Source organism: Halomonas sp. V046, from assembly GCF_052645355.1.
Genome location: NZ_JBQXYF010000001.1, coordinates 461,374 through 561,010 on the forward strand (window position 1 = coordinate 461,374; position 99,637 = coordinate 561,010).

Annotated in this window: 91 protein-coding genes, 1 tRNA gene and 2 pseudogenes; 57 read left to right on the plus strand and 37 right to left on the minus strand. The window is 64.9% G+C overall.

Going from position 1 to position 99,637, the window contains the following annotated elements; all coding sequences use genetic code 11:
* Nucleotides 1-224: 224 nt before the first annotated feature.
* Together ACUN9Y_RS01960 and ACUN9Y_RS01965 are read left to right on the plus strand one after the other, a co-directional pair.
* Complete coding sequence (locus ACUN9Y_RS01960) at nt 225-869, plus strand: class I SAM-dependent methyltransferase (RefSeq protein WP_445458986.1); 645 nt, start codon at nt 225-227, stop codon at nt 867-869.
* A complete protein-coding gene (locus tag ACUN9Y_RS01965; protein ID WP_445458987.1) occupies nt 866-1,975 on the plus strand; it encodes an alpha/beta hydrolase family protein in 1,110 nt (369 codons plus the stop codon). Before ACUN9Y_RS01960 ends, ACUN9Y_RS01965 begins: the two co-directional genes overlap by 4 nt.
* Here ACUN9Y_RS01965 and ACUN9Y_RS01970 read toward each other — a convergent pair.
* The 6 genes from ACUN9Y_RS01970 to fabV form a co-directional block, all read right to left on the minus strand.
* Nucleotides 1,894-2,853 carry a GlxA family transcriptional regulator gene (locus ACUN9Y_RS01970; RefSeq protein ID WP_445459085.1) on the minus strand — a complete coding sequence of 320 codons (960 nt, stop codon included), beginning with the start codon at nt 2,851-2,853 and terminating at the stop codon, nt 1,894-1,896. The genes ACUN9Y_RS01965 and ACUN9Y_RS01970 overlap by 82 nt on opposite strands.
* A gap of 118 nt (nt 2,854-2,971) precedes the next feature.
* Nucleotides 2,972-3,511 (minus strand): isochorismatase family protein, encoded by a 540-nt coding sequence (locus ACUN9Y_RS01975; protein WP_445458988.1) that lies wholly within the window; start codon nt 3,509-3,511, stop codon nt 2,972-2,974.
* Nucleotides 3,512-4,264: 753 nt separating this feature from the next.
* Entirely contained in the window at nt 4,265-4,489 is a 225-nt protein-coding gene (locus ACUN9Y_RS01980) for a hypothetical protein (protein WP_445458989.1), read from the minus strand.
* 435 nt (nt 4,490-4,924) lie between these two features.
* Nucleotides 4,925-5,461, minus strand: coding sequence for a DUF417 family protein (locus tag ACUN9Y_RS01985; protein ID WP_445458990.1), 537 nt, complete (start codon nt 5,459-5,461; stop codon nt 4,925-4,927).
* Between the two features lie 619 nt (nt 5,462-6,080).
* Nucleotides 6,081-7,058, minus strand: a complete 978-nt coding sequence (locus ACUN9Y_RS01990) for a GlxA family transcriptional regulator (RefSeq protein WP_445458991.1) — start codon at nt 7,056-7,058, stop codon at nt 6,081-6,083.
* 135 nt (nt 7,059-7,193) lie between these two features.
* Nucleotides 7,194-8,393: an enoyl-ACP reductase FabV gene (fabV, locus tag ACUN9Y_RS01995; RefSeq protein WP_445458992.1), complete on the minus strand. Its 1,200-nt coding sequence runs from the start codon at nt 8,391-8,393 to the stop codon at nt 7,194-7,196.
* 169 nt (nt 8,394-8,562) lie between these two features.
* Between fabV and ACUN9Y_RS02000 the strand changes: the two genes are divergently transcribed.
* Complete coding sequence (locus ACUN9Y_RS02000; protein ID WP_445458993.1) at nt 8,563-8,952, plus strand: DUF7079 family protein; 390 nt, start codon at nt 8,563-8,565, stop codon at nt 8,950-8,952.
* 33 nt (nt 8,953-8,985) lie between these two features.
* On the opposite strand, the gene ACUN9Y_RS02005 is transcribed toward ACUN9Y_RS02000, so the two are convergent.
* Both ACUN9Y_RS02005 and ACUN9Y_RS02010 read right to left on the minus strand, forming a co-directional pair.
* Nucleotides 8,986-9,471: a glutathione peroxidase gene (locus tag ACUN9Y_RS02005; protein WP_445458994.1), complete on the minus strand. Its 486-nt coding sequence runs from the start codon at nt 9,469-9,471 to the stop codon at nt 8,986-8,988.
* Between the two features lie 71 nt (nt 9,472-9,542).
* Nucleotides 9,543-10,124 (minus strand): NUDIX hydrolase, encoded by a 582-nt coding sequence (locus tag ACUN9Y_RS02010; RefSeq protein WP_445458995.1) that lies wholly within the window; start codon nt 10,122-10,124, stop codon nt 9,543-9,545.
* 153 nt (nt 10,125-10,277) lie between these two features.
* Between ACUN9Y_RS02010 and ACUN9Y_RS02015 the strand changes: the two genes are divergently transcribed.
* Entirely contained in the window at nt 10,278-11,930 is a 1,653-nt protein-coding gene (locus tag ACUN9Y_RS02015) for an acyl-CoA dehydrogenase family protein (protein WP_445458996.1), read from the plus strand.
* A 30-nt stretch (nt 11,931-11,960) separates the two neighbouring features.
* Here ACUN9Y_RS02015 and ACUN9Y_RS02020 read toward each other — a convergent pair whose 3' ends face one another.
* The 3 genes from ACUN9Y_RS02020 to rnk all read right to left on the minus strand — a co-directional run bounded on the left by ACUN9Y_RS02020 (nt 11,961) and on the right by rnk (nt 14,619).
* The gene (locus ACUN9Y_RS02020; RefSeq protein WP_445458997.1) at nt 11,961-12,569 is read right to left on the minus strand and encodes a LysE family translocator; all 609 of its coding nucleotides are present in this window, start codon (nt 12,567-12,569) and stop codon (nt 11,961-11,963) included.
* A gap of 175 nt (nt 12,570-12,744) precedes the next feature.
* Nucleotides 12,745-14,010, minus strand: coding sequence for a lactonase family protein (locus ACUN9Y_RS02025; protein ID WP_445458998.1), 1,266 nt, complete (start codon nt 14,008-14,010; stop codon nt 12,745-12,747).
* 201 nt (nt 14,011-14,211) lie between these two features.
* The gene (rnk, locus tag ACUN9Y_RS02030) at nt 14,212-14,619 is read right to left on the minus strand and encodes a nucleoside diphosphate kinase regulator (RefSeq protein WP_445458999.1); all 408 of its coding nucleotides are present in this window, start codon (nt 14,617-14,619) and stop codon (nt 14,212-14,214) included.
* Between the two features lie 249 nt (nt 14,620-14,868).
* Here rnk and ACUN9Y_RS02035 point away from each other — a divergent pair, with 249 nt between their 5' ends.
* The 3 genes from ACUN9Y_RS02035 (at nt 14,869) to ACUN9Y_RS02045 (ending at nt 16,957) form a co-directional block, all read left to right on the plus strand.
* On the plus strand, nt 14,869-15,480 hold the full coding sequence (locus ACUN9Y_RS02035; RefSeq protein WP_445459000.1) for an exopolysaccharide biosynthesis protein: 612 nt from the start codon (nt 14,869-14,871) through the stop codon (nt 15,478-15,480).
* Nucleotides 15,481-15,932: 452 nt separating this feature from the next.
* A complete protein-coding gene (locus tag ACUN9Y_RS02040) occupies nt 15,933-16,661 on the plus strand; it encodes a LuxR C-terminal-related transcriptional regulator (protein ID WP_445459001.1) in 729 nt (242 codons plus the stop codon).
* Nucleotides 16,658-16,957, plus strand: coding sequence for a hypothetical protein (locus ACUN9Y_RS02045; RefSeq protein ID WP_445459002.1), 300 nt, complete (start codon nt 16,658-16,660; stop codon nt 16,955-16,957). The genes ACUN9Y_RS02040 and ACUN9Y_RS02045 overlap by 4 nt, the downstream gene beginning before the upstream one ends.
* Before the next feature lie 3 nt (nt 16,958-16,960).
* On the opposite strand, the gene ACUN9Y_RS02050 is transcribed toward ACUN9Y_RS02045, so the two are convergent.
* A complete protein-coding gene (locus ACUN9Y_RS02050) occupies nt 16,961-17,296 on the minus strand; it encodes a hypothetical protein (RefSeq protein WP_445459003.1) in 336 nt (111 codons plus the stop codon).
* Nucleotides 17,297-17,738: 442 nt separating this feature from the next.
* Between ACUN9Y_RS02050 and ACUN9Y_RS02055 the strand changes: the two genes are divergently transcribed.
* Nucleotides 17,739-18,344, plus strand: coding sequence for a hypothetical protein (locus tag ACUN9Y_RS02055; protein WP_445459004.1), 606 nt, complete (start codon nt 17,739-17,741; stop codon nt 18,342-18,344).
* A gap of 138 nt (nt 18,345-18,482) precedes the next feature.
* On the opposite strand, the pseudogene ACUN9Y_RS02060 reads toward ACUN9Y_RS02055, so the two are convergent.
* Nucleotides 18,483-19,501, minus strand: a pseudogene (locus ACUN9Y_RS02060) (leucine zipper domain-containing protein).
* A gap of 200 nt (nt 19,502-19,701) precedes the next feature.
* On the opposite strand from ACUN9Y_RS02060, the gene ACUN9Y_RS02065 reads away from it, so the two are divergent.
* Nucleotides 19,702-20,883: a hypothetical protein gene (locus tag ACUN9Y_RS02065; protein ID WP_445459005.1), complete on the plus strand. Its 1,182-nt coding sequence runs from the start codon at nt 19,702-19,704 to the stop codon at nt 20,881-20,883.
* A gap of 17 nt (nt 20,884-20,900) precedes the next feature.
* Here ACUN9Y_RS02065 and ACUN9Y_RS02070 read toward each other — a convergent pair whose 3' ends face one another.
* Together ACUN9Y_RS02070 and ACUN9Y_RS02075 are read right to left on the minus strand one after the other, a co-directional pair.
* Nucleotides 20,901-21,464 (minus strand): PIN domain-containing protein, encoded by a 564-nt coding sequence (locus ACUN9Y_RS02070; RefSeq protein ID WP_445459006.1) that lies wholly within the window; start codon nt 21,462-21,464, stop codon nt 20,901-20,903.
* The gene (locus ACUN9Y_RS02075; RefSeq protein WP_445459007.1) at nt 21,464-21,916 is read right to left on the minus strand and encodes a helix-turn-helix domain-containing protein; all 453 of its coding nucleotides are present in this window, start codon (nt 21,914-21,916) and stop codon (nt 21,464-21,466) included. The genes ACUN9Y_RS02070 and ACUN9Y_RS02075 overlap by 1 nt, the downstream gene beginning before the upstream one ends.
* A gap of 223 nt (nt 21,917-22,139) precedes the next feature.
* On the opposite strand from ACUN9Y_RS02075, the gene ACUN9Y_RS02080 reads away from it, so the two are divergent.
* Both ACUN9Y_RS02080 and ACUN9Y_RS02085 read left to right on the plus strand, forming a co-directional pair.
* A complete protein-coding gene (locus tag ACUN9Y_RS02080; RefSeq protein ID WP_445459008.1) occupies nt 22,140-22,403 on the plus strand; it encodes a hypothetical protein in 264 nt (87 codons plus the stop codon).
* Nucleotides 22,404-22,524: 121 nt separating this feature from the next.
* Nucleotides 22,525-22,689 (plus strand): M48 metallopeptidase family protein, encoded by a 165-nt coding sequence (locus ACUN9Y_RS02085; RefSeq protein ID WP_445459086.1) that lies wholly within the window; start codon nt 22,525-22,527, stop codon nt 22,687-22,689.
* Nucleotides 22,690-23,070: 381 nt separating this feature from the next.
* Here the strand turns inward: ACUN9Y_RS02085 and ACUN9Y_RS02090 are convergent.
* Nucleotides 23,071-23,157 (minus strand) — tRNA-Leu (locus ACUN9Y_RS02090).
* Between the two features lie 398 nt (nt 23,158-23,555).
* Between ACUN9Y_RS02090 and queA the strand changes: the two genes are divergently transcribed.
* The 7 genes from queA to ACUN9Y_RS02125 all read left to right on the plus strand — a co-directional run bounded on the left by queA (nt 23,556) and on the right by ACUN9Y_RS02125 (nt 31,533).
* Nucleotides 23,556-24,590 carry a tRNA preQ1(34) S-adenosylmethionine ribosyltransferase-isomerase QueA gene (queA, locus tag ACUN9Y_RS02095; RefSeq protein WP_445459009.1) on the plus strand — a complete coding sequence of 345 codons (1,035 nt, stop codon included), beginning with the start codon at nt 23,556-23,558 and terminating at the stop codon, nt 24,588-24,590.
* Nucleotides 24,591-24,770: 180 nt separating this feature from the next.
* Entirely contained in the window at nt 24,771-25,889 is a 1,119-nt protein-coding gene (gene tgt / locus ACUN9Y_RS02100; RefSeq protein ID WP_445459087.1) for a tRNA guanosine(34) transglycosylase Tgt, read from the plus strand.
* 66 nt (nt 25,890-25,955) lie between these two features.
* Entirely contained in the window at nt 25,956-26,291 is a 336-nt protein-coding gene (gene yajC / locus ACUN9Y_RS02105) for a preprotein translocase subunit YajC (RefSeq protein ID WP_445459010.1), read from the plus strand.
* A 144-nt stretch (nt 26,292-26,435) separates the two neighbouring features.
* A complete protein-coding gene (secD, locus tag ACUN9Y_RS02110) occupies nt 26,436-28,286 on the plus strand; it encodes a protein translocase subunit SecD (RefSeq protein WP_445459011.1) in 1,851 nt (616 codons plus the stop codon).
* A gap of 36 nt (nt 28,287-28,322) precedes the next feature.
* A complete protein-coding gene (secF, locus tag ACUN9Y_RS02115; protein ID WP_445459012.1) occupies nt 28,323-29,246 on the plus strand; it encodes a protein translocase subunit SecF in 924 nt (307 codons plus the stop codon).
* A 281-nt stretch (nt 29,247-29,527) separates the two neighbouring features.
* A complete protein-coding gene (locus ACUN9Y_RS02120) occupies nt 29,528-30,547 on the plus strand; it encodes a CNNM domain-containing protein (protein ID WP_445459013.1) in 1,020 nt (339 codons plus the stop codon).
* Nucleotides 30,548-30,654: 107 nt separating this feature from the next.
* Complete coding sequence (locus ACUN9Y_RS02125) at nt 30,655-31,533, plus strand: ABC transporter substrate-binding protein (protein ID WP_445459014.1); 879 nt, start codon at nt 30,655-30,657, stop codon at nt 31,531-31,533.
* 168 nt (nt 31,534-31,701) lie between these two features.
* Here ACUN9Y_RS02125 and ACUN9Y_RS02130 read toward each other — a convergent pair whose 3' ends face one another.
* Nucleotides 31,702-32,526, minus strand: coding sequence for an inositol monophosphatase family protein (locus ACUN9Y_RS02130; RefSeq protein WP_445459015.1), 825 nt, complete (start codon nt 32,524-32,526; stop codon nt 31,702-31,704).
* Nucleotides 32,527-32,725: 199 nt separating this feature from the next.
* Between ACUN9Y_RS02130 and ACUN9Y_RS02135 the strand changes: the two genes are divergently transcribed.
* The 14 genes and pseudogenes from ACUN9Y_RS02135 (at nt 32,726) to der (ending at nt 46,839) form a co-directional block, all read left to right on the plus strand.
* Nucleotides 32,726-33,565 (plus strand): RNA methyltransferase, encoded by an 840-nt coding sequence (locus ACUN9Y_RS02135; RefSeq protein ID WP_445459016.1) that lies wholly within the window; start codon nt 32,726-32,728, stop codon nt 33,563-33,565.
* A gap of 115 nt (nt 33,566-33,680) precedes the next feature.
* Nucleotides 33,681-34,499 (plus strand): annotated as a pseudogene (gene cysE, locus ACUN9Y_RS02140) (serine O-acetyltransferase); the annotation flags it as partial.
* Nucleotides 34,500-35,177: 678 nt separating this feature from the next.
* Nucleotides 35,178-35,648: a Fe-S cluster assembly transcriptional regulator IscR gene (iscR, locus tag ACUN9Y_RS02145; RefSeq protein WP_445459017.1), complete on the plus strand. Its 471-nt coding sequence runs from the start codon at nt 35,178-35,180 to the stop codon at nt 35,646-35,648.
* A 48-nt stretch (nt 35,649-35,696) separates the two neighbouring features.
* Entirely contained in the window at nt 35,697-36,857 is a 1,161-nt protein-coding gene (locus tag ACUN9Y_RS02150) for an aminotransferase class V-fold PLP-dependent enzyme (RefSeq protein WP_445459018.1), read from the plus strand.
* Between the two features lie 57 nt (nt 36,858-36,914).
* On the plus strand, nt 36,915-37,241 hold the full coding sequence (locus ACUN9Y_RS02155; protein WP_445459019.1) for a HesB/IscA family protein: 327 nt from the start codon (nt 36,915-36,917) through the stop codon (nt 37,239-37,241).
* Between the two features lie 218 nt (nt 37,242-37,459).
* Nucleotides 37,460-37,885 carry a nucleoside-diphosphate kinase gene (gene ndk, locus ACUN9Y_RS02160; protein WP_445459020.1) on the plus strand — a complete coding sequence of 142 codons (426 nt, stop codon included), beginning with the start codon at nt 37,460-37,462 and terminating at the stop codon, nt 37,883-37,885.
* Nucleotides 37,886-38,027: 142 nt separating this feature from the next.
* Nucleotides 38,028-39,155, plus strand: coding sequence for a 23S rRNA (adenine(2503)-C(2))-methyltransferase RlmN (rlmN, locus tag ACUN9Y_RS02165; protein WP_445459021.1), 1,128 nt, complete (start codon nt 38,028-38,030; stop codon nt 39,153-39,155).
* A gap of 119 nt (nt 39,156-39,274) precedes the next feature.
* On the plus strand, nt 39,275-40,030 hold the full coding sequence (pilW, locus tag ACUN9Y_RS02170; protein ID WP_445459022.1) for a type IV pilus biogenesis/stability protein PilW: 756 nt from the start codon (nt 39,275-39,277) through the stop codon (nt 40,028-40,030).
* Between the two features lie 30 nt (nt 40,031-40,060).
* Nucleotides 40,061-41,089, plus strand: coding sequence for a helix-turn-helix domain-containing protein (locus tag ACUN9Y_RS02175; protein WP_445459023.1), 1,029 nt, complete (start codon nt 40,061-40,063; stop codon nt 41,087-41,089).
* 10 nt (nt 41,090-41,099) lie between these two features.
* Nucleotides 41,100-42,215: a flavodoxin-dependent (E)-4-hydroxy-3-methylbut-2-enyl-diphosphate synthase gene (gene ispG, locus ACUN9Y_RS02180; RefSeq protein ID WP_445459024.1), complete on the plus strand. Its 1,116-nt coding sequence runs from the start codon at nt 41,100-41,102 to the stop codon at nt 42,213-42,215.
* A gap of 83 nt (nt 42,216-42,298) precedes the next feature.
* A complete protein-coding gene (gene hisS, locus ACUN9Y_RS02185; protein ID WP_445459025.1) occupies nt 42,299-43,591 on the plus strand; it encodes a histidine--tRNA ligase in 1,293 nt (430 codons plus the stop codon).
* 37 nt (nt 43,592-43,628) lie between these two features.
* Complete coding sequence (locus tag ACUN9Y_RS02190) at nt 43,629-44,288, plus strand: YfgM family protein (RefSeq protein ID WP_445459026.1); 660 nt, start codon at nt 43,629-43,631, stop codon at nt 44,286-44,288.
* Nucleotides 44,285-45,439, plus strand: coding sequence for an outer membrane protein assembly factor BamB (gene bamB / locus ACUN9Y_RS02195; RefSeq protein ID WP_445459027.1), 1,155 nt, complete (start codon nt 44,285-44,287; stop codon nt 45,437-45,439). Before ACUN9Y_RS02190 ends, bamB begins: the two co-directional genes overlap by 4 nt.
* Complete coding sequence (gene der, locus ACUN9Y_RS02200; protein WP_445459028.1) at nt 45,436-46,839, plus strand: ribosome biogenesis GTPase Der; 1,404 nt, start codon at nt 45,436-45,438, stop codon at nt 46,837-46,839. Before bamB ends, der begins: the two co-directional genes overlap by 4 nt.
* A gap of 186 nt (nt 46,840-47,025) precedes the next feature.
* Here der and ACUN9Y_RS02205 read toward each other — a convergent pair whose 3' ends face one another.
* The gene (locus ACUN9Y_RS02205; RefSeq protein WP_445459029.1) at nt 47,026-47,913 is read right to left on the minus strand and encodes an ATP-binding protein; all 888 of its coding nucleotides are present in this window, start codon (nt 47,911-47,913) and stop codon (nt 47,026-47,028) included.
* 144 nt (nt 47,914-48,057) lie between these two features.
* Between ACUN9Y_RS02205 and ACUN9Y_RS02210 the strand changes: the two genes are divergently transcribed.
* A complete protein-coding gene (locus ACUN9Y_RS02210; RefSeq protein WP_445459030.1) occupies nt 48,058-48,861 on the plus strand; it encodes a M48 family metallopeptidase in 804 nt (267 codons plus the stop codon).
* On the plus strand, nt 48,861-49,127 hold the full coding sequence (locus ACUN9Y_RS02215; protein ID WP_445459031.1) for a hypothetical protein: 267 nt from the start codon (nt 48,861-48,863) through the stop codon (nt 49,125-49,127). Before ACUN9Y_RS02210 ends, ACUN9Y_RS02215 begins: the two co-directional genes overlap by 1 nt.
* Before the next feature lie 229 nt (nt 49,128-49,356).
* On the opposite strand, the gene aroE is transcribed toward ACUN9Y_RS02215, so the two are convergent.
* From aroE to dprA, 4 genes are all read right to left on the minus strand, one after another.
* Entirely contained in the window at nt 49,357-50,175 is an 819-nt protein-coding gene (gene aroE, locus ACUN9Y_RS02220) for a shikimate dehydrogenase (protein WP_445459032.1), read from the minus strand.
* Entirely contained in the window at nt 50,172-51,140 is a 969-nt protein-coding gene (gene hemF, locus ACUN9Y_RS02225) for an oxygen-dependent coproporphyrinogen oxidase (RefSeq protein ID WP_445459033.1), read from the minus strand. Before hemF ends, aroE begins: the two co-directional genes overlap by 4 nt.
* A gap of 117 nt (nt 51,141-51,257) precedes the next feature.
* On the minus strand, nt 51,258-51,827 hold the full coding sequence (locus ACUN9Y_RS02230) for an L-threonylcarbamoyladenylate synthase (RefSeq protein ID WP_445459034.1): 570 nt from the start codon (nt 51,825-51,827) through the stop codon (nt 51,258-51,260).
* A 293-nt stretch (nt 51,828-52,120) separates the two neighbouring features.
* Nucleotides 52,121-53,344, minus strand: a complete 1,224-nt coding sequence (gene dprA, locus ACUN9Y_RS02235; protein ID WP_445459035.1) for a DNA-processing protein DprA — start codon at nt 53,342-53,344, stop codon at nt 52,121-52,123.
* Nucleotides 53,345-53,731: 387 nt separating this feature from the next.
* On the opposite strand from dprA, the gene def reads away from it, so the two are divergent.
* From def to ACUN9Y_RS02275, 8 genes are all read left to right on the plus strand, one after another.
* Nucleotides 53,732-54,244: a peptide deformylase gene (gene def / locus ACUN9Y_RS02240; RefSeq protein ID WP_445459036.1), complete on the plus strand. Its 513-nt coding sequence runs from the start codon at nt 53,732-53,734 to the stop codon at nt 54,242-54,244.
* Nucleotides 54,245-54,390: 146 nt separating this feature from the next.
* Complete coding sequence (gene fmt / locus ACUN9Y_RS02245) at nt 54,391-55,365, plus strand: methionyl-tRNA formyltransferase (protein WP_445459088.1); 975 nt, start codon at nt 54,391-54,393, stop codon at nt 55,363-55,365.
* A 74-nt stretch (nt 55,366-55,439) separates the two neighbouring features.
* A complete protein-coding gene (rsmB, locus tag ACUN9Y_RS02250; protein ID WP_445459089.1) occupies nt 55,440-56,744 on the plus strand; it encodes a 16S rRNA (cytosine(967)-C(5))-methyltransferase RsmB in 1,305 nt (434 codons plus the stop codon).
* A 102-nt stretch (nt 56,745-56,846) separates the two neighbouring features.
* Nucleotides 56,847-57,053: a dodecin gene (locus tag ACUN9Y_RS02255; protein WP_445459037.1), complete on the plus strand. Its 207-nt coding sequence runs from the start codon at nt 56,847-56,849 to the stop codon at nt 57,051-57,053.
* Between the two features lie 131 nt (nt 57,054-57,184).
* Complete coding sequence (gene trkA, locus ACUN9Y_RS02260; RefSeq protein ID WP_445459038.1) at nt 57,185-58,558, plus strand: Trk system potassium transporter TrkA; 1,374 nt, start codon at nt 57,185-57,187, stop codon at nt 58,556-58,558.
* Nucleotides 58,559-58,607: 49 nt separating this feature from the next.
* A complete protein-coding gene (locus ACUN9Y_RS02265) occupies nt 58,608-60,056 on the plus strand; it encodes a TrkH family potassium uptake protein (RefSeq protein ID WP_445459039.1) in 1,449 nt (482 codons plus the stop codon).
* 88 nt (nt 60,057-60,144) lie between these two features.
* Nucleotides 60,145-61,425 carry a TraB/GumN family protein gene (locus ACUN9Y_RS02270; protein ID WP_445459040.1) on the plus strand — a complete coding sequence of 427 codons (1,281 nt, stop codon included), beginning with the start codon at nt 60,145-60,147 and terminating at the stop codon, nt 61,423-61,425.
* Between the two features lie 299 nt (nt 61,426-61,724).
* Nucleotides 61,725-62,870 (plus strand): alpha-hydroxy acid oxidase, encoded by a 1,146-nt coding sequence (locus ACUN9Y_RS02275; protein ID WP_445459041.1) that lies wholly within the window; start codon nt 61,725-61,727, stop codon nt 62,868-62,870.
* Nucleotides 62,871-62,948: 78 nt separating this feature from the next.
* Here ACUN9Y_RS02275 and ACUN9Y_RS02280 read toward each other — a convergent pair whose 3' ends face one another.
* From ACUN9Y_RS02280 to ACUN9Y_RS02305, 6 genes are all read right to left on the minus strand, one after another.
* Nucleotides 62,949-63,488, minus strand: coding sequence for a hypothetical protein (locus tag ACUN9Y_RS02280; protein WP_445459042.1), 540 nt, complete (start codon nt 63,486-63,488; stop codon nt 62,949-62,951).
* Between the two features lie 93 nt (nt 63,489-63,581).
* Nucleotides 63,582-65,126 (minus strand): hypothetical protein, encoded by a 1,545-nt coding sequence (locus ACUN9Y_RS02285; RefSeq protein WP_445459043.1) that lies wholly within the window; start codon nt 65,124-65,126, stop codon nt 63,582-63,584.
* Nucleotides 65,127-65,338: 212 nt separating this feature from the next.
* Complete coding sequence (locus tag ACUN9Y_RS02290) at nt 65,339-66,154, minus strand: tRNA-uridine aminocarboxypropyltransferase (RefSeq protein ID WP_445459044.1); 816 nt, start codon at nt 66,152-66,154, stop codon at nt 65,339-65,341.
* A 149-nt stretch (nt 66,155-66,303) separates the two neighbouring features.
* The gene (locus ACUN9Y_RS02295) at nt 66,304-67,026 is read right to left on the minus strand and encodes an SIR2 family NAD-dependent protein deacylase (RefSeq protein WP_445459045.1); all 723 of its coding nucleotides are present in this window, start codon (nt 67,024-67,026) and stop codon (nt 66,304-66,306) included.
* 116 nt (nt 67,027-67,142) lie between these two features.
* Nucleotides 67,143-68,885, minus strand: coding sequence for a bifunctional isocitrate dehydrogenase kinase/phosphatase (gene aceK / locus ACUN9Y_RS02300; RefSeq protein WP_445459046.1), 1,743 nt, complete (start codon nt 68,883-68,885; stop codon nt 67,143-67,145).
* 218 nt (nt 68,886-69,103) lie between these two features.
* Complete coding sequence (locus ACUN9Y_RS02305; protein WP_445459047.1) at nt 69,104-70,582, minus strand: TrkH family potassium uptake protein; 1,479 nt, start codon at nt 70,580-70,582, stop codon at nt 69,104-69,106.
* A 134-nt stretch (nt 70,583-70,716) separates the two neighbouring features.
* Here ACUN9Y_RS02305 and ACUN9Y_RS02310 point away from each other — a divergent pair, with 134 nt between their 5' ends.
* The 3 genes from ACUN9Y_RS02310 (at nt 70,717) to ACUN9Y_RS02320 (ending at nt 72,666) form a co-directional block, all read left to right on the plus strand.
* The gene (locus tag ACUN9Y_RS02310) at nt 70,717-71,475 is read left to right on the plus strand and encodes a pseudouridine synthase (RefSeq protein ID WP_445459048.1); all 759 of its coding nucleotides are present in this window, start codon (nt 70,717-70,719) and stop codon (nt 71,473-71,475) included.
* A complete protein-coding gene (gene tcdA, locus ACUN9Y_RS02315) occupies nt 71,472-72,293 on the plus strand; it encodes a tRNA cyclic N6-threonylcarbamoyladenosine(37) synthase TcdA (protein ID WP_445459049.1) in 822 nt (273 codons plus the stop codon). Before ACUN9Y_RS02310 ends, tcdA begins: the two co-directional genes overlap by 4 nt.
* 115 nt (nt 72,294-72,408) lie before the next feature.
* The gene (locus ACUN9Y_RS02320; protein ID WP_445459050.1) at nt 72,409-72,666 is read left to right on the plus strand and encodes a DUF1653 domain-containing protein; all 258 of its coding nucleotides are present in this window, start codon (nt 72,409-72,411) and stop codon (nt 72,664-72,666) included.
* A gap of 173 nt (nt 72,667-72,839) precedes the next feature.
* Here the strand turns inward: ACUN9Y_RS02320 and bfr are convergent, their stop codons facing one another.
* The 5 genes from bfr to lptF all read right to left on the minus strand — a co-directional run bounded on the left by bfr (nt 72,840) and on the right by lptF (nt 76,954).
* Nucleotides 72,840-73,325: a bacterioferritin gene (gene bfr / locus ACUN9Y_RS02325; RefSeq protein ID WP_445459051.1), complete on the minus strand. Its 486-nt coding sequence runs from the start codon at nt 73,323-73,325 to the stop codon at nt 72,840-72,842.
* A 300-nt stretch (nt 73,326-73,625) separates the two neighbouring features.
* Nucleotides 73,626-73,832 carry a (2Fe-2S)-binding protein gene (locus ACUN9Y_RS02330; protein WP_445459052.1) on the minus strand — a complete coding sequence of 69 codons (207 nt, stop codon included), beginning with the start codon at nt 73,830-73,832 and terminating at the stop codon, nt 73,626-73,628.
* A 441-nt stretch (nt 73,833-74,273) separates the two neighbouring features.
* Entirely contained in the window at nt 74,274-74,759 is a 486-nt protein-coding gene (locus ACUN9Y_RS02335) for an RDD family protein (protein WP_445459053.1), read from the minus strand.
* A 51-nt stretch (nt 74,760-74,810) separates the two neighbouring features.
* Nucleotides 74,811-75,875, minus strand: coding sequence for an LPS export ABC transporter permease LptG (lptG, locus tag ACUN9Y_RS02340; RefSeq protein ID WP_445459054.1), 1,065 nt, complete (start codon nt 75,873-75,875; stop codon nt 74,811-74,813).
* Entirely contained in the window at nt 75,872-76,954 is a 1,083-nt protein-coding gene (gene lptF / locus ACUN9Y_RS02345; protein WP_445459055.1) for an LPS export ABC transporter permease LptF, read from the minus strand. Before lptF ends, lptG begins: the two co-directional genes overlap by 4 nt.
* 325 nt (nt 76,955-77,279) lie before the next feature.
* On the opposite strand from lptF, the gene ACUN9Y_RS02350 reads away from it, so the two are divergent.
* The 4 genes from ACUN9Y_RS02350 (at nt 77,280) to ACUN9Y_RS02365 (ending at nt 84,109) form a co-directional block, all read left to right on the plus strand.
* A complete protein-coding gene (locus ACUN9Y_RS02350) occupies nt 77,280-78,803 on the plus strand; it encodes a leucyl aminopeptidase (protein ID WP_445459056.1) in 1,524 nt (507 codons plus the stop codon).
* Between the two features lie 332 nt (nt 78,804-79,135).
* Nucleotides 79,136-80,230 (plus strand): branched-chain amino acid aminotransferase, encoded by a 1,095-nt coding sequence (locus ACUN9Y_RS02355; RefSeq protein WP_445459057.1) that lies wholly within the window; start codon nt 79,136-79,138, stop codon nt 80,228-80,230.
* Nucleotides 80,231-80,440: 210 nt separating this feature from the next.
* Nucleotides 80,441-80,887 (plus strand): DNA polymerase III subunit chi, encoded by a 447-nt coding sequence (locus ACUN9Y_RS02360; RefSeq protein WP_445459058.1) that lies wholly within the window; start codon nt 80,441-80,443, stop codon nt 80,885-80,887.
* Nucleotides 80,888-81,259: 372 nt separating this feature from the next.
* Complete coding sequence (locus ACUN9Y_RS02365; RefSeq protein WP_445459059.1) at nt 81,260-84,109, plus strand: valine--tRNA ligase; 2,850 nt, start codon at nt 81,260-81,262, stop codon at nt 84,107-84,109.
* A 105-nt stretch (nt 84,110-84,214) separates the two neighbouring features.
* Here the strand turns inward: ACUN9Y_RS02365 and ACUN9Y_RS02370 are convergent, their stop codons facing one another.
* Both ACUN9Y_RS02370 and ACUN9Y_RS02375 read right to left on the minus strand, forming a co-directional pair.
* Nucleotides 84,215-85,528: a serine hydrolase domain-containing protein gene (locus tag ACUN9Y_RS02370; RefSeq protein WP_445459060.1), complete on the minus strand. Its 1,314-nt coding sequence runs from the start codon at nt 85,526-85,528 to the stop codon at nt 84,215-84,217.
* Between the two features lie 203 nt (nt 85,529-85,731).
* Nucleotides 85,732-86,193, minus strand: coding sequence for an META domain-containing protein (locus ACUN9Y_RS02375; protein WP_445459061.1), 462 nt, complete (start codon nt 86,191-86,193; stop codon nt 85,732-85,734).
* 263 nt (nt 86,194-86,456) lie between these two features.
* Between ACUN9Y_RS02375 and ACUN9Y_RS02380 the strand changes: the two genes are divergently transcribed.
* The 4 genes from ACUN9Y_RS02380 (at nt 86,457) to ACUN9Y_RS02395 (ending at nt 90,863) form a co-directional block, all read left to right on the plus strand.
* On the plus strand, nt 86,457-86,861 hold the full coding sequence (locus tag ACUN9Y_RS02380) for a DoxX family protein (RefSeq protein ID WP_445459062.1): 405 nt from the start codon (nt 86,457-86,459) through the stop codon (nt 86,859-86,861).
* A gap of 470 nt (nt 86,862-87,331) precedes the next feature.
* The gene (locus tag ACUN9Y_RS02385; RefSeq protein WP_445459063.1) at nt 87,332-88,795 is read left to right on the plus strand and encodes a DASS family sodium-coupled anion symporter; all 1,464 of its coding nucleotides are present in this window, start codon (nt 87,332-87,334) and stop codon (nt 88,793-88,795) included.
* Nucleotides 88,796-89,014: 219 nt separating this feature from the next.
* Nucleotides 89,015-89,473, plus strand: a complete 459-nt coding sequence (locus ACUN9Y_RS02390; RefSeq protein WP_445459064.1) for an NfeD family protein — start codon at nt 89,015-89,017, stop codon at nt 89,471-89,473.
* Between the two features lie 355 nt (nt 89,474-89,828).
* Nucleotides 89,829-90,863 (plus strand): SPFH domain-containing protein, encoded by a 1,035-nt coding sequence (locus ACUN9Y_RS02395; protein ID WP_445459065.1) that lies wholly within the window; start codon nt 89,829-89,831, stop codon nt 90,861-90,863.
* Nucleotides 90,864-91,190: 327 nt separating this feature from the next.
* On the opposite strand, the gene gloA is transcribed toward ACUN9Y_RS02395, so the two are convergent.
* Both gloA and ACUN9Y_RS02405 read right to left on the minus strand, forming a co-directional pair.
* Nucleotides 91,191-91,631, minus strand: coding sequence for a lactoylglutathione lyase (gloA, locus tag ACUN9Y_RS02400; protein WP_445459066.1), 441 nt, complete (start codon nt 91,629-91,631; stop codon nt 91,191-91,193).
* Nucleotides 91,632-91,740: 109 nt separating this feature from the next.
* Entirely contained in the window at nt 91,741-92,193 is a 453-nt protein-coding gene (locus ACUN9Y_RS02405; RefSeq protein WP_445459067.1) for a DUF411 domain-containing protein, read from the minus strand.
* A gap of 160 nt (nt 92,194-92,353) precedes the next feature.
* On the opposite strand from ACUN9Y_RS02405, the gene ACUN9Y_RS02410 reads away from it, so the two are divergent.
* From ACUN9Y_RS02410 to ACUN9Y_RS02425, 4 genes are all read left to right on the plus strand, one after another.
* Nucleotides 92,354-92,911 carry a DNA-3-methyladenine glycosylase I gene (locus tag ACUN9Y_RS02410; protein ID WP_445459068.1) on the plus strand — a complete coding sequence of 186 codons (558 nt, stop codon included), beginning with the start codon at nt 92,354-92,356 and terminating at the stop codon, nt 92,909-92,911.
* A gap of 94 nt (nt 92,912-93,005) precedes the next feature.
* Nucleotides 93,006-94,160: a metal-dependent hydrolase gene (locus tag ACUN9Y_RS02415; RefSeq protein WP_445459069.1), complete on the plus strand. Its 1,155-nt coding sequence runs from the start codon at nt 93,006-93,008 to the stop codon at nt 94,158-94,160.
* Nucleotides 94,161-94,739: 579 nt separating this feature from the next.
* Nucleotides 94,740-97,631, plus strand: a complete 2,892-nt coding sequence (locus ACUN9Y_RS02420) for a type VI secretion system Vgr family protein (RefSeq protein ID WP_445459070.1) — start codon at nt 94,740-94,742, stop codon at nt 97,629-97,631.
* Nucleotides 97,632-97,659: 28 nt separating this feature from the next.
* The coding region (locus ACUN9Y_RS02425) for a DUF6531 domain-containing protein (RefSeq protein WP_445459071.1) at nt 97,660-99,637 on the plus strand (1,978 nt) is incomplete at its 3' end.

Below are 99,637 nucleotides of genomic sequence, written 5' to 3' on the forward strand. Positions count from 1 at the left end.
AGGGCCTTGGCCAAGCTATCGAAAGCCGATTCGGCGCAAGGCCAGTGGCGCGCCAGAAGGCAAGGTCAAAGGACTCGTTCATTGCTCATTCGAGTATAGGGAGACGCCGTGACGGAAGCTTTCAGCAATGGGACCCTGACTTTCATAAACGTCGTCGGCTGCGTTCCCCCGGCGTTTCTCGGCTAGGCTTGCAAGGCGTCATCCCTCACCTGCTGGAGAGGCCCATGTTCAACACCACGGGTTGGAACCGACTGCGCTATACGCTCTATGCCCCGGTCTACGACGCCGTGGCCGAGCGTACCTTTCGCCACGCACGCCGCGCGGCCCTGCAACAAGTCCGCTGGCATTCGGGTATGCGCGTGCTGTTGGTCGGTGCCGGCACCGGCCTGGATCTGCCCTGGCTGCCCCGAGACGTCGAGCTTCATGCCACCGACCTGTGTCCGGCCATGGTCAAACGACTCACCGAGCGCGCTCGCCTGCTCGGCATCGATGTGGATGCTCGGGTCATGGATGCCGAGCGCCTCGAGTATGACGACGGTCGCTTCGACGTGGTGGTGATGCACCTGATTCTGGCGGTGATGCCGACGCCCGAGGCCGGGCTTTGCGAGGCCCACCGCGTACTCGGCGCCAATGGCCAGCTCTGCGTGATGGACAAGTTTCAGGCCGATGATCGCCCGGCGGGGCTTGCCCGCCGCGGTCTCAACCTGATCACCTCGGCGATCGCCACCGACATCACCCGCCAGGCCAGGCCGCTGCTGGAGGCGACAGGGTTCAGTGTGGACGAAGACCGCCCGGTGATGATGGGCAGGCTGTTTCGCGCCCTGATCGCCAGCAAGACGAGCGCAATGCCCACGCGGGAATCGCCATGAGCATCGCTCGCTCGACGCGCCTGGCGGGCTGTCTGCTCGCGGTGTCATCTTGCCTGGTCGGCAACCAGACCTGGGCCGAGGTAACGATCGGTTTCGAGCGCCTTGTCATCGAAGCGCCGGACGGCGGACGAACGCTCGACGTGGCACTGTGGTACCCCACCACCGATACCACGCCCTCACAGCTGATCGCCGACAACCCCGCCTTCATCGGCGAGTGGGCCAAGCCCGGCGCGCGCCCACGGCCGGGACCACTGCCCCTGGTCGTCACCTCTCACGGCTTCGGCGGCAACTGGCGCAATCAGGGGTGGCTTGGCGCCGAACTCGCCAGACGCGGCTATCTGGTCGCTGCACCCAACCATCCCGGGACCACCTCCAGAGACCGTTCACCGGTTCATGCCGCCGAACTATGGGAGCGAGCGCGTGATATCAGTCGAGTGATCGAAACGTTGACCGATGGCGACAGCGAAGAAAAAAGCGAGGGGGCTCGCAATCCCGTGGTCGACACTCACCGTATCGCCGCGGTAGGCCATTCGCTGGGAGGCTGGACGGTGCTGTCACTCGCTGGCGCACGCTTCTCGCCTGCCGCCTTCCGCCGCGACTGTGAGCAGCATCCGTCACTCGCCTCCTGCCGGGTCTACGCCCAGATAGGTGCCGGGCGAACCGCCCGAGAGCGCCGGCGCTTGGCCGAACCACTGACAGACACGCGAGTGAGCGCCGTCGTTTCCCTCGACCTTGGGCTGGCCCGAGGTCTGACCCCACAGAGCCTCGCCGCTATCGAGATTCCGGTACTGGTGATCGCCGCAGGCGCCGGCGCTCACCAGGCCCAACTGCCATCGACGCTGGAGTCCGGCTACGTCAATACCTACCTGCCACCGGCAACGAGCGTCGCGGTATCCCTCGACGATGCCGCGCATTTCAGCTTCCTTGGCCTTTGCAAGCCAGGCGCCGCCGCGCTACTCGACGAAGAGAGCCCCGGCGACGGCATCATCTGCGAAGAGGGCGGGGGTCAGTCACGCGACGAGACTCACCGGCAAACCGTCGAGCTCATTGATGCGTTTCTGCGCCGCCACTGGGCCGGACTACCCTCCTCGGCCCCCTCGCCGTAGCGCTGCCATACTCGCCGCAGCTGACGGTCGTCACCGAGTCCGACCCGCTCGGCGATATCGGTGAGCCCGAGAGACGTCTCCTGCATCAGACTGCGCGCCAGATGCAGGCGGACCCGGGCGAGATACTCCGGCAAGCCCATGCCGGTCAACGCCTGGAAACGTCGTCGCAGGTGACGCTCACTCATGCTCGACTCAGACGCCATGGCCGCCAGCGTCCAGGGCTCGGCGGGGGACTCCGCAAGGCAATCCTGCAGTCGATGGATTCGGGCATCGACGTGGTTGCGCCCCTTTAGCCAGATGCCCAACTGAGGTTCATGACCACTTCGGCGCAGGTACAGCACCATCTCTCGAGCCACCGCCACCGCCAGACGATGGCCACCATGCCGGGTCAACCAATAGAGCATCGTATCGATGCCCGTCGAGATCCCCGCGCTGGTAAGCAAGGGCCCATCTTCGGCAAAGATACAGTCGCGCTGAACCTTGGCTCGCGGCTCCAGTATCATCAGTTGCTCGAGCAGGCCATGGTGTGTCGTGCAGCGTCGCCCCGCCAGCAAGCCCGCCTGGGCCAGCAGCAGGGTTCCCGAGCAGACACTCATCAGCGTCGCGGCATCGTTGGCGTGGCGACGAAGCCAATCCACCGCCACCGCTTGCCCATGGGGCTCGATGGCGGCAGCGTACTGCCCGGGCACCAGCAGCAGATCCCACCCTGGCGCCGAGTCAGGCAGGGCCTCGATGCCGGTCAGGCGCAGCGGACCGAGCCAATCGAGTGTGTCGCAGGGACCGAAGTAGCGCACCTCGATGGCCGACGACAGGCGCTGAGCGCAGTGCAGCACCTGCCAAGGACCTACCAGGTCCAGCGGTACCTGGCCGGGGAGCATCAGCACCCCGACTCGCAGCGACGGGGGGCGCCCCCTAGGCAAGAGAGAAGACTGAGGTATCAGGTGGTAGCTCCTTCGCGACACAAGGGGGGGCCGAGATCAGCGCCCGATCGTTACCCTATTCGCTGGCCAGGCTAGCGACATCAACGATGCGGGCAAAACGCCCTTCCAGTACCAGTTCGGTACGCGCGCGGATCTCGTCGGCAGACCAGGTGCGACCCAGGCGCTGCATGGGAAAGGTCAGCGTCGCCTCGCTGACGAAATCGACATCGAAGCCAAGATCAGAGGCCACCCGAGTGGTGGTTTCACAACACTGCTCGGTGCGGATACCACTGACCCAGAGCCGGGTAATCTGGCGCGCTCTCAGCCACGTCTCGAGGCCGGTATCGGTGAACGCATTATGCACGCACTTCTCGAACACCACATCGGCGGCGTCCTCGAACCCTTCCAGAGGACGAATCAGGCCCATGGCGGGGTCGAACGGGCCTCCGCTACCCGGCGCAAGGTGATAGATGCGGACCACAGGCACGCCCCGGGCTCTAGCGAGATCGAGTAGCGCTCGCTGGGCACGGGCCCACGAAGCGACGTGGCCCTCGTCCCAGTAGTCACGAGCGGTAAACGAACGTTGAACATCAATCATCAGCAAGGCGACGGTCATGGTGGGCGCTTCCTTCATGGATAGAAGACACCAGACTAGGGAATGTGACCGCGGCCACCGAGACAGAAAGCGGACCAAAGACGGACAGATTCGGCCACGGCCACCGCCCCACGACACCCGGCCGGCGCCTCGTGAGACGCGGCCCTGCCGGCACCGCCAGTGACATGCGACCAGATCGGCTATCGCATCGGCTCGCAGACACCATGGCTCCCGCCGCCCTCCCCTACCAGCGCACGTACGGTGATGCATACCGCGATTCATGAAGATTGGTGACGTCGTCGCCGGGTGTCGAGGATCGCGACCAGGCCCTGCCGGCCAACCCACGTCTTCGGCCGCGTTTGATTCATCAGCAAGGCCCTGGCATTCCCGTCGGGGCGACACCCGCTCGCCGTCAATCATCTCAGGGCACCAGCCCCAGGAACAGCAACCGCCACGGTCCTAGTCGCAGTGCTTGTGCAGTGCTAGTCACGGTGCTCGTGCAGTGCGAATCACGGTGCTCGTGCGGTGCTAATCACGGTGCTAGTGCGGTGCTAATCACGGTGCTAGTGCAGTGCTATGCGCCGTGCCGGGCGCACCACGCAAAAGGGCCCACCGAAGTGGGCCCTAGATTCTTTCCAGACTGCACTAGCAGGAGTACAGATGCTACCAAGTATCGCTAGAGCCGACTCGGTGAGCCCAGAGGGCTCCCGAAGGACACTGTCATGGCCCGAGCCTCCTCGGCCTGACCGACGGGCTCGTCGACCGTCCTGCCGACTACTGGTTGGATTCCTTGAGACTATCGAGGGTCATCTGCAGCAGGTCCTTGAGCTCGGCCACTTCTTGCTCGAGGGCCTCGACTTCGCCCTCTTCACTGCCGGCCACACGAGTTTCCTCGATTTCCTGCATACGCTTTTCCAGCGTGGCAGAGTCCATGGCGTAGGCGCTACCAGCGGCCAGAAGAGATGCCAGGATCGCTGCGGCAAAAATTTTGGTTTTCATGAGAATCTCCTGAATATCACCGGACGCTCCCGGTAGTTTCACGTGGTCGCTTTAAGCCGTTACAACTATGCAGAAACGAGCGGAAAAAGACTTCGATGCCACACCACTGGGTGCCACACCAGGAGCCGATCACCTACTCGGCACGTCGCCGGCAATTCGCTGCCCCACCCTTTCGTTACGTTTCGTTACCTTACCCATACCAATCTAATCGCGGCCCTCCATATTGGCAATTGCCAATATGATCACCTAATCATTCATGCACAGTACGATTTTAGCCGCATGTTAAATAAGGATTTTTTTATCACCTTATTTTCGTCATACAGCCTTATTGTCGTCGGTGACACCTCGTCGCCCCAGTAATGTTCGAACATTCCCAGCCGATCATACGGGCTGGGATGCTCGCAAAACATAAGAAATATCTAAATTAACTATGATTTATGACAGGTCGCTCAGAAAGGGATCGGCGTCTTTCTGGGCGCCCTCCTTTTCTGTGATGACGGCCTGCCACGAGACACCGGTGATCACCAGGGCGGCACCAAGCAGCACGATATCCTTCGCCAAGAAGCCCCCGAACAGCGACGGGAAGGCGAGAGTCTCGCCACTCAGGCTGCTGACGTGGAACACGCCCGGCGTCGTCAGCAAGAAGCTGGTGGTGGTCAGGAAGATCACGCTGGCCAGCGCACCGCCCACAAATGCCGCCTTCTTGGACAGCGGGTACAGTGCGATCAGCACACCGACGATGATTTCCCCCGTACCGATCATGGCCGACACCTGGTTGACACTGCCGACGCTGTAAAGCCACGCCATCAGCGGTGAGCTGGCGACAATGCCTTCGATGGCGGCGGCTTCATCAGGATGAAACTTAAAGATACCTATCCAGAAAAGAATCGCCACAACGCCGTACAGCGCCACATAGAAACCAATTCGGGAAACAGTGGATGGATGCATAGCGACCTCGTTAATTTTTTCCAAGAATAAGATAGCGTATCGCGCTTCCCCTACGAGGGAAAACTGCCGTGTAAAAGCCCTTCTCGCGTCCTGATCAGCACATCAACACCACAAGTACATCGAGCAATCTTCTACCTGGCGTGCTGAAAAACCGCCAGCCTTCGTCACTGCGATGTGGCTTAGTGTCATGTAATATTGTCTTCCTTACAGGATATTGCCCAGATATTATGGGCGCTCCCATCATCGAAGATCGTTACTGCAAAGAGTCCTAACTTTAACGGGAAAACTCGCCCAAGCCGGCCAGGCAGGACGTCATCACTACGCCATGATTGACCTTAGACGCGCCTGGAGTTCCACTCCTTACAGGACCGGACACGCCATTTCCTGCGCTCAGAAGACGACCGCCACGGCCCATTCGATGACGTGATCTGGCGGGCAGCGAGCGTCATACGACGACGACCCGCGCCCCCACACCGCTGGGCAAGCCTAGGCGACCGTCGTCACGGAAGGTCCCGCCAATCGGCAGGATGGTGGCAAGAAGAAGGCAGATGAAAAAGACAACCCGAACGCGGTTGCGCCAGTGCCCGACGCGCAATGCGATATCGGGGGCGACAATAGAACAGCGCCGCGGAGAAAAGCCGCGCTAGCCTAGCCGTTCTTCCCTCGGCGTCATGCCAAAGTGATTACGGTAGGCGGTGGAGAAATGCGCCGCGGAAGAGAACCCGGTCTGCAGGGCAATCTCGCCCGCCGGACGATCGCTCTCGCGCAGCAGTCGGCGGGCCCGCTGCAGGCGTAGATCGAGGTAATAACGACTGGGCACCGACTTGAGATACTTCTTGAACAAGCGTTCGAGCTGACGCCGAGAGATGCCCAGGTGTTCGGCCAGCTCATGAGTCGTCAGCGGTTCTTCGATATTGGCTTCCATCAACTGAACCGCCTCGACCAGACTCTCCGGTGCGTGAGACAGGCGCGAGCGCAACGGTATCTGCTGCGGCTCGTCGCCCATGCGAATGCGCTCCATCACGAAGTACTCGGAGATGCGCGCCGCCAGCGAAGGACCGTGGTGCCCTTCCACCAGGGTGATCATCATGTCCATGGCCGCCGTGCCGCCGCCACAGGTAAATCGGTCACGGTCGATCTCGAACAGCTGCTCGGACATCCGCACCCGGGGATGGGCGGCCGCAAAGGCCTCGAAGCGCTGCCAGGGAAGCGTCGCGTTGTAGCCGTCCAGCAGCCCTAGCCTTGCCAGTACTTCGGTGCCCCCGCCGATCCCGCCCAGGGGAACGCCTGAGGCACTAAGGCGCTTGAGCCACATGTCGAGTGGCTCGGGGATGCCCCCCGGCAACTTGGCCGGCGCGCAGATCAATACCATGTCGGGGTGCGCCTCGGCCTCGCCGATGCTGGCCCGGGGCAGCAAGGTCTGCTGCGATGCGCTGGTCACAGGCTCGCTATCGCAAGCGTAGCTCGTCAGCCGATACAGCGTACGACCATGGAGAAGGTTGGCCACGTGCAGCGGCTCGGTCGCACAGGCTTGAGCGAGCAGCGAAAACCCCGGCAGCATGACGATACCCACCTGACGTAGCAAGGCGGCTGGACGTGACGTGGACGAAGACTCGGGCATCGAGGACTCATGGCAGGCGATGATGCAGACGACGGCAGTTTACGCCACTCGGCGGCATCCAGCAGCGCTAATGCCCATTGCGCATAACTGCCGACGCCGCAGGCGAATCCGGCATCGGCAGTCTCGCGGGCAGGGTCAGAGCTGGACGACGTCGAACTGGACGTTCGGATCGACGTCGGCGTCGTAGTCCACGTCGTCACGCTCGAAGCCGAACAGCTTGAGGAACTCGTGCTTGTACCCGGCGTAATCGGTGATCTCGAACAGGTTCTCGGTGGTGACGCGAGGCCACAGGTCCTTGCACGCCTGCTGCACGTCGTCACGCAGCTCCCAATCGTCCAGACGCACTCGGCGCGCGGCATCTGTCGCCATCTCGCCATCGGCGTAAAGACGCTCACCGAACAGGCGATTGAGCTGATCGATGGTGCCCTCATGCAGGCCCTGCTCTTTCATGATGCGATACACCATGGCGATGTACAGCGGCATGACCGGGATGGCGGCGCTGGCCTGGGTCACCACGGACTTCAGGACGGCGACATGGGCACTACCGCCGGAGGTTTCCAGAGACTCGTCGATGGCCGTGGCCGCGCGGTCGAGGTCTTCCTTGGCCTTACCGAGCGCGCCATGCCAATAGATCGGCCAGGTGATTTCGGTACCAATATAGCTGAAGGCGACACTGCGAGCCCCCGGCGCCAGCACGCCGGCATCGCGCAACGCCGCCATCCACAGCTCCCAGTCCTGCCCGCCCATGACGTCGGTGGTGTCCGCAATTTCCTGCTCGGTCGCGGGTTCCACTTCGGCTTCGATGATGGTGTCCTTGTTGGTATCGATGGCGGTGGCACGATAGCGCTCGCCGATCGGCTTGAGGCTCGAGCGCTTCAGCTCGCCACTGTCGGGCAGCTTTCTCACCGGAGAGGCCAGCGAGTAAACCACCAGATCGACCTGCCCCATATCCGCCTTGATGAGCTCGATGGCCTTGGCGCGCGCTTCGTGGGAGAAGGCGTCGCCGTTGATCGACTTGCTGTAAAGGCCTTCTGCCTTGGCGAACTTGTCGAACGCTGCCGAGTTGTACCAGCCCGCGGTGCCGGGCTTCTTTTCGCTGCCGGGCTTTTCGAAGAACACCCCGAGGGTATCGGCGCCATAGCCGAAGGCTGCGGTGACACGGGCCGCCAGGCCGTATCCGCTGGAGGCCCCGATCACCAGAACCTTCTTGGGTCCCTTGGCGGCATCCAGACCGCGGGCGCGCGTCGCCTGGATCTGCTCGAGCACGTTCTGCTCGCAGCCGACGGGATGGGTGGTAGTGCAAATGAATCCACGAACCTTGGGCTTGATGATCACAACAGACCTCTTCACTCTGTGCGGCCCCCGGAGGGGAACCGTCCGATATGTAAGTTACAGTGGCGGTATTCTAGCGATCCGCAGCCGCTCTGTCCGCCTTCGTGCAAGCCCCTTGTGGTCCCCCCTCGCCTGAGGCAGGATGCTGGCCACCGCCTCAGGAGGACCTCGGATGGACGCACAAACTCTGGTCGACCAGCGCGGCGAGCTGTGGCTGGCCATGGCACCGCTGTGGCTCGAGCGTGAGCCAAGCGAGGCCGATTACGCCCGCATGGTCAGCGTGATCCAGCGCGACAGCATTTCGCTCAAGGAACTGGAGTGGATATTTCGCCTGGAACTCGCTCCGGTGCTATCACGCCACCAGATGTCGGTGGCCGGCGAGTGGCTTCGCTTCGATGACCACAAGCTGATGCGCCAGCTGGTTGCCCACAACCGCCGACTCACCGGCTGGCGCCGCAAGACCTGGGCGCTGTTCTCGGGGCTGACCACCATGATGGTACGCCACCGCTACAACGCGCTGGTCGAACGGGTGGCGGTAGAGCGCGGCGAGTCGCCGCCTTGATGGCCTGATCCGCCCCCCACCAGGCCTCTCTTCCTAGGCCTCGTCGAGGGCCTGCTCCAGCGTCAACAGCATGGCACGACTTCCATCCCGCGGCGCAAAGCGTCGGATCGCCCTGCCGTCCCGCGAAACCAGAAATTTGGTGAAGTTCCACTTGATCGCCCGGGTGCCCAGCACGCCCGGCGCCTCGGCCTTGAGCGCCTTGAACAGTGGATGGGCGCCGCTACCATTGACATCGACCTTTTCCATCAGCGGAAAGGTCACACCGTATTCCCGCTCGCCCAGCGAACAGAAGGCCTCGGCCGACTCCGGCGACTGACGCGCGAACTGATTGCAAGGAAATCCCAGCACCGTGAACCCCCGTTCACGATGATGGCGATAGAGCATTTCCAGCTCCCGCAATTGTGGGGTAAAGCCACACTTGCTCGCGACGTTGACGATCAGCAGCACCTGCCCCCGCAGGGCGCGGAGGTTAAACGGCTCGCCGCGGTGAGTGCGGCATTCGTGGTCGTGAAGGGTCATGATTCGAACTCGCGGACAGTAGCCTCACGATGCCACGCCCGGGCCCGTCGCGCCAGTCCCGGGGGAGGGGCTCAGCGCGCGCCGCCCCCTCGCTCCCGCCGCAGCAGCAGCTCCAGTGCCAGCCGGGTATCGGGCGTTGCCTCGGGCAGGGCCAGCGCCTCATCCGGCACCAGCCAGGTCACCTCCACCACCTCTTCGGGCTGCAGCCTGAGGGGCCCATCATGGGTCACACAGAACACACTGCCGAAGATGCGGTGCCCTTGTTCAGCATAGATAAATTCCAGCGCCAGGGGGAGCCGAGTCGCGAGGATGCCCAGTTCCTCGGCCAATTCACGCATGGCGGCACGATGCACCGCTTCGCCGGCGCCTACCACCCCACCCGCGGCCAGATCGAGGCCACCGGGAAAGGCCTCCTTGGTCAAGGTGCGGCGCTGGACGCACAGCTCCCCGCGGCCATTGCGTACCACGATATAGGTGGCGCGATGCCAACAACGCAAGTGCCGCATCTGCGAGCGCCATGCGCTGCCACAGGGGCGGTTGCACTGATCGACGACCTGGATGCGCTCGTGGGCGACGACCGTGGTCGGTGCCGATTCGCTGGCGTTCGCAGCCAGAATCACCGGCGCCGTCTCCGGGCCTGAGGGTTGGGACATCATGACGCTCCGAGCAAATATCACCAGCCTACCCAGCCGCAGCGGTCGCGTCACCCGCCACGCATTGACCGCTTGCGCTCCAGGTTCCATGCTCCTTCAGCAGGGCCATCCGGTTGGCGCGTGTCGCCACCCATGGCCCAAGGAGGTTTCCCCATGAGCGATCACGCACCGCGCCACCGACTCGCCACCCATCAGGTACTCAATCAGCCCGATATGGGCGCTCCCTTCGACGCCTTCGCCGACGACCAGGCCCTCGCTGAAGGCTTGGCCCGGGAAGCCCCGGACTGGGTCTCTCGCCGCCTCGCCCCGCTCGGTAGCGAAGTCGGCAGTGGCGAGGTTCAAGCGCTGGGCGACGCCGCCAACCGCCACCCGCCCGAACTCCACCTGTTCGATCGCCATGGTCAGCGGCTGGATGAGGTTCGCTACCACCCTGCCTATCACGAGCTGATGCACCTGGCCATGGACCGCGGCGTTCACGCCGTGGCCTGGCAGGAAGAGGGCCGCGGAGGCCACCAGGCCCACGTGGCGGCGCTCTATCTGTTGACCCAGGCGGAACCCGGGTTCTGCTGTCCGATCACCATGACCCACGCCGCCATGCCGGTGTTGCGGCGGGAATCGAGCCTCGACCCCGAGTGGACAGCCGGACTACTGGCCTGGGACTACGATCCGCGAGCCCTTCCCGCCACGCGCAAGTCCGCCCTCACCTTCGGCATGGCCATGACCGAAAAACAGGGAGGTAGCGACATCCGCACCAACACGACCCATGCCGCCATCGGCGAGGATGGCTGGCGCTTGACCGGACACAAGTGGTTTTGCAGCGCCCCGATGTCGGATGCCTTCCTGACGCTGGCCACCACCGACGAAGGCCTCGGCTGTTTTCTCGCACCGCGCTTCGCCCCGGACGGCCGTCGCAACCCTATCGAGATCCAGCGCCTCAAGGACAAGTGCGGCAACCGCGCCAACGCCTCGGCCGAAATCGAGTATCGGCATGCCTGGGCCGCCCCGATCGGCGAGCCAGGCCGAGGCATCGCCACGATCCTCGAGATGGTCCAGCAGACCCGTCTGGATGCCGCCATGGCGCCGATCGGCATGATGCGCCAGGCCTGGCGAGAGGCTTGGCGACACGTCTCCCAGCGCCATGCGTTCGGCAAGGCGTTGGCCGAACAGCCCCTGATGCGAACCCTGCTGGCCGATATGGCGCTGGAGGTCGAGGCCGGCCTGGCCCTCAGCCTGCGCACCGCCCGAGCCTTCGACGGCACAAGCCACGGCGACGAGCACGAGATTGCCCTGGCGCGACTACTGCCAAGCCTGGCCAAGTACTGGCACAACAAGCGCACCCCGGCGTTCATGGCCGAGGCCATGGAGTGCCTCGGAGGCAGCGGCTATGTCGAAGAATCGCCCCTGGCCAGGCTCTATCGTGAAGCGCCGGTGAATTCGATCTGGGAAGGGTCCGGCAACGTCATCTGCCTGGATGTGCTGAGAGTGCTCGAGCGCCACCCTGCATCCATCGAGGCCCTGCGCCAGGAACTGGCTCCCGCGCGCCAGCAGCATCCGTTGTTGGACAAGGCGATGGCCGAACTCGAGCGGGAGTTGGCCGCCCCGCCGGACGCGCTCCCCTCACGGGCGCGCTGGCTGACCCAGCGCCTGGCTCAGTGCACCCAGGCCGCCTTGTTGCTCGACCATGCGCCAGAGCCTGTCGCCAATGCCTTCTGCCGCTCGCGACTGGGCGACGAGATCAGCCCAGCCTATGGCGTGCTGCCACCGGGACTCGATATCGACGCGCTCCTTCGACGAGCCCGCCAGTAATCCCCCGCTCATCGCCGCAACGGGACTCGGCTAGCCGAGCAGTACCCGCACGGCCAACGCCAGCAGCAGCACGCCGGTGATGCGGTTAATCCAGTGCGCACGCTGCTGCAGCCAGGGCAGTACCCGAGAATGAGATAGGCTCAGTGCTACCAGCACATACCAACCACCGTCGATCACCATCGCCGTACACACGATGATCGCGCGCTCGACCAGCGCCATCTCCGGCGTCACGAACTGACTCAACAAGGCGATGAAGAACAGCATCAACTTGGGGTTGCCGAGGGCGACCAGCAGCCCCTCCCGCGCCGCCACTCGGTGGCTGGTGACGCCTGCAGTGGCGTTGAGTGCGCCGCCTCGCCCAGCCATCAGCGCCTTGAGGCCGAGCCAGGCCAGGTAGCCGGCACCGACCAGAGTAATCCCGCGGAACACCATGGGGTGGCGTTCGATGACTTCGCCAAGCCCCCACACCGTCAACAGGGCATACAACCCGACCCCGAGGGCGTGGGTCAACGCCGCGACGACGCCGGCAACCCGCCCGCCACCGAGGGTATGGCGCAGGACCAGCGCCAGGCTAGGCCCCGGCGACATGGCCCCCATGGCGCAAATGGCAGCGAGCGATATCCACAGCGAAAACGGCATTCCATTACCTCAACAGGCCGGGGCCAACAGCATGACTCGACGGCTGCCGAGCGACAGCCGATAGCCTACCCCACGGCTGAGCCGCTTGTCAGAGCCTGACGCAAATGACCGCTCGCCTAGCTATGTAAACCCACCTAGCCATCACCCTCATCCCATCGCGATCCGCCTCTGCCCCTCAGTCGTCGCTCACCACCAGCATTCCGTAGGCGCCGAGCACGGGAAGGCCGCCGAGCGTCTCGCGCAGGCGCAAAGCACCATCGTCGGCAACATCGAAGACCAGGACCTCTCCGCGGTTGCCCACCAGCTGATAAAGCGCGTCACCGGCGGAATTGAGCGCCATATCGGACAGGAATATCTGCTCATCGGGCTCCTTGAACGCGGTGGCGTCTTCCAGCACCAGGCCGCCCTCCGCGTCGACCCGAAAGCGACTGATGGAGCTCGAGAGCGCGTTGGCGGTAAACAACCAGCCCCGATCGGCATCGAACGCCACCCAGCAGTTGGCAATCTCGCCCCCTTCTACCTCCGCGCCGGTCAGAACATCTTGGCTGGCCCGGCTGAGCCGACCCTCGACATCGAGCCGATAACTGGACACCGAACTGGTCTGCCAGCTGTACAAGGGGCTCTGTGGCACCACGCCGGCCTCTTCACGCAGGCTGAAATCCGGCGTCAAGAAACGGGCCTCCGACATCAGGACCAGATCGCCATCGTCCTGCGACGCGACGGCGAACCCTACCGGAATGGCCTGGAAGCGATCGTCCTGCCCTCGCGGGCTGTCCAGCGTCGACACGGGGGTCAAGCTCAGGCTGCCATCGACGAGGCCGAAGGCATGAATCTTGCCCGTTACCAACTCGTTGACGATAACGAAGCGCCCATCCGACGAGAAATCGATCGTGGAGGGACGGGCCCCGAGATCACGCCGACTGCCCTCGACGAACCGAAGCTTGCCATCGGCCATCGTGTAAAGACCTACGGACCCTGACTGGTTGCTGCCTCCCACGCTGGCAGCGACCACCCAGTCGCCGGACACCGCCACGGAGAGCGGAAACGCATCGGTGGCGGCGACCGTGTTAACCAACGTCAGGGCACCATCGGGACTTCTCGACATCAGCGCCAGGGACGCATCACCGGGGTTGACGGAAACCACCCAGCGACCGTCAGCCGATGCCGCGATGGCATTGGCGGAAATCAACGGATCATCGCCGTTGGCCAACGGGTGGTTGGGGTCGCGTTCGAGCGCCGGGACTTCGAGATCGCCGGTCCCGCGTCCGCCGCTGGCGAACTCACCAATGGCAACGATCTCACCACCGTCCAAGGCCCGAAAGCCAACCACCGTGTTGGCCTCAGACTTGTTGGTCACGACATAGAGGGTATCGGCGGCGACAGCCGCCTGAAGCGGAAGCAGTACCAGCAGCGCGCCGGCGACACAGGAGTGGGGTAACATGAGCCTACCTCGACAGGGGGGCGCCCCAAGTGCCGAGCTATCAATAGCCCTGCACTGAAGGCACCCAAGGAGCGAAACATCTCTACCTCTCCTTACCCTATGCCATCCCTTGCAGGCTCACCCTAGGCCGATCCAGCAGAACCGTGCTGCATCAACCAATCGCCCCGCCGCCCTCGGCAACGGCGCCGCCTGGGGCCCGTATCAGCGGTGAAACTGGCCCTCTCGCTCGGGCTGCCAGAGTATCTCCTCCACCCGCCAACGCCGCGGGCGCCCGGCCACCGGTGGCCCCTCCAGCTCTTCACCGACACGCCTGCCCAGCAAGGCAGCGCCGAGTGGCGCCATGACCGAAATCGCATCCTCGGTGGCGGCGAGGGAGTGGGGGTACACCAAGGTCCGCACCAGCCGGCGATCACTGCCAAGCTCGGTCAGTGCGACCCGACTGTTCATGCTTACCACATTGCCGGGGATGTCTTCAGGGTCCACGACTTCTGCATTGATCAGGTGCCGTTCCAGGACCTCGGCCACCGCCAGGTCGGCATCCGCCGCCTCATCGATCAGGCGCTGTAGCCGTTCGGCATCGAGACGGTTGATAAGAACGGGTTGATTCATCGGGGCTCCCTCCCTGGGACTGAGATGCCTGGCGCAGCAAGAAAAAACAGCCCTCCTCCCACGGGGGGAGAAGGACTGCGATGAACTCGAGCTTACTCCAGAACTCAAGTGTAAGAAAGATGCCGGGATAAATACCGACGGCACGCCCCGCCTGCTTTCGACAGCGCTGACGTTCAGCCGCATACTGAGGCCCTCCTTGATGCCCACGTTGGCCATCCGACCCCGACCCAGAGTCATCAGCGAGACACCATGAGCGACGCCCCGAACACCCACAGCGACACCGCCGCGCCAACCAGTCTGACCGACCTCCTCGATCGCCTCGATCAGGCGGCCACCCCAGAGCAGCCCATCCGCCTCGGTACGGTCCTCGACGCGGCGGGGCGACGCAGCTTCGCGCCCTTCCTGCTGATCGCCGGGCTGATCACGGTAACGCCGCTGATTGGCGACATTCCTGGCGTACCGAGCCTGATGGCGGCGCTGGTCATCTTGGCATCGAGCCAGCTGCTATGCGGTCGCGACAGCGTCTGGCTTCCCAAGAGGCTAGTCGCGCGCCGTATCGCCTATCCGCGGTTCGCCAAGACCCTGGCCTGGCTACGACGCCCGGCAAGGGGGATCGACCGAATGCTCAAGCCCCGTCTCGTCTGGCTCACTCGACCACCCGCGCACCTCGCCATCGCCGTCACCTGCCTGGGGATTTCACTGGCGATGCCGCCCATGGAGGTCATCCCGTTCAGTGCCAACCTGGCGGGCCTTGCGCTGACGCTCTTCGGCCTCGCCCTGATCGCTCGCGATGGCCTGATGGCCCTGCTGGGATACCTGTTCAGCGGCACCACCGTGGCCTTCATCGTGTTCGCCGTTTAGCTCGCCGCGGCCTGAACGGCCGCCTGGCTGGGCCCAGTGGCATCGACCACCGCCCCTCAGCATCGTCAGACAGCGCATCGTCGATGTCTTACCTAAATATGCTTATGACGTCGGTAAAAAAACACCATTCTCTTCATGTCGATCGAGGCTATCCGCTCGAACGACAGCGCGACCGACGGCGCTTTCCAGCGCCTGCACGTTGACCTTTGCCAACGCTACCTACTCCGTTCATACCATTGAAATGCGTGGTTGATTGTTGGCTTCTGTGCCGCACGGTGATATCGAAATGGCTCTGATTCATCAAAAAATCCGACAACCAGTATTGAAAACATCATTACCAAGCGGTCATTAAGTTAAGCGTAGGCATCCATTTACAACCTAACGAGATTCGACAAGTCTTGATGAACGACATCGCGGCCACAGCGATGAGCAAGGGACACAAGGGAACTACCATGACCTACGCAATCGGCTTGCCTCGCGTCATTCTCGTCACCCATCGCAATGTCCAGTCACAGCTGTTCAGCGACTACATCGCCAAGCACCTCGACTGCACCGTCACGACTGTAGCCGCAGGCGACCTGAGCGACACCGTGCTCTGGCCAATGGGGCATGCGGATCCCGGAGACTCTCAGGTCATTCTCATCGACGCCGACCACACCAGTGACGATGAGATGCGCAGTCTTCAAGATCAGGTCTCGACGCGGCCAGATGTGCAGTTGGCGGTGATCAACCTGCAGCACGATGACCATGCCATTCAGGTGCTGTCGTTCTTGCACCTGAGGGGGATTTTCTATCGCCAGGACTCTCTAGAGATCATCAGCAAGGGCATCGGCTGCTTGAGCGGCGGCGGCCTATGGATGCCACGACGCATCATGACGCGGCTGATCGAGTTCTTTCGACGCCAACAGCTCAATAGCTACCGTCCTGCCAATGGCTTGACTCAGCGCGAACTGGAGATCCTCGGCTTGATTGGCGCCGGGGCATCGAACCAGCAGATCGCCACCGAGCTATTCGTCAGCGAACACACCGTCAAATCTCATATCTACAACATCTTCAAGAAGCTCAAGGTCAACAACCGCCTGCAGGCCTCCAACTGGGCACGCGAGCACCTTGGCGCGCCGCCGCCCGGACGACCGAGCGACCGGCTCGGTACACGCAACACGCTGGAAAGTCGCACATGATTCCGCTGGTCATGGGGCTGGCCAGCATCGGCTTCAGCCTGTTAGGCCCCGTACCGAACCTGCCCGCCCTCCAAGGCCCTCTTCCCCCCGAAACCGCCAGCGCGGTGGCGGTCGGCAGCGGTCTTGGTGTTAGCGTTGGCGGCGGTGGCGGCGTTACCGACAAGTTCCCGCCCATCGCCGCCACTCCGGCCCAAGGCAAGTTTACCTTCGCGCTTCCCGCAGGCTTCTCGGGCACCAACGGCATCGCTGGCACTTCGCGTTCCCATGACCCGCGCTCAACCGATAACCGCGACTGACCGCTACTGAACGGACAGCAACAACAAGGCACCGGCCCCTTGAGACGTCGCCGAGGAGCGGTTGCCACGGCCAAGCAGCGTCACCGCCAGGCGCCCCCCCGGCGCGTGCTGAACAACTCGTACGCTGAACTGTCCCGGTGGCATGCGATAGCTCTGCGGGACTCGATCCTGCCAGGTGCCTGAACGCCGGTCTCCGCTCGGCGACCGCCACTGCCAGTGCGCCGTAAACGGCAATCCTGCACTGCCGTCGACGTTCACCTCGATCTGCGTTTGTGCCTCGACCTCGGCACACGCCAGCATCGCCATCAACACCGCCACGCCAGCCAATCGCCCTTTCATGCCGCCGCCCTCTCGACCCATGGGCCTTGAGACCGGCCCGCTATCGCTTCCTTGAGTCTAGGCCATCCCCGCCCCTGAGGAGGCTAGCCTTGGCCTTTGCATGATGCCTGGTGGAGAACGACCACGGCACCGTCCACGCGTGGCACTGGTCCCTCGACTCAGCAAAGTCGCCGCCACGTTCCCCTGACCGAGATCATGAGATAGGCCTTTACTTACGCATATTCTAATCAAGCGAATTTCGGCTTGAGCATTGCCTCGATGGCAAGGACGCCATCGCCGGTTCTGCAAGGCCCAGGCCGGGGCCGCGTCATGCGCCCCTGGGCAAAAAACCGCCCGCCATCAGCAGCGCTGCCGGCTCAGTCCGGTGTCGACGTATCGACATCACGTTCGTATCCATCTCGGTATCAGCTTCGATATCCAATCAGGCCGTCAGGGAGAGACAATGAAAATGCACCGGGGTGAGATCAAACTGCCGGAAAGCCTCTACCAATACTTGAAGCATGCCAGCACGCGACAATCGGTCGACGCTCTGCTCGAGCACGAGCTCCAGCACCTCGCCGATGGCATGCAGTGGGATGAGCTCATCAATCACTGCAACACCCTTATCCTCGCGCACAAGGTGCGCCGCGATTATGTAGAGTCGCTGATCAAGGCATCCAAGCGCGTATGGCGTCCCTTGATCAGGGGAACCGAGTGGCGCGAACTAACCATTGGCGAACTGGAGCAGGACTATAAGCCAGCACCGAACACCGTCTGGCGGGACAGCTTGTATCGCATCTTCATCAACCGGGAAACCCGTCAGCGTCTGACTACCGCGCTGAGCTTCAACATCGGCGAGGGCCTGGTCGCCTACCTGTCGCTGGCCGGTGCGAGCTCGGCCGACATCCCGACAGGTTGGGAGATCGACGGCGAAGACCCGGCCTACTGGCGTACCCAGCCGGGCCTGGCCGACTTTCGCAACACCCACCACCTCGAAGTGTCACGCCTGATGGCCGCCGCCGATGACGCCATCAGCGTGCTGAGCCTGAGAGAGCTGGAAGCGTCCTGACTCACCACAGAAGCGACCAGCCCGGCATGGCGCCGTGCCCTTAGCTTTCGGCCGACCCAAGTAGGAGACACACGGCGTCCCGGCTCACCGCGCAACGTCCGACACACTCTGGGAGAAAGTCACCGACGACGCGAAGCGCTACGCATGTCGCGTCCGGGGTGATCGAATAGCCTGGCTGTGTAAACCCACCAGGTTGTTCACTGACAGCCCTACTTCGGCTAACCGGGGGCTGATAATCCAGGCTGGCATGCGGGCTATGCCAGTTGTACTGATGAAGCCAGGCAGCCAGATGCTGACCTCGCTGCTCTGAGCTCTCATAGGACCACGCATAGGATCACGCATAGGACCACGCGTAGACCCACTCGCGCAGGGCGGTTTGAATAAACCGCTCGGCCTTGCCATTGGTGCGGGAGGGAACAGGGGGGCGAGTGCGCTTGCGCTTGCGCTTCAGCCCCAGACGCCAGCACAGGCAGTGAAAGGCGGCGGATCGGCACCAGGCGCCGTTGTCGGTCAGTGCACAGGTAAAACGGATCCCCAGCCTTCGGCAATAGCGCACGGCCACTAGTCACGCGTAACACACGCTCCAGCCAGTTTCATCGGGGTAGCGGGTGGCAAAGGCTACTTGCGAGGGGTCGTCGATCACGATGTGGATATCGCTCCCACCCTGCGCTACGCATAGCCTGTTGGCGATCACCGGTGACTCGATGGCCCGGGCACGCGATGCGGCCGAGCTTCTTGATGTCCAGGTGCAGGAGATCTCCCGCGCGTCACGCTCATAGCGGTTGAAGGGGCTGGCGAGCTCAAGGGCGGCTAAACAGTTCAGTCCTGCCCGCCTGAGCAGGCGGACCACGGTGCCTATGCCCGATCGCCAACGTCTTGGCGATGTGCCGGTAGGTCTGGCGCAGTCGGCGCCGCTCGATGAGCTGCTCGCGGAGCTCGTCAGAGACCGCATGCGGGCAGCGCCGTGGGCGCGAAGAGCGGTTCTGCAGTCCGACTTCACCTTCTTCCCGGTAGCGACGCAGCCACTTATAGGTCGTCCGCACACTGATGCCCTTGGCCTGGGCGACCTCCTCAGGCCGAAGACCTTCACCAACGACTCGTCGGACCAGCAGGGCTCGACCATGCGGTGTGAGACGGGCATTCTTGTGAGTGATCATCCGGGCCTTCTGGAGGTTGGTTTGGTTCGCTCCCCCAATTGTCCGGGTGGATTCCGGATGAACAGCCTACCGAGAGAACACATCTAGAGCATCGGGGCCCAGCGTCACGCCAGCGGCAGATTCCCGATATGGTCGCCTCGATCCCCTTCTGCGATCACAGCCAAATGGCTGGCAAGCCGAGAACGACAGCGGACAGGTCTATGCCGACTTACGCAAACATTCTTCTCAGGCAAGACGATAATGGCGCCTTCACTACGGCTCGGCGAGCTCGATTGGGCTTTACCGATGGCCGCAACGAGGCCTGGCTGCGCGATCTGCTCGGTGACAACCCTGACCTGCTGCCCATCGACGAAGTCGACCCGTCCTTCGCCCCGCTGGCGCCGCTGTGTACCGAGCTCTCGACCGAGGCAGGCCCGGTGGACGCCGTCTTTATCAGTCCTTCCGGCCGGCTGACGCTGGTGGAGTGCAAGCTGTGGCGCAACCCGGAGGCACGGCGCAAGGTAATCGCCCAGATCCTCGACTACGCAAGAGCCGTGTCTGGCTGGAGCTACGCTGACCTGCAACGCCGAGTCTCCTGTGCGACAGGCCGCAAGGGTAATGTGCCCTTCGAAATGGCCCGCGAGCTGCAACCTGACCTGGACGAGGCCACCTTCGTCGACGCCACCGCCCGCGCCCTACGCGAAGGGCGCTTTTTGCTGCTGATTGCAGGGGATGGCATCCGCGAGGGTATCGCCAGCATGGCCGAGTTGATCACCCGCAACGCCGCCCTGGGCTTCAGTTTTGGGCTGGTGGAAGTCGCACTGTACGAGTTCGGCGATCAGGGGCTGATCGTGCAACCCCGGGTCGTGGCCAAGACCGAGACCATCGAGCGCACCTTCGTGCATGTCCAGACCGGCGACAGCGGCGCGCTCCGTGACATCACCGACGAGGGCGAGACCGGGGACCCAGGCGAGTCCGTCTCAGTGACCGACGAGCGTGCCTGGTGGGAGCCGCTGGCCCGGATCGGTTTCGACGACCCGGAACAGGAGTCACCCAGCTACCGGGTACGCAACCACGTGCGCGTCCCACTCCCCTATTCAGGGATCTGGCTCACCGCTTTCCGCTCGATGTCCCAGGGGGTCTGCGGGGTCTTCCTCACCGGCCGGAAGGCCGAGCTTCCTCAAGTGCTCGACCGGCTCAACGAGCAGCGCGAACAGATTCTCGACGAACTACCTGGCGGCACCCATGAACGACTCCAGGGCGACCCTGACCGGCTTGGCTTCGCCAGCTACGCCCGGCTTGACGATTTCACCAACGACGACGAGTGCCGTGTCTGGCTGGCGCAGCGGCTCAACCACTTCGTCAACGCCTTCCGCCCGCGGCTGAAGGCGATGGCCAAGTGAGGTCGGTCTGCTAGCCGTTACAGGACATCGATGAACTCGCGCAGCCTGTCAGCCGTGACGATCAAGCCACAGGCTGCCAGGGTATCAAGATACTCCTCGGCGCTTCTCGGCGGCTTGCGCAGGCTAGTGCGGTGGCGATGGGCGGTCCTGAGCACCAGCCCCTCGTTCAGCTCGAACTGCTGCTCCAGGAAGGTATCGGGATGGACGGCCTCGACCCCGAAGCCGGCCAGAGTGTCGTCGGGGAAATCCTTCAGATTGAAGGTGACGATCAGCTGGGCTCCAGCGCAAATGGCCGCGGCCAGCACGTGACGGTCGTCAGGGTCGGGTAGCTCGAGCGCCGGGATCAGCGACTCGTGCCCGGTGACCAGAGCATCCGGCACCGCTTGATCCATGAGTTCAACGGTTCGCGGCAACGCTTGTGCCAGTTCGGGACGCTTCTTGAGCAGGTTACGCGTCCACTCGTCATGGATCTGCTCTGTCCAGCGTGCCGCGTAGTGCCCCGAGGTGGCCAGGCGCATCAACGGGTCCCGCAGGGGCGCGGGATAGAGCACGCAGGCATCGTAGACGACTACAAAACGCATCAGTAGCCCATATCCAGGTCCTGAGCCTGGTCGGCCAGCTCCTGCAGAGCGGCCTCGGAGCCCTCCTCCTGCTCGCGTTTGTACGCCAACAGGTCCTGCAGGCGAATCCGGCGATGGGTGCCCACCCGGGAAAAGGGAATCGCGCCTTCTTCCAACAGCTTGACCAGGTGGGGCCGCGAGACATTGAGCATGTTGGCGGCTTCCTGGGTCGTCACCTCGGCATGGGTGGGGAGGATGGTCACGGCATTACCCTGAGCCATCTCGGTCAGCAGGTCACGCAGCAGCACCAGCGCCTGACGTGGGAGCACCAGGTCCGCCCCATCCAGCTTGACATGCGCCCGGTCGCTCTCGGGCCGCTCGCGGAGCAGCTGGCTAAGCTCGGTGGCGCTGGCCTTGGCCAGGCGGGTGAGCTCGAGGTTGTCGGGTACTGTATCTTGGCGGGCGGTGTTCATCGCATAACCTCCACGCAGCCCGCTACCACTGGCTGCCATCTTATGTTCTATCGTTACTTGCCAGGCTATTCGAAATAAACAAAACTCGCAATATCCGAAACGATCGATTGACCTCCTGGCTGGTATGCTCAGGAAAGTGAGTTCACACAGGGAGCCATGGCATGGCAGGTCCGGAGTACACGGACGTCGAGAAGCCCTTCATCGACCCGTTGGCGGCCCAAGGTTGGGAGTACCTGTCACCGACGCCGAGTTCGATGACCACATCGACCACCAGGTGGGCGATCGCGCCAAGGCCTCGGAGATGGAGCACGCGGTGCGCTCCCATGTGCGCAAGCACCTGGATGAGGATCCGATAAAATACGGTCGCCTCAGCGAGTGCCGAGAGGAGTTGCTGCGCGACTTCGTGGTAGAGAAGCGCACCTGGATCTACCGCAAGCTGGCACAGAAGGCCGAGCAACGCCGCCGACGCCCAGAGCGTCCCGCTTAAGCTCGTCGCCGGGCGCTTTCATCTGCGCCAGAACGCCCTGTCCGATGCCCGCGAGCACTTTATTCGCTGGGGCTCTTGCGGTAAGGGTGAACGCGTCTACTTCCACTGGAAGACCATCCTGCTGCCACGCCATATCGCCGAGTACGTGGTCGTGCATGAGCTCGCCCACCTAAAAGAGCCCCGCCACACTCCGGCTTTCTGGCGCCACCTTGAGCGCGCCATGCCGGACTATGAACAGCGCAAGGCGGGGCTCGCTCGGCCTGCCATCGAGGTGGAAGGGGTGTAGGGCCGCCGAGACCACGACCTTCACGTCGCTCGCGCAACATCTTGGCTTCTGGAGCAGCACCAAGGCAGAGACGGCGTGAACGGCTCCCGTGCTGGTGACGTAGAGAGGTATCCATTACCTGGAGCTCGGAGCATTCGAAATCGAACTTCACGCTTGCGATTCGCGAGGGGCCCTCGGCGTCGAAGGTGAGCGATCATGCGCCGCGATCCGACATCTGGGGACCACGTCAGTCTCTCCATGCCCATATGTTCAAGGCTGGACGAGACAATACCGCAACACGCTTGCCGCGGTGGAGCGCGGCCTTCTGCGACCAAGCACAAGAAAGGGGGGGGGGGTAGACAGAAACGCAAACAGCCGCTCGTAAGCGACTGTTTTCAAAGATGGTGCCGGTGGTCGGACTCGAACCGACACACTGTTTCCAGCGGCGGATTTTGAATCCGCTGCGTCTACCAATTCCGCCACACCGGCAACGGGCGTGAATTATACGTGGGCCTCGCCGAAGGTCAATCGCTGTTTGCGTCGCGTTTCTCTCCAAGGTCTTGATAGTCGGCGCCGACTTGCTCTCGCTCAAGGAACGCGCGATGGCAGAAGCGGGCATGGCTTCCTGCGACAGACCCTGATGGCAGGCGCTCGCAACGAAGCTCCGCCGCCTTGCCCGGTGATCGAACCTGGCTTATCCAGGGACTCTGCCAGGGACTGTGCCAGGGACTGGCATACCAAGGCTGATGAGGGGCTGGCGGGCAGGCTAGCATCGGGAAATGGCACACGTTTCGACGACGTTTCCTGACGTCACGGTCAGGAAACGGTATCCTTGTGCGCCGTCACCGACGACAGCCCTCTCTACATCCGACGACTTGCGAGTCCCCATGCAGCGCGCTGACTTCCACTTCGAGCTCCCCGATGAGCTGATCGCCCGCTATCCGTCCGAGCAACGCAGCGACTGTCGCCTGCTGTGCGTCGATGGTCAGAGCGGCGAGCTTAGCCACCGGCGCTTCCCCGACTTGACCGAGCTGCTCGAGCCCGGCGACGTGCTGGTGTTCAACGACACCCGGGTGATTCCCGCTCGCCTGCACGGCCACAAGGCCAGCGGCGGCAAGGTCGAGATGCTGCTCGAGCGCCCGCTAGATGCCCATCGTGGCCTCGTTCATCTGCGCTCGAGCAAGTCACCGAAGGCCGGCACGGTGCTGCATTTCGAAGGCGGTATCGAGGCCGTGGTCGAAGGCCGTCACGACGCCCTGTTCGAGCTGCGTTTTCTCGGCGACACGCCGATGATCACGCTGCTGGAGCGCCATGGCCACATGCCGCTGCCGCCGTACATCGAGCGTCCCGACGAGGGCTCCGACCGCGAGCGCTACCAGACGGTCTATGCCCGCCGTGACGGCGCGGTGGCAGCCCCCACCGCGGGCCTGCACTTCGACCAGCCGCTGCTCGACGCCCTCGCGGCCAAGGGCGTCGAGTCTGCCTTCGTCACCCTGCACGTGGGCGCCGGTACCTTCCAGCCGGTGCGCGTCGACGACATTCGCGAGCACCATATGCACAGCGAGTGGATCGAGGTCGGTGAACAGGCCTGCGCCAAGGTGCGCCGCGCCCTGGCCCACGGCAAGCGCGTCGTGGCAGTGGGCACCACCAGCGTGCGCTGCCTGGAAACGGCGACCCGCGAAGGCGGCGGCGAGATTGCGCCGTTTTCCGGTGACACCGACATCTTCATCTATCCGGGCTACGAGTGGGGCTGCGTGACCCACCTGATCACCAACTTCCACCTGCCGGAATCGACCCTGCTGATGCTGGTGTCGTCCTTCGCCGGCTACGACAGCGTGATCGACGCCTATCGCGAAGCCGTCGAGCAGCGCTACGCGTTCTTCAGCTACGGCGACGCCATGCTGTTGAGCCGCCAGGACTGACCCGACAGGCCCAGGCTAGGCCCCAGGCGTTCACGAGACGCGGGGCCGACCATGCACCGCGCCGGCCCTGGCCCTGCACCGACACCATCAAGCACCCCGGGGCGGCCCCTGCAGATGCCCCCCAGATACCGGCCAGGTGCCGGAACCATGACGAGAACTCCCATGCGTGACGAATGCAACATGACCTTCGAGCGGCTCGCCAGCGACGGCCGCGCCCGCCGGGGGCGACTGACCTTCCCCCGCGGCAGCGTCGAGACCCCAGCCTTCATGCCCGTGGGCACCTACGGCACCGTCAAGGGCATGACCCCGGCCTCGGTCGAAGAAAGCGGTGCCGAGATCATCCTCGGCAACACCTTTCACCTGTGGCTGCGGCCCGGCACCGAAGTCATCGAAGCCCACGGTGACCTGCACGACTTCGCCCAGTGGGACAAGCCGATCCTGACCGACTCCGGCGGTTTTCAGGTGTTCTCGCTTGGCGAGATGCGCAAGATCACCGAACGAGGCGTGCACTTTCGCTCGCCGGTGGACGGCGCCAAGGTGTTCATGGGGCCGGAAGAGTCCATGGCCGTGCAGCGCTCACTGGGCTCGGACGTCGTGATGATCTTCGATGAATGCACGCCCTACCCCGCGACCGCGGATGAGGCCAAGCGCTCGATGGAGATGTCGCTACGCTGGGCGCAGCGCTCCCGCGACGCCCACGGCGACTCGCCCTCGGCATTGTTCGGCATCATCCAGGGCGGCATGTACCCGGACCTGCGCGAGGCCTCGCTCAAGGGCCTCGAAGCGATCGGCTTCGACGGCTACGCCATCGGCGGTCTATCCGTCGGTGAGCCGAAGGAAGAGATGATCAAGGTCCTCGACTACCTGCCCGAGTGGATGCCGGACGCCAAGCCGCGCTACCTGATGGGCGTCGGCAAGCCCGAGGACCTGGTCGAAGGCGTGCGTCGCGGCGTCGACATGTTCGACTGCGTGATGCCGACCCGCAACGCCAGAAACGGCCACCTGTTCACCGCGGACGGCACGGTCAAGATCCGCAACGCCCGGCACCGTCATGATACCGGGCCGCTGGAACAAGGCTGCGATTGCTACACCTGCCAAAACTTCTCCCGGGCCTATCTGCACCATCTGGATCGCTGTGGCGAGATGCTCGGTTCGATGCTCAATACCATCCACAACCTACGCCACTATCAGCGCCTCATGGCCGGTTTGCGCGGTGCTATCGAAGCGGGTACATTGGCTGACTTCGTGGAAGGGTTCTACGCACGCCGTGGCCTGCCGGTACCCCCCGCCCCGAATTGATCCGCGGCCGGCCTCAGGCCGGCCGTCCGACGCTTGTTCCCCCACGACTTCAGGAGACCGTCGTACATGTTGGACTTCTTCATTTCCCCTGCCCTGGCACAGGATGGCGCCGCTGCCGGCGGCGGCATCGCCCAGATCGTGATGCTGGTCGGCTTCGTGCTGATCTTCTACTTCCTGCTGTGGCGCCCCCAGGCCAAGCGTGCCAAGCAACACAAGCAGCTGATCGCCGGGCTGTCCAAGGGTGACGAGATCGTCATCGGCGGCGGCCTGATGGGCCGCATTTCCAAGGTCAGCGAAGACGGTGAGTTCCTGTCCATGGAGATCAGCGAAGGCACCGAGGTCAACGTGCAGAAGAACGCCGTGGCCGCCGTCCTGCCCAAGGGCACGCTCAAGTCCATCTGAGCCGGCATTGACCCCGCGCAAGTCATCTTGCGCGGGGTCGCCCCATGCTGACGCACGGGAGCCGGACGCTCGGCTGCTCCCTGCTTGGCATGGGTGCGCCGCACCGTCAGCTTTTATCGTCAGCAACCTGAGGGCAGAGCCCCGATGCTCAACCGCTATCCCCTATGGAAGTATCTGCTGATACTTATCGTTCTTCTCGTCGGCCTGGTCTACTCCCTTCCCAATCTGTTCCCCGAGGACCCCGCGGTCCAGATCAGCAGTGATCGTGGTGACCTGAGCTTCAACGAGACCCAGCAGACACGCCTTGAAGACACCCTCACGTCCGCCGATATCGGCGTGAAGGCCATCGAGCGAGACGCCAACAGCGTGCTCATCCGCCTCGATGACGCCGAAGACCAGATTCCCGCCCGTGACCTGATCAGCGAGTCTCTCGGTGAGGACTACGTGGTCGCCCTCAACCTGGCCGAGTCGACGCCCGACTGGCTCACCGCGTTGTCGGCATCGCCGATGACCCTCGGCCTCGACCTGCGTGGAGGCGTGCACTTCCTGCTCGAAGTCGACATGGACGCCGCGGTCTCCCAGCGCCTGGAAGTCAATGCCAGCGCCATGCGCGAAAACCTGCGCGACGAGCGGATCCGCTACCGCAACACCGAGATCGACGGTCGCACCATCTCGCTGGACTTCATGAATGCCGAAGACCGCGACGAAGCACGCACCCTGATCCAGCGCGAGTTCCCCGACTTCCAGTACCAGAACCTGGAACGCGATCGCGGCGCGGCCCTGTCGATGACGCTCACCGACGCCTCGGTCGACGAGATTCAGGACTACGCGATCAATCAGAACCTGACCACGCTGCGCAACCGGGTCAACGAGCTCGGCGTGGCCGAGCCACTGGTGCAGCGCCAGGGTCCCGATCGTATCGTGGTCGAGCTGCCCGGCGTTCAGGACACCGCGGCGGCCAAGCGTATCGTCGGCGCCACCGCCAACCTCGAGTTCCGCCTCGAAGCGCGTACCGACACGCCGAGCAACGAGACGGAGTCGGTGGGCTTTCGCAATGACCCGGCCCGCACGGCGGATCTGATGCGCGACGTGATCATCACCGGCGACAGCGTGTCCAGCGCCAGCCGTGGCTTCGACGAGAACGGCCGCGCCCAGGTCAATATCAACCTGGATGGCACCGGCGGCACCCTGATGAACCGGGCCACGCGCACCAATATCGGCCGCAACATGGCCGTGCTGTTCATCGAGCACAAGACCCGTGATCGCACGGTGATGGAGGACGGCAAGGAAGTCACCGTGCGTGACCCCTATACCGAACGCGGCATCATCAGCCTTGCGACCATCCAGAGCGCACTCGGCAACAGCTTCCGCATCACCGGGCTGGACTCCCCGACCGAGGCCGGCGAGCTCGCCCTGCTGCTGCGCTCTGGCTCATTGGCCGCGCCGATCTACTTCGCCCAGGAACGCACCATCGGCCCGAGCCTGGGGGCCGACAACATCGCCCGTGGCATGCTCTCGGTGCAGATCGGCCTGCTGCTGGTCGTGCTGTTCATGCTGATCCGCTACAAGGTCTTCGGCATCATCGCCAACGTGGCCCTGGCGCTGAACCTGACCCTGCTGGTGGCGGCCATGTCGATGCTCGGGGCGACGCTGACGCTGCCTGGCATCGCCGGTATCGTGCTGACGCTTGGCATGGCCGTCGATGCTAACGTGCTGATATTCGAGCGCATTCGCGAGGAGTTACGCACCGGACTGTCGGTTCAGCAGGCGATCCACGCCGGCTACGAGCGCGCCTTCACCTCGATCGTTGACGCCAACATCACGACCCTGCTGGTGGCCCTGATCCTGTTCTCCATCGGCACCGGGCCGGTGAAGGGCTTCGCCGTCACCCTGTCGCTGGGCATCCTGACCTCGATGTTCACCGCCCTGCTGGTGACTCGCGGCATCGTCAACGTGATCTACGGCGGCAAGCCGGTCAAGAAACTCTGGATCTGACCCCATGACTATACGAATCACCTACAGGGAGAGGGTATGAAACGCGTCACAAACCTGAACCTCGACTTCATGGGCCAGCGCAAGATCGCCTTCGGGCTGTCGGCGCTGATGATCCTGGTGTCGCTCGTCTCGCTGCTGGTTCAAGGGCTGTCGCTTGGACTCGACTTCACCGGGGGCACCCTGGTGGAAGTCCACTACGCGACCGCGCCTGCGCTGGACAGCGTTCGTGAGGCGCTCTCAGGTGCCGGATTCAGCGACATTTCGGTACAGACCTTTGGTGCGTCCAACGAGGTCCTGATTCGTCTGCAGCAGGCCTTCGATGCCAACGTCGGCGATCGCGTGGTCGAGCTGCTGGCCCAGGGCGGCGCCAGCGTCGACCTGGTCCGCGCCGAATTCGTCGGCGCCCAGGTCGGCGGCCAGCTTCGCGATCAGAGCGGTCTCGGCATGCTGGTCGCGCTTGGCGTCGTGATGCTCTACGTGGCCTTCCGCTTCCAGTACAAGTTCGCCATCGGCGCCCTGCTGGCATTGGTCCACGATGTCATCATCGTGATCGGCGCCTTCTCGCTGTTCCAGATGGAGTTCGATCTGACCGTGCTGGCCGCGGTGCTGGCGGTCATCGGTTACTCGCTCAACGACACCATCGTGGTCTACGACCGTATCCGTGAGAATATCCGCAAGTCACGCATCGATGACATGCCACAGATCTTCAACGAAGCGATCAACCAGACCCTGTCGCGGACCCTGGCGACCTCCGGCACCACCCTGCTGGTCCTGCTGGCGCTGGCCTGGCTCGGCGGCGACATGATCCACAACTTCTCGGTCGCTCTGCTGATCGGCATCGGCGTCGGTACCTTCTCGTCCATCTACGTGGCCGCGGCCCTGCTGCTGAGCTTGAAGCTCAGCCGCCAGGACTTGATCCCCGAGAAAAAGGAAGACGCCGAGGAAGAGCAACTGCCGTAACCCGCTCGGCTCCTCCGGCCACGCCAAGGCCCCAGGCAGAACGCTGCCTGGGGCCTTCGTCTTGCTGACGCCCAGGGCCTTGCTGCGAGGGCCCTTGCCACGAGGGCCTGGGCTTCATCGCGACGAGGATGCCGACCTCGCCTCCGCGCTCGCGCCTGACGCCGCCCCAGCGGCGCGCCACCACGAATCCCCCGCCATGACTTGTACACGGCACCGCCTGGCCCCATTATCTGGCGAGCGCCACACACCGGCGCCCTCCCCTGGTCACCTCATGAGGCTCCATGCTACTCCTGGCCGCGTTTGCCATTCTCTCCATCGGCGTATCGTTTCTGTGCTCCGTCCTCGAAGCCGCCCTGCTGTCGCTTACCCCGAGCTACATCGCCCAGCTCAAGGATAGCGACGAGCGCCTGCACCGGCGCCTGGCGGCGCTGAAAAACAACATCGACCGCCCCTTGGCGGCGATTCTGACGTTGAACACCATCGCCCACACCGGCGGCGCCACCGGCGTGGGCGCCCAGGTCGCCGTGGTCTTCGGCGAGGCCTGGCTAGGCATCGCCTCGGCGATCATGACGCTGATGATTCTGGTGCTCTCGGAGATCATCCCGAAGACCATCGGCGCCACCTACTGGCGCCAGCTTGCCCCGACGCTCGCCCCGGTGCTGGGCGTGCTGATCTGGCTGCTGACACCGTTCATCTGGCTGTCGGAGCAGATCACCCGGCGCATCGGCAGCGATGCCAACGACACCGACATGCGCGGCGAGATCAAGGCGCTGGCCCGTATCGGGCTGGACGAGAAGGCCCTCGACAAAGACGAGGCGCGCACCATCACCAACATCCTCAACCTGCATGAGATCCGCATCCATGACGTCATGACGCCACGCACCGTGTGCATCACCGTGCGTCCGTCCATGAGCGTTGCCGACTTCGACGCCGAACTTGCTCGCTCGCCGTTCACCCGCTTCCCGGTGATGGACGGCGGCGAGCAGGCCATCGGCTATGTGCACAAGGCCGATACCTACCAGGCCGAGGAAGACGCAACCATGAAGGAGGTCATGCACCCCGCCCCTTCGGTGGACTCCCAGGACAGCGTCGAGGGCGTGTTCACCATGATGCTGCGCGACCATCAACACCTGGCGGTGGTGTATGACGATCACGGCACCTGGGTCGGCCTGGTGACCATGGAGGATGTCATCGAGACCATCCTCGGCCAGGACATCGTCGACGAGACCGACGACGTCACCAATATGCGCAAGTACGCCAAGCAACGCTGGACCCAGCGATTACAGTCGTCACAGGACTAGCCGTTCGGCATCGTGCAACGCACCGTGCGCCATTTGCATGGCGCACGCACGGACCATATCGAGATAGAGTTACCGTTGATATTTATTCTCAACAAGGAAGTCTCTCGATGCCCAGAACACTGCTCTCGCTCTCTCTCGCCGGCCTGATGGCCGTAACCACCGGCACCTGGGCCGCCGATACCGCCGAGCGCCTCGCCGTTCTCGATTTCGGCGCCCTCGATATCATCGCCGAGCTCGACCAGCGCCAGCGCGTGGCAGGTCTCGCCAAGCAAGGCCTGCCGGAGCATCTCAGCGCCTTTGCCGATGAGGCCTACCGCGATCTGGGGTCTCTAATCGACGTGGACATGGCCCGCCTGGCCTCGATCGAGCCAGACACCATCGTGATCAGCGGTCGCCTGAGCGACTCCCGGGAAGCGCTCCAGGCGATCGCCCCGGTGGTACAGACCGGCGCCAAGTCGCCCGACGACTATTGGACCGGCCTGTCGACCGAGGTCACGAGCCTGGGGCAGCGCCTGGGGCTTGACGCCGAGGCCGATACCGCGCTGCGCAAGCTGCGCGAGGACCTCGACGCGAGCATCGCCGACCTGCCACCGGCGGCCGAGGTCCTCGTCGTGCTGCACAACGATGGCAATCTGGTCTACCAGGACCATGCTCTGGTCAATGGCCTGATGGGATTGGCATCCCCCACGCTGCCAGCAGATGTTGAACGCGTGACTCGCGGCGAGCGCACGTTCACGGCGCTGACCGTCAAGCAGATCGCCAGCATGTCACCGGATCTGGTCTGGATCATCGATCGCTCCGCGGCCATTGGCCAGGACGGCCTGGATCTCGACGCCTTCACCGCCAGCCTAGGCGCCGACAGCACCCTCAGGGTCGCCAAGGGCTCGCCGCGCCTGTGGTACCTTGCTGGCCTCGGCATCGAAAGCACGCGGCTCAAGGTCCAGGAAGTGACCCAGGCGCTTGAACCAGCCCTGAACCAGCCCTGAACCAGCCCTGAACCAGGGCTGACCGCGTGAAGAGCAGTGGCTGCCGAGCGTCAACCACCGAACGTCCGGCCAGTCGCCGCCGGGACGCGAAAGGCTTGCCCACCAACGACAATGCCCCCGCAGCCAGGCTGCGGGGGCATTGTCGTTGGTGGGCACAGAACAGACGGTTCAGTCTTCCTCGCGGCGCCCCGGGGTGTTCTGCATATGCGGCCCAAGCTGCTTGATCAGCGACTTGAACATCCGCGGGTTGGCCGCCATCAGGGCGCCTTCCACATCGACCGACGGCTGCCCCGCAGGGCTCCCCATCAGCGCACCGGCTTCCTTGAGCAGCAACGAGCCCACGGCCAGATCCTGCTCCTCGATGCCAAGTACGAACACCGCATCGGCACGGCCGGCGGCGAGACGGGCAATATCGAGAAGGCCGCTGGCGCTGGACTGAATCTGCTCGGCCTGGGGGCCAAGCTGCTGAACCAGGGTCAGGTAGGTCGGCAGGAAACGGGCGCGCAGGTAGGGTTCCGGCAGGCTCATCGACAGGCGGGCGCCGCCGAAGCTGGTGCCCTTGGTGACGCGCAGGCGCTTGCCATTGAGCTGGGCGCCGCGACCGCGACTGGCGAGGTACTCATCGTCACTGAACGGACAGATCACCACCGCATGCTCCGGACGGCCCTTGATCAGACACACCACGGACAGGGCAAACTCAGGGGATGCCACACTGAGGTTGGAGTAACCGTGGAAGGGTTCGATGCGCCACAGCACGTCGCTGCCATCGCCTTGACCGGCGCGGTGCGGCGTGTAGCGACCCACGACGCCGTGGTCGGGGTAACCGCGAGACAGCTGACGAGTAATCAGCGACTCGGCGTTGCGCGCGCTGTCTTCCAGCAGGCGATCGAGGTTGTGCTCTTCGTGGGCATTCTCGATTCGCTCGCGAATGCGCAGAAATTGTTCGCCGGCGCTGCGCGCGGCGCGCAGGGCGTATTGGACCATCGGATGCATGATCGGGCCTTGGGAGTCGGTGGTGTTAAAGAACGGAGTCGGTGTCAGAAAAGACTCGGCGCGAATACTAGCAGAAGTCCACCACCAACGCCACGCAGACCTTTCCCGGCGTGCTAGACTGGCGGTCTTGCCGACTCCGGCTCGCTGTTTTGTCCTCTCCGTTGCGCGCACCTTCTTCCCGCATTATCAGGTCTCCGTCATGCTCGAGCGAATTCGAATCGTCCTTATCGGCACCAGCCACCCCGGCAACATCGGTGGTGCCGCCCGCGCCATGCACAACATGGGGCTTTCGGACCTGGCGCTGGTCGCGCCGCGCTGCGAAAGCGTGACCGCAGACAGCGTCTCCCGCGCTTCGGGCGCCGACGCTTTGGTGCATGCCGCCAGGGTCGTCGGGACTCTCGAAGAGGCGGTATCGGACTGCACGCTCGTGGTGGGGGCCAGCGCTCGCTCGCGCACCCTGCCATGGCCGATGATCACCCCGCGAGAGCTCGGCGAACGCCTGCCAGAGGAGCTGATACACGACGAGGCTCGCATCGCACTGGTCTTCGGTCGCGAGGACAGCGGCCTGTCCAACGCCGAACTGCAGCGCTGCCATGCCCACGTCCACATCCCGACCAACCCGGAGTTCAGCTCGCTGAACCTGGCCGCCGCGGTCCAGGTGCTGGCCTACGAATGCCGCCTGAGCTGGCTGGCTCAATCCGAGGCCAGCCACAAGGACCAGGTGGCGGACACCGATACGGCCGACTCAGCCCCTAACATCACCTCGCCGCACGGCGAAGAGTCCCAGCCACTGGCGACCCATGAGGAGCTCGAGCACTACTTCGCGCACCTCGAACGTACCCTGATCACCATCGGCTTCCACGACCCGGCGATGCCGCGGCAACTGATGGCGAGGCTACGCCGGGTGACGCTGCGTTCACGCCCGGAGCGCATGGAAATCAATATCCTGCGCGGCATTCTCAGCGCCACCGAAAAGGCCGCTGGGCAACCCGCACTCGGTCAGCGCGACCCGGCCGAGGCCTCCCGCAACACCGACTAGCCATTGCTGTCGGCCGCCGCGCCAACGAGGCGCTGGCGATGTCGTCGGCCCAGCGCTTGAAGCCGGCCGCCCGAGCCCCCACTATGAACTCCTTAGCCGACTCAAGGACCGCCGCATGTTTCAACGTCTACGCGAAGACATCGACAGCGTATTCGCCCGTGATCCGGCGGCGCGTAACTTTCTCGAGGTCCTGACCAACTATCCAGGCCTTCACGCCTTGCTGGCCCACCGAGTCTCCCACGCGCTGTGGAACCACAATCTCAAGTGGCTGGCTCGCACCCTGTCCACGGTCGCCCGCTGGCTGACCGGCATCGAGATCCATCCCGGCGCCACCATCGGTCGCCGCTTCTTTATCGACCACGGCATGGGCGTGGTGATCGGCGAAACCACCGTGGTCGGCAACGATGTCACCCTCTACCAGGGCGTGACCCTGGGCGGCACCAGCTGGAACCAAGGCAAGCGGCACCCGACCCTGGAAGACGGTGTCATCGTCGGCGCCGGCGCCAAGATCCTCGGCCCCTTCACCGTCGGTGCCGGGGCCAAGGTCGGCTCCAACGCGGTGGTGACCAAGCAGATCCCGGCCGGCGCCACCGTGGTCGGCATCCCCGGCAAGATCGTTCAGCGTCCGGACCCGGACAGCGACCCGGCCCTGGACGTCGACCCCGAGCGTCGCGAAGCAATGTGTCAGAAGTTCGGCTTCGACGCCTACGGCATCAGCCAGGACATGCCCGACCCGGTCGCCAAGTCGATCCAGGCGATGCTCGACCACATGCATGCGGTAGACGAGCGCATGGCCGGCATGTGCAAGACGCTGCGCAAGCTCGACGCCAACTACCGAGACGGACGCTTCTCGGACATCCGCGACGAAGACTTCGAAGGCGTGCTGGAAGATCTCGAGCGCGACTGCGGCCCGGTGCTCGACAACGCGCCAACCCCGCACGACACCAGGGCCGGCGCCGCCGAGCCACCCCAGGCCAGCGCAGCGCCGACGTCCGAAACCCGCGCCAACACGGCTCCCGACACCCGCGCAAGCACGGCTCCCGAGGCCGCAAACCAGACCCGCAGCGACCAGGCAGGCGGCAGCGGCCCGACCCAGGCCCGCCGAAGCACGGCCGGGGCTCGGCCCAAGACGCGCAGCCAGGCCTCGTCACCGACGGAGTCAGCAACCAAGTCACCGACTGAGCCATCGAACAAGTCATCGGCTAAGCCATCGACCAAGCCATCGGCTAAGCCATCGAGCAAGCGACCAACTGAGACATCGGCTAAGCCATCGACCAAGCCATCGACCAAGCCATCAACTGAGACATCGGCTAAGCCATCGAGCACGCGATCAACTGAGCCATCGACCAAGCGATCAACTGAGCCATCGGCTAAGCCATCGAGCAAGCGACCAACTGAGACATCGGCGAAGCCATCAACTGAGACATCGGCTACGTCATCAACTGAGACATCGACGACCGACCTGTCCCCAGAGCAGCACCACCGGGAGAATGGTTGACCGCCACACTCGGTCTTTCCCATAATAGGCGTCTGACGCTCCGGGCCAGCGGGCCTCCGCGGTCTCTATTCACCCCACATTTGCCGACCCGGGTCGGCGTAGAGGTGTCGCTACATGCACCTGACCACCAAGGGACGCTACGCCGTCACCGCCATGCTCGACATGGCCGTGAATGCCGATGAGGGCCCGATCTGCCTGGCCGATATCGCGCGTCGTCAACAGATTTCGCTATCCTATCTGGAGCAGCTGTTTTCGCGCCTGCGACGTGCCGGGCTGGTAGAAAGCGTGCGCGGCCCCGGCGGCGGTTACCTGCTCGCGAAGTCGGCCGACGATATCTCGGTGGCCCGAATCATCGAGGCGGTCAACGAATCGGTGGACACCACCCGCTGCGGCGGCTTGTCCGACTGCCAGCAGGGCGATACCTGCCTGACACACCATCTCTGGCTGGACCTGTCGGAGCACATTCAGGACTTCCTCGGTAGCGTGACCCTGGGCGACCTTGGCAGACGCCAGGAGGTGGCCGACATCGCCGGACGTCAACGCCGCCGCCAGCACAACGACGCCATCCTGGCCTCGGCGCCATAAGCTAGGCTGTCCTCCCCGGCCCAGCGCCCGACCGACAAAAGCGAGCCCATGAGTTCACCCGTCTATCTCGACTACGCCGCCACCACCCCCGTCGACCCCAGGGTCGCCGAGGTGATGAGCCGCCACCTGACCCTCGATGGCACCTTCGCCAACCCGGCGTCCCGCAGCCACATGCCCGGCTGGCTAGCCGAGCAGGCAGTGGAGAACGCGCGCCGCCAGGTCGCCGACCTGATCAATGCCGACCCCCGTGAGATCGTCTGGACCAGCGGCGCTACCGAGGCGGACAACCTGGCTCTCATTGGCTACCTGCGCGCCAACCGTGAGCGTGGCCGCCACCTGGTGACATCGACCATCGAACACAAGGCGGTCATCGACACGGCCAAGGCGCTGGAAAGCGAAGGCTTCGACGTCACCTGGCTTGCGCCAGACGCCGGCGGCCGCACCAGCCCCGAGCGCCTCGCGGCGGCCATGCGGCCCGACACCCAGCTGGTGTCCCTGATGGCGGTCAACAACGAGCTTGGCAGCATCAACGACATTAGCGCCCTGGCCGAGGTGGCCCACGCCCATGGCGCCGTGATGCACGTCGACGCCGCCCAGGCGGTGGGGCGCATTCCACTGGACGTGCGCGACCAGGATATCGACCTGATGTCACTGTCGGGGCACAAGGTGTACGGCCCCAAGGGCATCGGCGCGCTGTTCGTCAAGCGCAGTCCGGAATTGCGCCTTCAAGCGCTGATTCACGGCGGCGGTCACGAGCGCGGCATGCGCTCCGGCACCCTGGCCACCCACCAGATCGCCGGCATGGGCGAGGCCTTCGCCCTGGCCGCGCAAGAAGGTGCCGCCGACCAGACGCGCATTGGCGTCCTGCGCGACCGGCTGCTGGCCGGCCTCGCCGACATCCCCGGCGTGCACCACAATACCGATACTGCCACGGCCGTGCCCAACATCCTCAACCTGGGGTTTGACGGCGTCGACGGCGAGTCGCTACTGATGGCGCTGCGCGACATCGCGCTGTCCACCGGATCGGCCTGCAATTCGGCCAGCGTCGAGCCATCTTATGTCCTCAAGGGCATCGGCGTGCCGCGGCGCCTGGCACTGGCCTCGCTGCGCCTGAGCCTGGGTCGCTTCACCAGCGACGAGGACATCGAACGCGCCGTTTCGGCCCTGCGCCACGCTCTTATGGGGCTGCGTGAGCGCGCCGCGCCCTGAGATTTTTTCGCCATCGTTGCGCCCGCCCGATAGCGGGCCGACTTCCAGGAGATACCCATGGCACACCTGACGATTACCGCTTCTGCCGCCGACCAGATCCGTCGCGTCCTCGACGAGCGCGGCCACGGCCTGGGCCTGCGCGTCTCGGTGAAGCCGAGCGGCTGCTCCGGCTATAGCTATGTTCTCGATTTCGCCGACGAGGCGGAAAGCGAAGACACCGCCTTTGCAGAGCACGGCGCCCAGGTCTTCGTCGCCCCCGACGCCCTCGAGATGCTCGATGGCAGCGAGGTCGACTACGTCAACGAAGGCCTCAACCGCTTCTTTCGCTTCAACAATCCCAACGTCAAGGACGAGTGCGGCTGCGGCGAGAGCTTCAGCGTCTAGGCCGGCACACGGCCGAACGCTGCGACCACGACGGCCCGCCGTCGTGGTCGCCGAACATACGACGATTGTTCAACGTCCCCCGAGGGCGCTATACTCTGGCCCCCAATCGGCGTGTACGCCGATCGCACCGTATCCTGCGTCGCGCCGCTCCGGTCATCCGGCGCGGCGCGTCGCCATATCCTTGCACCACCCATCCTACTCTCAACGGAGACACGCCCATGGCTACCGAGCGCACCCTGTCCATCATCAAGCCCGACGCCGTCGCCAAGAACGTTATCGGTGAAATCATCACTCGCTTCGAGAAAGCCGAGCTCAAGGTCGTCGCCGCCAAGATGGTCCAGCTCAGCCAGGAACAGGCCGAAGGCTTCTACGCCGAGCACAAGGAACGCCCCTTCTTCGGTGACCTGGTCGGCTTCATGACCTCCGGTCCGGTCGTGGTCCAGGTGCTCGAAGGCGACAACGCCATCCTCAAGAACCGTGAGCTGATGGGTGCCACCAACCCGAAGGAAGCCGATGCCGGTACCATCCGCGCCGATTTTGCTTCTTCCATCGACGCCAACGCCGTGCACGGCTCTGACTCCGCCGCTTCCGCCGAGCGCGAAGTCGCGTATTTCTTCGGCGCCGATGAGCTCTGCGCACGCTGAGCCGCGCCGACCGCCCCGGGCGTGACCCGACACCGCCGCGCCGCCAGGCGCCTACGCGCGGTATCCTCACCCCGGGACAGGGGGCGACACGACGTCGCCCCCAGCCTGCCCGTCCCGCCTCCACCGACTCGCTGAATCGCCCATGACCGCCACCACTGCCCCCCAACGCACCAACCTGCTCGGCATGACGCGCCAGGAGATGGAAGCCTTCTTTCTGTCCATCGGCGAGAAGAAGTTCCGTGCCGCCCAGGTGATGAAGTGGATTCATCACGAGGGCTGCGACGATTTCGCGGCCATGACCAACCTGTCGAAGGCGTTACGACAACGGCTTGGCGAAACCGCCGAAGTGCGCGGGCCCAGCGTGGTCTACGAAGGCACGTCGAGCGACGGAACCCGCAAGTGGGTGATCGAGGTCGAGAACGGCAGCTACGTCGAGATGGTGCTGATCCCCGCCGACAACGGCAAGCGCCGCACCCTGTGCGTCTCCTCCCAGGTCGGCTGCTCGCTGGACTGCAGCTTCTGTTCCACCGGGAAGCAGGGCTTTCAGCGCAACCTGACCAGCGCCGAGATCATCGGCCAGGTGTGGGTCGCCTCGCGCAGTGCCGGTGCCCGCCGCGACTCCTCCCAGCGCCCCGTTACCAACGTGGTGATGATGGGCATGGGCGAGCCGCTGATGAACTACGACAACGTCGTGCCGGCGATGAAGCTGATGCTCGACGACAATGGTTATGGCCTGTCCAAGCGTCGCGTGACCCTGTCGACCTCCGGCGTCGTGCCGATGCTCGACCGCCTCGGCGATGAGCTCGACGTGAGCCTGGCGATCTCGCTGCACGCGGCCAACGACACCCTGCGCAGCGAACTGGTGCCGCTCAACCGCAAGTACAACATCCAGACCCTGCTCGACGCCTGCCGCCGCTACCTGGACAAGAGCGACAGCGCGCGCATGGTCACCATCGAGTACACGGTGATCAAGGACGTCAACGATCAGCAGCAGCACGCCATCGAGCTCGCCGAAGTGCTCAAGGACCTGCCGTGCAAGATCAACCTGATTCCGTTCAACCCCTTTCCACATTCCGGCTATGAGACGCCCTCACGCAACCAGGTGATGCGCTTTCAACGCTGGCTCGACGAACTGGGCCACACCGCCCCGATCCGCTCGACCCGAGGCGACGATATCGACGCGGCCTGCGGTCAGCTGGTGGGTCGCGTCAAGGACAGGACCCGCCGCCACGAGCGGTATATCCAATCGATCCAGCTCGACGCCGACTGATCACCGGCCCGGCTTGACTTCACTGGGTCGTGGCGCTTTGATGGTCGGGCTTTTTTTGCCGTCGACGCTGGCCCACGGGCCGCCGATGCGCACCGCGTGCTGTTCGAACAGAGGATGTCATGACGCGCCGATTGCACCGGCCGATACCTCGGCCACTGGGATGGATGGTCGCCGCCTGCCTGGCCCTGGGGGGCACCGGCTGCGCGACGCAGGCCTCTCCCGCAAGCGATCCGCAGACGGCGCCTGCCACGGCCTTTACCCAACTCGGCGAGGCCTACCTGGAGCAGGGCAACCTGCCCCGCGCCATGACCGCACTCGATCGTGCCCTGAGCCTCGATCCCGATGCCCCCGAGGCACTTCAGGCCATGGCCATGGTCTATCAGGGCCAGGGAGACAGGGAGCTCGCCGATCGTCATTTTCAGATGGCGCTCGAAGAAGCCCCGGGCTTCACCCGAGCACGCAACAATTACGCCGCCTTCCTGTATGATCAGGGGCGAATAGCGGAGGCCTGCCAGCAGTTGGAACAGGCAACCCAGGATACGCACTACGCCCACCGCGCCCAGCTTTACGCCAATCTGGGCCGGTGCCGGTGGGAACTCGGCCAGGAAGACGCCGCCAGCGATGCCCTCAAGCGCGCTCAGGCCATCGATTCACGTCATCCGCTGAGCTACCTCACCTTGGCCGAACTGGAATACGCACAGGGCAACCTCATGCGCGCCCGGTCACAATTGGACACCTACCTCCGTCTGGCGGGGCCATCGGCCACGACCGAACGACTGGCCGACGCCATTGCAGCGGCCGCCACCGCGCCTAGGTCACCAGGGCTCGGGCGTGAGGTACCATCGGCGCAGCAGACGCCACCCAGCGCGCTTTGATCACCGATTATTAATGAAGGATGCTCAGCCATGAGCGACACCCAAAACAGCGATTTCGATGCCCTCTCGCCCCAGGCCTCTCCCGGTGACGCGCTCAAGCGCGAGCGAGAGAGCCAGGGTCTGTCTCGGGAAGAAGTCGGAGCGGCACTGAACCTGCGCGCCGCCGTCATCGAAGGCCTTGAGAACGATAGCTACGAACAGGTACCGGTGGTGACCTACCGGCGCGGCTACCTGCGCAGCTACGCCCAGCTGCTCGGCATGGACCCGAAGCAGGTCATCGAACTCTACGAAGCCCAGATGGGACACGAGGAAGTCGAGCGCAAGGTCACACCGGTCTACATCAACAAGCCGCCCTCGCGCATCGGCGCCTGGCTGTTCCGCCTGATGACCCTGGTGGTCATCGCCGGCCTGATCGGCTTGACCCTGATGTGGTGGCAAAGCCGCGGGGGCAGCCAACCCCCCGAGGTCAGCGACAATGGCCCGGTATCGGTCGATAATATCGACGGCTCCAGCGCCGTGGCCGAGAACGCCGGCGATGCCGACAACCTGCCGCCGGTCCCGGAAACAGGCAGCGACATGGGCCTGGTCGACGGCGAAGGCAGCCAGGGAGCCAGTGCCATGAGCGGCGGCGAAGACGCTGCCAGCGAAGGCGATGATCGCCCGGTCACGGTGGCCGCGGCGGATGCCGCAGCGCGTCAGGCCGAAGCCGAGGCGGCAGAGCAGCCGACACCCGACGCCACCGAGACCGAAGCCGAAGCGAGTGCCGACGACGACGCGGCGGCGCAAGCCGAGGCCACCGCCGCCGCCAACAGCGACGCCCGAGTACTCAAGCTGACCTTCAATGAGCAGTCCTGGACCCAGATCTTCGACAGCACCAATACCCGCGTCTTCGTCGGCCTGCAGCAGGCCGGCACCGAGGCCACCGTGGAGGGCGAACCGCCCTTCCAGATGACCGTCGGCAACGCCACCGGCGTCGAGCTCACCTGGCGCGGCGAGAGCGTCGATCTTCGCTCGCGTGCCGGTGCCAACAACGTCGCCCGTTTTACCCTGGGAGAGTGAACCCCACGCCATGCATTCGCACTCACCGATCCAACGTCGCAAGTCCCGCCAGATCCACGTCGGCTCCGTGCCGGTAGGGGGCGGCGCCCCCATCTCGGTGCAGAGCATGACCAACACCGACACCCTGGACGTGGAAGCGACCCTGGGCCAGATCCGCGCCCTCGAGAACGCCGGCGCCGACATCGTGCGCGTCTCGGTGCCGACCATGGACGCCGCCGAGGCCTTCGGCAAGATCAAGCGTGGCACCCAGGTGCCGCTGGTGGCGGACATTCATTTCGACTACCGCATCGCCCTGCGCGTTGCCGAACTCGGGGTCGATTGCCTGCGCATCAATCCGGGCAATATCGGCCGAGAGGACCGGGTCAGGGCCGTGGTCTCGGCCGCGCGTGACAACGGCATCCCGATTCGCATCGGCGTGAATGCCGGGTCGCTTGAGAAAGACCTGCAGAAGAAATATGGCGAGCCCACTCCGGCCGCCCTGGTCGAGTCGGCGATGCGCCATATCGACCATCTGGAACGCCTCGACTTCCCCGAGTTCAAGGTCAGCGTCAAGGCCTCCGACGTGTTCATGGCCGTGGCCGCCTATCGTGACCTGGCGACCCGCATCGAACAGCCGCTGCACCTGGGCATCACCGAAGCCGGCGGCCTGCGCTCCGGTACCGTGAAGTCGTCCATCGGGCTCGGCCTGCTGCTGATGGACGGCATCGGCGACACCATCCGGGTGTCCCTGGCCGCCGATCCGGTCGAGGAGATCAAGGTCGGCTTCGACATGCTCAAGAGTCTCAGGCTGCGGGCCAAGGGCATCAACTTCATCGCCTGCCCGAGCTGCTCGCGTCAGAACTTCGACGTCATCAGCACCATGAATGCCCTGGAGGAACGCCTCGAGGACGTCATGACGCCGCTGGACGTCGCCGTGATCGGCTGTGTGGTCAACGGCCCTGGCGAGGCCAAGGAGGCCGACCTTGGCCTGACCGGCGGCACCCCCGCCAACCTCGTCTATATCGATGGCAAGCCGGCCAGCAAGCTGCGCAACGACCATCTGGTCGATGACCTTGAGGCGTTGATCCGCGACAAGGTGCGCGAAAAGGAAAAGGCCGAACAGGACATGATCGTTCGCCAAGTGTAACGCCAGGCGGCGCGGCCTCAGCCAACGGCCCCGGCGGACAGACATCCGGCGATACCGGTCCGGCAAGAATTCAGGAGCACAGTTTGAGCAAGAAGATCCAAGCCATTCGTGGCATGAACGACCTGTTGCCGGAGCAGTCGCCGGTGTGGCAGTACGTCGAGTCCCAGGTGCAGGCGCTGATGAAGCGCTACGGCTACGACGAGATTCGCACGCCCATCGTCGAGCAGACCGCGCTGTTTTCGCGCTCCATCGGCGAAGTCACCGATATCGTCGAGAAGGAGATGTACTCCTTCGATGACCGCAACGGCGACAGCCTGAGCCTGCGCCCGGAAGGCACCGCCAGCACGGTGCGTGCGGCCATGGAACACGGCCTGCTGTACAACCAGACCCAGCGGCTGTGGTACAAGGGCCCGATGTTCCGCCACGAACGCCCGCAGAAGGGTCGCTATCGCCAGTTCCATCAGGTCGGTGTCGAGGCCTACGGCCTCGACGGGCCGGATATCGATGCCGAGGTCATCCTGCTCTCGGCGCGCCTGTGGAAGCAGCTTGGGCTGTTCGAACACGTCACCCTCGAGCTCAATTCGCTCGGCTCCAACGCGGCGCGTGCGGCATACCGCGACACCCTGGTGGCGTACTTCGAGCGCCACCGCGAGGTGCTGGATGACGACTCGCTGCGCCGTCTGGGCAGCAATCCGCTGCGCATCCTGGATTCGAAGAACCCGGCCATGGCCGACATGCTGGCCGACGCCCCGCAGCTGATGGATCACCTTGACGCCGAGTCCCGCGAGCACTTCGATGCCCTCACCGCGCGCCTCACCGCCGCCGGTATCGACTACGTGATCAACCCTCGCCTGGTGCGTGGGCTCGACTATTACTGCCGTACCGTCTTCGAGTGGACCACCGACGCCCTCGGTAGCCAGGGCACGGTCTGCGCCGGCGGGCGCTACGATGGCCTGGTCGAGCAGCTCGGCGGCAAGCCGACCCCGGCGGTCGGCTTCGCCATGGGCATCGAGCGCCTGATCCTGCTGCTCGAGACCCTGAACATCGTTCCCGCCGCCGCCCGCCGGCCGCTCGACGTCTACGTGCTGGGCATGGACGCGACCACCGATGGCATCGCCATGGCCCTGGCCGAGCGCCTGCGTGACGAGGCAGCCGACCTCGGCGTCCAGCTGCACTGCGGCGGCGGCAGTTTCAAGAGCCGCATCAAGAAGGCCGACCGCAGCGGCGCCCGCATCGCCCTGCTGCTGGGCGAGAGCGAACAGCAGAACGCCCAGGTCACCGTCAAGTTCCTGCGCGACGAACGCGAACAACTCGTCGTCGATCAGCAGGACCTGGCCGCGACACTGAGTTCGCTGCTGTCCGCCGCGACGGCCTGACCACATACGCACCGATATTTCCACAAGGAGACCGCCCGTGGCGGAGCTGAGAACCGAAGAAGAACAGTTGGAGGCGATCAAGCGCTGGTGGAAGGAAAACGGCACCTCGCTGATCGTCGGCGCGGTACTGGCCGGCGCCGGGGTGTTCGGTTGGAACGCCTGGCAGGACTATCAGGCAAACCAGTCGGCAGCGGCCTCCGCGAGCTACCAGGAACTGCTCGACCTGAGCAGCCGAGAGCAACTGGATGATGGCGCGCGCGCCCGTGCGACGACCCTGGTCGATGACCTGGCCGAGAACCACGACGGCAGCCTCTACGCCGACCTGGCGCAATTGCTGGATGCCGGCCTGCAGGTCAAGGCCGGCGAGCTTGGCGCCGCCAGGGAAGCGCTCGAGACGGTGATCGAAGGCAGCGACGATGGCTACCTGGTGGGCCTGGCCCGGCTGCGCCTGGCCCGGCTGCAGAGCGCCGAGGGCAACCACGATACCGCCTTGGCGACCCTCGACGGCGACCTTCCGGAGGCCCTGGCCGCCCAGCGTGCCAACGTGCGCGGTGACGTCCTGATCGCCTCCGGCCAGTCCGACGCCGCCCGTGATGCCTGGCAGCAAGCCCGCTCCCTGGCAGAGGAGCTCCAGCAGCCGCTCTACGGCGTGGAACTCAAGCTCGATGATCTAGGCGCCCAGGAGGCCACCCTATGAAGAAGACCCTAACCGGGCTTGCCGCCAGCGTCGCCCTGACCAGCTTGCTGGCCGGCTGTGCCGGCGACGTCCAGCCGCAGTATCCGCCCAAGGAACTCAACGACATCAGCGCGTCGACCAAGGTCGACTCACGCTGGAGCGAAGGCGTCGGCGATGGCCTCGGTGAAGCCACGTATCCCATCGAACCGGCCCTGCTCGGCTCGACGCTGTTCGCCGCCGACCAGGAAGGCCTGGTCGAAGCGTTCAATACCGCCAATGGCGACACACGCTGGGAAGTCGAGCTCGACAACCCGGTGTCCAGCGGCCTGACCGCGGTGGATGACGACGTTTACCTGGCCACGCGCAACGGCCAAGTGGTCGCGCTGGACCAGAGCAACGGCCGCGTCAAATGGCAAACCCGAGTGCCGAGCGAAGTGCTCGCCGCGCCCCAGCCAACGACGCAGCTGCTGATCGTGCAGGCCGTGGACGGCACCGTTACTGCCCTCGACCGTCTGTCCGGCGACCGCCAGTGGGTATTCAGCGCCAATATGCCGGCGCTGTCGCTGCGCAGCACCGGCACCCCGGTCGTGGTGGATCAGGTCACCTTCGCCGGCTTCGCCAACGGTCGCCTGTCGATCATCGACAATCGTTCCGGCCAGCAGGTGTCCGAGCGTACCATCGCCGTGGCCACCGGCATGAATGACATCGACCGCCTGGTCGACCTGGCCGGTCAGCCGGTGCTGACCCCCGACGGCCGCCTGTTCGTGACCAGCTACAATGGCCGCCTGGTGGCGCTCGACGCCCAAAGCGGCGAGACCCTGTGGGCCAACGAGGTGTCGAGCTACCTGACACCGGTGCTGGTCGGCGACACCCTTTACGTGGTCGACGAATCCAGCACCCTGATCGCCTTCGATGCCAACACCGGCAACGAGCTATGGCGTCTTGACGACCTCTATGGTCGTTCCCTGACCGCCCCGGCCTTCGCCGACGGTCGCATCGTGGTCGGCGACGCCGAAGGCTACGTGCACTTCATCGACGCCACTAGCGGCCGCCTGGTGGGACGCACCCACATCGACGGCTCCGGTATCAGCGTTCGCCCCCTCACCGATGGCAAGCGCGTCTACGCCCTGGCCAACGACGGAAGCCTGGAGGCTTTGGACCTCACCCCATGACCCCCGTGATCGCCCTGGTCGGCCGCCCCAATGTGGGCAAGTCGACCCTGTTTAACCGCCTGACCCGCTCGCGCGATGCGCTGGTGGCCGACTTCCCGGGCCTGACCCGGGACCGCAAGTACGGCAACGGAATGATCGGCGGCAAGACCTACACCGTCATCGACACCGGTGGCATCAGTGGTGACGAGGAAGGCATCGACGCGGCGATGGCCGAGCAGTCGCTGCAGGCCATCGACGAAGCCGACATCGTGCTGTTCATGGTCGACGCTCGCGCCGGTCTCAACGTCGCCGACGAAGCCATCGCCAACCACCTGCGGGTCAACCAGAAGAAGACCTGGCTGGTGGTGAACAAGACCGACGGACTGGAAGAGCACTCGGCCATGGCCGACTTCTGGCAACTCGGTCTCGGGGACCCACGCCCGATCGCCGCAGCCCACGGCCGCAATGTCACCACCCTGGTCGACGAAGTGCTCGCGCCCTTCCCCGAGCGCGACGCGAGTATCCCCGCCGACACCGGCACCAAGGGCATCCGCATCGGCGTCATCGGGCGCCCCAATGTCGGCAAGTCGACGCTGGTCAACCGCCTGCTCGGCGAGGAACGCGTGGTGGTCTTCGATGAAGCCGGCACCACCCGTGATGCCATCGAGATCCCCTTCGAGCGCCGCGGCAAGCCCTACGTGCTGGTCGACACCGCCGGCGTCAGGCGGCGCAAGAACGTCAGCGAGATGTACGAGAAGTTCTCGATCATCAAGACCCTGGAGGCGATCAAGGAGTGTCACGTCGCGGTCATGGTGCTCGATGGTCGCAGCGGCCTGGTCGAACAAGACCTGCACCTGCTCGACTACGTGCTGACCTCGGGCCGTGCCCTGGTGCTCGCGGTCAACAAGTGGGATGGCCTCGAGAACGAAGCCAAGGACAAGATGCGCGCCGACATCAAGCGCCGTCTGGGCTTCGCCGACTACGCCGATCTGCACTTCATCTCGGCGCTGCACGGCACCGCGGTGGGCGATCTGTACCCGTCCATCGAGCGCGCCTTCGCCTCGGCCAACAGTCACTGGTCCACCAACCGTCTGACGACGCTGCTGCAGGACGCGGTGGAGCAGCACCAGCCGCCGCTGGTCCACGGTCGCCGGATCAAGCTGCGCATGGCCCACCAGGGCGGTTCCAACCCGCCGATCATCGTGGTCCATGGCAACCAGACCGGCTCTCTCCCGGAAGCCTACAAGCGCTACCTGACCAATACCTTCCGCAAGGTGCTCAAGGTCCGCGGGACGCCGATGCGCTTCGAGTTTCGCTCGGGCGCGAACCCGTTTGATGGCGATGCCGACGCCTCGGATCGCGAGAAGGCCAAGAAGCGCGAACTCGGGCGGACCAAGGACGCGCGCCGTAACCGGCGCTGACCCCACCGCTGTGCGGTGAGTCCGCCATCCAGCAACGCAAACGCCCAGCCAATGGCTGGGCGTTTGCGTTGCACCACACCGACGGAGGAACCCCTTCGCGCTGCCCCGGCCGCTAGCCAGTGGGCACCCGGCGGCAGTCGCCGGCAAGCGTCACCGCGCAGGGGGCTTGCGTGTCGGAATCGAGTCTCAAGCGTCGGGCGGCGGACCCTCGGCCAGGCGTCGAGTGCCGACCCAGTCGCTGGCGAACTGCCAAGCGCAGCGGCCACTGCGACCGCCTCTTAAGGTCGCGAAGCGAGCAGCGGCGATGGGGGCTTGCTCGGTCCAGTCCGCGGCATCGCCAAGGCGCTCGACCCAGTGGCGGCAGGTCGCGAGGTAGGTCTGCTGGTTGAACGGATGGAAGGCGAGCCACAAGCCGAAGCGGTCCGACAGCGAGATCTTCTCTTCCACCGCGTCGCCATGGTGCAGCTCCTCACCATCGCCGGTCAGGCGTGTGTCGAGGTTGTCGCTCATATGCTCAGGGAGCAGATGACGGCGATTGGAGGTAGCGTAGAGCAGCACGTTTTCCGGTGGGCCGGTCAGGGTGCCATCGAGCACGCTCTTGAGCGCTTTGTAGGCGTCGTCGGAGCCCTCGAACGACAGGTCATCGCAGTAGACAACGAAGCGCGCCTTCTCGTGGCGCAACTGTTCCACCAGCACCGGCAGGCCGACGAGGTCATGACGGTCCACCTGAATCAGCCGCAGCCCTTCAGCGGCCAGGGTATTGAGCAGCGCTCGCACCATCGATGACTTGCCGCTGCCACGCGAGCCCCACAGCAGCACGTGGTTCGCCGGCAATCCGCGCAGGAAGGCACGGGTGTTGGCCAGCAGCGCCTCTTTCTGGCGCTCGACCCCGACCAGATCGGCCAGGCTCAAGGCATCGCGTGGCGGCACCGGTACCAGATGTCCACCAAGGGCGTGACGTTGCCACAGCGCCGCCACATCGCGCTCCCAGTCGACGCTCGCAGGCGCCTGCGGCAGCCAGGGCTCGACCCTGTCCAGCAGCGTCATCAGGCGCTCGGCCAGTGCGGTGTCCATGCACGTTTCTCCTTGTGGTTCCCGAGTCAGGCCCGGGTAGGTGACAGAATCTTTACGGTTGACCCTGAAGGCAGTCCGGGTATCTTGTGGCGAGTTACCCTATCCGTCCAGTGGCCTGGCCGCTGACACACCGAGGAGTCCTTCATGCCGTGGATGAAGAAAGTGGGCGCCTGCGCCCTCATGCTGGCCGTGGCTGGCTGCAGCACCTCGCCGACCGGCCGCTCCCAGCTGACCCTGATGTCGGAAAGCGACCTCAGCCAGATGGGCGCCCAGGCCTTCGCCCAGTATCAGCAGGAGCTGCCTACCGTCGGCGGTAGCCAACTCAACTACGTGCAGTGCGTGACCACGGCCGTGGTCAACGTCCTGCCGCCGGAGCAGCGCCAACAGAACTGGCAGGTCAAGGTCTTCGAATCAGAAGACGCCAACGCCTTCGCCTTGCCCGGAGGCTACGTCGGCGTGAACACTGGGCTTCTGGACGTCGCCACCAACCAGGACCAGCTGGCCACCGTTATCGGCCACGAGATCGGCCACGTCCTGGCCCACCACGCCAACGAGCGTGCCTCCACCGAAAGTGCGACTCAGCTAGGCATGTCTGTCGTCGGCGCCGCACTCGGCAGTCAAGGCATCGCCGGCAGCGACCAGATGATGGCCGCCATGGGCATGGGCGCCCAGTACGGCATCCTGCTGCCGTTCTCGCGCAGCCACGAGAGCGAAGCCGACACCATCGGTCTGAACCTGATGGCCGAGGCCGGCTTCGACCCCCAGGCCAGCATCGCCCTGTGGCAAAACATGAGCAACGCCGGCGGCGGCCAGCCCCCCGAGTGGATGTCCACCCACCCGAGCCACGGTAGCCGCATCGCCGGACTCGAGGCCGACATGGCCAACGCCAACTCGCTGTACCAGCAGGCCCAGTCTGCCGGTCGTTCGCCCAACTGCAAGGCTCCCTGATGACAGCGACACGCGTTGGTTTGCTGCTGCTGGTGGTGCCGATTCTGGTGTTGCTGGGGCTCTATTTCGTCGAACTCGGCGACATTCGCCAATGTCAGCTCGTCGATCAGGGCCACTGGGACTACCTGGTCGGGGCATGTCGCGACACGCCCCAGCCCTTCGTGCCCTGGATCATTCGGCACCCCTGGGTGGTCAATGGCGGCCTGCTGGTGTCCATCGTCGGCCTTGGCCTGTGCATGCTGGGCCTGTACCGGCGCCGGCGCTGAGCGCCAGGCGCCCCCCGCGCCGCCACGCGCTCATCCACCTTTCCCCCACGCAACGGCGCCTTCAGGGCGCCGCTTTTGCCTTCAGAACGCCGCTTTCACCTTCAGGGCGCCGCTTTCACCTTCAGGGCGCCGCTTTCACCTTCAGAGCGCCGCCTTGCATGGCGTCTCACACTCAGCCGAGCCTGCGTTCGGCCTGCGTGAACGCTGTCATCGGGGCTCGTGGCAGCCACTAGCCCTGCAGCTGTGAACGCAGGTCGGCGAGTACGCGGTCGGTCGCCGGCGTCACGCCACGCCACTGGGCGAAGGACGCCGCGGCCTGTTCCACCAGCATGCCCAAACCATCGATGACCCGGGCTCCGCGCGGCGCCGCCCAGGCCAGGAACACCGTAGGTTCGGCGCCATACATCATGTCGTAGGCGCAGGCCTGTGGCGCGAACAGCGCCTCCGGCAGTGGCGGCAGGTCACCGGCCAGGCTCGCGCTGGTGCCATTGATCACGACGTCATAAGGCCCCGCGAGGGCATCGAAACCGCCGCCGTCGATCGCCCCCAGGTCGGCGAAATCCCGCGCCAGGGCCACAGCCTTGGCCGCGGTACGGTTGACCACGCTAAGCCGGGAGGGGCCCTCGGCCAGCAACGGCGCGAGCACACCGCGCACCGCACCACCGGCGCCCAGCACCAGAACCCGTGCGCCAGCGAGGGCAACGCCATGGCGCTTCATATCCGCGACCAGACCGACACCGTCGGTGGTGTCACCGAAGACCCTGCCGTCGCGGCCCAGGATCAGGGTATTCACCGCGCCGGCGCGCTCGGCGCCTGGGCTCAGACGGTCACACAGGCGAAAGGCATCTTCCTTGAACGGCACGGTGACGTTGGCACCGCGTCCGCCCGAGGCAACGAAATCGCGCCAGGCGCCGATGAAATCGTCTCGTGGCGCCTCGATCGCCCGATACTCGATGTCTTCCCCGGTCTGACGGGCGAAGGCCGAGTGGATGGCAGGAGACTTCGAGTGCCCGACAGGGTGGCCGAAGACGCAGTAGCGATCGGTCATGGCGTTTCCTTTGAATGATGGCTAGAAGAGGCGGCCTGGCCTGGCGACGATGACGTCTCGTCGAGCCACTCCCGTGGACGCAGAAAATCGCCAAGCGTGGCCTCGGCGCTGCCAGGCTCGGGGGCGTAGTCATATTCCCAGCGTGCCAGCGGCGGCATCGACATCAGAATCGACTCGGTGCGTCCGCCGCTCTGCAGCCCGAACAGGGTGCCGCGGTCCCAGACCAGGTTGAACTCGACGTAGCGACCACGCCGATAGAGCTGGAAGTTGCGCTCGCGCTCGCCCCAGGGCTCATCCCGTCGACGCTCGACGATGGGCAGGTAGGCATCACAGAAGCTGTCACCGATCGCGCGCTGAAAGGCGAAGCAGGCGTCGAAGCCCCCTTCGTTCAGGTCATCGAAAAATAGTCCCCCGATGCCCCGGGTCTCGCCTCGGTGCTTGAGAAAGAAGTAGTCATCGCACCAGGCCTTGTAGCGCGGATAGACCGCCTCGCCGAAGGGGGCGCAGGCTGCCCGGGCCACCTCGTGCCAGTGAATGGCATCGTCGAGGCGCGGATAGAAAGGCGTCAGATCGTAGCCCCCCCCAAACCACCACACCGGCTCCTCGCCCTCGGCCTCGGCAATAAAGAACCGCACATTGCCATGACTGGTCGGCACGTGTGGATTCTCCGGATGCAGCACCCAGGAGACCCCGACGGCATGGAAGCCGCGACCGGCTAGCTCGGGCCGGGCGGCGCTGGCCGACGGCGGCAGCCGGGTACCGTGAACATGCGAGAAGTTGACACCGCCCTTCTCGAACAGGGCGCCGTTCTCGATCACTCTGGAGCGTCCGCCTCCGCCGTCTTCCCGGGTCCAGGAATCCTCGCGAAAGCTGGCTCGACCATCGGCGTGCGCCAGGGCCTCGCACAGGCGGTCTTGAAGCGCGAGCAGATAGGCTTTTACCTCATCGAGCGTGGGCTGGGACACGCGGCCTCCTGGCTAGTCAGTTGCATGGGCAATAGAGTATCGGCCGAACGGCAGGTCCGGCCAGGGCTCGCAGCATGAACTCGGTGCATGAGCGCGATACCGGCATCGGGTGACGCCTCAGCCGCGTAGCACATGTCCCGAGATCAGGTCTCGGATCACGCTGGGACGTGGGTTACCGCCCAGCTCTCCGGGCACGATGGCATCGAGCTCGGCAGCAAACACCCGACGGATCTCGTCTTCGCTCATGGCGGGGGCTTCCCCGGCACGATTGGCCGACGTCGACACCAGCGGACCGCCGAAGGCACGACACAGGGCCTGAACGCCGGGGTGGTCGCTGACCCGCAGCGCGACCTTGGCGTGGCAACCGCGCACCAGGGACGACGAGCGACCATTGTCCGGCACCAGCCAGGTATGTGGGCCGGGCCAGCTGGCCACCAGCGGTGCGTGCCATTGCGCCGCCAGGCCCTCGAGCCAGGGGCCGAACTGGGCGATATCCGCGGCCACGAGGATCACCCCCTTGGCCGGATCTCGCTGCTTCAGGCGCAACAGGCGGGTCAGTGCGGCCTCGTTATCGGGATCGCAGCCCAGCCCCCAGACGGCCTCGGTGGGATAGGCTATGACGCCACCACGGGCGAGGGCGGCAACGGCCGTTGAGATGGCCGCGAACGGCTCGGTATGTTCGGTCATGGCAAGGTCGGAGCAAACGCTGAAAGTGGCCCGTATGCTAGCACGCCGGGCGGGGCGACGCCCGGGGCGAAAACCCTCTCGCCACGGCGCTGGCGCGCTCTTGCCCTGATGCCTTGCCCTGATGTCTTGCCCGGATGTCCTGCCCGGATGTCCTGCCCGGATGTCTTGCCCGGATGTCCTGCCCGGGTGTCTTGCCCGGATATCTTGCCTGGGTGTCTTGCCTGTATGTACTGCTGGCCCCTTGTGCCCGCGCACCGCTGAGCGCGAGCGCAAGCAAGGCGCGCGTCATGGCGTCAGTCGACGTCGCGTGACCGCGTCTGCGCCTCGGCCGGGGGCAGGCGAACCCAGCCCCCCGCCACCAGGGCCGCACGCCCGCTGATCTCGAGCAGCGTCAGCTCGCGCTGACAACTCGCCACGTCGCAACCGGCCAGGCCCACCAATGCATCGACGGGCGCCGGCGCATCGCTTAACCAGCGCAACAACAGCGAGTCGCCCTGGGTCAGGTCGTCCTGGAAACGCTCGACGTCGGCCTGGTCCGAGGCCTCGGGCCTGCACCCTGCCCCTTGGCGTGGCCCCCAGGTCGACAGTTCCGCCAACACGTCATCGACGTTGCGGACCAGCGCCGCCCCCTCGCGGATCAGGCGCAGACACCCCTGAGCCTGGGGCGAGTGAATCGACCCGGGCACCGCCATGACTTCGCGGCCCTGCTCGGCGGCCAGCCGCGCGCTGATCAGCGACCCACTCAGCTCCGCCGCCTCGACCACCAGCACCCCGCAGGACATGCCCGTGACGATACGGTTTCGGCGCGGAAAATCTCCCGGCCGGGCACGATCGCCCGGCGCTCGTTCGCCGAGCAACAAGCCGCCCTCCTCGAGCAGGCGCCGATAGAGCCCCCGGTGGCGTTGCGGGTAGGCAAGATCCACTCCCCCTGCCAATACCGCGATGCTGACGCCTCCCGCGTCGAGCGCGCCGGTCTGGGCCGCCCCATCGACGCCCAGCGCCATGCCACTGACGACACACCAGCCACTGCGGGCCATGTCCGCCCCGAAGCGCCGCGCATTGGCGAGTCCTTCTCGGGTCGGACGCCGGGATCCGACCAAGGCCACGCGGGGCGGCGTCAGCGCCGCCAGCTCGCCGCGTCCGCGCAGCAGTGGCGGTGGATCGGCAATCTGATCCAGCAGCGCCGGCCAGCGTGGATGATCGGGGTGCAGCAGGTGGCAATCCGGCGCTTCTCGTTGCCAGTCCAGCGCGCGCTGAATGGTCGCCGTCAGCGGACTGCGCACGGGGTGATCTAGCCACAGCCGCAGCACCGCGGCGGCCCCGGCGGGCAGCCGCGCCAGCCACCCGTCAGGCCAGACCGGGCGCGCCCGGTGCAGCGCGGCCAGGCGCACCGGCCCGACCCCTGGCAAGGACGCCAGCGCCAGCCAACGACAGGTCAGTTCCTGGGCATTGCCGCCGCGGGGGGCGAACTCACCGCTTCCCTCGCCAGCCTCGCCAGGTAAAGTGAAGAGCGTCATCCGTGACACCTCCGGCCGAACATGCCGACAGTATAGGCAGGCACTCGCGGAGCACCGCGACGTTGCTGCGCCTCGCCGGGCATCCAGCCCGGCGAGGCGTCTTGGCCTAGCGGGCGGGGACTCGGGTATCGCTGGCCTCGTTGCCGGCAGCCGGGGCATCGACGCTCATGCCGTCGCCCCGTCACGCCAAGGCTTCGCACGGCCGACGGCTGCCCGCCTAGAGCACCCTCGCCGCCGCCGCGCCATCGTGCTATCGCGCCTGACGATAGGCTGACCCTATCGAGGAGATGGCTCCGCCCGGGTAGGCCTCACGGCATGGACGTCATACAATAGTCCCCAAATAGTGCAGCATTGCCTCCCAACCATAGCAACGGTGGTATCCACGCCATGGCAACACTCCCCATTCTCGAATTTCCCGACGAGCGCCTGCGCACCAAGGCGGTAGCGGTGGAGAGCGTCGATGACGAGGTCCGCCAGCTGGTCGCCGACATGCTCGAGACCATGTACACCGCGCCCGGCATCGGTCTGGCCGCGACCCAGGTCGACGTGCATCGACGCGTGATCGTGATTGACGTCAGCGAGGATCAGTCCACGCCGCTGGTCCTGATCAACCCTGAAGTCACCCCGATCGGCGAAGAGCGTGAGCCCATGCAGGAAGGCTGCCTGTCGATTCCCGAGTACTTCGCCGATGTGCCCCGGGCGCTGCGAGTCAACCTGAAGGCGCTGGACCGCGACGGAACGCCCTATGAGATCGAAGCCGACGGTCTGCTGGCCCACTGCATTCAGCATGAGCTCGATCACCTGGAAGGCGTCCTGTTCGTCGACTACCTGTCGCCGTTGAAGCGCGATCGGGTGCTGAAGAAGATGAACAAGCGCCACCGTCAGATGCAGGACGCCTGACGTCAGTCTCGCCCCGCCTGCAACGGGCGACACTGCCCCCCTCACCCATCGCCACGTGACCGGCTACGCAATCGACGTAGCCGGCCTTCGTCGTTTGGGCCAAGCTCCGTTATGATATGTGCGCATTCATCGGCAAGGCCCTGACCATGACCCAAGCGCTGCGCGTGATCTTCGCCGGCACGCCTGACTTCGCCGCCGACAGCCTGTCGGCGCTGCTGGCTAGCCATCACCAGGTGATAGCCGTCTATACCCAGCCCGATCGCCCCGCCGGCCGTGGGCGCAAGCTGACGCCGAGTCCGGTGAAGGCGCTGGCCCTCGAGCACGACCTGCCGGTCTATCAGCCCCAGTCGCTCAAGGATGAGGCCGAGCAGCAGGCACTGGCGGCCCTCGATGCCGATATCATGGTGGTGGTGGCCTATGGGCTCATCCTGCCCCTACCCGTGTTGACCGCCCCTCGCCGAGGCTGCCTCAATATCCACGCGTCGCTCCTGCCGCGCTGGCGCGGCGCGGCGCCGATCCAACGGGCCATCGAAGCCGGCGACGGCGAAAGCGGTGTCACCATCATGCAGATGGACGAGGGGCTCGATACCGGCGACATGCTGCTGACCGAGTCGACGCCGATAACACGCACCACCACCGGCGGCGAGCTGCACGACCGCCTGTCCGAGATGGGCGCGGCGGCCATCGTCGAGGCGCTGGATGCCCTGACCAACGGCGGGCTGACGGCGATACCACAGCCGGCCGAAGGCGTCACCTATGCCGCCAAGCTCTCCAAGGCCGAGGCCGAGCTCGACTTTCGCCAGCCGGCCGCGGCCCTGTCGGCCCGGGTCCACGCCTTCAACCCCTGGCCCGTCACCTGGTGTACGCTGGGCGATGAGCGCCTGCGCGTCCTGCTGGCCACCCCCATGGCCCAAGGCGAACCCGCGGCCCCTGGCAGCCTGATTGCCGCCGACGACTCACTGCTGATAGCCTGCGGCCCAGACGGCCGCGAGCGCCTGGCTATTACCCAGGCCCAGCTACCCGGCGGCAAGGCACTGGCGGTCACCGACCTGCTGCGCTCCCGCGCCGACCGCTTCGTCGTCGGCACCCGACTCGGACAAGCTCCGGAGACCCGCTCATGACGGACCACACCTCGTCGCGACAGCGCAAGAACCGTCCCGGCCAGTCCAGGCCCCAGGCCAATGCGCGGCGCGACATGGGCGACTGTGTCCGCGCCGCAGCGGCCCGAGCACTGGTGCCGGTCATCACCGGCAAGGGATCACTGGCCGCCCTCGACGACCATCAGGTGGTGGCCCGAGATCGCGCCCTGTTCAAGGCCATGTGCTATGGCGTCTGCCGCACCCTACCGCGGCTCGAAGCGCTGACCACGAAGCTGCTGGAAAAGCCGTTCAAGGCCCGCGACGCCGACGTTCAGGCGTTGCTGCTGGTGGGTGCCTTTCAGCTCCTGTATCTGCGCATCCCCGCGCATGCCGCGGTGGGCGAAACCGCCGGCGCCGCCCGACTGCTGGGCAAGGCCTGGGCAACACGCGTGCTCAACGGCTGCCTGCGCCGCCTGCAGCGTGAGTCAGAGTCCCTCGAGGCCGAGGTCGACAAGGATCCGGCGGTGGCCCTGCTCCACCCCGGCTGGTGGCTCAAGGCCCTGCGCAAGGCCTGGCCCGACGATTGGCGGACGATCGCCGAGGCCAACAATCAACCGGGGCCGATGACCCTGCGCGTCAATCGCCGCCACAACGATCGTGAGAGCTATCTTGACCTGCTCGACGGCGCCGGCATCTCGGCACGCCTGTGCAGCCACGCCCCCGACGCCCTGACCCTTGACCATGCCCAGGACGTCGACAGCCTGCCGGGCTTTAGCCAGGGCCACGTCAGCGTTCAGGACGAGTCCGCCCAGTTGGCCGCGGTGCTGCTCGGCCCGGTGATTGCACCCCGCCCCGGAGCCCGGGTGCTCGATGCCTGCTGCGCCCCCGGGGGCAAAACCGCCCACCTGCTCGAGCTGTTCGACATCGACATGCACGCCATCGACTCCGACGCCGCCCGCCTCGCTCGGGTCGAAGACACCCTGACACGACTCGGCCTCTCGGCCACCCTGGCCCAGGGCGATGCCACCGAGCGCGACTGGTGGGACGGCACGCCCTTCGATGCCATCCTGCTCGACGCCCCCTGTTCCGGCAGCGGGGTGATCCGCCGCCATCCGGATATCAAGCGCCTGCGCCGGGCGAGCGATATCCCTCGGCTCGCCGAGTTGCAAGCGCGGCTGCTCGACAACCTGTGGTCACTGCTCAAGCCCGGTGGCACGCTGCTCTATGCCACCTGTTCGGTGCTACCCCAGGAAAACAGCGAGCAGATCGACGCCTTCCTGGCGCGGACCCCGGACGCCGCGGCGCAGATGCCCAGCGGCATCGGCTGGGGACGCGAAGCCGGGGTCGGGCGCCAGCTCCTCCCGGTGGAGGACAGCCACGATGGTTTCTTCTATGCCAGACTGAGCAAAGCGAAGGGGTAAGCTCCTCTTTGGCCGCAGGCACCCTGGAAGGCGTCGAGGAACGCCTCCACGACGTGCAAGCCGCCGCCCTGAGACGGCGTCACTTTCCATCACGGAGACACCATGAACCAACACGTCTACAAGCAGATCGAGCTGACCGGATCGTCCGACACCAGCATCGAAGATGCCGTCCAGCGAGCGGTGTCCAAGGCCTCCGAGAGTGTCCAGGGCATGCGCTGGTTCGAGGTCACCGAGACCCGGGGCCATATCGAAGACGGCCGCGTCGCCCACTGGCAAGTGACGATCAAGGTCGGCTTCACCCTGAACTGAACCACCGTCACGACAGAATGAGCACAGGGCGGGAGGTCTCCCGCCCTGTCGTCATGTGAAGGGCTAGGGTATGCTGGCTCGAATGTTGCGGCGCATCATGCGCCTTTGACACCTCTTCGGACACGACAACGATGAAGATCATCATTCTCGGTGCCGGCCAGGTCGGCGGAACGCTGGCAGAACACCTGGCCCGCGAGGAGAACGACATCACGGTGGTGGACACCGACGGTGAGCGTCTCCGGGAACTGCATACCCGCCTCGACATTCGCACCGTGTCGGGTGCCGCTTCCTACCCGATGGTGCTGCGCCAGGCCGGCTGTGAAGACGCCGACATGTTGATCGCGGTGACCAATTCAGACGAAGTCAACATGATCGCCTGTCAGGTCGCCCATACCCTGTTTCGTACCCCGACCAAGATCGCCCGGGTACGTGCCACCGCCTATCTGGCGCGCAAGGGTCTGTTCGCCCACGAGGCGGTCCCCATCGACGTGCTGATCAGCCCCGAGCAGGTGGTAACCGACCACATCCGCCGCCTGATCGAGCACCCCGGTGCCCTGCAGGTCCTCGAGTTTGCCAGCGGCCTGGTTCAGTTAGTCGCGGTCAAGGCCTTCTACGGCGGCCCCCTGGTCGGCCAGGAACTCGGTTTCCTGCGCCGCCATATGCCCAGCGTCGATACCCGGGTAGCGGCCATCTACCGCCGCAACCGTCCGATCATCCCGCGTGGCGACACCGTCATCGAAGCCGACGACGAAGTCTTCTTCATTGCCGCCCGGCGCGACATTCGCGCGGTAATGAGCGAGTTGCGCCGCCTCGACCGAGACTTCCGCCGCGTCGTCATCGCCGGCGGCGGCAACATCGGCGAGCGCCTGGCCGAACACCTCGAGCACAGCCACCAGGTCAAGATGATCGAACATAACCTGGAGCGTTGCACCCAGCTCTCCGAGCGCCTCGACCGTACCGTGGTGCTCCACGGCAGTGCCACCAGCAAGCGCCTGCTGGAAGAGGAGAACATCGAGGACTGCGATATCTTCTGCGCCCTGACCAACGACGACGAGGTCAATATCATGTCGTCGATGCTGGCCAAGCGCATGGGCGCCAAGAAGGTGCTCACCCTGATCAATAACGCGGCCTACGTGGACCTGGTCCAGGGCGGCGAGATCGATATCGCCATCTCGCCCCAGCAAGCCACCATCGGTAGCCTGCTGACCCACGTCCGCCGCGGCGATATCGTCAACGTCCACTCGCTGCGCCGCGGCGCCGCCGAGGCCATCGAGGCCATCGCCCACGGCGACAGCCAGTCGTCCCGCGTCGTCGGCCGGGCCATCGGCGAGATCGACCTGCCCAGTGGGACCACCATCGGTGCCATCGTGCGCGGCAAGGAAGTGCTGATCGCCCACGACGATGTGGTGGTGGAGAGCGGCGACCACGTCATCCTGTTCGTCGTCGACAAGCGCCGGATCCGCGACGTCGAGCGCCTGTTCCAGGTCGGGCTGACGTTCTTCTGATGACGATTCGTGCCCTGACATCCTCACGCACCACGGGGAGCGCCATCGCATGAGCTTGCGCATGATCCTGCGCATCCTCGGCCTGCTGCTGATGATGTTCAGCCTGACCATGGTGCCACCGATCGCCATCTCGCTGCTGTTCGGCGATGGCATGTGGGACGCCTTCCTGATCGCCATCGCCATCACCGTGGCGACCGGGGCAGCCATGTACCTGCCCAACCGTCGCGCCCGGCGCGAACTGCGCACCCGCGACGGCTTTCTGATCGCCGCGCTGTTCTGGGGCGTGCTGGGCCTGTTCGGTTCACTGCCGCTGATGCTCACCGGCAGTGCGGCACTGTCGTTCACCGATGCGGTGTTCGAGTCCTTTTCCGGCCTCACGACCACCGGTGCCACAGTGATCACCGGCATCGACTTCCTGCCCGAGGCGATTCTCTACTATCGCCAGCAGCTGCAGTGGCTGGGCGGCATGGGGATCGTGGTACTGGCGGTGGCCATCCTGCCGACACTCGGCGTCGGCGGCATGGCGCTGTACCGCACCGAGATCCCCGGACCGCTCAAGGACTCCAAGCTGACGCCACGCATCACCGAGACGGCCAAGGCGCTGTGGTACATCTACGCCACCCTGACGCTGGCCTGCATGCTCGCCTACATGGCCGCCGGGATGGACTGGTTCGACGCCCTCGGCCACAGTTTCTCGACCGTCGCCATCGGTGGCTTCTCGACCCATGACGCCAGTATCGGCTACTTCGACAGCGCCGCCATCGAAGCGATCTGCGTCGCCTTCATGCTGATCTCGGCGATGAGCTTCAGCCTGCACTTCATGGCCTGGCGCGAGCGGCGCCTGAGTCACTACCTCGAAGACCCCGAAGCCCGCTTTCTGCTGCTGTACCTGGCGGGACTGTGCGCCATCGCGGTGATCACGCTGTGGTTGACCGGCACCGAGGAAACCACCATCGGCCTGCGACACGGCATCTTCGAGGTGGTGTCGGTGGCCACCACCGCCGGCTTCTCGGTGGCGGACTTCTCCGCGTGGCCCGGCGCCCTGCCGCTGCTGCTGTTCATCGCCGCCTTCGTCGGCGCCAGTTCGGGCTCCACCGGCGGCGGCATGAAGGTCATCCGTATCATCCTGATCATCAAGCAGGGCATGCGCGAGATCATGCGTCTGATTCATCCCAACGCGGTGATCGCGGTCAAGATCGGCAAGGTCAGCGTGCCCGACGGCATCGCCCAGGCGGTGTGGGGATTCTTCTCGGCCTACGTGCTGCTGTTCTTCCTGATGCTGGTCGGGGTCATGGCCACCGGCGTCGATCAGGTCACCGCCTGGTCGACGGTGGGCTCGGCGCTCAACAACCTGGGGCCGGCGCTCGGCGAGGCCAGCCTGCACTATGGCGACATGCCCTCCACCGCCAAGTGGATCCTGGTGCTGGCCATGCTGATGGGCCGCCTGGAGATCTTCACCGTCCTGGTGCTGTTCACCCCCGCCTTCTGGCGCAAGTAACCGGCGCTGACCCGCAGCACCCCGCGTTTGGCCCAGGCCCAACGTTCGTGGATAATCGTCCCTTCACTCTTTTCAGGCCCACAGGTCCATGACCGAGACCCAGACAGCAACCGCAACGCCGGCAGACACAGCGACCGAGGGGGCGGGTGGTGCAGCCCCGGCAGACAGCACCAGCGCACCGACCGGTGGTCCGCGCCGTGACGTTCGCGTGGGCGATACCGTCTTCACCTTGCTGGGCACCGCCCACGTCAGCGCCGAAAGCGCCGACGAGGTGCGCGACCTGATCGACTCCGGCGAGTTCGACGCCGTGGCCATCGAGCTGTGCGACGCTCGCCATCACAACATGGCCAACCCCGACGCCCTCGGCGACCAGGACCTGTTTCAGATCTTTCGTCAGGGCAAGGCCGGCATGGTCGCCGCCAACCTGGCTCTCGGCGCCTTTCAACAGCGTATCGCCGAGCAGTCTGGAATCGAGCCGGGTGCCGAAATGCGCGCCGCCCTGGAGGCCAGCCAGAAGCGCGAATTGCCGCTGCTGCTGATCGATCGTGACGTCGGCCTGACGCTCAAGCGTATCTATCAGAACGTCCCCTGGTGGCAACGCTTTTCGCTGCTCTCGGGACTGCTGGGCAGCGTGCTATCACGTCAGGAGGTCTCTGCTGCCGAGGTCGAGCGGCTCAAGCAGGGCGACGTGCTGGAATCGACCTTCAGTGAGTTCGCCGCCGAGTCGGAAACCCTCTACACCCCGCTGATCAGCGAACGTGACCGCTACATGGTCATGCGACTGGCCCAACGCTGTCCGCCGGGCAAGTTTTCGCGGGTGCTGGTGGTGATCGGTGCCGGGCACCTCAAGGGCATGGCCGAGCATCTCGAGGGCCCGCCGGCCGAGTCTCCCGAGACCGAGATCGCCGCCCTCGAGGCAACCAAGCCTCGCTCCGGGGTGTGGAAAATGGTGCCATGGCTGATCACCGCGCTGGTCATCACCGGCTTCGTGATCGGCTTCTCGCGCAACACCGAGCTCGGCTGGCAGCTGGTGGCCGAGTGGTTCGTGATCAACGGGGTACTCGCCGGTATCGGCACGCTGGTCGCCTTGGCTCACCCGGTGACGGTGATTGCCACCATCGTCGCCGCGCCCCTGACCTCGCTCAACCCGACCATCGGCGCAGGGTTTGTCGCCGCCGGGGTCGAGTTGGCCATGCGCAAGCCCAAGGTGCGTGACTTCGCCACCCTGCGCCATGACGTTACCCAGCTAAAAGGCTGGTGGCGCAACCGCGTCTCACGCACCCTGCTGGTGTTTCTCGGCGCGACACTCGGTTCCGCCGCCGGCACCTGGATCGCCGGCTTTCGCATCGCCGGCAGCCTGTTCGGCTGACCCTCGACACCTTCCCACGACCTCCCACGCCGGGCCCGTTCACTCGGGCCCGGTGAGGCACGCCTTTCACCGTCGGCGCCAGCGCCTGGTGCCACGGACCGCGCCCTCCCCGCCGGACCGATCCGATAGTTCCGTCACTCTCCCAAGGCTGAGGCGAGTTCGCCGCTCGGCCGTGTGGCGCGTCCGATTGGTGGACGCGATGAACGAGACCGGGACCACTCCCCACTAATTTTTCTTAGACTATGCTGAATGGACGGGCGGCGCCGCAGCGTGCCGTCGGCTGAAGGGAGTCGGCCCCCATGGCACCACGCAGCATTGCAGAGCTACGCCGTATGGCCCAGAAGCGGCTACCGCGCCTGGTGTTCGACTATTTCGAGGGCGGCGCCTGGCGCCAGCACACCTTGCGTGCCAATCGAGAGGCCCTCGCCGGCTGGTATCTGCGGCCCCGGCAGTTGGTCGATGTCAGTCATCGGCGGCTCGACACCCGACTGATCGGGCAGGATGTCGCCCTACCGCTGGTCCTGTCGCCGGTGGCACTCGGCGGCATGCTGTGGGCAGACGGCGAGCGCCACTGCGCCCGGGCCGCGGCTCGCGCTGGCGTTCCCTATGTCCACGCCACCCTGTCCATCGACTGTATCGAGAACGTCGCCGCGGCGACGACGCCCCCCCCGTGGTTCCAGCTCTACCTGCTGCGGGATCGCAATTTGAGTGAGCGCCTGATGACGCGGGCCTGGCGCGCTGGCTGTCGCGTGTTGATGGTCACCGTCGACATGCCCCTGTTGGCCGACCATCTGCACAGCGCGCGCCGGGGGCTGAGGCTCCCCCCGCCAGCGGTCGCGGCGCTGGCATGGGACCTGTCACGCCACCCGGCCTGGCTGTATCGGCACCTGCAACGCGGCAGCCTGGGCCTTGGGAACCTCGAAGGGGCCCTGACCGGTATCAACGGGCTCGCCGGACTCAACGCCTGGCTCGACGCCAACCTCGACCCGAGTCTGACCTGGGCGGATCTTGCGTGGGTGCGCAAGCGCTGGGACGGCGCCCTGGTGGTCAAGGGCATTCTCGAGCCCGACGATGCGCGGCTCGCGGCGGAAGTCGGCGCCGAGGCCGTGGTCGTCTCCAATCACGGCGGGCGTCAGCTGGATGGCGCCCAGGCCTCGATCGCGGCCCTGCCCGGCGTCGTCGATGCCGTCGGGCAGCGCATGGAGGTCCACGTCGATGGCGGCTTTCGCAGCGGCCAGGATATTCTTGTGGCCCTGGCCTTGGGCGCCCGAGCGGTCCACATCGGGCGGCCCTATCTTTACGGCCTCGGCGCCCGAGGCCAGCCCGGGGTAGAGCACAGCATGGCGATACTGCATCGCGAATTGGACCTGACGCTGGCGCTGTGCGGTCGCCGCAGCCTTGAGGAGGTGGACGAGACACTGCTGGCCAGGCGCGGGCATCGCTAAGCACCCCAGGTTCCGGCGCGATCACTGCCGGTGATGGACCACATCGTCAGGCCTGGACGGATACGGCGATAGGCGGTGTCAGCCTGACGCCGCCACGCACTCGCCCTGCTCGGGCAAGCGCCAGTCCCCCAGCGCGTCCAGCGCCTGGATCTCACTGCCCCAACGCGCCACCAGCGCCTGGCGGTAGACATCCTGCCCACGCGCCCCCGATCGGCCTGCGCCACCGACGGGCAACAGCGGCACGCGGACACTGCTCAGCTGGCGCGACGTGTCCGGCACCATCTCCGGAACATCGATCCACAGGCCGAGATAGCCCTCGCGCTCGACCCGCCAACACTGGGAACGCAGCATGCTGGCGGGCATGGCCAGGTAGAAGGCCGTACGCGAACGCCCGGTGATCGCGAAGCGTCCTTGTGCATCGCTGACAGCGGCGGCGGCTGGCTCGGCGGCGGCAACGATACGCGCCCCCGACAAGGACATGCCAGATTCAGCATCGATAATCTGCCCCTGCAGCGGCTGCAGCGACCAGCGCTCTGTCACCATCGGCACACAGCCGCTCAATGCCACAGTCGTGGCCAACACCAGGGCAAGTGCCACTGTCCTCACGTCTGCCGTCATGCCGGGGCTTCCCTGTCGCGCGCCTATGGCGAGCCAAGACTGCGACTCTACGCCATACGCCGGCGCTCGGCCGGTCTACCTGTCGGCGCACCGTCAACGCACCTCGCCACGGCGCCCCGGCCGCTCGCCGTCACTCCCGCAAACGCGGCCAGCATCGAGCACCTGCGCTTCGGTCATGCCACTCACGATGTCCTGAATCAGGCGACATCGATAGTAGAACTCCCAATCGGCAATACTCTGCGAATGGGCACATTTCACCAGCGCATTATCGTAGGCCGACAGCTCCCATGCTCCCAAAAGCTCCCGGCGCCGGCGGAGCGACGACGCCTCGGGTCCTTCGAAGCGGCCCGCCAGCACGGCCGCGAAGTCATCACGCGTGAGCGTGAGCAGCGGCACAAAGGCGTCGAGTACCCGCTGCACGGCACGCTTGGCTTGGCGCGCCTGGCAGAGCGCCCCGACATCCCGACGCTGGCATTCCAACGCCACATCCTCGAGTGCCCCCAGCAACGCCGCACAGGGTCCATTGTCGTCAACAAGGCTGTGCCCGTGGTCACCGCCATGAATGGCGTCGAGATTCGTAATGAAGGACTCAGCGGCACAATTGACCAGCACTTGCACGATGCCCACGCGAAAGTAGGTGAAAAACTTGTCCGGGCTCGACAACGGCTCGCGCCGGCAGCGATCTAAAGGCCAGTCCACCATGCCACCAAAGCTCCAGCGCCGACGCACACCATGACGGCAAAACACCCGCGCATTGATCACCGCTTCGGTCTCGGCGTCCCCCGAGGCATGATGCCGAGCGGCGTAAGCACCCTTGAGGGCAGCCGCCAGCGACGGGATGTCGAGAATGCCGCGAGCCACGGCCTCCTCCAGGTCGGCAATGCCACGAGCAATCGCCTCGGCGGCCTCGACCAGATACACCGCGGGATGGTGGCGCTCCGGCACCAGGGCCAACGCCGCCTGCGCGTCATCGACATAGGACAGTTCGGAAAGATAGTAAGCACTGGGGCCGAGCCGACGCTCGTCCGTCCCTGCCCCCGCCACAGGCGCTGCCGACATCAACGCGGCGGTCTGGGTATACGTCAGGTTGAGGTGCAGCAGTTTGGTCAGCACGCGCAGCGTCTGCGCCCCCGAGTCGAAGCGACAAAGATCCGCCGTCAGACGCCTCGGCAACGCCTCGTGGGAGGCCGTGCCATGGCGCCAGGGAGCCAAGCGCGGCAGCTGCGCCGCAAACCAGTCCCTGAGCACCTCTTCTGCGGCTTGACCGAAGGGAGGCCGGCCGACATTCTTCGCCAGGCAAGCAATCTCGACCACCGACTCGAGTGCCCTGGCAAGCCCCCCAAGATGGTGGCTGGCGGCGCTGTCTGGCAGCTTGGCGTAGAGCGTGCGCACGATAAAGCGTCCGGCCTGCTTGGCCTCCAGGGCCCGCGACAAGCCACGATGCCCTGTCCGGCCAGACGCCAGACAAGCGCCACCTTCCCCATGCTGCAAGCGTCGGATGGCGTCGCAGTTGACCACCCTTGCGCGGTCTCGTTCGAGTTGACGCTCGAGCTCTTCGCCATAGCGCGGTGAATCGATGGCATTTCCGCCATCACCGGGATACGGCCGTGTCCTGGTAAAGCGAGTGCGAAAATCCATACCTTTCTCCTTCCCGACTGGCCTGGTGCGTGCGGTCAAACCGGACGTCTCTGGGCTACAAACTGTGCGTGTCAGGAAAGGGTGCCGGACTTAGTATGCTGAAACGTTGGGCAAACGGCTCGGTTTGCTATCGGTCATCTCGGTTTAGTCCGCACAAATTTGGCGGAACAACTCGTCGACATACCGTCATTACTACGCCAAAACGCCAGCTATCAGCGAGCCTCTCCCATCGCATCGGCCGTACTGGCACGCGCTTTCAAGCGCTCCATGGCGGGGGTCGGCGACACGAGTCGGGCGTCGCGTCGGCTCGCCGCATAGCTGTCATTGAAGACATCGAAGTAGTCGTTCAGGATCCCCGCCGCGTCGGCCTCCCCGGCCTGCGTCAGCAGCTCCGCGGCCACCTCCGCCGTACACAGGTGCGCGGCAGACGCCGGCTTGCGCAAACGATAGCGGGTCAAGCGATCCGTGCGCAGCGGCAACACGGGCAACGCATCGAGATAGGGGCTCTTGCGGAAGATGCGTCGCGCCTGGCGCCAGGTGCCATCGAGCAGGATCAACACGGGAATGCGAGACTCCCGCGCACCTCTGACTGCCGCGATCGTAGTGACCCGGTCGGCGTAGTCCGGCTGGTCGTCGGGAAACACCACGAAGGGGGCATAGCGCTCATCCGCCAGCAACGCCAGCAATTCCGTATCCGGCGCCGTACGGTACCAGGTAAAAACCCGGGTCGTCGGTAGCACGTCACGGATCAAGCGCCCGGTGTTGGTCGGTTTATGATGCTCCAGCGGGTGCGTCACCAGCCACACCTGAACCCGACTGCTGGCCTTGACCCTGAACGGGCACAGGCAATTGAGCTCGGGCAGCTGGCAGCCATCGCAGCGCACCACGAAACTGCCTCGGGCCTTGAACTCGCGACGCGGGGGACGCGCGTGTCCGGTGGCCGGATCACGCGCGGTGCCGCCCGCGTCGTCACCGACAGCGGCGAGAGAGCGGGGGCGATGTCGGTCGTGCGGTAAGTCATCGGTCATCGGTGGCGGTCCTGCTAGGCCTGCGGCGAGGGCGCGTAGTCTAGCACGATGGCCGACCAGTGCCGGCGGCGACTGCCCTGGCCGGTGCCCCCCGGCATCGAGCGGCCGTGTGGCGAGGACTGTGGCTGGTGCGACGGCTCGTGCGGCGGCTAGTGCTGCGGCACGAAAAGTCGTCCTTCCCGTTGCCATTGGCGAGTCAGCGCCGGCACGCCCTGTCCGGCCGGCAGTGCCAGGCGGGCAACGCCTGGCGGCACGACAAGACTTTCATCCGGATCGACCAGCATGCAGGCGGCGGCCAGCGGCAGCTCGTCGATCAGCGACGCCGCTGGCATCACGGCCAGTGAGGTGCCCACCACCAGGAGCAGGTCGGCACGCGCGACGATGTCGCAGGCCTCGGCGAACGCCGGCACCTCCTCGCCGAACCACACCACATCGGGGCGAAGCTGACTGCCCTGATCACAGACATCGCCGATGACGATATTGCGCTTGCCCAGCGGATAACGCATGCGCGCATCCACCGACGACCGCGAGACCATGATCTCGCCGTGCAGATGCAGCACCCGCCGCGAGCCAGCGCGCTCGTGGAAGTCGTCGATATTCTGGGTGATGACGCTGACCTCGAAGCCCCGCGCCTCGAGGTTGGCCAGCGCCCGGTGGGCGGCATTGGGGCGTGCCGCGCGGATCTGGTCCCGGCGCGCATCGTAGAAACGCAGCACACGCTCGGGGTCTCTTGCCCAACCCTCGGGCGTCGCCACCTCTTCGATGGGATGGTTGGCCCATAGGCCGTCGCTGGCGCGAAAGGTCTGAATACCGCTCTCCGCGCTGATCCCGGCGCCGGACAGCACCACCAGATGAGGCGCTGGTTGTGTCATCTCTGATTCCCTGGACTCTCTGGCAGGCGCTCGGCCGGCGTCCCGAACACGACGCTGGCTCGGTCGGCGTCCCGAACACGACGCTGGCTCGCTCGGCGTCCCGAACACGACGCTGGCTAGTAGGTCAGCCCGCCCGGATCGGACGCAAAGCGCTGCTTGTTGCGATAAGGATAGACGTCGATCACCTGGCCTTCGTTGATGGCCTGCTGCAACCCTTTCCAGTAGTCCGCATCGAACAGGTCCGGGTGCAGCTCGTAGAACAGCTTACGCCGACGCACGTCGGCAAACAGGAATGGCCCGAATTCCTCAGGAAAAATATCATTCGGCCCGACCGAGTACCAGGGTTCCTCGGCGAGCTCCTGTTCAGGGTACATCGGCTCTGGAATGTGCCGGAAGTTGCACTCGGTCAGGTAGCTCACTTCGTCATAGTCATAGAAGATCACGCGCCCGTGACGGGTCACGCCGAAATTCTTCAACAGCATGTCGCCGGGGAAGATATTGGCCGCTGCCATTTGCTTGATGGCGTTGCCGTAATCCTTCAGCACCGACACCGACTCGGCGTCGCTGCACTGCTCCAGGTACAGGTTCAATGGCGTCATCATGCGCTCGGTATAGCAATGCTCGATGATCACCTTGTCCTCTTTCAGGTACACCGTGGACGGACACACCCGCAGCAACTCTTCCAGGCAGTCGGGATCGAAGTGATCTCGGCGCGCCACCAGAAACGAGAATTCCTGGGTATCGGCCATGCGCCCGACCCGGTCATGGCGCTTGACCAGGCCGTACTTCTCGCGAACGTTGTCGCGGCTCATCTCCTTGGTGGGATCGAAACGATCCTTGATGATCTTGAAGACGGTACGATGGGACGGCAGCACAAACACCGCCATCACCATGCCACGCACCCCGGGCGCGATGATGAACTTGTCCTCGCGCCTGGCGATCTGATGGTTCAGGGCACGGAAGAACTCGGTCTTGCCGTGCTTGAAGAACCCAATGGCCGCATACAGTTCACTCAACGGCTTGTCTGGCATCAACATCTGCAGGTAGCGAACGAACTCCCCCGGCACCGTGGCGTCGACCTGGAAGTAGACCCGGGTAAACGAGAAGATGATCGATACCTCGTCGGGCTCGATCAGTACCGTGTCCAGGTGCAGCCCCTTGCCTTCTTGGTGCAGGATCGGCAGCACCAGCGGCACCTGTTCGGCACCCGAGTGAATGCGCCCGACCAGGTAGGCGCCCTTGTTACGATAGAACACGCTCTTGAGCAGTTCGATCTCGGCATCGGGCGCCTCCGCCAGCGCCGTGGGCAAGTGGTCGACAAGGAAGTCGGAGGCCAACTCGCCACAGTGGGAGGCATCGATGAACGCCAGTCCCAGATCGGCACCGTCGAGCGCCTCGACGATGGCCCGGGACCAGTCTCCGTTCACCTTCACATGGCGACACAGTTCGATGCCGGAATGATGGGGAGCTCCCTCTCGGGAGCTGTAGACGAACATCCAGTCATTGCGAATATGGCGATGATGGAAGATCGAACAGAACATCGAGTTGAAGTAAGTCTCGGCGAGCTCATAGTCGAGACGCTGGCTGATCAGTTCAGAATAGTGCCCCCTGGCTTCGAGCCAGCACTCGCAGTGAGTCAAGGTGTCGTGCTCGAAGGTACGCCGCAGGCGTCCCAGGGTCTCATCGACCTTCTCCTGATAAAGATTGATCCGCTCGGCGCTGGCCTGTTGAGCCTCACGCCAGGCGGCATCGCGAAAGCGTCGATTGGCGTCGTGGGTAATCTGCTTGAAGCGGGAACGGTACTCGTCGAAGCCATGCAGGATGGTCGCGGCGAGGCGGTAGGCGGCGGACAGTTTCATCAAGGGAGGCTCCCGTCGGACATCGCTTCAGGGTGAATAACCCCGCCGATTTCGGCGAGACGACCAATGTCGACTGTCATGTTGCCCCGCAACAAGTACCGACCACCACCCATAACCGCGAAAGCTCCGACATAGATAGCCAGCGCAGCACACTGTCGACGCCTTCGGCGGGAGGCACGGTACGCCAGTAGCCCGCAACGGTCGCGCCTGTGATGCGCTCACTTGCGCCAGAACATCGGCGTCAGCAAGACCAGCACGGTGAGGATTTCCAGGCGTCCCATCAGCATGCCGATGCACAGCAGCCACTTGGCAGCATCGGGCAGGCTCGAAAAGTTGCCCGCCGGGCCGATGATATCGCCAAGCCCCGGTCCGACGTTGGTCACCGCGGTCGCCGCCCCGGTCAACGCCGTCACCAGGTCGAGCCCAAGCAGCGACAGCGCCAGGGCAAGACCGGCAATGGTCAGGAAAAAGAAGAACGAGAATGCGACCACGGCGCGATGGATCTCGTCGGTCAGGGGCAGGCCGTTATAGCGCGAGACGAAGACCCCGTGGGTATGGATCAGAAACCTCAGCTGGCTGGTCAACATCTTCAGCGCCACCTGGAAGCGGAAGATCTTCATCCCGCCGCTGGTCGAGCCGCTACACCCCCCGACGAAGGTCAGGTAGAAGAAGGCCATCACCGCCAGCGGCCCCCACTGGGTATAGTCATCGCTGGCATAGCCGGTGGTGGTCACCACCGAGACCACATTGAAAGCGGTGTGGGTCAGCGCCAAGAAGGGGGCGTCACCCCGCTGAACGCGATACAGGGTCAAGACGGCGACCACGACCAGCAGCAGGATCACCAGCCCGCGCACCTGCTCATCTCGCCACAGCGCCAACCGCGAGCCACGCAGGGTGCGAATATAGAGCACGAAGGGCAAGGCCCCCCAGAGCATGAAGAAGGTCCCCATCCACAACAGCCTGGGCTGGTCGGCGTAGGCACCGAACGAGGCGTCGGAATTGGCGAAACCACCGGTGGAGACCGACGACATGGCATGAACCACGGCATCCAGCGGCAACATGCCGCCGCCCCAGTAGGCCAGGGTCGCGGCCAGGGTCCCCGCCAGGTAGATCAGCAGCGTGGCCTTGGCGATGCCCCCGGTTCGCGGCATCACCTTGTCGGACCAATCCGACGACTCGGTCTGGAACAGGCGCATGCCACCGACTTTCAAGAACGGCAGGATGGCGATGCCCATGACGATGATGCCGATGCCCCCGAGCCATTGCATCAGGCCGCGCCACAGCTTGAGCCCGTCGGACAGGTTCTCGATGCCCGTCAGAATCGTCGAACCGGTGGTCGTGATCGCCGACACCGACTCGAACACCGCATTGGTCAGGCTAAGCTGGGGCGCCCCCAGCACCAGCGGCAGGCTCGCGAAACCGCTGATCGTCACCCAGGACAGGGTCGTCAGCACGAACATCTGCTGGGTCTTGAGCTCCACCGGGATGCGCCAGGTCAGCCACAGGCTGGTCACCACCGCGCCCACCACCAGCAGCAGCGAGGCGGCGAAGGCATGGGCATCCGGGTCCCCCTCCCACAGCAACACGCCCCAAGGCAGCAGCATGAACAGCGCCAGCACCAACCACAACACCGCGAGAACCTTGAGTACCGGCGCCCACTCCCGCGCCAGGCGACCGGTTTGCGTCCACCACGCCATTCCCTGTTCCTCATGAACGTCTTCGGCGCCCCATCATAGACCAAAGGCGCAAGAAAGAGAGCCTCTGTGCGGATGGATGACATCGCCGGCCTGTACGGCGACAATGGGCGCCCTTCTCGCGTCCGGTTATTCGCATGTCTCTGCCCTTGCCGATCCTTTACCACGACGACCACCTGATCGCCGTGCACAAGCCGGCCGGCCTGCTGGTCCACCGCAGTCCGCTGGCACGGGGCGAAAGCGAGTTCCTGCTCCAGCGCCTGCGCGACCAGATCGGCCAGCGGGTCTATCCGGTACACCGCCTTGACCGACCGACCTCAGGGGTCATCGTCTTCGCCCTGTCCTCGGGCATCGCCCAGCGACTCAACGTCGCCTTCACCGAGCGCCGGGTCGACAAGCGCTATCTCGCAGTGGTCAGAGGCGTAGGCCCCGACAGCGACCGTCTCGATTCACCGCTGCGCGAGGAAGACGGCAGCCGACCCAAGGCCGAGATGCCGGCCATGGAGGCGACCACCCTGGTGCAGCGCCTGGACAGCGTCGAACTGCCCGTCAGCGTCGACCGCTACCCTCAGGCACGCTATTCACTGATGGCGGTGCAGCCGCTCACCGGCCGTCGCCACCAGATTCGCCGCCATCTCTCGGGACGAGGCTACCCGATCATCGGCGACGCCAAGCACGGCAAGGGCAACCACAACCGCTTCTTTCGCGAGCAGCTCGACTGCCCACGCCTGCTTCTGGCCGCGGTGGGCCTGGCCTTCGATCACCCACTCAGCGACGAGCGCCTGACGCTGACCTGCCCACTGGACGCCACCATGACCGAGCTTTTCGCGCGTTTCGGCTGGAACGCTCACCTGCCCCGCGCCGGGTCGATTTTTCGCGAGACATCTACGCCATGAACGACAATCTCCCCCACCATGTCGCGCACGACGACTACGACCTGCGCTTCGGCGGTATCCGCCGCCTCTACGGCGCCACGGCGGCCCGTCGCCTCGCCCAGTCTCACGTGGTGGTGGTTGGCGTCGGCGGCGTCGGCAGCTGGGCGGTGGAGGCGCTGGCCCGCTCCGGCGTCGGTAAGCTGACCCTGATCGACCTGGACGATGTCTGCGTGTCCAACATCAACCGTCAGCTGCATGCCCTGGATGGCACCATCGGTCGTCCCAAGGTCGAGGTCCTGGCCGAGCGCTGCCGCGCCATTCAGCCCGCCATCGAGGTCATCGCCGACGTCGCCTTCGCCACCCCGACCAACTTGGCCGAGCGCATTCCCGATGACGCCGATCACCTGATCGACGCCATCGACAGCGTGATCGCCAAGGCCGCGCTGATCGCCTGGTGCAAGCGGCGCAAATTGCCGATCACCGTCACCGGCGCCGCCGGCGGCCAGACCGACCCGACGCGCATCCGCGTGGCCGACCTGACCCGCACCGAGCACGATCCACTGCTGGCCAAGGTGCGCTCGCGGCTGCGCCGCGATCACGGCTTTTCGCGCAATCCCAAGCGCCGCTTCAGCGTCGAGTGCGTCTATTCCGACGAGCAGCTTGTCTACCCCGGCGCCGACGGCGAGGTCTGCCACACCAAACCCGGCGCCGGTGAATCGACGCGCCTCGACTGCGAGGGGGGGTTCGGTGCCGCGACCTTCGTCACCGGCACCTTCGGCTTCGTGGCCGCCTCACGGACCTTGGCCAGACTGACCCGAGCACCGCTAAAGTCCAGCTGACGACCCGCCACGAGGCCGCTCGAGCAGCGCCCGACGGCCGACCCTTTCATGCCTCATTTCCCGACGCTCGACGCTTTGCCACGGGCGTCATGTCAGCCCCCAGGAGTCTTTATCGATGCCCCTCTCTTCCAGCGCAGCCCTGCCGGCTCCCGGTATCTACCGCCACTACAAAGGACCCTTATATGAGGTCATCGGCGTCGCTCGCCATAGCGAAAGCGACGAGCCGCTGGTGGCTTACCGGGCGCTCTACGGCGACTATGGACTGTGGGTCCGACCGCTTGACATGTTCATGGAAACCGTCACGCTACAAGGCGAACCCGTGCCTCGGTTTGCCCTGGAAAAGGCCTTCCACGTCGGCGACCCGGCGAGCTGACGGCAACGTCTCGGGTGCCTCGAGCGAGACGCCTTGGTGCCCGAAGTGATCGGAAGTAATCAATGAAACGACAAAAGGGAGGCCGGTGGCCTCCCTTTTAGTGATCGCGCCCGAGGACACGCGTCGATTTATCGCGCCCGGCGCGGGTGCTGCATTTGCCTTGCGGGCGAATGCTACTCTTCGCCGCCGGCTTCCTGCATCTGCTTGTGCAGGTAATTCTGCATGCCAACCTTGTCGATCAGGCCGAGCTCGGTTTCGATGATGTCGATATGCTCTTCTTCATCGTCGAGAATCTGGCGAAACAGGTCACGGCTGACGTAATCCTTGATCTGCTCGCAATAGGTGATGGCTTCGATCAGATCGTCGCGGCCCTTGTGCTCGGCGGCCAGGTCGCTCTCGAGCATTTCCTTGGTGTCTTCGCCGATGTGCAACTTGCCGAGGTCTTGAAGGTTAGGCAGACCTTCGAGGAACAGAATGCGCTCGATCAGGGTGTCGGCGTGCTTCATCTCCTCGATGGACTCGTCATACTCCCACTTGGCCAGGCGCGCCAGCCCCCAGTCCTTGTACATCTTGGCATGGAGGAAGTACTGGTTGATCGCCACCAGTTCGTTGCCAAGCACGATGTTCAGGTGTTCGATAACCTTGGGATCGCCTTTCATGCTGCCACCTCATTGCCTGTCTGCGTTCCAGGTCAGCCGCGGACAAGGCTCGAACCTGCGCATCATGGTGAATTGTAGCGCGCGCCGGAAGCGGCACGCGTATCAAAACACGCTGGCACGACTAAACGGGCCATACCAGCGCCTTGTCGGAACCAGTATAGCCTTTGCATGAAAAACATCAACCAAATCAAAAACTTGATAAAAGCAAACAAAATGATAGTGATTGCTATCTTTTGCTGACAATCTCGCTCAATGGGTCATCTCATCGCGAGGCAGGGCGCCGCTCGCAAGGGGCGCCGTTCATACAGCGTAGGCAAGGGATTCAACGTCGGCGACCATGGCTTCACGCACCGCATCGCGCATGATCTGCTTTCCCACGCAGGCACACTTGCCGCACTGGGTCGCGCACCCGGTCTCGTTCTGAATCTGACGCCAGCTCCTCGCCCCGTCATCGACGCTCTGCCGAATCTGGCGATCACTGACTCCCTTGCATAGGCATACGTACATCAACATCACCTCGCTGTATCACGATAGTTAATGTAAATGATTCCCATAGCGAGATGCAAGTCCTATGACAACAATTCGTATTCGCGCCAGACAATGGACTGAATTCCGGCTACTTTTTTCCGTCTGGAAGCGGAGTGTCACGCTCCCTGCGGTGTGCGCCGCGCTCATCGCTGTGCCCCGGACACCTAGGCCGGGAAGAGAGGGAAACGGGGAACCGACGGGCCGTACGGAACGCCGAGAGCTGAGCACCAGGGCTGGGGCTGAGGCTGGGGCTGGGGCTGGGGCTGGGGCTGGGGCTGGGGCTGGGGCTGAGGCTGGGGCTGGGGCTGAGGCTGAGGCTGGGACCCGAGAAGCGCCAAGGGCGAGACAATGGCCGACGCGGACTCACCACCTCGGTCATTCGCTGAACACGGCTAGCGATGCCGCGCCCCCGCCGAGGCGCTAGCGAGCTCGCTTGTCGCGCTTGGGCAGGACCACGACCTGGGTGTTGGAGGCGATATCGCTCCAGCTGCGTTTTTGCCCATCGAACAGCACCCACAGGTGGCCGAGGCCCAAGGGGACGAAGCCGATCGCCCCGACGGCGAAGCGGATCATGGTCTGTGTGAGGCTGATCGGCCCGCCTTCCTGGGTCTGCACCCTCAGGCGCCAAGACTGCATGCCGAGCGTCATCCCGCCGCGCCGCCAGAAGTAGGCGAAGAAACCGAAGGCGGCGGCCACCAGCAGCAAGCGCAGGCTGAAGACCTGCGCGGCGCCCTGCCCGACCTGTTCCGGGGCCATGCCCAGCACCTGACGCACGACGACCACGTGCAGCGTGGTAATGACGATCCAGATCGCCAACAGCAGCAGGCTATCGTAGATCATCGCCCCCAGGCGCCGACCGAAACCGGCCGGCCAGACGTCATCGAGTTGGGTGAAGCGTCGAGTCATGCCAGCCTTCCTCTCAGCACGAAAAACACAGAAGTGACCGAACCGGCGGCATCAGCCGCTACGCCGCAGCAGGTAGAGCCCGAGGCCGGCACAGATTAGCGTCGGGGCCAACACCGCCCAGGCAGGCGAAAAGCCGAACACCGTCGAGGCCGGGGCCAAGAGGTCCTGAGTGTACTTGAACACCAGGCCGGTGATGACGCCGTAAAACACCCGTGTCCCCGCGGCCACTGTGCGCAGCGGTCCAAACACGAAAGACGCCGCCACCAGCACCAACGACGCCATGGTCAGCGGCATCAACAGTTTCTGCCAGAAGTACAACAGCGGTTGGGTCGCCTCGAGCCCCTGGGCCTCGAGATAGGTCGCGTAGGCCCACAGCTCGGAGGGAGCCTGGGTCTCCACCTCACGCAGCAGCCTGGAGAGCTGCTCCGGCGACAACGTCGTTTGCCACTCGAGCGTCGGGTGATGCTCAACGTGGGTGGCATTGGCCTCGAAGCGAGTCACTTCGACCTGCTCAAGCTGCCAGTGATCCCCCTGCCATACCGCCCGCCGGGCGCTGGTCGCGGACTTAAGGTCATGACCTTCGAACTGATAACGGGTCAGGTCGAGCACGGTATCATCGGCGCGAATGGCGCCGAAGCGATAGAAATCGTCGCCTTCGCGCTGCCAGCCACCACGCTCGGTGACCACCGCCCCATCGCCCTGCATCTTTTGTACCTTCCAGGCCTGGGCGAACTGCTCGGTCTGCGGACTGACGTATTCCGCCACCACCAGCACCACCGCGACCACCAGGATAATGGGCTTCATTACCCCCCACAGGATGCGCGTCAATGAACGACCAGCGGCACGCATTACCGTCAGCTCATTGCTTGAGGCCATGCCACCAAGGCCTATCAGTGCGCCGATCAGCACCCCCACCGGGGCGTACTGATAGAAACGCCACGGTAAGCGCATGCACAGGAACAGGAACACATCGAGGGCACCATAGCCGCCCTCGATGTCATTAAGATCATCGATGTAGGTAATGATCAGGTCGAGCCCCAGTAACACCACTTGAACCACTAAAATGGCGCCGAGGACGTTGCGGGCGATGTAGCCGTCGAGGCGATCGAGAATCATCCGCTCATTCCCTTGCGTTGGGCGTGATAGGTCAGCAGCAGACCGAACACCAGAAAGGCGAGGTGGATCGGCCACATGCCGATGACCACCGGCAAGCTGCCACTGCCGATCGCATCCATGGCCGCGAGCAGCAGACTGAGATAGGCGACGTACAGGAAGATCGCCGGCAACAGTTTGGCAAAGCGCCCCTGGCGCGGATTGACCTGGGACAGCGGCATGGCCAATAGCGTCAGCACGAACACCATCACCGGAGCGCCGAGCCGCCACTGCAGCTGCGCCATGGCCTCGGAATTGTCGCTATCGAACAAGACAGGCGTGGTGGCGAACTCGGCGGCGTCGGTCTCGACGGCCTCCGCCGCTCGGGCCAGTCGAACGGCGTAGGTGTCGAACTCGAGACGCTCGGCCTCGGCACGCCCGGCATCGACGCTGTAGCGTTCGCCATGGTCGAGCACCAGATAACGACTGCCGGTGTCGGGGTCGGTGGTCTGATAGCCCTGGGTGGCACGGGTCACGACGCTTTCCGGAGTGCCATCGCTGCGGCTCTGTCGCTCGCTGATAAAGACTTCCTGCATCCGTTCGCCGTCGTCCGAGACGTCACTGGCGTAGGCGATGCGGCCGCTGCCGAACTCCTGGAAGCGCCCCGGTGCCAGCGCCGAAAAGTCGAGCTTGCTGCGCTGCTGCTCGAGCATCAGTTCGTTGTGCAATGCCCCCGCCGGTGTCAGCCACAGGCTGCACATGCCGACCAGCACGGCGACTATCGCCGCCGGCACAAGACTGACCGTCAACAACCGATTGGGACTGGTGCCACAGGCCACCAGCACGGTGATCTCGCTGTTCAGATAGAGCTGCCCGTACGCCAGCAGTATGCCGAGAAAGAACGCCAGGGGCAGAATCAGCTCGAGGAAGCCCGGCAGGTGGTAGAGCATCAGGCTGCCGAGAATGCTCGCCGGAATCTCCCCATTCGCCGCGCTGGAAAAGTAGCGGATGAAACGGCTGCCCATGATGACCAGCAGCAACACCCCCGCCACCGCGGACATGGTCAGCAGAATTTCTCGGCTCAGATAACGAAATATGATCAACGCGCTCTCCCGGCCCGGGCCCCTTGGCCCGTCGTCTTCCGTGTCCAGTACCCAGCAGCACAAGCGCAATCGGCGTTGGCTCTACGGGGTCGTGCGACGCTACGCCGCCGTTCCCGGCGACACCGCCAACATCGACTCGCGTGCGCCGGCGGTAGTGCTCAGGCTAGTCGCCGCCGCCGCGACACCGCGAACCGGCGGCCCGCCGGATTATCGCCCATTGGGCGCAGGGTTCATGCATTGGCGCCGGCCCTTGGGTACACTGGTTGGTCTCGGCATGGTGCCGGCATTATCCAGAATCCCCTCACGCTTGTCTTGTGGAGTCAGCATGGAATTCCCTGTTAAGACGGCCAATCCGGTCAAGACCGAGACCCCCTGCCTGGTGATCCCGGTATTCAAGGACGGCGACCTGCTGCCCGCCGCCGCCAAGATCGACGATGCCAGCGAATGTCTCATTCAACAGCTGATCGAGCGCGGCGACTTCAACGCCAAGCTCGGCAACGTCCAGATGATCCCGTTCGCGCCGGGCCTACCCGCCGACCGCCTGCTGCTGGTCGGTCTTGGCGAGCGCGCCAAGTGCCAGGAAGGCGCGTTCTGCAAGGCCGTGGACGCGGCTTTCGCGCACCTGGCACAAATGTCCATCGACGCTGCCGCGGTGACGCTCACCGACGTTCCCGTGCCCGACCGTGACGCCGGCTGGAAGGCCCACAAGATCGCCGAGAGCGCGCTTCGCGCCAGCTACCGCTTCACCCAGTTCAAGAGCGAGCCGGCACCGGCGCCGAGCCTGGCTGAAGTCACCCTGCTGATCAGCGAGGGCGATGACACCGACGCCGCGACGCTTGGCGCACGCCACGGCCGAGCCGTGGGCGACGGCATCAATCTGGCCCGCACCCTGGGCAACCTGCCCGGCAACGTCTGCACGCCGCGCTACCTGGCCGCCGAGGCCGAGCGCCTGGCGAGTGAGTCGGCTGGCGCCCTGACCACCGAGATTCTCGACGAAGAGGCCCTGGAGGCTCTCGGCGCCCATTCTCTGCTGTCTGTCGGGCGCGGCAGCGAAGAGCCATCGCGGCTGATCGTGATGCGCTACAACGGCGCCGACGACGCCAACGAATCACCCCATGTACTAGTCGGCAAGGGCATCACCTTCGACACCGGCGGTATCTCGCTGAAGCCCGGCGCCGGCATGGACGAAATGAAGTTCGACATGTGCGGTGCGGCCAGCGTGTTCGGCACCGTGGCCTCGGTTCTCGCCATCAAGCCGAAGATTAACCTGGTGGCCATCGTCGCCAGCGCCGAAAACATGCCCGACGGCCGCGCCACCAAGCCCGGTGATATCATCCAGACCCTGAAGGGCCTATCGGTGGAGGTGCTCAATACCGACGCCGAGGGTCGCCTGGTGCTGTGCGACGCCCTGACCTACGCCGAGCGTTTCACCCCGGCCAGCGTGGTCGATATCGCCACCCTGACCGGTGCCGCCATCATCGCCCTTGGCCACCACGCCACCGGCCTGCTGTCCAACGACGACGACCTGGCGCTGGACCTGCTCGACGCCGGCGAGACCGCCTGGGACCGGGCCTGGCACCTGCCGCTATGGGACGAGTACCAGGAGCAGCTGGACTCCAACTTCGCCGACCTGGCGAATATCGGCGGCCGCCCGGCAGGCACCATCACCGCGGGTTGCTTTTTGTCACGCTTCGCCACGCAATACCCCTGGGCGCACCTGGATGTCGCCGGCACCGCCTGGAACAGCGGCAGCCAGAAAGGCGCGACGGGCCGCCCGGTGGGTCTGCTGACTCGGTACCTGCTGGATCGCGAGGACGAACTGCGCGACACCACCATCGAAGGCGAGTAACGCCACAGGTAAGGCCAGCGAAGCGGCGCCAGACTAACGCTGTACGCCATATAAGGCGTTGTCTGGCGCTCGCCCGCAGCGTTTTTTGGCACCACCGCAGGCGTCCGAGACGCCGCTAACCGCCGATACCGCGTCACTTCCGGCTGGGTTTGCGCATAGGCAATCGCGTCTTCCCCAGCCACGCCGCGCTGTGTCATTCTGCATGTATACGGCGGCGCCATGGCGCCGCCTCGACCTTCCGCCGACTCGTCCTGCGACAACATCGGCCCCCTGACCGTCGATATCGCGGCTGGTGATCCCCGCGACATCACCTGATTTCTGGAGAACGTTCCGTGTCCACCCAAGGCTTCTCGCTCGAGCCCAGTGCCACCCCCACCGCCGACAGCGTTCGCGAAACCATCCTTGAGAACCCCGGGTTCGGCAAGTACTTCACCGACCACATGGCCCACGTCCGCTGGACCGAAGACGCTGGCTGGCATGGTCATCAGGTACGCCAGTACGGCCCCTTGAGCCTGGACCCGGCGGCCTCGGTGCTGCACTACGCCCAGGAAATCTTCGAGGGCATGAAGGCCTATCGTCACGCCGACGGCAGCGTCTGGACCTTCCGCCCGGAGAAGAACGCCGCTCGCTTTCGCGCCTCGGCCCGCCGCCTGGCCCTGCCGGAGCTGTCCGACGAGGACTTCCTCGGTGCGGTCAAGGCGCTGGTCTCCCAGGACGTCGACTGGGTGCCGACACCGGCCAGCGCCGCCGAGGAATCGAGCCTCTACCTGCGCCCGTTCATGATCGCCAGCGAAGCCTTTCTCGGCGTGCGCCCGGCCAAGGAAGTCGACTACTACGTCATCGCCTGTCCGGTCGCCGCCTACTTCAAGGGCGGCGTGAAGCCGGTGTCGATCTGGCTGTCGTCGAACTACAACCGCGCCGCTCCTGGTGGTACCGGGTTCGCCAAGTGCGGCGGCAACTACGCGGCCTCCCTGCTGGCCCAGAAGGAAGCCTCCGACCACGGCTGCGATCAGGTCGCATTCCTCGATGCCGTCGAGAACACCTGGGTCGAGGAACTCGGCGGCATGAACCTGTTCTTCGTCACCCGGGATAACCGACTGATCACCCCGCGCCTGACCGGTACCATCCTCGAGGGTGTCACCCGTGACTCGATGCTGGAACTCGCCAAGGAAGAGGGCCTGACCCCGGAAGAGCGCCCGATCAGCATCGATGAGTGGCGTGATGGCGTGGCTTCCGGCGAGATCACCGAGGTCTTCGCCTGCGGCACCGCCGCCGTGGTCACCCCAATCGGCCGCCTGGTCAGCGACGACGGCGTGATCGAGCATCCGGGCGACAACGCCATCGCGTCCAAACTGCGCAAGCGCCTGCTGGATATCCAGTACGGCCGTGTGGAAGACACCCACGGCTGGCTGACCCGCCTGGTCTGACCGATCCGATCAGGCCAGTTGCAGCCGGCCCTGTCACAGCCGGGCATCGCGACGACTCGCCGCAACGCGATGATGCTTCTCAATAGGCCGCCCTCGGGCGGCTTATTGTGTAAGACTGCGACGGGGTCACTGTCTCCACTCTCGACCGGCCGCCCCTCGCGCCGCCCGCCCCAGCCGCTCCGCTACCACTGAATTCACCCCCATGTGCCCATGACCAAGATCGATTTCTACATTCTCCCGGACACCACCCTCGAAGCGCGCCTCGCCTTCGCCTGTCGGTTGACCGAAACCATCGCCCGCAAGGGCTACCGGCTGTACCTGTACGCCGAGGACGAAGCCATGGCCCGCGAGCTCGACGAGCGGCTGTGGGACTTTCGCCCCGACGCCTACGTACCCCACGCCCTGGAAGGCAGCGATGAGGCGATGAACGTGCCGGTGACCATCGGCTGGCAGGGCCCGCCGCAGAGCCTCGACCCGCCGCCCCAGGCGATGCTCAACCTGAGCCCCGAGATCCCCGAGTGGTTCTCGCGCTTCGAGCGCGTCGCCGAGATCATCAATCAGCACCAGGACGTGCTGACCCGAAAGCGCGAGTGCTGGACGACCTACAAGCAGCGCGGCTACCCGGTCACCCCGCATAACCTCAAGGCCCAGGGCTGAGCGCCGACCGGCCCCGTGAGTGGCGGCTATATCTGAAGGATATGATCGGTTTCTCCCAAAAGGTTCTCACGTACACGGAAGGCATCAATCAGGACGACTTTGTCTCACACGATCACCGGCATCACCCCAACAGCCGGCCATGACGCCACACCTCTCTGCGGGGTATAATCACCGCCATTTTTCGCTGGCCTGCCGGAAGCCCTGCCGATCGCTTCTAGACAACCGATCGCTTCTAGACAACAGATCGCTTCTAGACAGGCAGGCCGTCACCTGCAGGGCGGAGACGACAACACAGCGCCGCGCCACGAACTCCGTGCCTGACAGCACTGCCAGATATGCACTGCTTTCAGGCCTCGCTACAAAGAGTACCCCATGGACAAGACTTACCAACCCGATCAGATCGAAGCCCGCTGGTACGAGCGCTGGGAGAGCGACAACCGCTTCGCCCCCAGCGGTGAAGGCGAACCCTTCGCGATCATGATCCCGCCGCCCAATGTCACCGGCAGCCTGCACATGGGGCACGCCTTCCAGGACACCATCATGGATACCCTGACCCGCTGGCAGCGGATGCAGGGGCGCAATACCCTGTGGCAGGTCGGCACCGACCATGCCGGTATCGCCACCCAGATGCTGGTGGAGCGCAAGGTCGCCGCCGAAGAAGGCAAGAGCCGCTACGACCTGGGCCGCGATGCCTTCATCGACAAGGTATGGGAGTGGAAGCACGAGTCCGGCGGGCATATCACCCGCCAGCTGCGGCGCATGGGCGCCAGCGTCGACTGGAGCCGCGAGCGCTTCACCATGGACGATGGCTTCTACAAGGCGGTGCAGGAAGTCTTCGTCCGTCTGCATGAAGAAAAACTGATTTATCGCGGCAAGCGCCTGGTCAACTGGGACCCGACGCTGAACACCGCGATTTCGGATCTCGAGGTCGAGAACCGCGATCAGCAGGGCCAGTTCTGGCACTTCCGCTACCCGTTGGCCGATGGCGTGACCACCGCAGCCGGCCTCGATCATCTGGTGGTGGCGACCACGCGCCCCGAGACCCTGCTCGGCGACAGCGCCGTGGCGGTGAATCCGAACGACGAACGCTACGCCTCGCTGGTCGGCAAGTTCGTCGAACTGCCGTTGGTCGGGCGGCGCATCCCCATCGTCGCCGATGAGCACGCCGACATGGAGAAAGGCTCGGGTTGCGTGAAGATCACCCCGGCCCACGACTTCAACGACTACGAGGTCGGCAAGCGCGCCAGCCTTCCGCTGATCAACGTCTTCACCAAGACCGCGCATATTCTCGACGCCGCCGAGGCCTTCGACCTGCAAGGCCGTCCGCTGCCCGAGGTCGATACTGCCCTGCCGGCGGCCTACGCCGGGATGGACCGCTTCACCGCGCGCAAGGCCATCGTCGCCGACATGGAACAACGGGGCCTGCTCGAGAAGACCGAAGCGGTCAACAACACCCTGCCCTATGGCGATCGCTCCGGCGACGTCATCGAGCCGCTGCTGACCGATCAATGGTTCGTCGCGGTAGAGAGCCTGGCCAAGCCCGCCATCGAAGCGGTGGAAAACGGCGACATCGAGTTCGTGCCGAAGAACTACGAGAACATGTACTTCTCGTGGATGCGCGACCTGCAGGACTGGTGCATCTCGCGCCAACTGTGGTGGGGCCACCGCATCCCGGCCTGGTACGACGAGCAGGGCAACGTCTATGTCGCCCGCAGCGAAGACGAAGCGCGCCACAAGCACGGCCTGGGCGCCGACGTCGTCCTGACCCAGGACGAGGACGTCCTCGACACCTGGTTCAGCTCGGGTCTGTGGACCTTCGGCACCCTCGGCTGGCCGGAGCAGACCGACGCGCTCAAGACCTTCCACCCGACCAGCGTGCTGGTCACCGGCTTCGATATCATCTTCTTCTGGGTCGCGCGCATGATCATGCTGACCCTGAAGTTCACCGGCGAAGTCCCGTTCAAGCAGGTCTATGTCCACGGCCTGGTGCGCGATGGCCAGGGCCAGAAGATGTCCAAGTCCAAGGGCAACGTGCTTGATCCCATCGACCTGATCGACGGCATCGAGCTCGACACCCTGCTCGACAAGCGCACCGGCAACATGATGCAGCCGCAGAAGGCCAAGGCCATCGCCAAGGCCACCAAGGCCGAGTTCCCGGAGGGCATTGAGGCCCACGGCACCGACGCCCTGCGCTACACCTTCCTGTCCCAGGCCACCACCGGCCGCGACATCAAGTTCGACATGGGCCGCCTCGACGGCTACCGCAACTTCTGCAACAAGCTGTGGAATGCCTCGCGCTACGTGCTGATGAACGCCGAAGGCGAGGACTGCGGCCTGGAGGCCAGCCAGCCGGTGGAGCTGTCGCTGGCCGATCGCTGGATCGCCTCGCGCCTGTCCCAGACCTGCGCCCAGGTCACCAAGGCAATGCAGGAATACCGTTTCGACCACGCCTCCCAGGCGCTCTACGACTTCGTCTGGAACGAGTACTGCGACTGGTACCTGGAGCTATCCAAGCCGGTGCTGTGGGACGACAACGCAAGCGATGGCGCCAAGCGCGGCACCCGTCGCACCCTGGTCCAGGTGCTGGAAACGATTCTGCGCCTGGCCCATCCGATGATGCCGTACATCAGCGAAGAGATCTGGCAGCGCGTGGCGCCGCTGGCCGGCACCTTCCACGGCGACGCCGACTCGATCATGGCCCAGGCCTGGCCGTGTGCCGATGCCGCCAGCATCGACGAAACCGCGATCCGCGACATCGAGTGGCTCAAGGGCGTGATCGTTGCGGTGCGCAACATTCGCGCCGAGATGAACATCGCCCCGGGCAAACCGCTTGAGACCTTCCTGACCAAGGGCAACGACGCCGACCGGGAGCGCCTGGAAGCCAACCGACTGTTCCTGTCCAAGCTGGCCAAGCTCGAGTCGATCACCTGGCTCGACGACCCCAGCGCTGCACCGCTTTCCGCCACGCAACTGGTTGGCGACATGGAAGTGCTGGTGCCGATGGCCGGACTGATCGACAAGGACGCCGAACTCGCCCGCCTGACCAAGGAAATCGACAAGCATGACAAGCTGGTCATGGGCGTAGAGAAGAAGCTTGGCAACGAAGGCTTCGTCGCCAAGGCCCCGGCCGCGGTCATCGACAAGGAACGCGGCAAGCTCGCCGAGTACCAAGCCACGCGCAAGGTGCTACTCGAGCAGCGCGAGAAGATCGAGGCGCTCTGAGGCGCGGGCGGAACGTCCCACCGGGCGGTCACGCCCCTCGGCCTGAACGCGAAACGGCGCGCCCACCACGGTGGGCGCGCCGTTTTTTTTGGGGCCATGACCTTCTTACGGCGCTTCCTGCTGGCCGTCCAGATGCGCCACGATGGCGTCGAAGAACACCATGGGGTCGACCACGTGCTTGCCCAGGGGTTTGGGCTCGGCGGCGTTCTGGGCGATGACCACATTGTGGGCCGGGTTGATGTAGACGTACTGGCCTTGAATACCCACCGCGGAAAACGCCTGGTCTTCGCGGGACTCAGGCGTCCAGCCGGTCCACCACATGTAGCCGTACTCCAGGTCGTCGCCGCCTTTCAACGTCTTGGGCGTAGACGCCTCTTCCACCCACCCCTCCGGCAACAGGCTCTCGCCATCGATGACGCCGTCGTCGAGGATGAACTGACCAAAACGCGCGTAGTCGCGAAGCGTCGCGCCGATACCGCTGCCACCGATTTCCACGCCGTCCGGCGACTCGAGCCACCAGGTCGCGTCACTTTCCATCCCATAGGGCTGCCACAACTTCTCCGACAGATACTCGGCCAGGGGCCGATCGATGGCGCCGTGGATGAACTCGGCAAGAATCTGCGTCTCCCCGGTGCTGTAGTTGTTGACCGTGCCAGGCTCAGCGGCGCGCGGCAGCCCTGCCATCACGTCCATGGCGCCGCCCGGGGTTTGAGCGATCTGGGCACGCAGTAGATCGCGGCGGTCCGAATCGACATCGGTGTAGGTTTCGTTCCAGGCCACCCCGGATGACATCATCAGGATGTCGCGCAGGCTGACACCGTCATAGGCGCTGCCCTTGAGCGCCGGCACGTAGTCCACCACCTGAGCATCGAGCCCCTCGATCAAGCCGTCCTTGATCGCCATACCCGCCAGCGTCGAGGAGATGGACTTGGCCACCGACATCGACATCCAACGCGTGTTCTCGTCGTTGCCACGCTGATACGTCTCGTAAACGACCTCGCCATCTTGCATCACCAACAGACCGGCAACGCTGTTCAACGCCAGGTAGTCGAAAAGATCATAGGTCTTGCCGTCGACCTCGACGGAGATACCATCCAGCGATGCCCCAGGGGCGGCCGGCAAGGGGCGAGGCGTGCCTCCTGCCGCAATGGTCCGCGAAGGGAACAGCCGGTCGATATTACGAAACGTATTGACGGCCAAGTCCGGCGTCAGATGGCCGCTGTAGACGTCTTCCACGTCGCCAATGGGCTCCTCGGCATGACGATATTCGGCGCCGATCGCGGTGCCAGACAGCATCAGGCAGATCGGCAGAGCACCCAAGGCGCACCAGCATTTGTGCCGCTCCGCTGCGGTATTCTTCTGGTCATCGCGGCAACGATGAGCGGTGGCCGTAGGCTCTGTGCGGGTGGCGTTCGGCATCGAGACTCTCCTTGCTTGTTGTACTTGGCACATCGCAATTGTCCGAGCACAAGCGCGGAATGCGATGAAGCGGGCAGCGCTCAAATGTAAAGAATACTTACCACCCACCACAAGCTAGCTCAGGCACCTTCGCATCACAAGCCAAGGCTCGATTGCGACAACAGTCTGGCGCAACAACGCTTTCCATGACGCAAACGCCGGTCCTAGTTGGCCAAACGGAAACCGCCGAGCACCAGGGAGTTGGGGCCGAAGAACACCAACCGATCGTGATCGATCAAGTAGCGATAGGCGTTGTCGAGAAGATCGTGCACCTGCTGGGCATCCTGGCCCTTGGCACAGGCCATGCGCGTAGCGCCCAGATTATCGATATCGATGCGCTGGTTTTCGCCGAAACTCACTTGGCCGGTCAGCTGATTGCAGCCATCGCTGCCGGAGAGCTTGCCGCTGGAGTCCACCGTGAAGTAGGGCGTGGATGGCATCGAGATACGATCGCTGGTACCGATCAACAGCAGGTTCCAGCGCTTGCCGACCACCGGGCTGGAGACGCTTGCGCTTGCGCCGTCGCTTGACCCCGACACGCTGGGCGCAGGCTGGCTCGAACAGGCCGATAGGACGAGTGCCAGCATCGAAACCGTGCCGAGACGACGAAGACGTAACAAAGCCATGCTACCTTCCTTGCAACTGGGTAAAAAAAAGTGATGTGAGTGGCGCAGGTTAGGCATACCGGCCCAACTGAAATACGCTTCTCTGCCGACGCCAGCTTGCCGCAGCTCAAAGCGGCGCACAATCGGCGGCGAGAAGAAACCTCGCCACCCCACGGCGAATGGTGGTCGTCGGCTCCCTCATGGCACCACGGATCCGTCGCATCGCCCGTCACATCGCCCGTCGCATCGCCCCGTCACATCGACTCATGGAAAAGGACCTCGCCATGCTCAAGGCACTAGACAACGAACACCTCGGAAAACTCATCCTGCGCCTGGCGCTGGGTATCCTGATCCTGCTCCACGGCATCAGCAAGCTGGTCAACCCCGGCAGCCTGAGCTGGATCAGCGACACCCTGGCCTCTCATGGTCTGCCGACGGTGCTGGCCTATGGGGTATTGCTGGGCGAGGTCATCGCGCCGGTGATGGCCATCCTTGGCTGGAACACCCGGGTCGCCGGCCTGTTGATCGCCGGCAACATGGTCGTCGCCATCTTCCTCGCCCACATGGGCCAGCTATTTACCCTCACCGACAGCGGTGGCTGGGCGCTCGAGTTGCAGGGCATGTACCTGTTCGGCGCCCTGGCGCTGATGTTTCTCGGCAGCGGGCGCATGGCGATCAAGCCCGACTAGGGTGGTGCCGGGCCAGATGAGCATCACCCGCTGGGCAGAGCCAGCGACCCGAGCTGAGCCGTCCCCTGTGTGTCAACCTAAGCCTGAGCGGACCTGACTTGAACGGGCCAGGCCAGGCCTGGCCGCAGTGTCACAAGACCTCGGCCACCGTCCACGACGCCCAGCCTCGACACCCAGTCTCCACACCCAGCCTCGACGCCGGCCTGCATGGCCGGCGTTGTGCTGTCGAACGCCCGGCTTTACGGGCCAACAGGCCCAGGCCCGTCGTCGAAGCACGCCCCGTCTGAACGATCCCCGAGGCACTCTTCCACCGTCACAACCGGTACTTCGCATGAAAGATTAGACCAAAGTCGTAAGATGTCTTGATGGGGATCATCGAGCAATTCGGCACAATATGCGTCAATGATAACCCTCACCCCATGATCTTCCCGGCCCCCTCCGCGGGACGATCCATCGGCTACGGAGCCCCCATGCTTGCCTTCAAACCACTGCCGGCGCTGGCCTCCATCGCCCTCGGCCTGGGGATCTGGTTCGCCATCCCCGTCCCCGAGGGGGTCTCCCCCGAGGCCTGGCACCTGCTGGCGATCTTCGTCGGCACCATTACCGCCATCATCGGCAAGACCATGCGCATCGGGGCTCTGGCGATCATCGCCATCACCCTGGTGGCCTTGACCGGCGTTACCAACCCTGACAACAGCAAGGCGGCGGTCAGCGATGCGCTGTCGGGCTTTTCCAATCCGCTGATCTGGCTGATTGGCCTGGCGATCATGATCTCCCGTGGGCTGTCCAAGACGGGGCTTGGCAACCGCATCGGCTACGCCTTCATCGCTGCCTTCGGCAAACGCACCCTCGGCATCGGCTACGCGCTGTCCCTGGCCGAGTTGACCATCGCGCCGATCACCCCCAGCAATACCGCCCGGGGTGGCGGCATCATGCATCCGATCATGCGCTCCATCGCCGACAGCTTCGGCTCCTCGCCAGACGCTGGCACCAGCAAGAAGATCGGCGAGTACCTGGCCCTGGTGAACTACCATGCCAACCCGATCACCTCGGCAATGTTCATCACCGCCACGGCGCCGAATCCCTTGATCGTCGACCTGATCGCCAAGGCCACCGACAGTGCCATCAGCATCACCTGGACCCAATGGGCGCTGGCGGCGCTACTGCCGGGCCTGGTCGCCATCGCCCTGATGCCGGTGGTGCTCTACTTGCTGTATCCGCCCGAACTCAAGCGCACCCCCGACGCCACCCACTTCGCCCGGGACCAGCTAAGCGCCATGGGGCCGCTGTCGGGCAACGAAAAGATCATGATCGGTGTGTTCGGCCTGCTGTTGCTGCTGTGGGCCGGGGTTCCGGCGATGCTGTTCGGTGCCGCCTTCGCGGTCAACTCCACCGCCGTCGCCCTGCTGGGTCTGTCGATTTTGCTCATCACCAATGTGCTGACCTGGGATGACATCCTCGGTGAGAAGTCCGCCTGGGACACCATCGTCTGGTTCGCCGCCCTGGTGATGATGGCAAGCTATCTCGGCAAGCTCGGCCTGATCGGCTGGTTCTCCGACGTCATCGAGACCGGCATTGGCTCCTTCCACATCGGTTGGTTCGGCATGGCACTGGCGCTCACCGGGGTGTACTTCTATGCCCATTACTTTTTCGCCAGCACCACCGCCCATATCACCGCCATGTACGCCGCCTTTCTCGCCGCCGGCATGGCGCTCGGCATTCCTACGCTGTACATCGCCCTGCTGCTGGCCGGTGCCTCGTCGCTGATGATGTCGCTCACCCACTACGCCACCGGCACCGCCCCGATCATCTTCGGCTCCGGCTACGTCGAGCTCGGCACCTGGTGGAAGGCCGGCCTGCTGATGAGCCTCGTCAACCTGACCGTCTGGGTCGTCGTCGGCAGCCTGTGGTGGAAGGTACTCGGCTTCTGGTGAGGCCATAGGCCCCCGCCGTGCCCGCGCCGCCGAATACTCCTCGGCGGCGCTTGCTATTCAGGCACCGGAACGCGGCGACGATACTGCGAGCCACGCCGGCGTACGACAGGCCCGCCATCGAGCAGCCCAAGGGGCGGACTTGTGGCCCCGCGATCGGCGGCGCAGAATCGTGGCGATGACAGGAAGTCACCTCGACTCGCCAGCCTGAAAGGACATGCTATGGACCTGATTACCCCCGCCCTGCTGTGGCTGCTGCTCGGCCTCGGCGCCCTGGTCGCCGAACTGCTCACCGGTTCCTACGTGCTGCTCGCCATCGCGGCGGCCGCCGCGCTCACCGCCCTGTCTGCCTGGATCGGCCTTCTCCTCACCGGCCAGCTCATCGTGGCGGCGGTGTCCTGTGGGATTCTCGTCCCCGTGGCGATCTGGCGCCTGCGCGGGCGCAACAGACAGCGCTCCTTCGGCGTCGCCGGCGCCGGCGGTGGTGCCGGTCAGCGCTTCGTGCTGGTCGCCCGCGACTTCGACAATGCCCCCAGCATCAAGCTCGACGGCGACCTCTATCGCGCCCGGCTCGACAGCGAAAGCGATGCCGACCTAGCGCTGAGGCCCGGCGACGAAGTCACCCTGGTGCGCTTCGAGGGCACCCAGGCCATCGTGCGCCCGGCCGGTGAAGGTTCCTGAGCCCCGGCACAAGCGGCGTCCTTCCCACCTCCCTCCTCCCTCCTCACGAGGCCTGAGGCCTGAGGCCCGAGGCCCGAGGCCCAAGGCCCGAGGCCCGAGGCCCGAGGCGATCATCCATCACAAAGGGCGTGCCCAGGGCAGCGATGGCCTGAGCGGCGCCCGACTGTTTGGCGGCCCAAGGCTCGGTTTTCCCGTGGCAGGCCCGAGGTGGACCCTGGCGATTCACGACGATGGCGCAGAGGCACCGCTCGGCTTATGCTGACCCCGGGTCGGCAGGACGCCGCCCCGTCGCCCCCGCGGGCGACGTTCGCATTGCACCGACATTGCACCAAACGCATCGTAGAAGGAGTCTCGTATGCTGCCTTACCTGAGCCCAGGCCTCGTCATCGCGCTGGTCGTGGTGGTTCTCGCGCTCATCGTGGTCTTCAAGGGCCTGGTGATCGTCCAGGAATCCGAGGTCATCGTCATTGAGCGCCTCGGCGCCTATCACCGTACCCTGCAAAGGGGCGTCAACTTCATCATCCCGTTTTTCGACAAGCCACGTCCGATCAAGATGGTGCGCTACCAGCGCAGCGGCCAGGACCTGATCGCGCTGATGAGCCAGGAAACCCGCATCGACCTGCGCGAGTCGGTGATGGACTTTCCGTCCCAACCGGTCGTGACCACCGATAACGTCACCGTACGCATCGACGGCGCCATCTACTTTCAGATCATCGATCCGGCCAATGCGGTCTACAAGATCGAGAACATGAGTCAGGCGGTCGAAGTACTGGCCAAGACCACACTGCGCTCGGTGGTCGGCCAGATGGAGCTCGACAAGATTTTCGAGTCCCGGGCCGAGGTCAACGCCAAGATCAAGGAACAGATGGAAGAGCCGGCTTCCAAGTGGGGCGTGGCGATCAATCGCATCGAGGTGCAGGACATCGAGATGCCCGAAGAGGTGAAAGAGGCGATGCATCTGCAGATGTCCGCCGAGCGTCGCCGTCGCGCCACCGTGACCGAGGCCGAGGGCGACAAGGCGGCGGCCATCGCCAAGGCCCAGGGCCAGAAGGAATCGGCGATCCTCAATGCCCAGGGTGACAAGGAAGCCGCCATCTTGCGGGCACAAGGCGAAAGCCGCTCCATCGAACTGGTGCTCAACGCCATGGGCGAAGGCGAGAAGAACACCAAGGACGTCATCGGCTACCTGTTGGGCCAGTCCTACATCTCGATGCTGCCGCAGATGGCCAAAGACGGGGAGCGCGTCTTCGTGCCTTACGAAAGCTCCGCCCTGCTCGGTGCCATGGGGGCATTTCGCGATCTGAACGCCGATGACGGCGTACTGAGCGACGTCGCCCGCCGCGCGGCGGCCTCCGGTGGCATCACCGGCGCCGCAACCGCCCAGGGCTAATCGTCGCTGGGGACTTTATGCTCCCCCACCAGCATGACAGCGCCGCCGAGGTTTCCCTCGGCGGCGCTGTCATGCTGGAGCTGGCATGTCGGAGCTGTCATGTCGGAACAGCAAGCCATCGTCACTCGCGCAGCAACCCCGTTTCCACTGCGTTGCCCGGAGTACCTCAAGGGTTGTTCGAAGGACTATTCGCAGGGCGGTGTTCAAAGGGCTGCGACAAAAGGGCTGCGACAAACGCCGTTCCAGGAGCTATTCCACGTCCAAGAACTATGCCAAGAACTGTTCCAAGAACTATGCCAAGAACTGTTCCAAGAACTGTTCTAGGAACTACCAGCTACCCGTATTTTCCATCGACGCCCAGGGTTCGGCCGGGGCCAGCGCATCGCCCTTCTGCAGCAATTCCACCGAGATGCCATCGGGGCTTCGGACGAAGGCCATGTGGCCATCCCGGGGCGGACGATTGATGGTCACGCCGCCATCTTGAAGCTTCTGGCACAGGGCATAGATATCATCGACCCGGTACGCCAGGTGGCCGAAGTTACGCCCGCCCTGATACTCCTCCGGGTCCCAGTTGTGGGTCAATTCAAGCTCCGGCGCCTGGGTCTCGCCGGAACGCGCCTCGTCCTCTGGCGCGGCCAGGAAGACCAGGGTAAAGCGGCCCTTGTCGTTCTCCTTGCGCCGAACCTCCTTCAGCCCCAGCAGCTCACAGTAGAACTGTAGCGAGGCTTCCAGGTCGCTGACGCGCACCATGGTGTGCAGGTATTGCATCGGAGTCTCCTTCTCGGTCAGGGGTGGCCCGCGGGACCTGGCCGCGGGCTCGGGTAACGTTGCACCGGTGCGAACAGGCACCCATGCCGAGGCCCTGGCGCGGCTCGTCTCACGGGTAGCGCGCAAAGACCTCGGCGCGCTCGGCCCCGTCGGCCCAGCTCAACACCGCGTACTCGTCGACCCGGCCGGTTTCCATGCCGGGCGAGCCCTGGGGCATGCCCGGTACGGCCAGGCCTTCGATATCCGGGTTTTGTTCCATGAGACGCGCCACCTGCTCTGCCGGCACATGGCCCTCGATCAGATAGCGCCGTCCAGCATCGGTTTCAAGCGTTGCCGTATGGCAGGAGCCTAGCGACGCGGGAACGCCCAGTTCGCGCTTCACGGCGCCGATATCGGCAGTCTCGTGAATACGAACCTCGAACCCGGCGTCGCGCATGTGCTCGGCCCAAGCGCTGCAGCACCCGCAGTTGGGGTCCTTGTGCATATCAAGAGAAGCGGCCAGGGCCAAGGGGCTTAACAAAGCACCGGTGACGACCACAAACGCGCGTGAGAAGTGGGACATGACGTATGATCTCCGAACGTGATTTCACCGCTATCGGCGGATGGCGGGACACCGACTGCCGCATGCTGTCACATACGGTACGCATAGGTCAGTGGTGACGATGAGCATGGAAAGGACACTATCCGATTCGCGCCGCTTATGCACAAGGATACGATCATCTATGAGCGACTACTGTGACCTTGCCCCGGGGCATCCGTTACACGGCCCCTATCACGATCAGGAGTACGGCTTCCCGATCGTCGATGAAAGCGACCTGTTCGAGCGCCTGGTGCTGGAAATCAACCAGGCGGGGCTGTCGTGGCTGACCGTGCTGAAAAAACGCGAGGCGTTTCGTGCCGCCTTCGACAACTTCGACGTCGATCGCGTCGCCGCTTACGGCGATGCCGAGCGCGATCGGCTATTGCAGGACGCCGGCATCATCCGCAATCGCCTGAAAGTCGAGGCCGTCATCCACAATGCCCGCGTCATCCAGGGCATGCGAGCGTCCGACGACGGCTTTCAGGCCTGGTTGGACGCCCATCACCCACTGGCGCACGCCGACTGGGTGAAGCTGTTCAAGCGTCACTTCCGCTTTACCGGGCCAGAGATCGTCAAGGAATTCCTGATGAGTTCTGGCTACCTGCCCGGCGCCCACCGTGACGACTGCCCGGTGCAGGCCCGCGTACTGAGGGCTTCGCCGGCCTGGGCCGAGGCAACAGCGGCCAGGGACAGGCGCTAGCCTGTCAGCGCCTCGGCCGCTTGATACCCGAACCTCCGGCACCTAGTCTTGCCCCATCACGCGTCGCCGTCGCGACCTCACCACGAGGGACCGCATGGACTCGATTACCCAGGCTGCCCTCGGTGCGGCCCTCGGCGGAGCCGTCATGGGCCGCCGCCTCGGACGCAAATCGCTCGCCATCGGCGCCGTGCTCGGCAGCCTGCCAGACATGGACGTCATCATCGACTACGGCGACGCCGTGGCCAACGTGACCTATCACCGCGGTTTCAGTCATTCGCTGTTTGTGCTGACCGGGCTCGCCACCCTGCTGGCCGGCCTGGCAGTCGCGCTCGCCCGTCGTCTTGACCGGCTTGAAGATGTCGGCCTGCTACGCTGGTGGGCGCTGTTCTGGCTGTGCCTGGCGACCCACCCGCTGCTAGATTCGATCACCACCTACGGCACCCAGTTGTGGTGGCCCTTGACGGTGACTCGGCCGAGCGCCACGCCGCTGGTATTCATCATCGACCCGCTCTATACCCTGCCGCTGCTGATTGCCCTTGGCGTGGCCTTGTGGCGCGGGCGGCGACAACCGGCCCGGCTACAACGCGCCGTCAGCTGGGGACTGGTCATCTCGAGTGCGTACCTGCTCACCGCACTCGGGGCCAAGAGCTGGGTGGCGTCTCGGGTGGAGCCGGTACTGGCCGATGCCGGCCTCACCGAGTCACCGAGACTGATCCAACCGGTCCCCTTCACCACGTTGCTGTGGCGAGTCACGGTGATCGACGGCGACCGCCAGCTGGAGACGCTGGTCGGCGTGTTCGACGGCGATACCTCACCACGGTTCGAGACCTTTCGCCGCCTCCCGGCGGATGCCAAGCGTCCACAACAGCAACGTGATCCCGACGGCGCGCCGGCCGACGACCTCGAAGGCGTTGCCCTTGCCACCGCGATGGGCCGCCGCCTCGACTGGTTCGCCGGCCCCTTCCTGCGCTACGAGGCCGTGAGTGACGGCGGCGTCACTCAGCTACAGACCACCGATCTGCGCCTTGGCTTTCCGGGTTTCCATCCGTTCCGTTTCGCCCTGGCCGAACTCGGCCCGTCTGGCTGGCAGCCCCTGACACCGACCCTCCAGCTCGACGATGCCCCCCGGGAACGGCCACTTGCTCAGCTTTGGCAGCGCATCTTCACGCCGCAGCCTCCGCTCTGCCTGAGCTCCCTGGTGGAGCCGCGCTTGCGCCTGACAGCTCCCCCTGCCTGCCGAACACCCTAAGTGCAGGCCATCACGACACAGGCGACCGGCGGGCACCTTCGTCGTGAGAGCCGCGCGGTCGGGGTGCATGCTATCGCCAGACGCTATTTGTAAGAGATATGCGATATCCCTCTTTCGCTGACCCGAGTACCCTTCCTCTCTGCAGACTCGTGCATTAACGCCTGGCCACCTCGGCGAACCGACTCGCAGCCTGTGCTTGATCATCGGCACCCGCTCTGCGGCGCGGTGGCCGCGATACGGCGCACGTCACCGCGTGTTGCCGATTGCTGGGTCGCGCGCGCAAGGTCGTGCTCAAGAGCGGGCGACGGCCATTCAACCGCCGGCCAAGCATCGAGCACCATCACGCGCTTGGCCGCCTATCGGCTCAGGCGCGTACCAGGGATGAAAGAACACCGACAGCGCCGCTAGCTACTGCGCAAAGAGCGCCGCTAGCCAAGACGCAAAAGGCGCCGCTAGCTACTGCGCAAAGAGCGCCGCTAGCCAAGACGCAAAAGGCGCCGCTAGCTACTGCGCAAAGAGCGCCGCTAGCCGATACGCAAAAGGCGCCGCTAGCCAATACGCAGAGAAAGGACGCTTGCGATGGCAGAATCAGACTGGCTCACGCCCCTTCTAGCCTCTTTCGAGGTGCCGCTCACCCAGAACGAGCGCCTGATCAAGTTAAGCCTGGAGGCCAAGGGCGCCGACCTCATTCCCCACCGCCTGGTCGGCGAAGAGCGTATTTCCCGGCCCTTCGCCTACACCCTCGACTGCATCGCCCAACGCGGCGATATCGAGCTCAAGAGCCTGATGGCCCAGCCCGCCGAGCTCTCGATTCGCCAGGCCAGCGGCCAGTATCGACGGCTGTCCGGGCTGGTCGAATCGGCCGCGCTTCTCGGCGAAGATGGCGGAGTTCACTATTATCAATTGGTGCTCGTGCCCTGGATCGCGATGCTCAAACTCGGCCGCGACAGCCGCATCTTCCAGGACAAGAGCGCCGTCGAGGTGCTCGAGGCGGTGTTCGCGCAACAGGCCACCGTTCTGGGCCAGTGCCAGTGGCGTTTCGATCTTCGCCGCGACTACCCGGTGCGCAGTTACTGTGTGCAGTACCGCGAAAGCGACTATCACTTTGTCAGCCGACTCTGCGAGCAAGAAGGCATCTGGTGGTACACCGAGCATGCCGGTAGCCACCGGAGCGACGGCGAGAGTCGCAACGAGGCGGGCGAAGAGAACGGCAATGATCGCGGTGAAGACTTCAGCGGCCACCGCATCGTCTTCACCGACGACCCGCAGACCTGCCTGCCGGTCACGCCCCAGACTATTCGCTTTCACCGTCAGGATGCCACCGAGCATGAAGACGCCATCACCCAGTGGGGCGGTTGGCGCGAGCAGCAGCCGACCCGGGTCAGCATCGGCACCTTCGACTACAAGCAACCCCGGCTCGAGAAGCACAGCCTGCAGGACAGCATCCGCGACCAGGGCAACCTGCCGGAGCAGGACGTCTACGATACCCCCGGCGAGTACTACTTCGACGATCACTTTCGCGGCGAGCGCCTGACGGTCAACCGCCTGGAGGCGCTGGAATCCAAGGCCAAGCGCTTTCATGGCGCCGGTGGCGCCCGCCAGCTCGAGGTGGGGCGCTGGTTCGAGCTCAGCCAGCATGCGCGTCACGACAGTGGCGGCAGCGGCGAGCGCGAATTTCTTGTTCTCGCGCAGACCATTCACGCCGAGAACGCCCTGCCGGTCTCGGCTCATCTCAATACCCTGCCGGGCAGCCTGCAGGCACCGCTCGATAGCGCCCGCCGTGCCCATGGGTTAGAAGACGATAGTCTCCACAGCGACGACTACCAGCGCGCCGGCACCGGCCACTATTTGGTCGACTTCGAGACCCAGCGCCTAAGCCAGCCCTACCGCAGCCCCCTGGATCACCCGCGCCCGGTGGTGGGCGGGCCCCAGACCGCCATCGTCGTCGGCCCGGAGGGTGAAGAGATCCACACCGATCACCTCAACCGGGTCAAGGTGCAGTTTCACTGGGATCGTCTGGGGAACCGTGATGCCCAGTCGAGCTGCTGGCTGCGCGTCAGCGAGCCCAATGCCGGTGCCAGCTGGGGGGGCGTGTTCGTGCCACGGATCGGCCAGGAGGTGTTAATCACCTACCTGGAAGGCGACCCCGATCGCCCTCTGATCACCGGACGCGTCTACAACGGCGATCACCGTCCCCAGTGGCACTCCAACGGCCTGCTGTCGGGCATCAAGACCAAGACCTATCGCGGCGGCAAGTACAACGAACTGGTGTTCGATGATGCCACCGACCAGGAGCGGGTGCGGCTCAATTCCGAGCACGCCAAGAGCCAGCTGAACCTTGGCTACCTGATTCACCAGAACGGCAACACCCGGGGCGCCTTTCGCGGCACCGGCTTCGAGCTACGCTCGGATGCCTATGGCGCCATTCGCGCCAACGACGGCCTGCTGCTGACCAGCTGGGGCCAGATCGGCGCCGGCGGCGAACAGCTCGACCTGACCCCGGCCTATCAACAACTGCAAAGCGCCTGGCAACTGGCGGATTCACTCAGCGACAGTGCCATTGAGCACGACGCCGAAGCGCTGGCGGCCAGCAATGATTTGCACAAGGCCGGCGAAGATGCCAAGGGCCGCTACACCGGCGTGGGCGGCGCCACAGGGACGGGCGAGCAGGATCAGTCCACCGCTAAAGGAGCCAGCCAAGCCGGCCGCGGCGAGGCCGCCAGGCTCACTGCCCCCTGGCTGCACTTAGCCTCCCCCGCCGGCATCGCCCTGAGCACGCCGGAATCGACCCACCTGGCCCAGGGCAGGTCCCTGAGCATCACCAGCGGTGAGGACATCAACCTGGCGAGCGGAAAGAGCCTGGTCGGCACCTTTGCCGAAAAACTGTCTCTCTTCGTCCAGCGCGCCGGCATCAAGCTGTTTGCCGCCCAAGGCAAGGTCGAGATCCAGGCCCAGAGCGACGAGATGGCGCTGACCGCCGAGAAAGACGTCACGATTACCTCGACCGAACGCAAGATCGACGTCGCCGCGGCCGAGGAGATCCTGCTGGTCTGCGCCGGCGCCTATATCCGCCTAAAAGGCGGCAATATCGAACTCCACGCCCCGGGCAAGATCGACGTCAAGGGCGCGCTGCATAACTTTGGTGGCCCGGCCAGCATCAGCCGGACATTGCCGAACTTGCCCGTGACCGAGCCGAGCAATCTAGAGCTTCTGCATACCTACGGCAATGACGAACCCGTTGTTGGTGCTGCCTATCGGGCCACCTTCGGTGACGGTTCCATTCGTACCGGCGTGCTGGACCCCCAGGGCCGAGCATCGCTTTCGGGAGTGCCCGTCGGGAGTGCCCAGGTCGAGTACTTTTCCGACCCGCGGGATATCGGCCTGATTCCGCAGGAATGGCAACACTCTCCGCGCCGAGCCCCCGATATTTCGGCGCTGGCTCAGCGTCACAAGACCAACGACAAGACCTAGACGAACCATGGGTGACAGGGATAGCACCATGACCAGCGAGTCCGACACTTACCAGGCGCCGGCGGAACTGCGAGAGCGCGCCATCGCCATGCGCGTTGTCACCACCGAGCCGTACGCCACCCCCGAGCCTCCGCACGTCGAGATCGATACCGAGCCCGACGACAGCACCATGCTGGATATCGTGATTCAGGCCGCCTACATGGTTCCCGTGGTGGGCAACGTCATGTCCATCGGCGACGTCGCTCGGGACATCATCACGCTGTGCGATGATGACAACGGCGGCCAGCCTAACCATGTCAATCCGTGGCTGTGGGCCATCCTGGTCATCGATGCCATCGGCATCATCCCCGCCGCGGGCAACGCGTCTCGCCCCGTTCGCGTCGCGTCACGAGAAGCGATTCTGGCCTTTATCCGCGGCAATGGCATCGAACTCGTGGCGCAACTGCTGTGGGCCAGGGCCTCAGGCGATGCCATCGAGTTCGTCGCCAACCTCCAAGACTGGATCGTCGAACAGAAGCCGGCATTACGCCGCTATGCGACCCGCACGATATCCGCCATCCAGTCGCTGGTGGCCAATCCGGTGACCGGCGCAGAGCAATTGAAGTTGATCGAAAGGAATCCGGCCTGGTGGGATGTGCCCGAGAACGGCAAACGCATTGTCTTGAAGGCCTTCGATGCTCTGATAGAGGCATTTGGCGAAGATAAGCGTCAGCACCTGCTCAGGGCACTCGGCCAAGTGGGGGCAGCGGCCGACCGAATGATCGTTGTGGCCGTCGACAACCTGCTGCCGGTCCTGATCGCCCTGGCGGAATCGCTACGCGCCAAGCGCCGACGGCAACGCAACATCGAGCATCAAGCGCAAGCCAGTACCGGGGGTGAAAACCACCACTCGCGTGATGCGCAGTCACAGGTGTCGACGCACGAAGGCCGCACTCCCAGCTCGACTCCGGCCGGCTGCGCCTGCTCCCGCTCTGCGCCGCGATCGGTCTCCGCCAACCCCATCGACTACGTCATGGGCGATGAGAACCTGTGGCACACCGACTTTCGCGTGCCGGGCCTGATCGACGTCGAATGGACACGCTACTACCGCTCGAGCATCGATGAGCTCGATGACAGCGAACTCGGCGCCCGCTGGAGCTCGCCCTATCATCTGCGCTTCGAGCAGCACGGCGGCCAACTGACCTATATCGACGGCCTCAATCGCGCCCTGCCCATCGAGCCCTTGGCCCCCGGCGAGCAGCGCTTTTTGCCGCGCGAGCGCATGACCCTGGCCCACCCCGATGGCGATACCTATGAGCTGACCTACCTGGACGGCAGCCGCGAGCGCTATCGGCGCATGGCGGGCGTCGATGCCGGGAGTGATGTCAGGAGCGATACCAGGAGCGATGCAAGCGCCGATTCGAGCGCCGACCGGGTTCACTTCCGCCTGGTCGAGCGGCGCGAGCGCGACGGCCGCGCCCTGACCCTGAGCTACCGCCAGGGCCGGCTGGCCGCGATCAGCGACGGTGCCGAACTCGAGCTGAGCTTTGTCTACGGCCAAGCCGGCCTGCTGGAGCGCGTGCTGCGCCACTACCCGGCAAGCGATCACGAGCCCGAGGTGCTCGCCCTCTATGCCCACGACGCCAAGCGTAATCTCGTCTCCCACCGCAATGCGCGCGATCATCAGCGCGAGTATCGCTATTCCCATCACCTGCTGACCCACTACACCGACCTCAATGGCATCGGCGTCGAGCTGACCTGGGACTGGCCGGGCAAGGCCGACGGCGCCCTGCCCTCCGCCCACGAAGCGCGCTGCGTGCGCAACCGTCTGGACGACGGCAGCGAAGACACCCGCTTCGAGTACCACCGTGAGCTGTGGTACACCCGCGTCACCGACGCTGGCGGCGTGGTCACGATCTATCGCTACAACTACCACAACGAGATCGAGTCGATCACCCACCCCTACCATCCGGCACTTGGCAGCGAGCACTGGCGCTGGGATGCCCACGGCCGGCTCACCCAGCACC

What these genes read in the sequence shown, in the direction of transcription:
- ACUN9Y_RS01960 (WP_445458986.1), top strand. Translation starts at nt 225, where the DNA reads ATGTTCAACACCACGGGTTGGAACCGACTGCGCTATACGCTCTATGCC.
- ACUN9Y_RS01965 (WP_445458987.1), top strand. Translation starts at nt 866, where the DNA reads ATGAGCATCGCTCGCTCGACGCGCCTGGCGGGCTGTCTGCTCGCGGTG.
- ACUN9Y_RS01970 (WP_445459085.1), bottom strand. Translation starts at nt 2,853, where the DNA reads ATGCTCCCCGGCCAGGTACCGCTGGACCTGGTAGGTCCTTGGCAGGTG.
- ACUN9Y_RS01975 (WP_445458988.1), bottom strand. Translation starts at nt 3,511, where the DNA reads ATGACCGTCGCCTTGCTGATGATTGATGTTCAACGTTCGTTTACCGCT.
- ACUN9Y_RS01980 (WP_445458989.1), bottom strand. Translation starts at nt 4,489, where the DNA reads ATGAAAACCAAAATTTTTGCCGCAGCGATCCTGGCATCTCTTCTGGCC.
- ACUN9Y_RS01990 (WP_445458991.1), bottom strand. Translation starts at nt 7,058, where the DNA reads ATGCCCGAGTCTTCGTCCACGTCACGTCCAGCCGCCTTGCTACGTCAG.
- ACUN9Y_RS02000 (WP_445458993.1), top strand. Translation starts at nt 8,563, where the DNA reads ATGGACGCACAAACTCTGGTCGACCAGCGCGGCGAGCTGTGGCTGGCC.
- ACUN9Y_RS02005 (WP_445458994.1), bottom strand. Translation starts at nt 9,471, where the DNA reads ATGACCCTTCACGACCACGAATGCCGCACTCACCGCGGCGAGCCGTTT.
- ACUN9Y_RS02010 (WP_445458995.1), bottom strand. Translation starts at nt 10,124, where the DNA reads ATGTCCCAACCCTCAGGCCCGGAGACGGCGCCGGTGATTCTGGCTGCG.
- ACUN9Y_RS02015 (WP_445458996.1), top strand. Translation starts at nt 10,278, where the DNA reads ATGAGCGATCACGCACCGCGCCACCGACTCGCCACCCATCAGGTACTC.
- ACUN9Y_RS02020 (WP_445458997.1), bottom strand. Translation starts at nt 12,569, where the DNA reads ATGCCGTTTTCGCTGTGGATATCGCTCGCTGCCATTTGCGCCATGGGG.
- ACUN9Y_RS02025 (WP_445458998.1), bottom strand. Translation starts at nt 14,010, where the DNA reads ATGTTACCCCACTCCTGTGTCGCCGGCGCGCTGCTGGTACTGCTTCCG.
- rnk (WP_445458999.1), bottom strand. Translation starts at nt 14,619, where the DNA reads ATGAATCAACCCGTTCTTATCAACCGTCTCGATGCCGAACGGCTACAG.
- ACUN9Y_RS02035 (WP_445459000.1), top strand. Translation starts at nt 14,869, where the DNA reads ATGAGCGACGCCCCGAACACCCACAGCGACACCGCCGCGCCAACCAGT.
- ACUN9Y_RS02040 (WP_445459001.1), top strand. Translation starts at nt 15,933, where the DNA reads ATGACCTACGCAATCGGCTTGCCTCGCGTCATTCTCGTCACCCATCGC.
- ACUN9Y_RS02045 (WP_445459002.1), top strand. Translation starts at nt 16,658, where the DNA reads ATGATTCCGCTGGTCATGGGGCTGGCCAGCATCGGCTTCAGCCTGTTA.
- ACUN9Y_RS02050 (WP_445459003.1), bottom strand. Translation starts at nt 17,296, where the DNA reads ATGAAAGGGCGATTGGCTGGCGTGGCGGTGTTGATGGCGATGCTGGCG.
- ACUN9Y_RS02055 (WP_445459004.1), top strand. Translation starts at nt 17,739, where the DNA reads ATGAAAATGCACCGGGGTGAGATCAAACTGCCGGAAAGCCTCTACCAA.
- ACUN9Y_RS02065 (WP_445459005.1), top strand. Translation starts at nt 19,702, where the DNA reads ATGCCGACTTACGCAAACATTCTTCTCAGGCAAGACGATAATGGCGCC.
- ACUN9Y_RS02070 (WP_445459006.1), bottom strand. Translation starts at nt 21,464, where the DNA reads ATGCGTTTTGTAGTCGTCTACGATGCCTGCGTGCTCTATCCCGCGCCC.
- ACUN9Y_RS02075 (WP_445459007.1), bottom strand. Translation starts at nt 21,916, where the DNA reads ATGAACACCGCCCGCCAAGATACAGTACCCGACAACCTCGAGCTCACC.
- queA (WP_445459009.1), top strand. Translation starts at nt 23,556, where the DNA reads ATGCAGCGCGCTGACTTCCACTTCGAGCTCCCCGATGAGCTGATCGCC.
- tgt (WP_445459087.1), top strand. Translation starts at nt 24,771, where the DNA reads ATGACCTTCGAGCGGCTCGCCAGCGACGGCCGCGCCCGCCGGGGGCGA.
- yajC (WP_445459010.1), top strand. Translation starts at nt 25,956, where the DNA reads ATGTTGGACTTCTTCATTTCCCCTGCCCTGGCACAGGATGGCGCCGCT.
- secD (WP_445459011.1), top strand. Translation starts at nt 26,436, where the DNA reads ATGCTCAACCGCTATCCCCTATGGAAGTATCTGCTGATACTTATCGTT.
- secF (WP_445459012.1), top strand. Translation starts at nt 28,323, where the DNA reads ATGAAACGCGTCACAAACCTGAACCTCGACTTCATGGGCCAGCGCAAG.
- ACUN9Y_RS02120 (WP_445459013.1), top strand. Translation starts at nt 29,528, where the DNA reads ATGCTACTCCTGGCCGCGTTTGCCATTCTCTCCATCGGCGTATCGTTT.
- ACUN9Y_RS02125 (WP_445459014.1), top strand. Translation starts at nt 30,655, where the DNA reads ATGCCCAGAACACTGCTCTCGCTCTCTCTCGCCGGCCTGATGGCCGTA.
- ACUN9Y_RS02130 (WP_445459015.1), bottom strand. Translation starts at nt 32,526, where the DNA reads ATGCATCCGATGGTCCAATACGCCCTGCGCGCCGCGCGCAGCGCCGGC.
- ACUN9Y_RS02135 (WP_445459016.1), top strand. Translation starts at nt 32,726, where the DNA reads ATGCTCGAGCGAATTCGAATCGTCCTTATCGGCACCAGCCACCCCGGC.
- iscR (WP_445459017.1), top strand. Translation starts at nt 35,178, where the DNA reads ATGCACCTGACCACCAAGGGACGCTACGCCGTCACCGCCATGCTCGAC.
- ACUN9Y_RS02150 (WP_445459018.1), top strand. Translation starts at nt 35,697, where the DNA reads ATGAGTTCACCCGTCTATCTCGACTACGCCGCCACCACCCCCGTCGAC.
- ACUN9Y_RS02155 (WP_445459019.1), top strand. Translation starts at nt 36,915, where the DNA reads ATGGCACACCTGACGATTACCGCTTCTGCCGCCGACCAGATCCGTCGC.
- ndk (WP_445459020.1), top strand. Translation starts at nt 37,460, where the DNA reads ATGGCTACCGAGCGCACCCTGTCCATCATCAAGCCCGACGCCGTCGCC.
- rlmN (WP_445459021.1), top strand. Translation starts at nt 38,028, where the DNA reads ATGACCGCCACCACTGCCCCCCAACGCACCAACCTGCTCGGCATGACG.
- pilW (WP_445459022.1), top strand. Translation starts at nt 39,275, where the DNA reads ATGACGCGCCGATTGCACCGGCCGATACCTCGGCCACTGGGATGGATG.
- ACUN9Y_RS02175 (WP_445459023.1), top strand. Translation starts at nt 40,061, where the DNA reads ATGAGCGACACCCAAAACAGCGATTTCGATGCCCTCTCGCCCCAGGCC.
- ispG (WP_445459024.1), top strand. Translation starts at nt 41,100, where the DNA reads ATGCATTCGCACTCACCGATCCAACGTCGCAAGTCCCGCCAGATCCAC.
- bamB (WP_445459027.1), top strand. Translation starts at nt 44,285, where the DNA reads ATGAAGAAGACCCTAACCGGGCTTGCCGCCAGCGTCGCCCTGACCAGC.
- der (WP_445459028.1), top strand. Translation starts at nt 45,436, where the DNA reads ATGACCCCCGTGATCGCCCTGGTCGGCCGCCCCAATGTGGGCAAGTCG.
- ACUN9Y_RS02205 (WP_445459029.1), bottom strand. Translation starts at nt 47,913, where the DNA reads ATGGACACCGCACTGGCCGAGCGCCTGATGACGCTGCTGGACAGGGTC.
- ACUN9Y_RS02210 (WP_445459030.1), top strand. Translation starts at nt 48,058, where the DNA reads ATGCCGTGGATGAAGAAAGTGGGCGCCTGCGCCCTCATGCTGGCCGTG.
- ACUN9Y_RS02215 (WP_445459031.1), top strand. Translation starts at nt 48,861, where the DNA reads ATGACAGCGACACGCGTTGGTTTGCTGCTGCTGGTGGTGCCGATTCTG.
- aroE (WP_445459032.1), bottom strand. Translation starts at nt 50,175, where the DNA reads ATGACCGATCGCTACTGCGTCTTCGGCCACCCTGTCGGGCACTCGAAG.
- ACUN9Y_RS02230 (WP_445459034.1), bottom strand. Translation starts at nt 51,827, where the DNA reads ATGACCGAACATACCGAGCCGTTCGCGGCCATCTCAACGGCCGTTGCC.
- dprA (WP_445459035.1), bottom strand. Translation starts at nt 53,344, where the DNA reads ATGACGCTCTTCACTTTACCTGGCGAGGCTGGCGAGGGAAGCGGTGAG.
- def (WP_445459036.1), top strand. Translation starts at nt 53,732, where the DNA reads ATGGCAACACTCCCCATTCTCGAATTTCCCGACGAGCGCCTGCGCACC.
- fmt (WP_445459088.1), top strand. Translation starts at nt 54,391, where the DNA reads ATGACCCAAGCGCTGCGCGTGATCTTCGCCGGCACGCCTGACTTCGCC.
- rsmB (WP_445459089.1), top strand. Translation starts at nt 55,440, where the DNA reads ATGGGCGACTGTGTCCGCGCCGCAGCGGCCCGAGCACTGGTGCCGGTC.
- ACUN9Y_RS02255 (WP_445459037.1), top strand. Translation starts at nt 56,847, where the DNA reads ATGAACCAACACGTCTACAAGCAGATCGAGCTGACCGGATCGTCCGAC.
- trkA (WP_445459038.1), top strand. Translation starts at nt 57,185, where the DNA reads ATGAAGATCATCATTCTCGGTGCCGGCCAGGTCGGCGGAACGCTGGCA.
- ACUN9Y_RS02265 (WP_445459039.1), top strand. Translation starts at nt 58,608, where the DNA reads ATGAGCTTGCGCATGATCCTGCGCATCCTCGGCCTGCTGCTGATGATG.
- ACUN9Y_RS02270 (WP_445459040.1), top strand. Translation starts at nt 60,145, where the DNA reads ATGACCGAGACCCAGACAGCAACCGCAACGCCGGCAGACACAGCGACC.
- ACUN9Y_RS02275 (WP_445459041.1), top strand. Translation starts at nt 61,725, where the DNA reads ATGGCACCACGCAGCATTGCAGAGCTACGCCGTATGGCCCAGAAGCGG.
- ACUN9Y_RS02280 (WP_445459042.1), bottom strand. Translation starts at nt 63,488, where the DNA reads ATGACGGCAGACGTGAGGACAGTGGCACTTGCCCTGGTGTTGGCCACG.
- ACUN9Y_RS02285 (WP_445459043.1), bottom strand. Translation starts at nt 65,126, where the DNA reads ATGGATTTTCGCACTCGCTTTACCAGGACACGGCCGTATCCCGGTGAT.
- ACUN9Y_RS02290 (WP_445459044.1), bottom strand. Translation starts at nt 66,154, where the DNA reads ATGACCGATGACTTACCGCACGACCGACATCGCCCCCGCTCTCTCGCC.
- ACUN9Y_RS02295 (WP_445459045.1), bottom strand. Translation starts at nt 67,026, where the DNA reads ATGACACAACCAGCGCCTCATCTGGTGGTGCTGTCCGGCGCCGGGATC.
- aceK (WP_445459046.1), bottom strand. Translation starts at nt 68,885, where the DNA reads ATGAAACTGTCCGCCGCCTACCGCCTCGCCGCGACCATCCTGCATGGC.
- ACUN9Y_RS02305 (WP_445459047.1), bottom strand. Translation starts at nt 70,582, where the DNA reads ATGGCGTGGTGGACGCAAACCGGTCGCCTGGCGCGGGAGTGGGCGCCG.
- ACUN9Y_RS02310 (WP_445459048.1), top strand. Translation starts at nt 70,717, where the DNA reads ATGTCTCTGCCCTTGCCGATCCTTTACCACGACGACCACCTGATCGCC.
- tcdA (WP_445459049.1), top strand. Translation starts at nt 71,472, where the DNA reads ATGAACGACAATCTCCCCCACCATGTCGCGCACGACGACTACGACCTG.
- ACUN9Y_RS02320 (WP_445459050.1), top strand. Translation starts at nt 72,409, where the DNA reads ATGCCCCTCTCTTCCAGCGCAGCCCTGCCGGCTCCCGGTATCTACCGC.
- bfr (WP_445459051.1), bottom strand. Translation starts at nt 73,325, where the DNA reads ATGAAAGGCGATCCCAAGGTTATCGAACACCTGAACATCGTGCTTGGC.
- ACUN9Y_RS02330 (WP_445459052.1), bottom strand. Translation starts at nt 73,832, where the DNA reads ATGTACGTATGCCTATGCAAGGGAGTCAGTGATCGCCAGATTCGGCAG.
- ACUN9Y_RS02335 (WP_445459053.1), bottom strand. Translation starts at nt 74,759, where the DNA reads ATGACTCGACGCTTCACCCAACTCGATGACGTCTGGCCGGCCGGTTTC.
- lptG (WP_445459054.1), bottom strand. Translation starts at nt 75,875, where the DNA reads ATGATTCTCGATCGCCTCGACGGCTACATCGCCCGCAACGTCCTCGGC.
- ACUN9Y_RS02350 (WP_445459056.1), top strand. Translation starts at nt 77,280, where the DNA reads ATGGAATTCCCTGTTAAGACGGCCAATCCGGTCAAGACCGAGACCCCC.
- ACUN9Y_RS02360 (WP_445459058.1), top strand. Translation starts at nt 80,441, where the DNA reads ATGACCAAGATCGATTTCTACATTCTCCCGGACACCACCCTCGAAGCG.
- ACUN9Y_RS02365 (WP_445459059.1), top strand. Translation starts at nt 81,260, where the DNA reads ATGGACAAGACTTACCAACCCGATCAGATCGAAGCCCGCTGGTACGAG.
- ACUN9Y_RS02370 (WP_445459060.1), bottom strand. Translation starts at nt 85,528, where the DNA reads ATGCCGAACGCCACCCGCACAGAGCCTACGGCCACCGCTCATCGTTGC.
- ACUN9Y_RS02375 (WP_445459061.1), bottom strand. Translation starts at nt 86,193, where the DNA reads ATGGCTTTGTTACGTCTTCGTCGTCTCGGCACGGTTTCGATGCTGGCA.
- ACUN9Y_RS02380 (WP_445459062.1), top strand. Translation starts at nt 86,457, where the DNA reads ATGCTCAAGGCACTAGACAACGAACACCTCGGAAAACTCATCCTGCGC.
- ACUN9Y_RS02385 (WP_445459063.1), top strand. Translation starts at nt 87,332, where the DNA reads ATGCTTGCCTTCAAACCACTGCCGGCGCTGGCCTCCATCGCCCTCGGC.
- ACUN9Y_RS02390 (WP_445459064.1), top strand. Translation starts at nt 89,015, where the DNA reads ATGGACCTGATTACCCCCGCCCTGCTGTGGCTGCTGCTCGGCCTCGGC.
- ACUN9Y_RS02395 (WP_445459065.1), top strand. Translation starts at nt 89,829, where the DNA reads ATGCTGCCTTACCTGAGCCCAGGCCTCGTCATCGCGCTGGTCGTGGTG.
- gloA (WP_445459066.1), bottom strand. Translation starts at nt 91,631, where the DNA reads ATGCAATACCTGCACACCATGGTGCGCGTCAGCGACCTGGAAGCCTCG.
- ACUN9Y_RS02405 (WP_445459067.1), bottom strand. Translation starts at nt 92,193, where the DNA reads ATGTCCCACTTCTCACGCGCGTTTGTGGTCGTCACCGGTGCTTTGTTA.
- ACUN9Y_RS02410 (WP_445459068.1), top strand. Translation starts at nt 92,354, where the DNA reads ATGAGCGACTACTGTGACCTTGCCCCGGGGCATCCGTTACACGGCCCC.
- ACUN9Y_RS02415 (WP_445459069.1), top strand. Translation starts at nt 93,006, where the DNA reads ATGGACTCGATTACCCAGGCTGCCCTCGGTGCGGCCCTCGGCGGAGCC.
- ACUN9Y_RS02420 (WP_445459070.1), top strand. Translation starts at nt 94,740, where the DNA reads ATGGCAGAATCAGACTGGCTCACGCCCCTTCTAGCCTCTTTCGAGGTG.